Source organism: Streptomyces sp. NPDC046859, assembly GCF_040645135.1.
Taxonomy (GTDB): Bacteria; Actinomycetota; Actinomycetes; order Streptomycetales; family Streptomycetaceae; genus Streptomyces.
On record NZ_JBEYXR010000021.1, the window covers coordinates 1 to 111,643 of the forward strand.

The 111,643-nt window shown below is 73.7% G+C and carries 102 protein-coding genes and 5 pseudogenes (1 of these 107 cut by a window edge); 52 read left to right on the forward strand and 55 right to left on the reverse strand.

Annotation, left to right across the window (positions count from 1 at the left end; all coding sequences use genetic code 11):
- A pseudogene (locus tag ABZ899_RS26760) lies at positions 1-185 on the reverse strand (MarR family transcriptional regulator); the annotation flags it as partial.
- Between the two features lie 251 nt (positions 186-436).
- A complete protein-coding gene (locus tag ABZ899_RS26765; RefSeq protein WP_361350713.1) occupies positions 437-1,000 on the reverse strand; it encodes an NAD(P)H-dependent oxidoreductase in 564 nt (187 codons plus the stop codon).
- Positions 1,001-1,099: 99 nt separating this feature from the next.
- On the opposite strand from ABZ899_RS26765, the gene ABZ899_RS26770 reads away from it, so the two are divergent.
- The 3 genes from ABZ899_RS26770 to ABZ899_RS26780 all read left to right on the forward strand — a co-directional run bounded on the left by ABZ899_RS26770 (position 1,100) and on the right by ABZ899_RS26780 (position 4,626).
- Entirely contained in the window at positions 1,100-1,774 is a 675-nt protein-coding gene (locus ABZ899_RS26770; RefSeq protein ID WP_361350715.1) for a TetR/AcrR family transcriptional regulator, read from the forward strand.
- A gap of 214 nt (positions 1,775-1,988) precedes the next feature.
- Positions 1,989-3,161 carry a 4-hydroxybenzoate 3-monooxygenase gene (locus ABZ899_RS26775; protein WP_361350717.1) on the forward strand — a complete coding sequence of 391 codons (1,173 nt, stop codon included), beginning with the start codon at positions 1,989-1,991 and terminating at the stop codon, positions 3,159-3,161.
- Between the two features lie 28 nt (positions 3,162-3,189).
- Positions 3,190-4,626, forward strand: a complete 1,437-nt coding sequence (locus ABZ899_RS26780; RefSeq protein ID WP_361350719.1) for an aldehyde dehydrogenase family protein — start codon at positions 3,190-3,192, stop codon at positions 4,624-4,626.
- Between the two features lie 67 nt (positions 4,627-4,693).
- Here ABZ899_RS26780 and trxA read toward each other — a convergent pair whose 3' ends face one another.
- Positions 4,694-5,098 carry a thioredoxin gene (trxA, locus tag ABZ899_RS26785; RefSeq protein WP_361350721.1) on the reverse strand — a complete coding sequence of 135 codons (405 nt, stop codon included), beginning with the start codon at positions 5,096-5,098 and terminating at the stop codon, positions 4,694-4,696.
- A gap of 119 nt (positions 5,099-5,217) precedes the next feature.
- On the opposite strand from trxA, the gene ABZ899_RS26790 reads away from it, so the two are divergent.
- On the forward strand, positions 5,218-6,651 hold the full coding sequence (locus ABZ899_RS26790; protein ID WP_361350722.1) for an NAD(P)/FAD-dependent oxidoreductase: 1,434 nt from the start codon (positions 5,218-5,220) through the stop codon (positions 6,649-6,651).
- A gap of 5 nt (positions 6,652-6,656) precedes the next feature.
- Here ABZ899_RS26790 and ABZ899_RS26795 read toward each other — a convergent pair whose 3' ends face one another.
- Positions 6,657-7,304 (reverse strand): peptide deformylase, encoded by a 648-nt coding sequence (locus ABZ899_RS26795; RefSeq protein ID WP_361350724.1) that lies wholly within the window; start codon positions 7,302-7,304, stop codon positions 6,657-6,659.
- A gap of 144 nt (positions 7,305-7,448) precedes the next feature.
- Between ABZ899_RS26795 and ABZ899_RS26800 the strand changes: the two genes are divergently transcribed.
- Complete coding sequence (locus tag ABZ899_RS26800; RefSeq protein ID WP_361350725.1) at positions 7,449-8,840, forward strand: PepSY domain-containing protein; 1,392 nt, start codon at positions 7,449-7,451, stop codon at positions 8,838-8,840.
- 55 nt (positions 8,841-8,895) lie between these two features.
- On the opposite strand, the gene ABZ899_RS26805 is transcribed toward ABZ899_RS26800, so the two are convergent.
- The 3 genes from ABZ899_RS26805 to ABZ899_RS26815 are packed head-to-tail and all read right to left on the reverse strand — an operon-like array spanning position 8,896 to position 10,266.
- The gene (locus tag ABZ899_RS26805; RefSeq protein ID WP_361350727.1) at positions 8,896-9,243 is read right to left on the reverse strand and encodes a tetratricopeptide repeat protein; all 348 of its coding nucleotides are present in this window, start codon (positions 9,241-9,243) and stop codon (positions 8,896-8,898) included.
- Positions 9,244-9,292: 49 nt separating this feature from the next.
- Positions 9,293-9,754 (reverse strand): MarR family transcriptional regulator, encoded by a 462-nt coding sequence (locus tag ABZ899_RS26810; RefSeq protein ID WP_361350729.1) that lies wholly within the window; start codon positions 9,752-9,754, stop codon positions 9,293-9,295.
- Positions 9,751-10,266, reverse strand: coding sequence for a MarR family winged helix-turn-helix transcriptional regulator (locus ABZ899_RS26815; RefSeq protein WP_361350731.1), 516 nt, complete (start codon positions 10,264-10,266; stop codon positions 9,751-9,753). The genes ABZ899_RS26810 and ABZ899_RS26815 overlap by 4 nt, the downstream gene beginning before the upstream one ends.
- Before the next feature lie 148 nt (positions 10,267-10,414).
- Between ABZ899_RS26815 and ABZ899_RS26820 the strand changes: the two genes are divergently transcribed.
- Positions 10,415-11,380 carry a pirin family protein gene (locus ABZ899_RS26820; protein WP_361350732.1) on the forward strand — a complete coding sequence of 322 codons (966 nt, stop codon included), beginning with the start codon at positions 10,415-10,417 and terminating at the stop codon, positions 11,378-11,380.
- 54 nt (positions 11,381-11,434) lie between these two features.
- On the opposite strand, the gene ABZ899_RS26825 is transcribed toward ABZ899_RS26820, so the two are convergent.
- Together ABZ899_RS26825 and ABZ899_RS26830 are read right to left on the reverse strand one after the other, a co-directional pair.
- Complete coding sequence (locus tag ABZ899_RS26825; protein WP_361350734.1) at positions 11,435-12,136, reverse strand: response regulator transcription factor; 702 nt, start codon at positions 12,134-12,136, stop codon at positions 11,435-11,437.
- 120 nt (positions 12,137-12,256) lie between these two features.
- Positions 12,257-12,721: a cyclic nucleotide-binding domain-containing protein gene (locus ABZ899_RS26830; protein WP_361350736.1), complete on the reverse strand. Its 465-nt coding sequence runs from the start codon at positions 12,719-12,721 to the stop codon at positions 12,257-12,259.
- A gap of 481 nt (positions 12,722-13,202) precedes the next feature.
- Between ABZ899_RS26830 and ABZ899_RS26835 the strand changes: the two genes are divergently transcribed.
- Entirely contained in the window at positions 13,203-14,090 is an 888-nt protein-coding gene (locus tag ABZ899_RS26835) for a universal stress protein (RefSeq protein WP_361350738.1), read from the forward strand.
- Between the two features lie 87 nt (positions 14,091-14,177).
- Entirely contained in the window at positions 14,178-16,559 is a 2,382-nt protein-coding gene (locus tag ABZ899_RS26840; RefSeq protein ID WP_361350740.1) for a phosphoketolase family protein, read from the forward strand.
- Positions 16,560-16,581: 22 nt separating this feature from the next.
- Here the strand turns inward: ABZ899_RS26840 and ABZ899_RS26845 are convergent, their stop codons facing one another.
- Entirely contained in the window at positions 16,582-16,977 is a 396-nt protein-coding gene (locus ABZ899_RS26845; RefSeq protein WP_361350741.1) for an STAS domain-containing protein, read from the reverse strand.
- A gap of 227 nt (positions 16,978-17,204) precedes the next feature.
- Between ABZ899_RS26845 and ABZ899_RS26850 the strand changes: the two genes are divergently transcribed.
- Complete coding sequence (locus ABZ899_RS26850; RefSeq protein WP_361350743.1) at positions 17,205-18,278, forward strand: alcohol dehydrogenase catalytic domain-containing protein; 1,074 nt, start codon at positions 17,205-17,207, stop codon at positions 18,276-18,278.
- A 32-nt stretch (positions 18,279-18,310) separates the two neighbouring features.
- Here the strand turns inward: ABZ899_RS26850 and ABZ899_RS26855 are convergent, their stop codons facing one another.
- Positions 18,311-18,778: a pyridoxamine 5'-phosphate oxidase family protein gene (locus ABZ899_RS26855; protein ID WP_361350745.1), complete on the reverse strand. Its 468-nt coding sequence runs from the start codon at positions 18,776-18,778 to the stop codon at positions 18,311-18,313.
- A 284-nt stretch (positions 18,779-19,062) separates the two neighbouring features.
- On the opposite strand from ABZ899_RS26855, the gene ABZ899_RS26860 reads away from it, so the two are divergent.
- The 3 genes and pseudogenes from ABZ899_RS26860 to ABZ899_RS26870 form a co-directional block, all read left to right on the forward strand.
- Positions 19,063-20,790 (forward strand): GAF domain-containing sensor histidine kinase, encoded by a 1,728-nt coding sequence (locus tag ABZ899_RS26860; RefSeq protein WP_361350747.1) that lies wholly within the window; start codon positions 19,063-19,065, stop codon positions 20,788-20,790.
- A gap of 175 nt (positions 20,791-20,965) precedes the next feature.
- Positions 20,966-21,817 (forward strand): universal stress protein, encoded by an 852-nt coding sequence (locus ABZ899_RS26865; protein ID WP_361350749.1) that lies wholly within the window; start codon positions 20,966-20,968, stop codon positions 21,815-21,817.
- A gap of 95 nt (positions 21,818-21,912) precedes the next feature.
- Positions 21,913-22,017: pseudogene (locus ABZ899_RS26870) on the forward strand (universal stress protein); the annotation flags it as partial.
- 231 nt (positions 22,018-22,248) lie between these two features.
- On the opposite strand, the gene ABZ899_RS26875 reads toward ABZ899_RS26870, so the two are convergent.
- Positions 22,249-22,557 (reverse strand): hypothetical protein, encoded by a 309-nt coding sequence (locus ABZ899_RS26875; protein WP_360558439.1) that lies wholly within the window; start codon positions 22,555-22,557, stop codon positions 22,249-22,251.
- A gap of 359 nt (positions 22,558-22,916) precedes the next feature.
- Here ABZ899_RS26875 and ABZ899_RS26880 point away from each other — a divergent pair, with 359 nt between their 5' ends.
- The 3 genes from ABZ899_RS26880 (at position 22,917) to ABZ899_RS26890 (ending at position 28,231) form a co-directional block, all read left to right on the forward strand.
- Positions 22,917-24,095 carry a glutamate--cysteine ligase gene (locus ABZ899_RS26880; RefSeq protein WP_361350888.1) on the forward strand — a complete coding sequence of 393 codons (1,179 nt, stop codon included), beginning with the start codon at positions 22,917-22,919 and terminating at the stop codon, positions 24,093-24,095.
- A gap of 180 nt (positions 24,096-24,275) precedes the next feature.
- A complete protein-coding gene (locus tag ABZ899_RS26885) occupies positions 24,276-26,060 on the forward strand; it encodes an N-acetylglutaminylglutamine amidotransferase (protein WP_361350751.1) in 1,785 nt (594 codons plus the stop codon).
- Entirely contained in the window at positions 26,033-28,231 is a 2,199-nt protein-coding gene (locus ABZ899_RS26890; RefSeq protein WP_361350753.1) for a prolyl oligopeptidase family serine peptidase, read from the forward strand. Before ABZ899_RS26885 ends, ABZ899_RS26890 begins: the two co-directional genes overlap by 28 nt.
- 26 nt (positions 28,232-28,257) lie before the next feature.
- On the opposite strand, the gene ABZ899_RS26895 is transcribed toward ABZ899_RS26890, so the two are convergent.
- The 5 genes from ABZ899_RS26895 to ABZ899_RS26915 all read right to left on the reverse strand — a co-directional run bounded on the left by ABZ899_RS26895 (position 28,258) and on the right by ABZ899_RS26915 (position 33,003).
- On the reverse strand, positions 28,258-28,614 hold the full coding sequence (locus ABZ899_RS26895) for a hypothetical protein (RefSeq protein ID WP_361350755.1): 357 nt from the start codon (positions 28,612-28,614) through the stop codon (positions 28,258-28,260).
- Between the two features lie 245 nt (positions 28,615-28,859).
- Complete coding sequence (locus ABZ899_RS26900) at positions 28,860-29,162, reverse strand: hypothetical protein (RefSeq protein WP_361350889.1); 303 nt, start codon at positions 29,160-29,162, stop codon at positions 28,860-28,862.
- Positions 29,163-29,230: 68 nt separating this feature from the next.
- On the reverse strand, positions 29,231-30,943 hold the full coding sequence (ctaD, locus tag ABZ899_RS26905) for a cytochrome c oxidase subunit I (protein ID WP_361350757.1): 1,713 nt from the start codon (positions 30,941-30,943) through the stop codon (positions 29,231-29,233).
- Between the two features lie 357 nt (positions 30,944-31,300).
- Positions 31,301-31,927 (reverse strand): hypothetical protein, encoded by a 627-nt coding sequence (locus ABZ899_RS26910; protein ID WP_361350759.1) that lies wholly within the window; start codon positions 31,925-31,927, stop codon positions 31,301-31,303.
- On the reverse strand, positions 31,924-33,003 hold the full coding sequence (locus tag ABZ899_RS26915; protein ID WP_361350761.1) for a glutamate--cysteine ligase: 1,080 nt from the start codon (positions 33,001-33,003) through the stop codon (positions 31,924-31,926). Before ABZ899_RS26915 ends, ABZ899_RS26910 begins: the two co-directional genes overlap by 4 nt.
- A 223-nt stretch (positions 33,004-33,226) precedes the next feature.
- On the opposite strand from ABZ899_RS26915, the gene ABZ899_RS26920 reads away from it, so the two are divergent.
- A complete protein-coding gene (locus ABZ899_RS26920) occupies positions 33,227-34,210 on the forward strand; it encodes an SDR family oxidoreductase (RefSeq protein ID WP_361350762.1) in 984 nt (327 codons plus the stop codon).
- A gap of 97 nt (positions 34,211-34,307) precedes the next feature.
- Positions 34,308-35,159, forward strand: a complete 852-nt coding sequence (locus ABZ899_RS26925; RefSeq protein ID WP_361350764.1) for an MBL fold metallo-hydrolase — start codon at positions 34,308-34,310, stop codon at positions 35,157-35,159.
- A 185-nt stretch (positions 35,160-35,344) separates the two neighbouring features.
- On the opposite strand, the gene ABZ899_RS26930 is transcribed toward ABZ899_RS26925, so the two are convergent.
- Positions 35,345-36,610 carry a cytochrome P450 gene (locus ABZ899_RS26930; RefSeq protein ID WP_361350766.1) on the reverse strand — a complete coding sequence of 422 codons (1,266 nt, stop codon included), beginning with the start codon at positions 36,608-36,610 and terminating at the stop codon, positions 35,345-35,347.
- Positions 36,611-36,760: 150 nt separating this feature from the next.
- Between ABZ899_RS26930 and ABZ899_RS26935 the strand changes: the two genes are divergently transcribed.
- Entirely contained in the window at positions 36,761-37,585 is an 825-nt protein-coding gene (locus tag ABZ899_RS26935; RefSeq protein WP_361350768.1) for an SDR family oxidoreductase, read from the forward strand.
- A gap of 17 nt (positions 37,586-37,602) precedes the next feature.
- On the opposite strand, the gene ABZ899_RS26940 is transcribed toward ABZ899_RS26935, so the two are convergent.
- Complete coding sequence (locus tag ABZ899_RS26940) at positions 37,603-37,926, reverse strand: ANTAR domain-containing protein (protein ID WP_361350770.1); 324 nt, start codon at positions 37,924-37,926, stop codon at positions 37,603-37,605.
- A 189-nt stretch (positions 37,927-38,115) separates the two neighbouring features.
- Between ABZ899_RS26940 and ABZ899_RS26945 the strand changes: the two genes are divergently transcribed.
- The 3 genes from ABZ899_RS26945 to ABZ899_RS26955 all read left to right on the forward strand — a co-directional run bounded on the left by ABZ899_RS26945 (position 38,116) and on the right by ABZ899_RS26955 (position 41,086).
- Positions 38,116-39,072, forward strand: coding sequence for a helix-turn-helix transcriptional regulator (locus ABZ899_RS26945; protein ID WP_361350772.1), 957 nt, complete (start codon positions 38,116-38,118; stop codon positions 39,070-39,072).
- Positions 39,073-39,320: 248 nt separating this feature from the next.
- The gene (locus ABZ899_RS26950; protein ID WP_361350774.1) at positions 39,321-40,061 is read left to right on the forward strand and encodes an SOS response-associated peptidase; all 741 of its coding nucleotides are present in this window, start codon (positions 39,321-39,323) and stop codon (positions 40,059-40,061) included.
- A gap of 47 nt (positions 40,062-40,108) precedes the next feature.
- Positions 40,109-41,086 (forward strand): pyridoxal-phosphate dependent enzyme, encoded by a 978-nt coding sequence (locus ABZ899_RS26955; protein ID WP_361350776.1) that lies wholly within the window; start codon positions 40,109-40,111, stop codon positions 41,084-41,086.
- A 143-nt stretch (positions 41,087-41,229) separates the two neighbouring features.
- On the opposite strand, the gene ABZ899_RS26960 is transcribed toward ABZ899_RS26955, so the two are convergent.
- Positions 41,230-42,207 carry an NAD(P)-dependent alcohol dehydrogenase gene (locus ABZ899_RS26960; RefSeq protein WP_361350778.1) on the reverse strand — a complete coding sequence of 326 codons (978 nt, stop codon included), beginning with the start codon at positions 42,205-42,207 and terminating at the stop codon, positions 41,230-41,232.
- Between the two features lie 219 nt (positions 42,208-42,426).
- Here ABZ899_RS26960 and ABZ899_RS26965 point away from each other — a divergent pair, with 219 nt between their 5' ends.
- Positions 42,427-43,128, forward strand: a complete 702-nt coding sequence (locus ABZ899_RS26965; protein ID WP_361350779.1) for an SDR family oxidoreductase — start codon at positions 42,427-42,429, stop codon at positions 43,126-43,128.
- On the opposite strand, the gene ABZ899_RS26970 is transcribed toward ABZ899_RS26965, so the two are convergent.
- Positions 43,129-44,487, reverse strand: a complete 1,359-nt coding sequence (locus ABZ899_RS26970) for a VWA domain-containing protein (protein ID WP_361350781.1) — start codon at positions 44,485-44,487, stop codon at positions 43,129-43,131.
- Positions 44,484-45,341 (reverse strand): MoxR family ATPase, encoded by an 858-nt coding sequence (locus ABZ899_RS26975; RefSeq protein ID WP_361350783.1) that lies wholly within the window; start codon positions 45,339-45,341, stop codon positions 44,484-44,486. The genes ABZ899_RS26970 and ABZ899_RS26975 overlap by 4 nt, the downstream gene beginning before the upstream one ends.
- Positions 45,342-45,466: 125 nt before the next feature.
- Here ABZ899_RS26975 and ABZ899_RS26980 point away from each other — a divergent pair, with 125 nt between their 5' ends.
- The gene (locus ABZ899_RS26980) at positions 45,467-46,036 is read left to right on the forward strand and encodes a TetR/AcrR family transcriptional regulator (protein WP_361350785.1); all 570 of its coding nucleotides are present in this window, start codon (positions 45,467-45,469) and stop codon (positions 46,034-46,036) included.
- Positions 46,037-46,051: 15 nt separating this feature from the next.
- Here ABZ899_RS26980 and ABZ899_RS26985 read toward each other — a convergent pair whose 3' ends face one another.
- From ABZ899_RS26985 to ABZ899_RS26995, 3 genes are read right to left on the reverse strand one after another with little or no spacing between them, the layout of a single operon-like run.
- Positions 46,052-46,693: an LUD domain-containing protein gene (locus tag ABZ899_RS26985; RefSeq protein WP_361350787.1), complete on the reverse strand. Its 642-nt coding sequence runs from the start codon at positions 46,691-46,693 to the stop codon at positions 46,052-46,054.
- Positions 46,690-48,168, reverse strand: coding sequence for a LutB/LldF family L-lactate oxidation iron-sulfur protein (locus tag ABZ899_RS26990; RefSeq protein WP_361350789.1), 1,479 nt, complete (start codon positions 48,166-48,168; stop codon positions 46,690-46,692). Before ABZ899_RS26990 ends, ABZ899_RS26985 begins: the two co-directional genes overlap by 4 nt.
- A complete protein-coding gene (locus ABZ899_RS26995) occupies positions 48,165-48,920 on the reverse strand; it encodes a (Fe-S)-binding protein (RefSeq protein WP_361350791.1) in 756 nt (251 codons plus the stop codon). Before ABZ899_RS26995 ends, ABZ899_RS26990 begins: the two co-directional genes overlap by 4 nt.
- A gap of 191 nt (positions 48,921-49,111) precedes the next feature.
- Here ABZ899_RS26995 and ABZ899_RS27000 point away from each other — a divergent pair.
- From ABZ899_RS27000 to ABZ899_RS27015, 4 genes and pseudogenes are all read left to right on the forward strand, one after another.
- Positions 49,112-49,401: pseudogene (locus tag ABZ899_RS27000) on the forward strand (substrate-binding domain-containing protein); the annotation flags it as partial.
- A 104-nt stretch (positions 49,402-49,505) separates the two neighbouring features.
- The gene (locus ABZ899_RS27005; RefSeq protein WP_361350793.1) at positions 49,506-50,807 is read left to right on the forward strand and encodes an alpha/beta fold hydrolase; all 1,302 of its coding nucleotides are present in this window, start codon (positions 49,506-49,508) and stop codon (positions 50,805-50,807) included.
- 28 nt (positions 50,808-50,835) lie between these two features.
- Positions 50,836-51,582: a PIG-L deacetylase family protein gene (locus ABZ899_RS27010; protein ID WP_361350794.1), complete on the forward strand. Its 747-nt coding sequence runs from the start codon at positions 50,836-50,838 to the stop codon at positions 51,580-51,582.
- Between the two features lie 192 nt (positions 51,583-51,774).
- Positions 51,775-52,605 carry a pentapeptide repeat-containing protein gene (locus ABZ899_RS27015; RefSeq protein WP_361350796.1) on the forward strand — a complete coding sequence of 277 codons (831 nt, stop codon included), beginning with the start codon at positions 51,775-51,777 and terminating at the stop codon, positions 52,603-52,605.
- Here ABZ899_RS27015 and ABZ899_RS27020 read toward each other — a convergent pair.
- Positions 52,567-54,084: a cytochrome P450 gene (locus ABZ899_RS27020; protein ID WP_361350798.1), complete on the reverse strand. Its 1,518-nt coding sequence runs from the start codon at positions 54,082-54,084 to the stop codon at positions 52,567-52,569. The genes ABZ899_RS27015 and ABZ899_RS27020 overlap by 39 nt on opposite strands.
- Before the next feature lie 108 nt (positions 54,085-54,192).
- On the opposite strand from ABZ899_RS27020, the gene ABZ899_RS27025 reads away from it, so the two are divergent.
- Both ABZ899_RS27025 and ABZ899_RS27030 read left to right on the forward strand, forming a co-directional pair.
- A complete protein-coding gene (locus ABZ899_RS27025) occupies positions 54,193-54,798 on the forward strand; it encodes a TetR family transcriptional regulator (protein WP_361350800.1) in 606 nt (201 codons plus the stop codon).
- A 98-nt stretch (positions 54,799-54,896) separates the two neighbouring features.
- Complete coding sequence (locus ABZ899_RS27030) at positions 54,897-55,619, forward strand: DUF2470 domain-containing protein (protein ID WP_361350802.1); 723 nt, start codon at positions 54,897-54,899, stop codon at positions 55,617-55,619.
- Here the strand turns inward: ABZ899_RS27030 and ABZ899_RS27035 are convergent.
- The 3 genes from ABZ899_RS27035 to ABZ899_RS27045 all read right to left on the reverse strand — a co-directional run bounded on the left by ABZ899_RS27035 (position 55,587) and on the right by ABZ899_RS27045 (position 58,829).
- Positions 55,587-56,798 (reverse strand): lactonase family protein, encoded by a 1,212-nt coding sequence (locus ABZ899_RS27035; protein WP_361350804.1) that lies wholly within the window; start codon positions 56,796-56,798, stop codon positions 55,587-55,589. The genes ABZ899_RS27030 and ABZ899_RS27035 overlap by 33 nt on opposite strands.
- A gap of 110 nt (positions 56,799-56,908) precedes the next feature.
- Positions 56,909-58,159, reverse strand: coding sequence for an aromatic acid exporter family protein (locus ABZ899_RS27040; RefSeq protein ID WP_361350806.1), 1,251 nt, complete (start codon positions 58,157-58,159; stop codon positions 56,909-56,911).
- Positions 58,160-58,334: 175 nt separating this feature from the next.
- The gene (locus ABZ899_RS27045) at positions 58,335-58,829 is read right to left on the reverse strand and encodes an FBP domain-containing protein (RefSeq protein ID WP_361350807.1); all 495 of its coding nucleotides are present in this window, start codon (positions 58,827-58,829) and stop codon (positions 58,335-58,337) included.
- Between the two features lie 206 nt (positions 58,830-59,035).
- On the opposite strand from ABZ899_RS27045, the gene ABZ899_RS27050 reads away from it, so the two are divergent.
- Positions 59,036-60,310, forward strand: a complete 1,275-nt coding sequence (locus ABZ899_RS27050) for an ROK family transcriptional regulator (RefSeq protein WP_361350809.1) — start codon at positions 59,036-59,038, stop codon at positions 60,308-60,310.
- Positions 60,311-60,366: 56 nt separating this feature from the next.
- Positions 60,367-60,612 (forward strand): hypothetical protein, encoded by a 246-nt coding sequence (locus tag ABZ899_RS27055; protein WP_361350811.1) that lies wholly within the window; start codon positions 60,367-60,369, stop codon positions 60,610-60,612.
- Between the two features lie 20 nt (positions 60,613-60,632).
- Here the strand turns inward: ABZ899_RS27055 and ABZ899_RS27060 are convergent, their stop codons facing one another.
- The 3 genes from ABZ899_RS27060 to ABZ899_RS27070 all read right to left on the reverse strand — a co-directional run bounded on the left by ABZ899_RS27060 (position 60,633) and on the right by ABZ899_RS27070 (position 64,007).
- Entirely contained in the window at positions 60,633-61,661 is a 1,029-nt protein-coding gene (locus ABZ899_RS27060; RefSeq protein WP_361350813.1) for an SDR family oxidoreductase, read from the reverse strand.
- Positions 61,662-61,726: 65 nt separating this feature from the next.
- Entirely contained in the window at positions 61,727-62,689 is a 963-nt protein-coding gene (locus ABZ899_RS27065; protein WP_361350815.1) for an SDR family NAD(P)-dependent oxidoreductase, read from the reverse strand.
- Positions 62,690-62,981: 292 nt separating this feature from the next.
- Complete coding sequence (locus ABZ899_RS27070) at positions 62,982-64,007, reverse strand: PHP domain-containing protein (RefSeq protein WP_361350817.1); 1,026 nt, start codon at positions 64,005-64,007, stop codon at positions 62,982-62,984.
- A 133-nt stretch (positions 64,008-64,140) separates the two neighbouring features.
- Here ABZ899_RS27070 and ABZ899_RS27075 point away from each other — a divergent pair, with 133 nt between their 5' ends.
- On the forward strand, positions 64,141-64,377 hold the full coding sequence (locus ABZ899_RS27075) for a hypothetical protein (protein ID WP_361350819.1): 237 nt from the start codon (positions 64,141-64,143) through the stop codon (positions 64,375-64,377).
- Between the two features lie 9 nt (positions 64,378-64,386).
- Here the strand turns inward: ABZ899_RS27075 and ABZ899_RS27080 are convergent, their stop codons facing one another.
- The 3 genes from ABZ899_RS27080 to ABZ899_RS27090 all read right to left on the reverse strand — a co-directional run bounded on the left by ABZ899_RS27080 (position 64,387) and on the right by ABZ899_RS27090 (position 67,129).
- Positions 64,387-65,619, reverse strand: coding sequence for a family 16 glycosylhydrolase (locus ABZ899_RS27080; protein ID WP_361350820.1), 1,233 nt, complete (start codon positions 65,617-65,619; stop codon positions 64,387-64,389).
- A gap of 179 nt (positions 65,620-65,798) precedes the next feature.
- Positions 65,799-66,335 carry a VanZ family protein gene (locus tag ABZ899_RS27085; protein ID WP_361350822.1) on the reverse strand — a complete coding sequence of 179 codons (537 nt, stop codon included), beginning with the start codon at positions 66,333-66,335 and terminating at the stop codon, positions 65,799-65,801.
- Positions 66,336-66,466: 131 nt separating this feature from the next.
- Positions 66,467-67,129, reverse strand: coding sequence for a DUF4230 domain-containing protein (locus ABZ899_RS27090; protein WP_361350824.1), 663 nt, complete (start codon positions 67,127-67,129; stop codon positions 66,467-66,469).
- A gap of 175 nt (positions 67,130-67,304) precedes the next feature.
- On the opposite strand from ABZ899_RS27090, the gene ABZ899_RS27095 reads away from it, so the two are divergent.
- The gene (locus ABZ899_RS27095) at positions 67,305-68,255 is read left to right on the forward strand and encodes a ribose-phosphate pyrophosphokinase (RefSeq protein WP_361350826.1); all 951 of its coding nucleotides are present in this window, start codon (positions 67,305-67,307) and stop codon (positions 68,253-68,255) included.
- Between the two features lie 7 nt (positions 68,256-68,262).
- Here the strand turns inward: ABZ899_RS27095 and ABZ899_RS27100 are convergent, their stop codons facing one another.
- Positions 68,263-68,643, reverse strand: a complete 381-nt coding sequence (locus ABZ899_RS27100) for an anti-sigma factor antagonist (protein ID WP_361350828.1) — start codon at positions 68,641-68,643, stop codon at positions 68,263-68,265.
- Positions 68,644-68,975: 332 nt separating this feature from the next.
- Positions 68,976-69,926, reverse strand: a complete 951-nt coding sequence (locus ABZ899_RS27105) for an NADP-dependent oxidoreductase (protein ID WP_361350829.1) — start codon at positions 69,924-69,926, stop codon at positions 68,976-68,978.
- A gap of 71 nt (positions 69,927-69,997) precedes the next feature.
- On the opposite strand from ABZ899_RS27105, the gene ABZ899_RS27110 reads away from it, so the two are divergent.
- Positions 69,998-70,969 (forward strand): helix-turn-helix domain-containing protein, encoded by a 972-nt coding sequence (locus tag ABZ899_RS27110; protein WP_361350831.1) that lies wholly within the window; start codon positions 69,998-70,000, stop codon positions 70,967-70,969.
- Between the two features lie 91 nt (positions 70,970-71,060).
- Entirely contained in the window at positions 71,061-71,453 is a 393-nt protein-coding gene (locus ABZ899_RS27115; RefSeq protein WP_361350833.1) for a VOC family protein, read from the forward strand.
- A gap of 37 nt (positions 71,454-71,490) precedes the next feature.
- Here the strand turns inward: ABZ899_RS27115 and ABZ899_RS27120 are convergent, their stop codons facing one another.
- Together ABZ899_RS27120 and ABZ899_RS27125 are read right to left on the reverse strand one after the other, a co-directional pair.
- Entirely contained in the window at positions 71,491-71,796 is a 306-nt protein-coding gene (locus tag ABZ899_RS27120) for a DUF4235 domain-containing protein (RefSeq protein ID WP_361350834.1), read from the reverse strand.
- Between the two features lie 22 nt (positions 71,797-71,818).
- Entirely contained in the window at positions 71,819-72,832 is a 1,014-nt protein-coding gene (locus ABZ899_RS27125) for a glutathione S-transferase C-terminal domain-containing protein (protein WP_361350836.1), read from the reverse strand.
- A 182-nt stretch (positions 72,833-73,014) separates the two neighbouring features.
- On the opposite strand from ABZ899_RS27125, the gene ABZ899_RS27130 reads away from it, so the two are divergent.
- The gene (locus tag ABZ899_RS27130; protein WP_361350838.1) at positions 73,015-73,986 is read left to right on the forward strand and encodes a cation diffusion facilitator family transporter; all 972 of its coding nucleotides are present in this window, start codon (positions 73,015-73,017) and stop codon (positions 73,984-73,986) included.
- Positions 73,987-74,093: 107 nt separating this feature from the next.
- Here ABZ899_RS27130 and ABZ899_RS27135 read toward each other — a convergent pair whose 3' ends face one another.
- Complete coding sequence (locus ABZ899_RS27135) at positions 74,094-74,543, reverse strand: nitroreductase family deazaflavin-dependent oxidoreductase (protein ID WP_361350840.1); 450 nt, start codon at positions 74,541-74,543, stop codon at positions 74,094-74,096.
- A gap of 91 nt (positions 74,544-74,634) precedes the next feature.
- Complete coding sequence (locus ABZ899_RS27140; RefSeq protein ID WP_361350842.1) at positions 74,635-75,258, reverse strand: LysE family transporter; 624 nt, start codon at positions 75,256-75,258, stop codon at positions 74,635-74,637.
- A 319-nt stretch (positions 75,259-75,577) separates the two neighbouring features.
- On the opposite strand from ABZ899_RS27140, the gene ABZ899_RS27145 reads away from it, so the two are divergent.
- From ABZ899_RS27145 to ABZ899_RS27165, 5 genes are all read left to right on the forward strand, one after another.
- The gene (locus ABZ899_RS27145) at positions 75,578-76,786 is read left to right on the forward strand and encodes a cytochrome P450 (protein WP_361350844.1); all 1,209 of its coding nucleotides are present in this window, start codon (positions 75,578-75,580) and stop codon (positions 76,784-76,786) included.
- An 81-nt stretch (positions 76,787-76,867) separates the two neighbouring features.
- A complete protein-coding gene (locus ABZ899_RS27150; RefSeq protein ID WP_062665681.1) occupies positions 76,868-77,062 on the forward strand; it encodes a ferredoxin in 195 nt (64 codons plus the stop codon).
- A 33-nt stretch (positions 77,063-77,095) separates the two neighbouring features.
- A complete protein-coding gene (locus ABZ899_RS27155) occupies positions 77,096-77,638 on the forward strand; it encodes a flavoprotein (protein ID WP_361350845.1) in 543 nt (180 codons plus the stop codon).
- A 41-nt stretch (positions 77,639-77,679) separates the two neighbouring features.
- Entirely contained in the window at positions 77,680-78,648 is a 969-nt protein-coding gene (locus ABZ899_RS27160; protein ID WP_361350847.1) for an aldo/keto reductase, read from the forward strand.
- A gap of 449 nt (positions 78,649-79,097) precedes the next feature.
- Entirely contained in the window at positions 79,098-80,990 is a 1,893-nt protein-coding gene (locus ABZ899_RS27165; protein WP_361350849.1) for a ricin-type beta-trefoil lectin domain protein, read from the forward strand.
- Between the two features lie 9 nt (positions 80,991-80,999).
- Here the strand turns inward: ABZ899_RS27165 and ABZ899_RS27170 are convergent, their stop codons facing one another.
- Both ABZ899_RS27170 and ABZ899_RS27175 read right to left on the reverse strand, forming a co-directional pair.
- Positions 81,000-81,629 carry a DUF4232 domain-containing protein gene (locus ABZ899_RS27170; protein ID WP_361350851.1) on the reverse strand — a complete coding sequence of 210 codons (630 nt, stop codon included), beginning with the start codon at positions 81,627-81,629 and terminating at the stop codon, positions 81,000-81,002.
- A gap of 129 nt (positions 81,630-81,758) precedes the next feature.
- Complete coding sequence (locus tag ABZ899_RS27175; RefSeq protein WP_361350852.1) at positions 81,759-84,143, reverse strand: SpoIIE family protein phosphatase; 2,385 nt, start codon at positions 84,141-84,143, stop codon at positions 81,759-81,761.
- Between the two features lie 240 nt (positions 84,144-84,383).
- Between ABZ899_RS27175 and ABZ899_RS27180 the strand changes: the two genes are divergently transcribed.
- The 3 genes from ABZ899_RS27180 to ABZ899_RS27190 all read left to right on the forward strand — a co-directional run bounded on the left by ABZ899_RS27180 (position 84,384) and on the right by ABZ899_RS27190 (position 86,911).
- The gene (locus ABZ899_RS27180; protein WP_344411015.1) at positions 84,384-84,629 is read left to right on the forward strand and encodes a hypothetical protein; all 246 of its coding nucleotides are present in this window, start codon (positions 84,384-84,386) and stop codon (positions 84,627-84,629) included.
- 3 nt (positions 84,630-84,632) lie between these two features.
- Entirely contained in the window at positions 84,633-85,010 is a 378-nt protein-coding gene (locus ABZ899_RS27185) for a toxin Doc (protein ID WP_361350854.1), read from the forward strand.
- A gap of 290 nt (positions 85,011-85,300) precedes the next feature.
- Entirely contained in the window at positions 85,301-86,911 is a 1,611-nt protein-coding gene (locus ABZ899_RS27190) for an RICIN domain-containing protein (RefSeq protein ID WP_361350856.1), read from the forward strand.
- 88 nt (positions 86,912-86,999) lie between these two features.
- Here the strand turns inward: ABZ899_RS27190 and ABZ899_RS27195 are convergent, their stop codons facing one another.
- Both ABZ899_RS27195 and ABZ899_RS27200 read right to left on the reverse strand, forming a co-directional pair.
- Positions 87,000-87,986, reverse strand: coding sequence for an NAD(P)-dependent oxidoreductase (locus ABZ899_RS27195; protein WP_361350858.1), 987 nt, complete (start codon positions 87,984-87,986; stop codon positions 87,000-87,002).
- A complete protein-coding gene (locus tag ABZ899_RS27200; RefSeq protein ID WP_361350860.1) occupies positions 87,983-89,152 on the reverse strand; it encodes a lactate 2-monooxygenase in 1,170 nt (389 codons plus the stop codon). Before ABZ899_RS27200 ends, ABZ899_RS27195 begins: the two co-directional genes overlap by 4 nt.
- 407 nt (positions 89,153-89,559) lie before the next feature.
- Here ABZ899_RS27200 and ABZ899_RS27205 point away from each other — a divergent pair, with 407 nt between their 5' ends.
- Positions 89,560-89,994 carry a protease inhibitor gene (locus ABZ899_RS27205; RefSeq protein ID WP_361350862.1) on the forward strand — a complete coding sequence of 145 codons (435 nt, stop codon included), beginning with the start codon at positions 89,560-89,562 and terminating at the stop codon, positions 89,992-89,994.
- Positions 89,995-90,205: 211 nt separating this feature from the next.
- Here ABZ899_RS27205 and ABZ899_RS27210 read toward each other — a convergent pair whose 3' ends face one another.
- The 5 genes from ABZ899_RS27210 to ABZ899_RS27230 form a co-directional block, all read right to left on the reverse strand.
- Positions 90,206-91,222 carry a Ppx/GppA family phosphatase gene (locus tag ABZ899_RS27210; RefSeq protein WP_361350864.1) on the reverse strand — a complete coding sequence of 339 codons (1,017 nt, stop codon included), beginning with the start codon at positions 91,220-91,222 and terminating at the stop codon, positions 90,206-90,208.
- 72 nt (positions 91,223-91,294) lie between these two features.
- Positions 91,295-94,147 (reverse strand): NHLP bacteriocin export ABC transporter permease/ATPase subunit, encoded by a 2,853-nt coding sequence (locus tag ABZ899_RS27215; RefSeq protein ID WP_361350865.1) that lies wholly within the window; start codon positions 94,145-94,147, stop codon positions 91,295-91,297.
- Position 94,148: 1 nt separating this feature from the next.
- Positions 94,149-96,371, reverse strand: coding sequence for an NHLP family bacteriocin export ABC transporter peptidase/permease/ATPase subunit (locus ABZ899_RS27220; protein ID WP_361350867.1), 2,223 nt, complete (start codon positions 96,369-96,371; stop codon positions 94,149-94,151).
- Positions 96,368-97,174 carry an HlyD family efflux transporter periplasmic adaptor subunit gene (locus ABZ899_RS27225; RefSeq protein WP_361350869.1) on the reverse strand — a complete coding sequence of 269 codons (807 nt, stop codon included), beginning with the start codon at positions 97,172-97,174 and terminating at the stop codon, positions 96,368-96,370. The genes ABZ899_RS27220 and ABZ899_RS27225 overlap by 4 nt, the downstream gene beginning before the upstream one ends.
- Positions 97,175-97,360: 186 nt before the next feature.
- Positions 97,361-97,576 carry a type A2 lantipeptide gene (locus ABZ899_RS27230; protein WP_361350871.1) on the reverse strand — a complete coding sequence of 72 codons (216 nt, stop codon included), beginning with the start codon at positions 97,574-97,576 and terminating at the stop codon, positions 97,361-97,363.
- Between the two features lie 682 nt (positions 97,577-98,258).
- Here ABZ899_RS27230 and ABZ899_RS27235 point away from each other — a divergent pair.
- The 4 genes and pseudogenes from ABZ899_RS27235 to rfbB all read left to right on the forward strand — a co-directional run bounded on the left by ABZ899_RS27235 (position 98,259) and on the right by rfbB (position 104,171).
- Positions 98,259-99,566: a S1 family peptidase gene (locus ABZ899_RS27235; RefSeq protein WP_361350872.1), complete on the forward strand. Its 1,308-nt coding sequence runs from the start codon at positions 98,259-98,261 to the stop codon at positions 99,564-99,566.
- 161 nt (positions 99,567-99,727) lie between these two features.
- The gene (locus ABZ899_RS27240; protein WP_361350874.1) at positions 99,728-102,184 is read left to right on the forward strand and encodes a SpoIIE family protein phosphatase; all 2,457 of its coding nucleotides are present in this window, start codon (positions 99,728-99,730) and stop codon (positions 102,182-102,184) included.
- Positions 102,185-102,267: 83 nt separating this feature from the next.
- Positions 102,268-103,194: pseudogene (locus ABZ899_RS27245) on the forward strand (sugar phosphate nucleotidyltransferase).
- Positions 103,191-104,171 carry a dTDP-glucose 4,6-dehydratase gene (gene rfbB / locus ABZ899_RS27250; RefSeq protein WP_361350876.1) on the forward strand — a complete coding sequence of 327 codons (981 nt, stop codon included), beginning with the start codon at positions 103,191-103,193 and terminating at the stop codon, positions 104,169-104,171. Before ABZ899_RS27245 ends, rfbB begins: the two are co-directional and overlap by 4 nt.
- 65 nt (positions 104,172-104,236) lie before the next feature.
- On the opposite strand, the pseudogene ABZ899_RS27255 reads toward rfbB, so the two are convergent.
- Positions 104,237-104,698, reverse strand: a pseudogene (locus tag ABZ899_RS27255) (glycosyltransferase family 2 protein); the annotation flags it as partial.
- Between the two features lie 160 nt (positions 104,699-104,858).
- Here ABZ899_RS27255 and ABZ899_RS27260 point away from each other — a divergent pair.
- Positions 104,859-105,359 carry a metallophosphoesterase gene (locus ABZ899_RS27260; protein WP_361350878.1) on the forward strand — a complete coding sequence of 167 codons (501 nt, stop codon included), beginning with the start codon at positions 104,859-104,861 and terminating at the stop codon, positions 105,357-105,359.
- Positions 105,360-105,368: 9 nt separating this feature from the next.
- On the opposite strand, the gene ABZ899_RS27265 is transcribed toward ABZ899_RS27260, so the two are convergent.
- Positions 105,369-106,487, reverse strand: a complete 1,119-nt coding sequence (locus ABZ899_RS27265) for an XdhC/CoxI family protein (protein WP_361350880.1) — start codon at positions 106,485-106,487, stop codon at positions 105,369-105,371.
- A gap of 227 nt (positions 106,488-106,714) precedes the next feature.
- Between ABZ899_RS27265 and ABZ899_RS27270 the strand changes: the two genes are divergently transcribed.
- Complete coding sequence (locus ABZ899_RS27270) at positions 106,715-108,706, forward strand: translation factor GTPase family protein (protein WP_361350881.1); 1,992 nt, start codon at positions 106,715-106,717, stop codon at positions 108,704-108,706.
- A 177-nt stretch (positions 108,707-108,883) separates the two neighbouring features.
- Here the strand turns inward: ABZ899_RS27270 and ABZ899_RS27275 are convergent, their stop codons facing one another.
- Positions 108,884-110,137: a YncE family protein gene (locus ABZ899_RS27275; protein WP_361350882.1), complete on the reverse strand. Its 1,254-nt coding sequence runs from the start codon at positions 110,135-110,137 to the stop codon at positions 108,884-108,886.
- 181 nt (positions 110,138-110,318) lie between these two features.
- Here ABZ899_RS27275 and ABZ899_RS27280 point away from each other — a divergent pair, with 181 nt between their 5' ends.
- Positions 110,319-110,981, forward strand: coding sequence for a TetR/AcrR family transcriptional regulator (locus ABZ899_RS27280; protein ID WP_361350883.1), 663 nt, complete (start codon positions 110,319-110,321; stop codon positions 110,979-110,981).
- A gap of 18 nt (positions 110,982-110,999) precedes the next feature.
- On the opposite strand, the gene ABZ899_RS27285 is transcribed toward ABZ899_RS27280, so the two are convergent.
- Positions 111,000-111,542 carry a hypothetical protein gene (locus tag ABZ899_RS27285; RefSeq protein ID WP_361350884.1) on the reverse strand — a complete coding sequence of 181 codons (543 nt, stop codon included), beginning with the start codon at positions 111,540-111,542 and terminating at the stop codon, positions 111,000-111,002.
- A gap of 39 nt (positions 111,543-111,581) precedes the next feature.
- Positions 111,582-111,643: the final stretch of a hypothetical protein gene (locus ABZ899_RS27290; protein ID WP_361350891.1), read on the reverse strand. Its footprint extends 205 nt past the window's final position; the window shows 62 of its 267 coding nt (coding positions 206-267); the start codon falls outside the window, past its right edge; its stop codon occupies positions 111,582-111,584.

Genomic DNA, 111,643 nt, shown 5'->3' on the forward strand with positions numbered 1-111,643 from the left:
TGCAGGTGGCCGCCTTCGCCGCTGTGCTGGCGGCTGAGGACGTCGAGCAGGGAGTACTCGCGGACGCTGAGGTCGTGGTGGCTCTGCAGGGCGCGCTCGATATGGGCCTCGATCCTGCCGTGCAGCAGGGAGAGGGCGCACCAGCCCTGCGTGAGGGCGGTGAGTGCGGGATCCGTCGCTGTCATGGCCCCGAAGTCCTCCGTACGCAGTGGGTGTCCCCAGGATAGGACATCAGTGCAATTTCCCGCCGATGCGGCTATAGCGCGCACGCAAGCATCAGGGCTGCCGCACGTCCTCGACCTGGAGCACACTCGAGCGCCCAGGTGGCGGTTCCCGCCGTGGCGCGGCTCGCGGATCTGGGCCGACCCCGGCCGGTGGGACGCCGGAAGGGGCCGGAGCGCTCGGCTCCGGCCCCTCGGCCGACGGGTGTGTCGGGTCAGGCGGCGATCTTCTCGCCCGCGTGGCCGTGGACGCGGGCGATGACCTCGGCCAGCTGCGCGGCGACCTCGGCGTCGTCGGCCGGGTGCGTCTCGGCGAAGCGGGTCACGGAGCCCGGGATGGACAGCTTGACGTCCTCCAGCACCTTGCCGCCGGCGATGCCCACGGCCTTGCGGGCCTCGTCCTGCGCCCACACGCCGCCGTACTGGCCGAACGCGGTGCCGACCACGGCCACCGGCTTGCCGCCGAAGGCGCCGGCGCCGTACGGGCGGGACAGCCAGTCGATGGCGTTCTTCAGGACGGCCGGGATGGTGCCGTTGTACTCGGGGGAGAAGAGCAGGAAGCCGTCGGCGGCCTGGGCGGCCTCGCGCAGCTTGGCGGCCGTGGCGGGGACGCCGCCCTCGACGTCGATGTCCTCGTTGTAGAAGGGGATGTCGGCCAGGCCCTCGAACAGCACGACCTCGGCGCCCTCGGGAGCGAGCTTGACGGCCGCCTCGGCCAGCTGACGGTTGTGCGAACCGGCGCGAAGGCTGCCGACGAGCGCGAGGATGCGAACAGACATGCGAACTCCAAGGATGCTGAAACACTGCCGAAACGATCCGGACCGGGGTCCGTTTAACTTCTAGCATCCTAAGCGGACTACGGTCCAGTTTCATTCCCGATGCTTTACGCTGGCTTCATGTCCGCCGCTCTGCCGCCCTTTCCGCAGCCGGAGGAGTCCCTCGGCGCACCCCCGGTGTTCGACGTGAGCACCGGTACCGACGAGCCCTGCCTGCGGGCCGACGCGGCCCGCAACCGCGCCCGGCTGCTGGAGGCCGCCTCCCGGCTGATCGCCGAGCACGGCGCGGCCGGCGTCACCATGGAGGCCGTCGCCGCGGCGGCCGGTGTGGGCAAGGGCACGGTCTTCCGCCGGTTCGGCGACCGCACCGGCCTGCTCCTGGCACTCCTCGACCACTCCGCGCGCAAGCTCCAGGCCGACTTCATGGGCGGCCCGCCCCCGCTGGGCCCCGGAGCACCCCCGGTCGACCGGCTGCGCGCCTTCGGCCTCGCGGTGCTCTACCGCTCGGCGGAGCAACTGGACCTGCATCTGGCGGCCCAGGCCGAGCCCGCCCGGCGCTTCGCCCACCCCGCCCAGCAGGCCCTGCAGACCCACGTCACGATGCTGCTGCGGCAGATCAGGCCCGGCGCCGACTGCGACCTGCTCGCGCACACGCTCCTGGCCTTCCTCGATCCCGCCCTGCTCAGCCATCTCACCCGGCAGCGCGGGATGCCCCTGGAGCGGCTGGAGAAGGGCTGGGTCGACCTGGTGGCCCGGGTGACCGGCGCCCAGACCTGACGCACCAGAGTGGATGCGCGCAGGACCGTCAAGATCGGTGCCGACGGGCTGATGCCCTGACGGCTGCCGCGGCCTAGGCTGAGCACGGTCCACATCGAACTGCCGTCCGGCCGTGAACGCGCGGACCCGGCCGCCCCCGCGGTGACCGTGGCGCACCGCGGCTCCGGCTCGACCGCGCGCGGCGGAGCGCGGCGTCGACGCCAGGGAGGCGTGCATGCGCACCACGGTCGGCATCATCGGCGGCGGCCCCGCCGGGCTGCTCCTCGCCCGGCTGCTGCACCGGGCCGGGATCGACTGCGTGGTGCTGGAGAGCCGGTCGCGGGAGTACGTCGAACAGCGCCAGCGCGCCGGGATGCTGGAGCAGGGCACCGTCGACGCGCTGCGCGAGGCCGGCGCCGCCGCACGCCTGGACGCCGAGGGGCTGGTGCACCACGGCATCGAACTGCGCTTCGACGGCGAGCACCACCGCATCGACTTCCCGTCCCTCACCGGCGGCCGCACGGTGACGATCTACGCGCAGACCGAGATCGTGAAGGACCTCGTCGCGCTCCAACTCGCGGAGGGACCCCCGCTGTTGTTCGAGGCGGAGGCGCTGGCCGTGGAGAAGCCGGAGAGCGCGGCACCGGTCGTACGGTTCCGGCACGAGGGCCGGGAGCGCACCCTGACCTGCGACTGGGTGGCCGGCTGCGACGGCTTCCACGGCATCTCCCGGGGCGTGCTGCCGGCCGGCCGGTCGTACACGCGCGCCTACCCGTACGCCTGGCTGGGCGTGCTGGCCGAAGTGGCGCCGTCCTGCGATGAGTTGATCTACGCACGCAGTGAACGCGGCTTCGCCCTGCACAGCATGCGCTCGCCCTCGGTGTCGCGCCTCTACCTCCAGGTGCCCGAGGGCACGGACGTCCGCGACTGGCCCGACGACCGCATCTGGGACGAACTCGCCGCCCGCTTCGCCGTGGACGACGACTGGACGCTGGGCCGGGGCCCCATCACCGCCAAGTCGGTCACACCGATGCGCGCGTTCGTGCACGAGCCGATGCGGCACGGCCGGCTCCTGCTGGCCGGGGACGCCGTCCACATCGTCCCGCCCACCGGCGCCAAGGGGCTCAACCTCGCCGTCTCGGACGTCCGGATCATGGCCCGCGGACTCGTCGAGTGGGACCGCACGGGCGACTCCCATGTGCTCGACCACTACAGCGAGTTGTGTCTCCAGCGCGTGTGGCAGGCCACCCGCTTCTCGGACGACATGACCAGGATGCTGCACACACGACCCGACGGAGACGCCTTCGACCACCGGATGCAGCTCACCCGGCTGCGCCGGATCACCGCATCCCGTGACGCCGCCGCCGAACTGGCCGCGAACTACGCGGGACTTCCGCTCCCCCTGTGAACCCCCGGTGACCGAACGGAGAGTCGTCATGCCGTTGCTCGACCCCCAGTCCTGGCAGCCCCGCCCCCTGTCGGGAGGTGAACACACGGTGACCGAACCGGCCACCGGCGAGGCGCTGGGCACCGTCACCCTGGCCGGCGCGGACGACGTCGCCACCGCCGTGCGGGCCGCCGACGGCGCCCGGGCCGCGTGGGCGCGGCAGCCGCACTTCGCCCGGGCCGCGGTCCTGCGCAGGGCGGGCGACCTGTTCGCGGCCCACGCCGACGAACTGCGCACCTGGCTCGTCCGCGAGTCCGGTTCCATCCCGGGCAAGGCCGACTTCGAACTGCACGTCGCCGCCCGGGAGTGCTACGAGGCCGCCGCTCTCGCCTCCCGCCCGGCCGGACAGGTCCTGCCCACCGAGGCGCCCCGCCTGTCGTACACGCGCCGGGTCCCCGTGGGGGTCGTCGGGGTGATCGCGCCGTTCAACGCGCCGCTGATCCTGTCCATCCGCTCCGTCGCCCCCGCCCTCGCCCTCGGCAACGCCGTGGTCCTCAAGCCCGATCCGCGCACCGCCGTCTGCGGCGGTGCGGCCCTGGCCGCCGTCTTCGCCGAGGCCGGGCTGCCCGAGGACCTGCTGCACGTCCTGCCGGGCGGTGCCGAGGCCGGGCAGGCGCTGGTCGCCGACCCGCACGTCCCGGTCGTCTCCTTCACCGGGTCCACGGCCGCGGGCCGGGCCGTCGGCGAGGCCGCCGGACGCCATCTCAAGCGCGCGCACCTGGAACTCGGCGGCAACTCCGCCCTGATCGTGCTGGAGGACGCCGACCTCGACGCGGTGATCTCCACGGCCGCCTGGGGATCGTTCTTCCACCAGGGCCAGATCTGCATGACGACCGGCCGGCACCTGGTGCACCGGTCGCTGTACGAGGAGTACGTGGAGCGCCTCGCCGCCAAGGCCGACTCCCTGGCCGTAGGCGACCCGCACCGCGACCAGGTCCACCTCGGCCCGCTCATCGACGGCGGCCAACTGGACAAGGTCCGCTCCCTGGTGGAGGCCAGCGCCTCCGGCGGCGCCAAACTGGCGGCCGGCGGCACCCACGAGCGGCTGTTCTACCGCCCGACCGTCCTGGCGGGCGTCGACGACGACACCCCCGCCTACACCGAGGAGGTCTTCGGGCCGGTCGCTCCCGTGCGCTCCTTCGCCGACGCGGAGGAGGCCGCCGCCCTCGCCGCCGCCAGCCCGTACGGCCTGTCGCTGGGCATCGTCACCCGGGACGCCGCCCGGGGCCTCGATCTCGCCGAGCGGATCCCGACCGGCATCGTGCACATCAACGACCAGACCGTGAACGACGAGGCCGTCGCCCCGTTCGGCGGTGTGGCCGCGTCCGGGACCGGCGCCCGCTTCGGCGGCGACGCCAACCTGGAGGCGTTCACCGACGTGCGCTGGACGACGGTGCGCGGCGACGTGGCGGGCTACCCCTTCTGAGGCGGCCCGTCCGGCACAGGCCCACGGGTTCCGCTCCCGGACCCCGTGCGGCGGCGGGCCCCGGCCCTCACTGCCCGTTCTGCTCCGCCTGCGCCTGCTCCTGCGCCTGTTCCTGCTGGGCGGCGACGGCCTTGCGGACCTCGTCCATGTCGAGCTTGCGGGCCTGCCCGATGACGTCGGCCAGCGCGGCCTCCGGCAGGGCGCCCGGCTGGGCGAACACGGCGACCTGGTCCCGCACGATCATCAGCGTGGGGATCGACTGGATGCCGAACGCCTGCGCGAGTTCCGGCTGCGCCTCGGTGTCGACCTTGGCGAACACCAGGTCCGGGTTATCCTCGGCCGCCTTCTCGTACACGGGGGCGAACTGACGGCACGGCCCGCACCAGGACGCCCAGAAGTCGATCAGGACGAAGTCGTTGTCCGTGACCGTCTGGTCGAAGTTCTCCTTGGTGAGCTCCATGGTGCTGCTCATGGCGTGTCCCTCTTCCTGGGTGTCCGGGTGAAGCGTGGGCGACAACACGTCGGTGGGGCCGCCTATTCCGCGCACGTACCCGTGTGGCCAGCGGGCACACCACCCGTAAGACTGACCCCATGACGGAAATGGATTCCATCGCGTACGACGTCGTGGTGCTCGGAGCCGGGCCGGTGGGGGAGAACGTCGCCGAGCGCACCCGCGCGGCCGGTCTGACCACGGCGGTCGTGGAGAGCGAACTGGTGGGCGGTGAGTGCTCCTACTGGGCCTGCATGCCCAGCAAGGCGCTGCTGCGGCCGGTCATCGCCCGGTCCGACGCCCTGCACCTGCCCGGCCTCGCCGAGACCGTCCAGGGCCCGCTCGACACCGCACGGGTGCTCGCCCACCGCAACGAGGTCACCAAGGACTGGCACGACGACGGGCAGGTCACCTGGCTCGAAGGCATCGGCGCCGACCTCTACCGCGGCCACGGCCGCCTCGCCGGTGACCGGACGGTGGAGGTGACCGGCCCCGACGGCACCCGGCGCGTGCTGACCGCACGGCACGCCGTGGCCGTCTGCACCGGCAGCCGGGCCGTCCTGCCCGACCTGCCGGGGCTCGACCAGGTCAAGCCGTGGACCAGCCGCGAGGCCACCAGCGCCCAGGCCGCGCCCGGGCGGCTCGCCGTGGTCGGCGGGGGAGTGGTCGCCGCCGAGATGGCCACCGCCTGGCAGGCCCTCGGCTCCCGGGTCACCCTGCTGGTGCGCGGCAAGGGCCTGCTGAACCGCATGGAGCCCTTCGTCGGCGAGGCGGTCGCCCAGTCGCTCACCGAGGCCGGCGCCGACGTCCGCACCGGCACCTCCGTCACCTCGGTGACCCGGGAAGGCGGCACGGTCGTCGTCGTCACCGACCAGGGCGAGCGCATCGAGGCGGACGAGATCCTCTTCGCGACCGGGCGCGCCCCGCGCAGCGACGACATCGGCCTGGAGACGATCGGGCTGGAGCCGGGCTCCTGGCTGGAGACCGACGACAGCCTGCGGGTCACCGGGAGCGAGTGGCTGTACGCCGTCGGCGACGTCAACCACCGCGTCCTGCTCACCCACCAGGGCAAGTACCAGGCACGGATCGCCGGCGCGGCCATCGCCGCCCGCGCCTCCGGGACGGCGGAGCCGGACACCCGGGCCTGGGGCGCGCACGCCGCCACCGCCGACCACGCGGCCGTCCCACAGGTCGTCTTCACCGCACCCGAGGCCGCCGCGGTGGGTCTGTCCCTGGCCGAGGCCGAGCAGGCCGGCCACCGGGTCCGGGCCGTCGACTACGACATCTCCTGGGTCGCGGGCGCCTATCTGTACGGCGAGGACTACCGCGGGCAGGCCCGCATGGTCGTCGACCTGGAACGCGAGATCCTGCTCGGCGTGACCTTCGTCGGACCCGGCGTCGGCGAGCTGATCCACTCGGCGACCGTCGCGGTCGTCGGCCAGGTGCCGATCAGCAGGCTGTGGCACGCGGTCCCGTCGTACCCGACGATCAGCGAGGTGTGGCTGCGGCTGCTGGAGGCGTACCGCGACAGCTGACGCGCTCAGCCGGGCAGGTCGAACCCGAGGGCCCGCGCCGCCCGGACCGGGGCGGGCTCGGCCCAGAACGCGGCCATCGCCTGGTTCGAGGCGAGCGAGCGCGGCTCGGCCCGGTCCAGGTAGAGCACCCCGTCGAGGTGGTCCGTCTCGTGCTGCACGATCCGGGCGGGCCACCCCGTGAACACCTCGTCGACGGCGTGCCCGTGCTCGTCCTCGCCCCGCAGGCGCACCTCGGCGTGCCGGGCCACCACCGCCTGGTACCCCGGTACGCTCAGACAGCCCTCGTAGAACGCGGCACGCGCCGGTCCGGTCCCCTCGTACGACGGGTTGACCAGCACCCGGAACGGCTGCGGCACCCGTCCGCGCACCACGCGCACCTCGTCCGGGACCGGCGCCGGGTCCTCGATCACCGCGATCCGCAGGCCGACCCCCACCTGCGGCGCGGCGAGGCCGACGCCGGGAGCCGCGTGCATCGTGATCCGCAGGGCCTCGACGAAGCGGGCCAGCAGCGCCGCGTCCAGCTGTCCTTCGTACCGCGCGGCGGGACGCCGCAGCACCGGGTCGCCGGCCGCCACGATGGGCAGCGGACCCTCGGTGGAGAGAAGCTGTTCGATCTGCTCGGCGAGGGGTGCGCGCTCGTTCGGGAGTGCCATCGCCCCAGCATGCCACGCGGCCCGACCACCCCCTGAACTTCCCTGTGGCGCAGGTCACTTGGGGTGCCGGGAACTCCGGGGCCCGCCGGTCCGACTACCGGACCGCCCGAGCACAGCCCGTCCCCACTCCCCGGAGAACCGCCGATGTCCACCGCCCCCTCGACCGCCCCGGCTCCGGCGCCGGACGCCCCGGCCCCGCCCCGCCGCGGCTGGGCGACCCTGCGCCCGCTGGTCCTGCGCCTGCACTTCTACGCCGGGGTGCTCGTCGCCCCGTTCCTCCTCGTGGCCGCGGCCACCGGATTCCTGTACGCGGGTGCCTTCCAGGCCGAGAAGCTGCTCTACGCCCACGAGATGTACGTCCCCGCCGGCGACACCAAGCTGCCGGTGTCGCAACAGGTCGCCGCCGCCCGGAAGGCCCACCCCGACGGCACGGTCTCGGCCGTACGGCCCTCCCCGGCCGACGACGAGTCCACCCGCGTGATGCTCTCGGGGACCGACGGCGTCGGCGCCGACCACACCCTGGCCGTGTTCGTCGACCCGTACACCGCCGAAGTGCGCGGCGCCCTGGAGCAGTACGGCTCCACCGGCGCCCTCCCGCTGCGCACCTGGATCGACGAGTTCCACCGCGACCTGCACCTCGGCGAGCCCGGCCGGCTGTACAGCGAACTGGCCGCGAGCTGGCTGTGGGTGATCGCGGCCGGCGGACTGGTGCTGTGGTTCTCCCGCCGGCGCGCCCAGCGCCGGGTGCGGGGTACCGGCGGGCGCCGGCGCACCCTCGGCCTGCACGGCACCGTGGGCGTCTGGGCGGCCCTCGGCTTCCTCTTCCTGTCGGCGACCGGCCTGACCTGGTCGACGTACGCCGGAGCGCATATCGACGACCTGCGCACCTCCCTGCGCCAGGCCACTCCGTCGATCTCGGCGGGCGGCGGCGACCACGGCGGCCACGGCGGTGCAGCGGCGACCGGCGGCGCCGGCGGACAGGGCGCCGGCCTCGACAAGGTCCTCGCGGCCGCCCGCTCCGAGGGCCTGTCGGACCCCGTGGAGATCGTGCCGCCCGCCGACGCCTCGTCCGCCTACGTGGTCCGGCAGGTGCAGCGCGCCTGGCCGACGAAACAGGACGCCGTGGCGGTCGACCCGGTGTCCGGCGAGGTCACCGACGTCCTGCGGTTCGAGGACTTCCCGGTGCTCGCCAAGCTGACCCGCTGGGGCATCGATCTGCACACCGGGGTCCTGTTCGGGCTGGTCAACCAGATCGCCCTGATGGCGCTGGCACTCGCGCTGATCCTGCTGATCGTGTGGGGCTACCGCATGTGGTGGCAGCGCGGGCGGGGCGCGTCGTTCGGACGGCCGGTCCCGCGCGGCGCCTGGCGGCAGGTGCCCCCGCGCGTCCTGGTCCCGCTGGCCGCGCTCGTCGCCGCGCTCGGCTACGTCGTGCCGCTGCTCGGCATCCCACTGGCGGGGTTCGTCGTCGTGGACGCCGTACGGGGCGAGATCGCGCACCGGCGGGACGGGCGGACGCCCGCGCGAGTGGAGTAGACGAGGGCCCGGCCTCCGTCGGTACGGAGTCCGGGCCCTGCCGGTCCAGCTCGTCTCAGATCTGCTCGAAGTCACCGGCCAGTGCCGCGGCCAGACGCATGTGCGGCTCGGCCTCCTCGTTCCGCCCCTGGCGCTGGAGCGTACGGCCCAGCATCAGCCGGGCGTACTGCTCGACCGGGTCGCGCTCGACGATGACACGCAACTCGTCCTCGGCGCGGCGCAGTTGGGCCGAGTGGTAGTAGGAGCGGGCCAGCAGCAGCCGCGGGCCGGTCTGCTCCGGCACCTCCTCGACCAGGCTGCCGAGGACCCGCGCCGCGGCGGCGTAGTCCTTGGCGTCGAAGAACATCCGCGCCCGCTCCCAGCGCTCGGCCGGTGTCCCGTGGTCGTAGTACGTCGTCTCCACCCTGACCTCCTTCGTGCGGGGCAACCGGCCCGGGTGGTTGAATATTCCACTAACCGGCGCCCGCTTCCCGGGTCAGGGCCGTGAGCTCGCGGTTCGCCCGCTCGGTGATGAGCGTCAGCACCCGCCCCGCGACGGCCAGGTCCTCCTCCGGCAGGCCCGCGTAGATCCGGGCGGAGACGGGGGCCGTCTCGGCGGACGTGGTGGTGTGCAAGGCGCGTCCCGCGTCCGTGATGCGCACGGCGGACGGCCCCTCGGGGGCCAGCAGGCCGGCGCCCACCAGTTCGTCGATCACCGAACGGGCCTCCTGCGGCGCGCACTTGAGCGAACCGGTCACCTGGCCGATCAGGTGCTCGCGCTCGACAGGTCCCTCGGCGACGGCGGCCACGCGCAGGGTGACGGACTGCTGGAAGGTGGCGCCGTGACGGGCCAGCACGTGCTCCAGGAGCGCACGGCTCGCGTAGTGAGCCAGGGCCAGGACACGCGGATCGAGACGGGGAGACGTGGTGGTCATGACTGCTCCTTGGCGTGCTCGTTGTCGTGTTCGCCGTGGTGTTCGCCGTCCGGGGCGGACGGATCGAGAGGCGCGTCGAGCAGGGCCGCCAGATTCCGTGTGAACTCCCGAGCGGTGGCGCTGTCGGGACCGCCGAGCGGGGTGAGCCACCGCTCGTGGAGGCCTCGCACCACGTCGATCGCCTTCCGGGTCCGCTCCCGGCCCTGCGCGGTCAGCGCCAGCTGGACGGCGCGCGGGTCCCGGGGGTCGCGGGTGCGTTCGAGGAGACCGGCGCTCTCCAGGGAGCGTGCCAGCTTGGAGACGTACAGCGGCTCCAGGCCGGTGTGGTCGGCCAGGCGCCGCTGACTGGGGCGCTCGCCCTCGCGCTGCATGCCGTACAGCGAGGCCACCACGGCGTACTGGGCGTGGGTGAGCCCCAGCGGGGCCACGGCCCGGTCGACCGCGACCCGCCACTTCGTCGACAGCCGCCACACCAGGTAGCCCGGGGTGGCGTTCATGGAACCCATGCTCATGAGAGATACAGTACATGGCTACTATATCCATGGCTACTGTTTTGGTCGGGGCGTGAACCCACCCGGAACCCACCGCCGGGCGCCCGCCCGCAAGACAGCCCGTACGACGGACTGACGGGGTGCCCCGAAGGGGGTTAGTTTGGGCGCCATGAGCAATCTTGATCGCGAGGCGGTGCCCTCCGTCTGCGGCGGCCGCGGGTTCGTCGTCGCGGAGCCCGTCCGCGAACTCCTCAGCCCCCGGCGGGTACGGCTCGGCGAGTCCACCGAGGTGCGCCGTCTGCTGCCCAACCTGGGGCGGCGCATGGTCGGCGCCTGGTGCTTCGTCGACCACTACGGCCCGGACGACATCGCAGACGAGCCCGGTATGCAGGTGCCCCCGCACCCGCACATGGGCCTGCAGACGGTCAGCTGGCTGCACGAGGGCGAGGTGCTGCACCGCGACTCCACGGGCAGTCTCCAGACGATCCGCCCGCGCGAGCTGGGCCTGATGACCTCGGGCCGGGCGATCAGCCACTCGGAGGAGAGCCCGCGCTCCCACGCCCGCTTCCTGCACGGCGCCCAGCTCTGGGTCGCCCTCCCGGACGGCCACCGCCACACCGAGCCGCACTTCGAGCACCACGCCGACCTGCCGGTCGTCACGGCACCCGGCCTGCGGGCCACGCTGATCCTGGGCGACCTCGACGGCGCGAGCTCGCCCGGCACGGCGTACACCCCGATCGTCGGCGCGGACCTGGCGCTGAGCCGGGGAGCCGACGTCAGCCTGCCGCTGGAGCCGGACTTCGAGTACGCCGTGCTCGCCATGTCCGGCGAGACCCATGTGGACGGCGTGCCGGTCCTGCCGGGCTCGATGCTCTACCTCGGCTGCGGCCGCACCGAACTCCCGCTGCGCGCCGAGTCGGACGCGGCCGTGATGCTCCTTGGCGGCGAGCCGTTCGAGGAGGAGCTGATCATGTTCTGGAACTGGATCGGCCGCACCCAGGAGGAGATCGAACAGGCCCGCCGCGACTGGATGGAAGGCACCCGCTTCGGCGAGGTGAAGGGCTACGACGGCGCCCCGCTCCCGGCCCCGGACCTTCCGGCGACCCGGCTGAAGCCGCGGGGGCGTGTGCGCTGACCGTCCGGCCACGACCTGTGAGGCGCCGGGACCGGCCCGGGCGGTCGGGGCGGCTCAGCGTGCCGAGCGGTCGCCCGGCTCCGGTTGGTCCAGGTGGGAGGCCAGGACCGCCGCCTGGACACGGCGTTGCACGCCGAGCTTGGCCAGGAGGCGGGAGATGTGGTTCTTGACCGTCTTCTCCGACAGATAGAGCTTCCTGCCGATCTCGCGGTTGGTCAGGCCGTCGCCGATCAGGGCCAGGATGTCCCGCTCCCGGGGCGACAGGCCCGCCAGTTCCGGCGGGACGGACGGTGTCTCGACGGGGTCCGCGCGCAGCGAGCGCATCAGGCGGGCCGTCGTCGCCGGGTCCAGCATGGACTGGCCGGAGGCGACCGTGCGGACCGCGGAGACCAGGTCGGAGCCCCTGATCTGCTTGAGGACATAGCCCGAGGCACCGGCCATGATGGCGTCCAGCAGGGCTTCCTCGTCGTCGAACGACGTCAGCATCAGGCAGGCCAGCTCCGGCATCTGGCTGCGCAGCTCCCGGCAGACCGTGATGCCGTCGCCGTCCGGGAGGCGGACGTCCAGCACCGCCACGTGCGGGCGCAGCGCCGGGCCCCGGACGAGCGCGTGCTCGACGGTGTCCGCGTCGCCCACCACCGAGATGTCCGGCTCGGCGTCGAGCAGATCCGTCAGCCCCCGGCGCACGACCTCGTGATCGTCGAGGAGGAACACGCGGATCGGGCGCTGCTCCGTGAACGTTCCTGACTCGGTCATGACGCTTCCCTGTCCCGACGGCACAACGGAAGCGGCCCGGCCGACCGCTCCTCCTCCCGATCATCGCGCTCCGGTGCCGGACGCACTAGGGCCGACCGGCCCCATCGGCCGCCCCGCCGGTCAGACGGCGCTGCCCGCCCCGTAGGGGGCGTACAGGTCCAGCAGCCGCGCTCGCGCGCAGCGCAGACGGTGGGCGAGCACGTCACCGACCCACTGGGACACCGCGTGGCCGAGCGCCGGATCGTCCCGGCACAGCGACCGTACGGCCGCGGCGTCGAGCTCGTACGCCCGCACCGGCGTCGTCGCCTCGGCGCCCAGGTGCCACACGTGCGGGGAGAACAGCCAGGACCAGCCGAGGAGTTCGTTGTGCCGCAGGTTCTCGATGACGGCCGGGCGGCGGCCCGGCACCCGCATGTCCAGCTGGACGGTGCCGGTACGGATGATCCAGAACCGGTCGGCCCGTGCGCCCTCCTCGAAGATCCGCGCACCCTGCGGGAAGGAGACCTCGCGGGCGAGGAGCACGAGCCGTTGCCGCTGCTCCGCGTCGAGGGCGCGCGTCATGCTGGGAGCAGATGGGGTGATCATGGCGTGCCTCCCGAAGACGACCGGGGACTTTCCCCACCGTCAGCGTCCGCCCGCCGCGCCGGCGGCGCCAGGGCCGTTGGACCCCGTCTCGGCGGGCCGTCCGGCTCCCGTCGCGCACGCGGGCGGCGATAGACCCGGACCGGGCGCGGCGAAAGGGCCGTTGGGCCCCCAAGGGCGGACCTTCGGCATCGGGCGGCCGTGCACCGGACACCGCCAGGGTGAGGTGCGGCGGACGGCACCGGGGCCCGCGCCCGCTCACCACAGGTCCCGCCCGTCCACCGCGGCCCCTGGCCGTGCCGACCGGGGGGAGAGGAGGTGCGGTGGGCCCCGGCGTGGCCCACCGCACCTCCCGGCAGGGGGCGGGACCACGACGGGAAGGGCCGGTCCGTCTCCCGGACGTGCGGCAGGAGCGGCGGCAGCCCGGGCATCCGCCTGACCCGTGACCGGCCCACGACCGACCAGTGATCGAGGAGACACCACCATGAAGGCTGCGCCGCCCGAGCCGGACGTGCCCGTCGTCGTCGGTGTCGACGGCTCCGAGGCCGCCCTGCGCGCCGTCGACTGGGCGGCCGACGAGGCCGCGCTGCGCGGGGCGCCGCTGCGGCTGGTGTACGCCTCACGATGGGACCGGTACGAGGGTGCCGCCCTCGCCCGTGACCTGGAGGGACCGCCCGAGCGGGTCCACGCCGTCGAGATCGTCGACAGCGCCGCCCGCCGGGCGCGTCGCCGCCGCACCGGGCCGCGGCTCGCCGTGCTCACGGTGCCCGAGGAACCCGAGTACGCGCTGGTGCGGGAGAGCCGCGCCGCCGCGCTGCTCGTGACCGGCACCCGGGGCCGCGGCGGTCTCGCCGAGGCCCTGCTCGGATCGGTGAGTCTGACCGTCGCCGGTCACACGCACTGCCCGATGACCGTCGTGCGCCCCGGACACGACCACCGGACACGGCCGCACGGCCGGGTCGTCGTCGGCGTCGGCGACGGGCCGGCCACGGCGGCCGCCGTACGGTTCGCCGCCGAGGAGGCCCGCCGACGCGGCGCGGTCCTGGAGGCCGTACGGGCCTGGCGGCAGCCCGCGCGCGAGACCCCCGACACGCCCCTGGCGGCGGGGGAGCACCTCCGGGGCGCGCATGAACCGCGGGCGGCCGAGGTACTGGACAAGGCGCTGGGCGAGGTCCCGGCCGGCGTCGTCACGCACCGCCGCACGGCCGAGGGGCACATCCGCACCGTCCTCGCGGACGCTTCGTACGCCGCCGACCTCCTGGTCGTCGGTGCCGAGCGGCGCCACCGGCCGGCCGGGCACCTCGGCCGGGTGGCCCACGGCGTGCTGCACCGATCGGCCTGCCCGGTCGCCATCGTCCCCGGGCCGGAGTGAAATGCGAGGACGGGCGCACCCGCCACACAGCACCCCGACCGCCGGACCACCGCACGCGAGCCCGACCGACGACCACGGAGACCTCTCATGTCCCAGGTGGACCTCCACCCCCGCACGGCACCTTCCGACGACGAACTGCGCACGCTGGACGCCCACTGGCGGGCCGCCAACTACCTGGCCGCCGGGCAGATCTACCTGATGGCGAACCCGCTGCTGACCGAGCCGCTGCGCCCCGAGCACATCAAGCCGCGCCTCCTCGGCCACTGGGGCACCTCGCCCGGCCTGAACCTCGTCTACACCCACCTCAACCGTGTGATCTCCGCCCGCGGCCTGGACACGCTGTGCGTGTGGGGCCCGGGGCACGGCGGGCCGTCGGTCCTCGCCGGCTCCTGGCTGGACGGCAGCTACGGCGAGCACTACCCGGACGTCTCGCGCGACGCGACCGGCATGGAGCGCCTGTTCCGGCAGTTCTCGTTCCCCGGCGGTGTGCCGAGCCATGTGGCGCCCGAGGTCCCGGGATCCATCCACGAGGGCGGCGAGCTCGGCTACTCGCTGGCGCACGCCTACGGGGCCGCCTTCGACCACCCCGATCTGCTGGTCGCCTGCGTCATCGGCGACGGCGAGGCGGAGACCGGGCCGCTCGCCGCCTCCTGGCACTCCAACAAGTTCCTCGACCCCGTCCACGACGGCGCCGTGCTGCCGATCCTGCACCTCAACGGCTACAAGATCGCCAACCCGACCGTGCTGGCCCGGCTGCCCGAGGCCGAACTCGACGCACTGCTGCGGGGCTACGGCCACGAACCGATCCACGTCGCCGGTGACGACCCGGCCGCCGTCCACCGGGCCATGGCGCGGGCCCTCGACACGGCGCTCGACCGGATCGCCCTCATGCAGCGCTCCGCCCGCGAGGACGGCGTCACCGAACGCGTCCACTGGCCGGTCATCGTGCTGCGCACCCCGAAGGGCTGGACCGGCCCCCGCGAGGTCGACGGGCTCCCGGTCGAGGGCACCTGGCGCTCGCACCAGGTCCCGCTCTCCGGCGTACGGGACAACCCCGAGCACCTGCGGCAGCTGGAGGCGTGGCTGCGCTCCTACCGGCCCGAGGAACTCTTCGACGCCGACGGGCGGCCCGTCGCCGACGTCCTCGCCTGCGTGCCGGAGGGCTCCCGGCGGCTGGGCGCCACCCCGTACGCCAACGGCGGCGTCCTCCTGCACGACCTTCCCGTCCCGTCCCTGGACCGCTTCGCCGTGCCCGTCGACAAGCCCGGCGTGTCCCTGCACGAGCCGACCCGCGTCCTAGGCGACCTGCTGGAACAGGTCATGAAGGACACCTGGGCGCGCCGCGACTTCCGGGTCGTCGGCCCGGACGAGACCGCCTCCAACCGCCTCCAGGCCGTCTTCGACGCCAGCGGCAAGGCGTGGCAGGCCGCCGTCCTGCCCGTCGACGAGCATCTGGACCGGCACGGCCGGGTCATGGAGGTGCTGTCCGAACACCTCTGCCAGGGCTGGCTGGAGGGGTACCTCCTGACCGGCCGACACGGGCTGTTCTCCTGCTACGAGGCGTTCGTGCACATCGTCGACTCGATGGTCAACCAGCACATCAAGTGGCTGCGGACGTCCCGGGGGCTGCCGTGGCGGGCCCCGGTGGCCTCGCTCAACTACCTGCTGACCTCGCACGTGTGGCGCCAGGACCACAACGGCTTCTCCCACCAGGACCCCGGTTTCGTCGACCACGTCCTCAACAAGAGCCCCGAGGTGGTCCGGGTCTATCTGCCGCCGGACGCCAACACCCTGCTGTCGGTGGCGGACCATGCCCTGCGCAGCCGCGACTACGTCAACGTGATCGTCGCCGGGAAGCAGCCCTGCTTCGACTGGCTGTCCATGGACGCCGCCCGCGACCACTGCGCGCGCGGCGCGGGCATCTGGGAGTGGGCCGGTACCGAGAACGGCGGCGAACCGGACGTCGTCCTGGCCTGTGCCGGGGACGTGCCCACCCAGGAGGTGCTGGCCGCGGCGCAGCTGCTGCGCCGCCACCTGCCCGAGCTCGCCGTCCGCGTGGTCAACGTCGTCGACATGACCCGGCTGCTGCCGCACGAGGAGCACCCGCACGGCATGACGGACTTCGAGTACGACGGGCTGTTCACCCGCGACAAGCCGGTGATCTTCGCGTACCACGGCTATCCGTGGCTGATCCACCGCCTCGCCTACCGCCGCGCCGGGCACTCCCAGCTGCATGTGCGCGGCTACAAGGAGTCCGGCACCACGACCACGCCGTTCGACATGGTGGTGCGCAACGACCTGGACCGCTACCGGCTCGTCATGGACGTCGTCGACCGGGTCCCCGGCCTCGCGGTGCGGGCCGCCGCCGTACGGCAGGCCATGGTGGACGCCCGCACCCGGCACCACGCCTGGATCCGCGAGCACGGCACCGACCTGCCCGAGGTGGCCGACTGGTCCTGGAACGCCTGACCCGGCGCGGGGGTGCGGGAACTCAGCGCAGGGCGACCCACGCCCCCGTGGCCGCGTCCAGCGGCCGGGACGTCACGTCCGGCAGCCGGGACGCGACCTCGAACACGCCGCCCAGGTCCAGCATGCGCAGCATGCGCCGGAACCGGGCGCTGTCGCTGACCAGCCGGAGCCGGCCCGCGCGGGCCCGGACCCGGTTGTGCGCCCGGCACAGCACACCGAGGCCGGCGCAGTCGATGAAGGTCACACCCCGCAGATCGAGCACGAGATCCGGGGACGGGCCTGACGTCAGGGCGTCCAGGCGCGTCGTGAGCGAGGTCGCGGTACCGAGGTCGATCTCGCCGCGCAGTGCCACGACGGTCGGCCCGTCGACGGAACCCCGTGCCGTGGCGACGGCGAGTTCCGTGTGGTTCTCGGTCATAGCGCGATCAAACCTCCGCGGGGCGTGCGGGCGACAGGGCCGAAGGTCCCTGCCGGGTGGGTCCGCGGTCCCGACATCGGGGCGGGTGGAGGCCGGCCGGGCAGGGTCCTGCGACGGGCCCGCCCGGCCCGTGCGGGCCCCGCCCATCCGGGTCAAGCTGGAGATGCGGGACGTCCGGCCGCACCGGGCCCGTGTCCCGCCACCGGACGAGCGGGGTGAGGAGTGCCATGAAGGGTTACGTGTTCCACGGCACCGGCCAGGCCGCCTGGGAGGAGGTCCCGGACCCGGCCCTGAAGGAACCCACCGACGCGGTCGTCCGCGTCGGCGCCGTCGCCATCTGCGGCACGGACCTGCACATCCTCAAGGGCGACGTACCGGAGGTCCGCCCCGGCACCGTCCTCGGGCACGAGGCGGTCGGCGAGATCGTCGAGGTCGGCGGCGACGTACGGACCGTGCGCCCCGGGGACCGCGTGCTGATCTCCTGCATCACCGCGTGCGGGCGCTGCTCCTCCTGCCGCCGGTCGGCGTACGGGCAGTGCCGGGGCGGCGGGGGCTGGATCCTCGGCCATCTGATCGACGGCACCCAGGCCGAGTACGTCCGCGTCCCGTTCGCCGACCTGTCCGTGCACCCGCTGCCCGGCACCCTGTCCGACGAGGCGGCCGTGCCGCTGGCCGACATCTTCCCCACGTCGTACGAGGTGGGCGTGCTCAACGGGCGGGTGCGGCCCGGCGACACGGTCGTCGTGGTCGGCGCCGGACCCGTCGGGCTCGCGGCCGTCGCCACGGCCCGGCTGTTCTCGCCCGAACGGATCGTGGCCGTCGACCTGGCCCCCACCCGGCTGGAGGCCGCCCGGCGGCTCGGCGCCGACGCGGTCGCCGACGCCCGCGAGATGCCCGAACAACTGGTCGCCGACCTGACCGACGGACTCGGCGCGGACGTCGTCGTCGAGGCCGTCGGCACACCGGAGACCTTCGAGGTGTGCACCCGCATGGTCCGCCCCGGCGGGCACGTCGCCAACATCGGCGTGCACGGCGCCCCCGCGACCCTGCACCTGGAAGACCTCTGGACCAAGAACATCACCCTCACCACCGGCCTCGTCGACACCTACTCCACGCCGACCCTGCTGAAGATGACGGCCGCCGGCCGGCTGCCCGCCGCGGAGCTGGTCACCCACACCTTCGTCCTCGACCAGATGCAGGAGGCGTACGACGTCTTCGCCGGCGCAGCCGACACCGGGGCCCTGAAGGTGGTCCTCGGCGGCGAGCACCACGACGAGATCCTGCCGGTGGAGGCGGCCTGAGGGCGACGGGTCGCCCACGACCGGGAAGGGCCTCAGGTCCCGGCGGGGCAGTCGTCCGCGGCGGCCAGCAGGACGCCGGTGACCAGGTCCGGGCGGATCCGGACCGCCTGGTCCATCGCCTGGTCCACCCACGGCCGCACCAGAGCCCGGCAGCGCGCCAGATCCTCGGGATCGGTCACCAGGCGGGCGTATCCGGTCACCACCACGCTCCAGCCGAGACGGGTGCGCGGGTCGATGGCGTCCGCCTCGTAGGCGACGACCACCCCGGGGTCCCGGGCCCGCTCCGTGCGGGACGTCAGGGCGGCGCTCTCATGGGTGCGGATGACGATGTCCCCGCCGTCCAGGACGTGGTTGACCGGGCGGACGGTGGGCAGCGCGTGCCGGGTGAAGACGATCCGGCCCAGGGACACGCTGGCCAGCAGCCGCAGCGCCTCGGCGCTGTCGAGCTCGATGCGGCGGCGCGGCCCCACGAGGGCCGGCCGGGTGTCGTCGTGAACCATCGCGGACTTCCGTCGGAGTGGGCGGTGCGCCGTGCGGCGCCTGCACGCACGGAGCGACACCGCGGGGGATCGGTGCCGCTCCTTCCTCAACCATCCCTCGTGTCGCCGCCCGGCGCCAGGGCCGATGGGCCCCGCACGGGGCCCGTACGGCCCGGGGGCGGCGCACAGGCGCACCGGGTGGCCCCGCACGGCTGATTCTCTGCAGGCGCGTGCCGGCGGCCGGTAGCGTGGTTCCCGTCCGGAGCGGCCGACTCCGACCGCCGACGGAACCGGAGGAGACGCAGGTGGGAAGCGCCGAGACGCCGCGGCAGGCCCGCATCGGGCTGCCGCAGCTGAGGCTGGACGAGTTGCTGGAGGAGCTTCAGGCGCGGCTGGACGCCGCCCGCGGCACCCGCGACCGGGTGCACAGCCTGCTGGAGGCGGTGCTCTCCGTCGGCCGGGAACTGAATCTGGAACACGCCCTGCACAGCATCGTCGAGGCCGCCGCGGTCCTCGTCGACGCCGAGTACGCCGCCCTCGGCGTGATCGGCCCGGACGGCAAGCGGCTGTCCGCCTTCCACACCGTGGGCGTCAGCGAGGAGCGGATCGCCCGGATCGGGCACTATCCCGAGGGCCACGGCATCCTCGGCGAGCTGATCCGCCACCCCGAACCGCTGCGCCTGACCAAGATCTCCGAGCATCCGGCGTCGTACGGCTTCCCGCCGAACCACCCGCCGATGAACACCTTCCTCGGCGTCCCCATCCGGGTCCGCGACCAGGTGTTCGGCAATCTGTACCTCACCGAGAAGCGGGGCGGGGCGCAGTTCGACGGCGAGGACGAGTCGGTGCTGTCGACGCTGGCCGTCGCGGCCGGTGTCGCCATCGACAACGCCCGGCTGTACGAGGAGTCCCGGCTGCGGGAGCGCTGGCTGCGGGCCACCGCCGAGATCACCCACAGCCTGCTGTCCGGCGGTGGACGCGCCGAGGTGCTGCGGCTCATCGCCGAGCGGGCCGGCGAGATCACCGGCTCGGCGCTGGCCGCGGTCGGCATGCCCATGGAGGACACCGGCACGCTCTCCGTGGAGATCGCCGTGGGAGTGGACGCCGAGGCCCACCAGGGGCTCGTGCTGCCGGTCGGCACGACGCTGATGGGGCTGGCCTTCACCGGGGCCGTGCCGGTCACCAGCGCGGACGTCGGCGCCGACCCGCGGGTCTCTCCGGAGCCGCCCCGCTTCGCCGGACTCGGCCCGGCCGTCGCCGTGCCGATCGGCACCGCCGAGGGTGAGGTCCGCGGCGTCCTGCTGCTCGCGCGCAAGGCCGGGCAGACGGTGTTCTCGCCGTCGGAGACCGAGACCCTGCAGGCGTTCGCCGCCCAGGCCGCCGTAGCGATGGAGCTGGCGCAGCGGCGGCAGGACGCCGAGGAGGTCGCCGTCCTCAAGGACCGCGACCGGATCGCCCGTGACCTGCACGACCTGGCGATCCAGCGGCTGTTCGCGACGGGGATGACCCTGCAGAGCGCCGGCCGCTTCATCGAGCACCCCGAGGCCGCGGAACGGGTCGTCCGGGCCGTGGACGACCTCGACGAGACCATCAAGATCATCAGGTCCACGATCTTCGGGCTGCGCACCCGCGAGGGCGGCGCCGGGTCGGGGCTGCGCGCGCGGGTCGTGCGGGTCGTGGGCGAGGCCGCGCCGGTGCTGGGCTTCGCGCCCGGCGTCCGGATGGAGGGCCTGGTGGACACCGACGTGCCCCGGGAGACCGCCGACCACGTGGTGGCCGTGCTCTCCGAGGCCCTGACCAACGTCGCCCGGCACGCGCGTGCCGAACGGGCCGACGTCGCCCTCGTCGCCGAGTCCGGCCGGGTCCGCCTCAGCGTCACGGACAACGGCGTCGGCATCCCGTCCGGCGGCCGCCGCAGCGGCCTGCGCAACATGGCGGAACGGGCCCGGCAGTCCGGCGGCGACCTGGAACTCGGCAGTCCCGAGGGCGGCGGCACCCGGCTGGTGTGGTGGGTGCCCCTGCCGGCCGCGTAGCCCGCCGCCGTCGTCCGTACGTCCCGTATGGGCCGCCCGGCCCACCCCGTGAGGGCCGGTCACCGGTGCCGACTGCCCGTCCGCCTCTCGTGCCCCCGCCCCCGCCGGAGTGACGGTGGGATCGGAAAGCCCATGGCTGTCCTGCCGGGCAGCCGGACGGAAGGCGGTGAGGGCGATGACGCTCCCCCTGATCGTGGGCGTCGACGGATCGGATCCCAGCCTGGTCGCCGTCGACTGGGCCGTGGACGAGGCCGTCCGCCACGGATTGACACTGCGGCTGGTGCACGCCTCCCTGTGGGAGCGCTACGCGGGCACCATGCCGCCGCTGGGCGGGGGACGCTTCTCCGAGCGCGCCCTGGCCGAGCACCTCGTGGCCTCCGCGGCCGAGCGGGCCGCGCGGCGGGCCCCCGGACTCAGGGTCACGACAGACATCCTGCCCGCCGAGGCCGTCGACGCCCTCCTGCACGAAGGCGCCAACGCCCACGCCCTGGTGGTGGGCGACCGCGGCCGCGGCGAGCTGAAGGGCCTGCTGCTCGGCTCCGTCAGCCTCGGTGTCGCGGCCCGCGCCCACTGCCCGGTGATCGTGGTGCGGGGCGGCGAGCCGGGCGTCGTCGGCCTGCACGAACGCGTACTGCTCGGCGTGGGCGACACCGCGACCAGCGGCCGGGCGGTGGACTTCGCCGTCCGCGAGGCGGAAGTACGCGGCTGCGCCCTGGACGCCGTACGCGCCTGGCGGCACCCCGCGCCGGTCGGCGCCGGGGACGGCGATCACGAACGGCGGGCCGCGACCCTGCTCGACGAGGCGCTGCGCGCCCCGCTGGCCGCGCACCCGGACGTCCGGGTGCGCCGGGCCACCGTCGAGGGCCCGGCCCGCGCCGTCCTGATGGACCGCTCGGCGGCGGCCGACCTGCTGGTCCTGGGCGCCCGCCACCGGCACGGCCACTTCGGCCTGCAACTGGGCCGGGTCGGTCACACACTGCTGCACCACGCCGAATGCCCGGTGGCGATCGTGCCGCAGCTGGCGTGACCCCGGCCGGGGGCTGACGAGGCCGCTGCGCGTCCCGCACGCCGGCCGGGCGCGGTCCTGGTGGTCGCTCGGTGGCGGGCCGGCCCGCTCGTCCAGGGGCGCGCAGGCGCGGCCACGTCGGCCTGCGACTGAGCCGCATCCAGCACACACTGCTGCACCACGCCGCATGCCCGGTGGCGGTCGTGCCGCAGCTGGCGTGACCCCGGCCGGGGGCTGACGAGGCCGCTGCGCGTCCCGCACGCCGGCCTGGCGCCGTCCTGGTGGCCGCTCGTCCCGAAGCGCGCAGGCGCGGCCACGTCGGCCTGCGACTGCGCCGCATCCGGCACGCGCTGACGCGTCACGCCGAACGCCTGGTGGCGATCGTGGCTGAGCGCGGGGCCCAGCGAGGGACCACACCCCGCCGCATCACTTCTCGTGCCCGGCGGCGCCCGTCACGGACGCGGGTTCACCCGCTGCCACCGGGGCCGGGCGTCCGGGCCGCGGCGGCCTGCCCCCGCGGCGCAGCGTGGGCACACCCGCTGGACGCGGTCCGCCGCACCGCCCGACTCCGGGAAGATGTCCGGCCACGGCACATGCGCGAAACGCGACAGGCGGGAGCGGCTGAGCGACAGCCCGCAGACGGTCTGGTTCAGGCCGGGCTCCCAGGCGTGGACCTCCCCGGCGGGCAGACGGCGCCTGCCTTCCTCCTCGTCGGTCCACTGCCCGGAGGCGGCCACGGCGTAGTTCTTCGCGCGTCCCATCGTGCGCAACCGGGTGCCCCGCCGGGCGCGCCTCACGCACGCGGGCGACCCCCGCACGCCGGCGGCCCGGCGCGCGGGCCGGGCGGCCGCCGGGCAAGGTGGAGCCATGGTCGCTCGCGGCTGCCGGGCCCCCTGCGGGGGCCGGTCCGCCGACCGGGACACCGCCTGTGGTGCGGGGGTGCCGGCGGGCCCCCCGACGCCCTCACCTGCGGCGAAGGCGGTACCCCCGTGCGGTGAGGGGATTGTGCGCCTCAGGGCTGGGAACCCAGAAGCACACCACAACCACCCGAGACCGCCCGGAGGGGGAGCCCCCTCACCCGCCGGGCCGGAGCTCGGATCCCGAGGAGAGACCCGTGACCATGCGCATCGGTGTGGAGGAAGAGTTCCACGTCCTGGAGGTGGAGAGCGGGCTGCTCGTACCGCGTGCGGACGCGGTGCTGCGGCGCCTCCCCGGACAGACCTTCACGACCGAACTGCAACCGTGCACCGTCGAGTCCAACAGCGCCGTCCACGCGTCCCTGGACGATCTGCACGCCGACCTGACCGGCATGCGCCGACAGCTCGATGCCGCCGCCTCCTCGCTGGGGCTCGCCGTCGTGGCCTCGGGCACCGCCCCGCTCGCCCCCGGCGCGTCCGCGCACCCCACCGCCGAGGACCGCTACCGGCACATGGCCGAGGAGTACCGCAGGGTCGCCGACGAGCAACTGATCTGCGGCGCCCAGGTCCATGTCGACATCCCCGACCGCGACACCGCCGTCCAGGTCATGTGCGAGGTGTCGCCCTGGCTGCCCGCGCTGCTGGCCCTGTCCGCGAGCTCGCCGTTCTGGCAGGGGACCGACACCGGGTACGCGAGCTGGCGCACCCTGGTGTGGCAGCGCTGGCCCACCGCCGGCCCGCCCGGCTGCTTCGCGACCGCCGCCGAGTACGACGCCGCGGTGAACGACTTCGTGCGGGCCGGGATCATCAGCGACACCGGCATGGTCTACTACGACGTCCGGCCCTCCGACCACCTGCGCACCCTGGAGCTGCGCATCTGCGACGCCTGCCCGCGCGCGGAGACCGTGGTCCTGATCGCCGGCCTCTTCCGCGCCCTGGTCACCGAGGCCCGCGCCCGGCTCCGCCGGCGCGGCACCCCCGGCTGCGGGGGCCGGCACGAGTGGCTGCGGGGCGCGTCCTGGCGGGCCGCCCGCTCGGGTCTGGAGGGCACGCTCGTGGACCCCGAGACGCACCGGGAGGCCTCCGCGCGCCAGGTCGTACGCAAGCTGCTGATGCGGCTGCGCCCCGCGCTGGAGGCGCACGGCGACTGGACGACGGTCCGGGACCTGGCGGAGGAGATCCTCGCCGAGGGCTCCGCGGCCCGGCGGATGCGCCGCACGGCCCGCCAGGAGGACCTGCTGGGGTGCGTCGACATGCTGATCGCCGAGACCCGCGGCGAGCGCCGCGGCCGCGGCCCCGCGCGCACCGCGCCGCCCCGGACCGTCATGGCGCCGACGCCTCCGTCGGCCGGTCCGGATGCCCCGGACGTGGTCGGCCGCTGACATGCCGGGGACCGGCCCGCGCTTCGGCGTGCCCCGGTCCCGTACGGCGCCTGTCCTGTCCCCGAACAGAGAGGATCCCCCCATGCGTTCCGTCATCGCCGAGGCCGCTGCCGCCGGCTGCGCGTCGGCCCCTCCGCCCACCCGAACCGGGGCGGGCGCCCGGAAGGGAGGCGTCACCGCATGTGCGGGCTGAGCGGGGAGATCCGCTTCGACGGGCAGCCGGCCGACGTGACCGCTGTCGAACGCATGAATGAACAGCTCGTGGGGCGCGGGCCCGACGGGCAGGGCAGCTGGCACCGGGGCCCCGTCGCCCTCGGCCACCGGCGTCTGAAGATCATCGACCTGACGGACCGCGGGGCCCAGCCGATGACCGACGCCCGCGGTGGGCTCACCGGTGTCTTCAACGGCTGCGTCTACAACTACCCGGAGCTGCGCGAGGAGTTGCGCGCCCTCGGGCACCACTTCGAGTCGACGTCCGACACCGAGGTCGTCCTCAAGGCGTACCGGCAGTGGGGCACCGACTGCGTCGACCACTTCAAGGGCATGTTCGCCTTCGCGATCTTCGAGCACCGCACCGGCCGGCTCGTCCTCGCCCGCGACCGGCTCGGCATCAAGCCCCTGTACCTGGCCCGCACCCCGGGCCGGCTGCGGTTCGCCTCCACCCTGCCCGCGCTCCTCGCCGCAGGCGACGTGGACACGTCCCTGGACCCGGCCGCCCTGCACCAGTACCTCAGCTGGCACGCCACGGTCGCGGCGCCGCGCACCGTCCTCAACGGCGTCCGCAAGCTCCCGCCGGCCACCGTGCGGGTCGTCGAGCCGGACGGCACCCACCGGGACCACTGCTACTGGCAGCCGTCGTACACCCGCCGCGACGCGTACGCCGGCATGAGCGCGGACGAGTGGCGCGACGCGGTGCTGGAGGCGCTGCGCACCGCCGTCCGGCGCCGCATGGTCGCCGACGTGCCGGTCGGCGTCCTGCTGTCCGGCGGCCTCGACTCCAGCCTGATCGTGGCGCTGCTGGCCGACGAGGGGCAGCGCGACCTGAAGACGTTCAGCGTCGGCTTCGAGTCGGAGGGCGGCGAGGACGGCGACGAGTTCGCCTACTCGGACCTGGTGGCCGGGGAGTTCGGCACCGACCACCGGCGGCTCATGGTCCCCTCCCACCGGGTCTCGGCCGCCCTGGAGAGCGCCGTCGCCGCGATGAGCGAACCGATGATCAGCCACGACGTCGTCGCCTTCCACCTCCTCGCCGAACAGGTGTCGAAGGAGGTCAAGGTCGTACAGAGCGGGCAGGGCGCCGACGAGGTCTTCGCCGGCTACCACTGGTACCCGCGGCTCGCGGACACCACCCGCGAGGACGAGCCGCGGCGCTATGCCGAGGTGTACTTCGACCGTTCCCACGACGACATCGCCCGTATCCTGCGGCCCGACCTGCTCGCCGACCACGACGTCTCCGGCCGGTTCGTCGACGCGCACATGGCCGCCCCCGGCGCCGAGACCGCCCTGGACGCGGCGCTGCGCCTGGACACGCATGTCATGCTGGTGGACGACCCCGTCAAACGGGTCGACAACATGACGATGGCCTGGGGTCTGGAGGCCCGTGTGCCGTTCCTCGACCACGAACTGGTCGAGCTGGCCGCGGCCTGCCCGCCGGAGCTCAAACTGGCCGACGGCGGCAAGGGCGTGCTCAAGGCGGCGGGCCGCAAGCTCCTGCCGGTGGACGTCGTCGACCGGCCCAAGGGCTACTTCCCGGTGCCGGCCATCCGGCACATGGCGGGCCCCGTCCTGGAGCGGGTGCGCGAGGCCCTGGAGGCACCCGAGGCCAAGCGGCGCGGGCTTTTCCGTGCGTCCTACGTCGGTGAACTGCTCGCGGCGCCCGACGAGCACCGGACCCGGCGGGGCAACAACGCCCTGTGGCAGATCGCATTGCTGGAGATATGGCTGCAGACGCACGGAATCAGGTGACCGGCCCCGGAGGCGGTCCGGCGCCGCGCCTCCTCGCGTTCCGACCGGCCTCCGGCCCGCCCTCCGCAGGGCAGGCGGAGAGCCGGGCGGGGGAGTGGGGCGGTGCCCACCCGGCGGCCGCCCCGGCGCCCATGCAACTGCCCGGGGCGGGCGGCCCGCGCGACGCCGTGACGCGGCTGCGCGCCCACGGCTGCTGGTACCCCTCGGCCGACCCCAGCGGCACCGAGGTCGCCTTCATCTGCGACCGAGGCGGCGTCCCCCAGCTCTGGGCGGGGCCCGTCGACGGCGAGGACGTACGGCTCCTGGACGCCTCGCCGGACCCCGTCAAGGAGGTGTCCTGGTCACCGGACGGCCGCTGGATCGCGTACACCACCGCGCCCGGCGGCGGCGAGCACACCCGGGTCCTGTGCGTACGCCCCGACGGCTCCGGACGGCGGCTCCTCGCGGGCGCCGACCCGGCGGGCTCCGCCTACCTGGGCCGCTGGGCGCACGACGGGTCGGCGGTCTCCGTCACCGTGGCGGCCGGCATGGCGCCCGCCTCCGCCTCCCTCGACCACGAGGGCGGCGCGCCCGGGACGGCGGCCGAGTGGACGGAACGGGACGGGCACGCCACCCTCCTCGGCCCCCTCGCCCACGACCCCGTGACGGGACCGCGGCCGGGCGGCGGCCCCGCCACCCTCACCGCACCGGCGGGCCGGGCCGTCCGCACCGAGGGCGGCCTGTCCGTCTACCTCATCGACCCCGACGGCCTGGCGTCCCCCGTGCTGGTCTCGACCGAGACGCACGCGGCGTCCCTGCGGGTCTGCGACCTCAGCCGCGACGGCCGTCTCGTGCTGCTGCGCCGGGGTCCGCGCGGGCGCCGGGAGGCGGTGGTGAGGCGCACCGCCGACGGGGAGGCCACCTTCGTGATGCCGGTCGCCGACGGCGACCCGTGGATCGGCCGGTTCTCCCCCGACGGGCGCACCCTGTGGCTGCGCAGCAACGCCGACCGCGAGTTCGCGGCCCTCGTCGCCGTCGAACTGGACGAGGACGGAGGGCCCCGGGGCACCTCCGTCCTGGCCGAGCGCGAGGGCAGCGACCTGGAACTGCTGACCCTGGCGCACGACGGCACCACGGCGGTCCTGGCGTGGAACGTGCGGGGCGCGAGCGAGCTGGAGGTCGTCGAGACCTCGCCGCCCGGCCAGGAGCCCGGGACCCCGGGCCCGCTCCGCCCGGTTCCGCTGCCCCACGAGGTGGTCACCCGGGTCGCCACGGCGGGCCCGGGCCGGCTGCTGCTGGCCCTGTCCGGGTCGCAGCGCCGCCCCGGCGTCTGGTGGGCCCACGAGGGCGTGGCCTTGCTGCGCACCCCCTGGTCGTCGCGCGACGAGGACGCCGTCCCGCCCGGCCGCCCTCCCGTACGCCCCGTACCCCTGCGGCTCACCGCCCGGGACGGGCTCCCCTTGAGCGGCTGGTACTACCGGGCGCCGGGGCGCGGCCCGGACGTGCCGGCGCCCTGCGTGATCCATCTGCACGGCGGCCCCGAGGAACAGGAACGGCCGGTCTTCAACCCGCTCTACCACGAACTTCTCGGGCGCGGCATGGACGTCTTCGCACCCGATGTGCGCGGCTCCCTGGGGCACGGCAGGTCGTTCGTCGACGCCGACCTCGGCGCCGGCCGCTTCGCCGCGCTCGACGACGTGGCGGACTGCGCGGCCCACGCGGTCGTCGCGGGCCCCGCCGACCCGACCCGGCTGGCGGTCATGGGGCGTTCGTACGGCGGCTATCTGACGTTCGCCTCCGTGGTGTGGCACCCGGACCTGTTCCGCACGGCGGTCGCCGTCTGCGGCATGTCGGACTTCCTGACCTTCTTCGCCGGAACCGAGCCGTGGATCGCGGAGTCGGCCGCGCACAAGTACGGGCATCCCGAGCGCGACCGCGCCCTGCTGCGCAGCCTGTCACCGATGAGCCGTATCGACGCGCTGCGCGCCCCGGTCCTCGCCGTCCACGGGGAACACGACACCAACGTGCCGCCGGGGGAGTCCCGGCAGTTCGTCCGGGCCGCGCGCGAACGGGGCGTCGAGGCCGAGCTGCTGATGCTGCGCGACGAGGGGCACGACTTCCTGCGGGCGGAGAACCGCCGGCTGTTCCGCCGGGCCGCGGCCGACTGGCTCCAGAGCCATCTGGGCCTGTGACCCGCCGCGGCCGCCGCCCGGGCCGGTCAGGCGGCCGTGGCGAGCGCGGTGGCGGTCTCGATGGCGATGTGCGCGCGGGCGTGGATGATCATACGGATGCCGTGGGTGTCGGCGTTGGCGTCGAGCAGACGCCGGGCCGGGGCGCTGTGGGTGGCGACGAAGGTCACCACGTCGAGGTGGCTGCACAGCCGGTGCACGCGCAGCACCACGCTGACGGCCGCCTCGGTCGCCGCGGGTTCGTCGAGGACGATGACCACGGAGGACGGCCTGACCCCCTGCACGAGGTCGCTGATCTGGGTGAGCAGGGCGGCCCGCCCGCCGACGCCGGGGTCCTCGAGCACCGTGATGACCAGTACGCCTCGTTCGATGGTGTGAGACAGCATCACGGTCCAGCCCCTTCGGCGGCGAATCAGTCCATAGTCGGACTACCCGATATTCTGAGTACAATGCGGCATGTTCCGCGGGTCGAGCGCCCCGTCCGGGCGGTGTGAGGCGCCCCGCGGCTCCCGCCCTTCAGCCGCGTGCCGGCCGGCGCCCACCACGATCGCGTCCACGGGTTCGCCACCGGCGTCGGACCGATGCCGGGGAGCGACGCGCACGGCCGGCGAGTCGCCGTCCCCCGGCGTCGTCACCGGCCCAGCAGCGACACCAGCGCACCCGCCCCGCCCATGCCGGCCACGAGGGCGCACGCGGCGAGCGCGTGCCGCCGGAGCAGGGCCCGGCGCAGCTCCGCGTACCGGGCCTCGTACTCCTCGCGCAGCTGCCCCGCCCGTTCGACCGTGGCGCGCAGCATCCGCCGTGTGAGGTCGACGCGCTGCTGGACGTAGTGGCGGGAGAGGTCCTCGGCCTGTGCGGTCGTCAGCCATGGCAGCCGCTCGCACAGCTCCGCCGCCTCCCGCCACGCGCGGACGTGGTGGTCGTGCACGAGCAGGTAGCCGGCGGCCTCGTCGGCGACGGTGCCGTCCACCCCGCCTGCGGGCGCGTCGTTGCGGCCGTTGCTCACTGCTGCGAACCCTCGTGGCCCTCGGCGTCGAGCACGTCGCGCTTGCCGGCGTACTCCTTCTCGTCGAGCGCGGCCACGGCCGGGTGGTGCAGGTCGAAGGCGGGGGACTCTGAGCGGATGCGCGGCAGCGTCGTGAAGTTGTGCCGCGGCGGCGGGCAGGACGTGGCCCACTCCAGCGAACGCCCGTACCCCCAGGGGTCGTCGACCTCGACCCGCTCGCCCGAGTGGGCCGTCTTCCACACGTTGTACAGGAACGGCAGGGTGGACAGACCGAGGAGGAACGCGCCGATGGTCGACACGGTGTTCAGGGCGGTGAAGCCGTCGGCGGCGAGGTAGTCGGCGTAGCGGCGGGGCATGCCCTCCGCGCCGAGCCAGTGCTGCACCAGGAACGTGGTGTGGAAGCCGACGAACAGCGTCCAGAAGTGGATCTTCTCCAGTCGTTCGTCGAGCATCGTGCCGGTCATCTTGGGCCACCAGAAGCTGAATCCGGCGAACATCGCGAAGACGACCGTGCCGAAGACGACGTAGTGGAAGTGGGCGACCACGAAGTAGGAGTCGGTGACGTGGAAGTCCAGCGGGGGCGAGGCGAGCAGGACGCCGGTCAGCCCGCCGAAGAGGAACGTCACGAGGAAGCCCACCGCCCACAGCATGGGTGGCTCGAAGGAGAGCGAGCCCTTCCACAACGTGCCGATCCAGTTGAAGAACTTCACCCCGGTGGGCACGGCGATGAGGAAGCTCATGAACGAGAAGAACGGCAGCAGGACGGCACCCGTGGCGAACATGTGGTGGGCCCACACGGTCAAGGACAGACCGGTGATGGCGATGGTCGCGCCCACCAGACCCATGTAGCCGAAGACCGGCTTGCGGGAGAACACCGGGAAGATCTCCGTGACCACGCCGAAGAACGGCAGCGCGATGATGTAGACCTCGGGATGCCCGAAGAACCAGAAGAGGTGCTGCCACAGGATGGCGCCGCCGTTCTCCGGGTCGAAGACCTGCGCACCGAACTTCCGGTCCGCCTCCAGCACCAGCAGCGCGGCGGCGAGGACGGGGAAGGCGAGCAGCACCAGGACCGAGGTGAGCAGCACGTTCCAGGTGAAGATCGGCATCCGGAACATGGTCATGCCCGGCGCGCGCATGCAGATGATGGTGGTGATGAAGTTGACCGCGCCGAGGATCGTGCCGAAGCCGGACAGGGCCAGGCCCATGATCCACAGGTCACCGCCCACGTGCGTGGTGCGCTCGCCTCCGCTGAGCGGGGTGTAGGCCGTCCAGCCGAAGTCGGCCGCGCCGTCGGGTGTGAGGAAGCCCGCCAGCACGATCAGCCCGCCGAGCGCGAACAGCCAGTACGAGAACATGTTCAGCCGCGGGAACGCCACGTCCGGGGAGCCGATCTGCAACGGCATGATGGCGTTGGCGAATCCGGCGAACGTCGGCGTCGCGAACAGCAGCAGCATGATCGTGCCGTGCATGGTGAACGACTGGTTGTACTGCTCGTTGGACATGATCTGCAGTCCGGGCCGGGCCAGCTCCGCCCGGATCAGCATGGCCAGCAGCCCAGCGAAGAGGAAGAACGCGAACGACGTGATCAGGTAGAGATGACCGATCTTCTTGTGGTCCGTCGTGGTGATCCAGGCGATGATCACCTCCCCTCTGCTGCGGCGTTCCGCCGCGGGCACGGGGGACACGGGTTCGGTCTGGATCGCCATCAGATCTCGCAATCGGCACAGGCGTTGACGGCCGGGGGGCCTCGGGGCTCGCGCTGGGACAGGTCACCAGCTTTGCGGAACCTAGTCCCGTCCGCCCGTTCGCACGGCCCGGCGAGGGCCGTTTCTGCGTCGAACGGCCCCATCAACCATCCGTCCGGGGGGCCACCGGCGTGTCGCGGGGACGGTCACCAGGGGAGGGGCCGTAACTCGCGTGGCACGCCCGCCGTGCCGGGTGTGCCCTGACGGCCCTTCGGCGACAGGCTCTCCTCCGAGCCCGGGGGCACCCGGTGCGCCGGCCCGTCCTCCTGGGCCGTACCGCCCGGTCCGCCCCGGCGAGGAGACGCGGACCGCGACCCCTCACCCGGCGCCCAGCTCCACCGTGGTCGTGACGCGGGTGACGGCGGGCCGGCGCGGCACCGAACCGAACCCGAAGCGCACCGGCGGCTCCACGGGCGCCGACGCGCCCAGGTCGCGGCCCTCGAAGGTCGCCGACAGCGACGTCACCGGACGCAGGTCCCGTGCGCCGTACCACTCGCGGCGCCCGCCCCCGGCGCTGCCCCGGGTCCGCACACCGGGCATGAGCAGCCGGGCCGGACGGTCCGTCAGGGCGCTCCAGGCGGGACGCCGGGCCAGCGGCGCCGGGACCGCGCGCAGGAGCAGCCCCAGCACGGTCCGGCGGCCGGTGGCGAAGCGGAGCCGCAACGGCCCCGCGGTGACCGTCCACACCCGGCCCGCGACCGTCACGTCGACCGGGACGACCCGCACGGTGTCGAACGTGTAGGTCGACGCGATGAAGTCGGCCGTCTCCGGAGTGGGCGCCAGCAGCAGCCGCTCCCCGTCGGCCCGTTCGAGCATGACGTCGGAGAACGGCCCGAACGGCGAAGCCGGCCAGTGCCCGACCACGACCCGCACTCCAGAGGCGGTGCCCAGACCGGCGATCCAGCCGTCGAAGCGCAGCCGGCCCCGCCGCGCGGCCCCGCTCATCCGACGATCAGCTGCGTCACCGCCCGCAGGCCCCCCTCGGCCAGCGCGGCGCGCTGCCGGTCGGCACCGGTCCCGTCCTGCAGGAGCCGGTGGACCAGGCCCGACACCAGCCGGGTGTCCCCGGCCTCCTCCAGGGCCGGCGAGACATGCCGCAGGAGCTGGTACAGCACGTCACCGGCGCGCCGGGACTCGCCGTGGGGATCGACGAGCGTGCCGCTCAGACCGTGCCGCGAGGCATGCCACAGCGCGGCCCGCAGCAGCTCCGGCGCGACGTCGGGTGCGGGCGCCCCGGCCTCGACCGACTCCAGCTCGGTCCGGACGAGGGCCCGGACCAGACCGGCGAACATCACGGCGTCGTCCGGGCGCAGCTGCACGTCCAGGCAGCGCACCTCGATCGTCGGATAGCGGGCCGACAGGCGCACCACCCAGTAGAGCTGGCCGATGTCCGCGATCAGACCGCTCTTCAGCAGCCGCTGCACCCGCCGGTCGTAGTCGGCGACGTCCGTGAAGTACGGCGGCATCCCGCTGACCGGCCAGCGGCTGAAGACCACCGTGCGCCAGCTCGCGAAACCCGTGTCGTGGCCGTCCCACAGCGGGGAGTTCGCCGCCATGGCCGTCAGCGTGGGCAGCCACACCAGCAGCCGGTTCATCACCTGCACGCCCTCCTCGCGGCCGGGGACGGCCACATGGACGTGCATGCCGTTGACCAGTTGCTCCGCCACCAGCTGCGGGGCCTGTGAACGCATCGCCCGATAGCGGGCCTTGTCGGTGACGGCCACCGGCCGGCCGTGCCGCAGCGGCGACGTCCCGCACGGCGCGAGCCGGCAGCCGTGCCGCTCGGCCGCCGCCCCGACGGCGAGCCGCAGCCGCAGCAGATGCCCACCCGCCTCCTCCAGCGTCTCGCACACCGGGGTGGCCACCTCGACCTGCGCCTGCAACAGCTCGCTCTGCACCTCCTGGTCGCCCACGGAGGGCGCGAGGCCCGCCGCCGCGCGGACCTTGTCCGACGCGGGCACGGGCAGCCCCGTGACCGGATCGAGCAGCAGGTACTCCTCTTCCACACCGATCGTCGTCATCGATCGCTCTCTGTTCCGCCCCGTCGCCGGAGTCGCCGTCTCCACGGTGGCGGGCCCGCCGTCGGGCGCACGCCCACCACATGCCGAGTGCCGCGGTTCCCGCACCGGAAACCGGCCGCCGCGCGCGCGGCACCGGATCCGGTCACGCGCCGGGCGACGGGGGTACCCGTGGGGCCGCGCGCCGGACACGAGGGTCCGGCGCGGTCGACCGAGGAGGGACGGCATGAAACTGCGCGACCACGTGGTGGTGGTGACCGGGGCGTCGGGCGGCATCGGACGGGCCACCGCCGACGCCTTCGCGCGCAAGGGGTGCGCGGTGGTGCTGGCCGCACGCCGCGAGGAGGCGCTCGAGGAGACCGCCCGGCTGTGCCGCCGGCACCGCGGGGCCCGCGCGCTGGTCGTGCCGACGGACACGACGGACGCCGGCGCGGTCCAGCGGCTGGCGCGCGCGGCCGTGGCGGAGTTCGGCCGGATCGACGTCTGGGTCAACAACGCCGCCGTCAACGCGTTCGGCCGCTTCGAGGACGTACCGCTGGAGGACTTCCGCCGGGTGCTGGACGTCAACGTGATGGGCTACGTGCACGGCGCCCGGGCGGCGCTGCCCGTGATGCGGGAGCAGGGCGCGGGCACGCTGGTCAACATCTCGTCGATCGTCGGGGCCGTCCCGCAGCCCTACAGCCATCCGTACAGCATGTCGAAGCACGCCGTGCAGGGACTGGGGGCGAGTCTGCGGCAGCAACTGCGGGTCGAGGGTGTGAAGGACGTCCACGTCTGCACGGTGATGCCCGCGACCATCGACACCCCGCACTTCGCGCACGCGGCGAACCACACCGGCCGCAGGATCGTCGCGATGCCGCCCGTCCACACGCCGGAGCGGGTCGCCCGGGCCGTCGTCGGCCTCGTCCGCAGCCCCCGCCGCCAGGTCGTCGTGGGTGCCGCGGGCCGGGCCCTCGTACGGCAGTCGCGGCTGGCGCCGGGCCTCGCCGAGCGGGTCATGGCCCGCCAGACGGAGAAGGGGCACCTCGACCACGACGAGGAGGCCCCGGTGACGCACGGCGCGCTGCACGTCCCCGCTCCCGGTGACGGGGCCGCGCACGGCGGGTGGCACGGACGCCGGCGGACCGCCCTGCGCAGGGCGGGCGTCGTCGCGGCCGTGGCCGGTGCGGCCCTGACCGCCGGGCGGCTGACCGGGGCCACCCGCGGGTAGTGATCAGGGCCGGCCGGGGGTACTGCGGTGGGTCCGGAGGACTCGGGAACGCCTGCCGAGGCGGGGCGGCCTCCGGGCCCCGCCGGACGGGACGGTCATGACGCCGGTCAGCGACCACACCACCGACGACGCGGTCGACCTGCACTTCGTCGGCAACGCGACCCTGGTGATCCGCTACGGCGGGCTCACCCTGCTCACCGATCCGAACTTCCTGCACCGCGGCCAGTACGCCCACCTCGGGTACGGCCTGAGGAGCCGGCGGCTCACCGAGCCCGCGCTCGACGTCGGCGAACTGCCCCGGCTGGACGGAATCGTGCTCTCCCATCTGCACGGCGACCACTGGGACCGGCGCGCGAGCCGCTACCTGGACCACACCGTGCCGGTGGTCACCACACCGCACGCCGCCCGCCGCCTGCGGGTCCTGCACCGCTTCCCCCGCACGGCGGGGGTGCGGACCTGGCGCGGGCTCACCCTGGGCAACGGCCGCGAGCGGGTCCGGATCACGGCGCTGCCGGGCCGGCACGCGGGCAACGCCGCTCTGCGGGCACTGCTGCCCCCGGTGATGGGCAGCATGCTGGAGTTCGGCTCGGCCGGCGGCCCCGTCCGCCTGCGGCTGTACCTCTCAGGCGACACCCTCGTGTACGAGGGCCTGGACGAGATCACCCGGCATTTCCCGGCCGCCGACCTCGCCGTCCTGCACCTGGGCGGCACCACGCTGCCGGGCGGCTTCGTGGTGACCATGGACGGTGCCCAGGGCGCCGAACTGGCCCGCCGCCTCGATCCGCGCCGCGTCCTGCCGGTGCACTACGGCGACTACACGGTGATGCGCTCCCCGCTGAGCGCGTTCCTGGACGAGCTGGCGTCCCTGGGCCTCTCCGACCGCCTGGTGCCCTGCCGGCACGGGCAGCGGGTCAGGGTGACGGCCGGGACGGCACCGGCACCGGTGTGAGCGCCGGGCCGGAACTCGCTGCGGCGCTGGAAGCGTTCGCGGCGAGGGCTCGCCGAGACCCCGGCCGCGCTGCTGCACGTCCCTGTATAGGGCCGTACAAGGTGTACGCCGGCCGTCGGCCGACCACCCCCACGTGGTCGTCGAGGTGGACGCCCAGCAGGTTCAGGAGGTGACCTCCCGGCGCCTCACGCCGGCACCGCGCTGGACGCCGGCACCGGCGCGCGGACCGCTTCCAGGACCAGGCCGCTGCGGACCCGGGACGGCAGCCGGTTGAGCGGGATCCGCAGGTCCTGTGCGGGCACCCGGTACTCCAGCCGGGCCAGCCGCGGTCCGAGGACCGACAGCAGCGCCACCGTGACGTCCTCACCGGGGCACCGGTGGCCCGCAGCCCGGTCGCTGCCGCCCTGCGGCACCAGCTCGTCGCGTCGGGGCGCCCGGCCCACGAACCGCTCCGGGTCGAAGGTGTACGGGTCGCTCCACAGGTCCGGGTCGTGGTTCTGGCCGAACAGGTCGAGCAGGATCAGGGTCCCGGCCGGGATCGGCTCGCCCTCCCACTCCAGGTCGGTGGTGGCCCGGCCGCCCACGAACGGGGCGAACGGGTAGAAGCGCCGCAGCTCGTGGGCGAACGCCACGGCGTACGCCGGATCGTGCTGCGCCAGCCGCTCCCGGATCTCCGGCCGGTGGTGCAGCGCGTGCCCGGCGTACGTCACGAACCAGGTGACCGCGGCGGTCGGCCGGATGACGTTGAGCAGCTCGACCGCGGCCGTGTGCGGGTCGAGCGGGCGGCCGTCCGCGTCCCGGTGCCGGACGACCACGTCCAGTGCCGACCCCGCCGGCGCGGTCGCGGTACCCGCGCGCACGTCCTCCACGAGGCGGCACAGCCAGTCCTCGCTGCGGGACCGCGCCCGCCGGGCCCGCCAGTGCCGAGGCCCGGGCGTGGCGAACCCGTCGACCATGGCGACCAGGTCACGGGCCACGCCGTCCACGTCGTCCACCGGGATGCCGGCCCACCGGCAGACGCCTCGGGTGAGCACCCGGCTCGCCTCGTCGAACAGGACCACGGACGGCCGGGCGCACCAGGTCGGCACCGCCTCGTCCCAGGCCGTGCCGACGCTCTCCACCACACCGGCGACGGCCTCGCGTCCGGTGAGCAGGTCCAGGAACATGCCCTTGCGGGCCCGGTGCTCCGCGCCGTCCAGGGTGTGCACGGCGCCGTGGCCGAACAGGGTGCTCAGCACTGGGCCGGGCAGCGCCGGACGGCGGGCCACGTGCCGTTCGTCGTAGAAGAACCGCACCGCCTCCGGCCCCCGCAGGGCGACCGTGTGCCGGCCCATCACCCGCGCGCGTACCAAGGAGCGCGCGGTGCGGCGCCGGCGGTCCGGGAGCCAGGTGTATCCCTTGGCCAGCAGGGCCAGTGAGCTGTCCGCGATCGGGGCGCTACTCAGATGCATGCGGGCCGGGTGCCCGCCGGCCCCCACCGAAAACGCGGCCCGGTGACCACTCGGGCGCCCGGTATGGCGCGGGCGGGGCGGGGTACGCGAAGTGCCCTTCGGACGCCGGCCGCGCACCGGCCGGCGCAGGACGCGACACGTGGAGTTCCGATGGGATCGCAGCACGACGACAGCCCGGACGACGCCGTCACCCCGGTGGCGGTGGTCACCGGCTCCGACTCCGGGATCGGGCGTGCCACCGCCGTACGCCTCGCCCAGGCCGGCATGGACATCGGCATCACCTGGCACAGCGACCGTGAAGGGGCGCTGCGCACGGCCGACGAGGTCCGGGCCGTCGGGCGCCGGGCCGCGGTCGAGCAGCTGGACCTCACCCGGCTGCCCGGCGCCGCCGACGCCGTCGACCGGCTGGCCGACGCGCTCGGCCGGATCGACGTACTGGTCAACAACGCCGGGACGGGCACCATGACCCCGTTCCTGGAGCTGGACCTCGACACGGTCCGCGACGTCCTCGACGTCGACCTGGTGGGGCCCTTCCTGTGCGGTCAGCGGGCCGCCCAGCGCATGATCCGGCAGGGGAGCGGCGGCCGGATCGTCAACGTCACGAGCGTCCACGAGCACCAGCCGCGGGTGGGCGCGGCTCCGTACTGCGCGGCCAAGGCGGGGCTCGGACTGCTCACCCAGGTGATGGCGCTGGAGCTGGCCGAGCACGGGATCACGGTGAACGCGGTCGCGCCCGGCGAGATCGCCACCCCGATGACCGGCCAGACCGACACCGACGTCTCCGCTGAGCGCCGACCGGGCATCCCGCTCGGCCGGCCCGGCGACGCCCGGGAGGTCGCGGCCGTGATCGCGTTCCTCGCCGGCCCGGACGCGTCCTATGTCACGGGTGCCTCGTGGGCGGTCGACGGCGGCATGCTGCGCATGGGCCCTCAGGCCGGCTCGCACCTGCCGGACGACTCCTGGCGCCGCCCGTGAACCCGGCGGCGGGCCGGTCAGGAGCTGGTCGGCTCTTCGGCCCCACGGCGTGAGTTCACCCGTGCCACCGCGGTCGTCAGAGCATCGCGCAGGTCCTTGGGAAGCTGCCCGTCGTGCGGCCAGCGCACCACGTGCTCGGCCACCTCCCGCAGCTTGGTGTTGGTGTGCTGGGAGATCTCCTTGAGGACGTCCCAGGCCGTGTCGGGGCGCACCCCGCCGTAGGCCACCACCACGCCGATCGCCTGGTCCACGATCGCGTGCGAGAAGACGGCATGCTGGAGCTGCGCCACCTCAGCTCGCAGCGCCGCGATCGTCTCGTCGCTCTCCACCTGCTCCGACATGGCGAAATGGCTCTCCGGAAGGTCAGTCGTGCCGTTACTGACACGCTGCCCCCGATCGGCGCCGAAGAGGGTGCGGTGAACGAATCGTCGCAGTGACGGCTGTACGAAAAACGAAACACGAATGCTTCGAAGTCGGAGCAACTCGTCGCCCGGACCGGTGACGGCGTCGATTCGGGGCAGGAGGTTCTCATGGGTTCGCTGACCTTCGACAGTGATGACCTCGAGGCGACCGAGGAGTTCCTCTGCCGTGCCTACGCCCGGATGAGCATCGGCAGCAGCACCCCCGAGTCCAGCAGGGCGCGCATCCACCGCGACGCCGGCCCGTCGGTGAGCGTGGACGAGCTCGACCTCGACTTCGAGATGACGTACTCGGTGGCCCCGCTCGGCCGGATCTGCCTGTGCGTCGTCCGCGAGGGCGCCGTCCGCGACCACGTCTTCCAGGGCGTCCGGGACGACTTCGGCCCCGGTGACGTGGTGATGTTCGCGCCGCCGGACCTGCCGTACGTGGGCCGGATCGACAACGCCCGCTACAACATCACCATGCTCGACCCCGGCCTGCTCGACCAGGTCGCCGCCGGCTCCGGGAAGACGCTGCTGGAGCCCGTCCGGCTCACCGGGCACCGGCCGCACACCCCGGCCGCCGCCGAGCGGCTGAAGCGCACGATCGTCTATCTGCGCGACCATGTGCTGGGCGCCCCGGACGCCGCCGCCGAGCCCCTGGTCGTGTCGGCCGGCACCCAGCTGCTCGCCGCCAACGTCCTGGCGGCCTTCCCGAGCAACGCGCGCACCGACCCCACCGCCCAGGACCGCGTCGACGCCCACTCGGCGACGCTCCGGCGCGCCATCGCCTTCGTGGACGACCACGCGCACGAGCCGATCTCCGTCGCCGACATCGCGGCCGCCGCCCACGTCACCATCCGGACGCTGCAGTACGCGTTCCGCCGGCACCTGGACACCACGCCGCTCGGCTATGTGCGGCAGGTCCGGCTCAGCCACGCCCACCGCGAGCTGCTGGCGGCCGGACCGGGTGACGACACGTCGGTGGGTGCCGTCGCCGCCCGCTGGGGCTTCCCGCACCCGGGACGTTTCGCCTCCCTCTACCGGGACATGTACGGCACCAGCCCGTCGCGCACGCTGCGCGCCTGAGCCCCGGTCAAGGAGGGTCGGGGCAGGCGCCGGCCCTCCACGACCTCGGACAGGTCCGGCTCCCGCATGGCACCGGGAACCCCTCCCGCGTACCGCCCCGGCACCGGGGTCCCCGCACCCGGCGGCCCGGCCGGCCTGCGTCGGCGCGGGGCAGCAGGCTCCGGCGGTCCGGCGGGAGACCCGCGCCGCGGCCCATGAGCCTTTCCGCTCATCAGGTCCGGGTGCCGGGCCCGTGGCACAGTGGCCCCATGTGCGGTCGTTACGCCTCCACCCGCAGCCCCCAGGACCTGGCACAGCTGTTCCAGGTGGCCGAGTGGCACCCGGAGGAGGCCCTTGAACCCAGCTGGAACGTGGCCCCGACCGACGACGTGTGGGCGGTCCTGGAACGCCGGCCGCGCGGGGCCGGCGAGGACGCCCCGGCGGCGCGCGTGCTGCGGCCGCTGCGCTGGGGCCTGGTGCCGTCCTGGGCGAAGGACGTGAAGGCGGGCGCCCGGCTCATCAACGCACGCGTGGAGACCGTCCACGAGAAGCCCGCCTTCCGGCGCGCGTTCGTCAAACGCCGCTGCCTGATCCCCGCGGACGGCTTCTACGAGTGGGACCAGATCCGGGACGACGCGTCGGGGAAGGTCCGCAAACAGCCCTACTACATCCACCCGGAGGACGGGAGCGTCCTGGCCCTCGCGGGACTGTACGAGTTCTGGCGCGACCCGGCCGTCAAGGACGACGACGACCCGGCCGCCTGGCTGCTGAGCTGCACCATCATCACCACCGACGCCACCGACGCCGCCGGGCGCGTCCACCCCCGTATGCCGCTGGCCCTCCCGCCCGACCACTACGACGCCTGGCTCGACCCGCGGCACGAGTCCACGGACGACCTGCGTGCCCTGCTGGTCCAGCCGGCGGAGGGCCGGCTCGCCGCCCGCCCCGTCTCCACGGCGGTCAACAACGTCCGGAACGACGGCCCTCAACTGGTGGAGGAGCGGACGTAGGGTCGGGGGCGGCGGGCACGACCGACCTCACCCCCTGGAGGACACGCGTGACGACCACCACCCCGACGGTCACCCTGGACGACGTCCGTGACGCGGCCGCGCGCCTCGCGGGCGTCGCCCACCGAACCCCGGTGCTGCGCTCACGCGTCCTCGACGAACGCGTCGGCGCCGAGGTTCTCCTGAAATGCGAGAACCTCCAGCGGGTCGGGGCCTTCAAGTTCCGCGGCGCCTACAACGCGGCGTCCCGGCTGAGTCCCGGGCAGCTCGCCCGGGGCGTCGCCGCCTACTCGTCCGGGAACCACGCCCAGGCCGTCGCGCTCGCCGCCCGCGAGCTCGGGACCACCGCGGTGATCGTCATGCCCGAGGACGCCCCGCCCTCGAAGCGGGCCGCGACCGAGGACTACGGCGCCGAGGTCGTCACCTACGACCGCTACACCGGCGACCGGGTGGCGATCACCGAGGCGCTGGCCGCCGAGCGGGGCCTGACCGTGATCCCGCCGTACGAGCACCCGCACATCATGGCCGGGCAGGGCACCGCCGCTCTGGAACTCCTCGAGGAGGTGGGGGAGCTGGGCATGCTGGTGGTGCCGGTCGGCGGCGGCGGGCTGATGGCCGGCAGCGCCACGGCGGCCAAGGCCCAGTACCCGGGCATCCGCATGACCGGGGTCGAGCCGGAGGCCGGGGACGACACCCGGCGGTCGCTCGCCGAGGGGCGGCGCGTCAGCGTCCCGGTGCCCCGCACCATCGCCGACGGGCAGGCCGTGCACACGCCGGGGGAGCTGACCTTCTCGGTGAACCGGCGGCTCGTCGACGACATCGTGCTGGTCGGCGACGACGAGATCCGCGACGCGATGCGGTTCGCCTTCGAGCGCCTGAAGATCGTGGTCGAGCCGAGCGGCGCCACCCCGCTCGCCGCCCTCCTCACCGGCCGGACCGGACCGCTCCCGCGCCGGGTCGGCGTGATCGTCTCGGGCGGCAACGTGGACGCCGGACGGTTCGCCGAGCTGTGCGGGCCGGGGCGCTGAGTCCCGGCCGGCGGGCCCCGGTGGCCGGGCGGGCGATGGGGGTGGGGAGGGCCGGCCGCCGACGGCGGTGTTCAGGGCCGCCGCGGAGACCGGCCCGGCCGCGTGCGCGGTAGCGGGCGGGTGGGCGGGCGCGGTCCGGTCCGTCAGACGGTGATGACGACCTTGGCGCGCGCGTGCTCGACCTCCAGATACCGGATCGCCTCGGCCGCCTCGCCCAGTTCGTAGGTCCGCTCGACGACCGGGGCGATCCTGCCCGACTCGGCCAGTTCCCGCAGGGCCGCGAGGTTGGCGCGGCTCTGCCGGGCGGCGACGTCGAGCAGCCGCTGCCCGCGTGCGAAGGGCGCCACCATCTGCCGTTGGAGGAACAGCGCCATCGGCCCGACGACGCTGCCGCCCTCGTAGACGCCTCCGCCGGACAGGACGAGGGTGCCGGTGGGCGCGAGGGCGCGCCGGAGGTCCCCGAGCGAGCGGTTGCCCACGAGGTCCAGCACCACGTCCCAGCGCTCGGCGCGCCGGGCGAAGTCCTCCTGGGCGCGGTCGATGACGTGGTCGGCGCCCAGTGAGCGGACCAGATCGGTGTTACGCGCGCCGCAAACGGCGGTCACCTCGGCGCCGTACGCCTTGCCGAGCTGGACGGCGAAGGTGCCGACGCCGCCCGAGGCGCCGTTCACCAGCAGGGTCTGGCCCGCCTGGACGCGGGCGGTGTCCCGCAGCGCCATCAGCGCGGTGTTCCCCGCCAGTGGCATGGCCGCCGCCTGCTCGAAGGTGAGCCCGGCCGGTTTCGGACCGATCTCGTCGCCCCGGGCGCACACGAACTCGGCGAAGGTGCCGTCGGCCTCGCCGTACACCTCGTCGCCGGGCTCGAGCCCCGAGACCCCGGCGCCCACCGTCTCCACCACGCCGGCGAGGTCCCGGCCCCGGATGCGGGTCCTGGGCCGGCGCCAGCCCATCGTGCCGCGCCCGATCAGCGGGTCACCGCGCATGAAGTGCCAGTCGTAGGCGTTGACGGACGCGGCTCGCACCCGCACCAGCACCTCGCCGGCGCCCGGCACCGGCCGCTCGACGTCCGTGAATTCCAGGGTGTCCGCCGGGCCGTACCGGTCCTGGACCACTGCCTTCATGGGATTCCCCCTCCACTCACGCCGAGCGTAGGAAGGCACGCCGGACCCGACCATCCGGGCCCACCCTGATTTCTCCCCGGGTCCGGGAGGCCCGTGGCAGGGGCACGGACCTCCCGCGCTTGCCTTCGAAAACCGATCGGTTTACGCTGCCAGAAGGGGAAACCGATCGGTTTCCTCGCGGGTCGGCACGACACGCACCCCTGCTCCGAGGAGAGAGCCATGACCGCCATCGAAGGATCCGTCGCCCTGGTCACCGGAGGCAGCCGCGGCATCGGCCGGGCCCTGGTCGCCGCCCTGTACGAACGCGGCGCGAAGAAGGTGTACGCCACCGCCCGCGACCCGCGCACCGTCACGCACCCCGACGCCGTGCCGCTGGCCCTGGAGGTGACCGACCCCGCGTCCGTCGCCGCGGCCGCCGAGCAGGCGCAGGACGTCACCCTGCTCATCAACAACGCGGGCGCGTCCGTGAACGCCAAGTTCCTGGACGCTCCCGTCGAGGACGTCCGGCGCGAGTTCGAGACCAACTTCTACGGGCCGCTCCAGGTCACCCGCGCCTTCGTCCCCGTCATCGAGCGCAACGGCGGCGGCCACATCCTCAACGTCCACTCCGTGCTGTCGTGGATCGGGCTCGCCAACTCCTACAGCGCCTCCAAGGCCGCCCTGTGGTCACTGACCAACTCGCTCCGGCTCGACCTGCGCGGGCGCGGCATCGAGGTCACCGGCCTGCACGTCGGCTATGTCGACACCGATCTGACCGCCCACATCGACGCGCCCAAGGTCACCGCCGACAGCGTCGCCGCGCAGGCGCTCGACGGGATCGAGACGAACGCCTTCGAGGTGCTGGCCGACGACATCTCCCGCCAGGTCAAGGCCGGGCTCGCCGCCGACCCGAGCGCGCTCTACGCGCGATTCGCCGCCTGATCACACCGGCAGCAGGCGCCCCACCAGGGCGCTGAGCTGCCGGGCGGTCCGGCACTCGTGCATCTCCACCAGTTCGGCGTAGGCCGGGGCGGCGGAGTCGCCGGTGCCCCAGCGGGACCGCTGCTCCGGGTTGAGCCAGTACACGCGGCGCGCCCGGCGTGCGATCCGGCGCACGGCCGCCAGGTTCGGGTCGCTCATGTTCGTCCGGGCGTCACCGAGGACGAACACGGTGGTGCGCGGGCCCAACGCCTCCGCGTACCGCTCGTCGAACTCGCCCAGCGCCATGCCGTAGTCGCTGCTGCCGTGGTAGCCGGTGACGCCCGCCTCGCTCTGGATGCGCGCCCCCAGCCCCTCCGGGTCGGCGGTCCCGTGGTCCAGGAGCCCGGTCACCTCGTCGACCCGGTTGACGAAGGCGAACACCCGCACCTTGGAGAACTGGTCGTGCAACGCCTGCACGAGCAGCATCGTGAAGTCCGAGAAGCCCGACACCGAGCCCGACACGTCGCACAGCAGCACCAGTTCGGGCCGTGCGGGCCGGCGCCGGCGCAGCACCGGCCGCATCGGCACCCCGCCCGTGGACAGCGAACCCCGCAGGGTCCTGCGCAGATCGATGCTGCCCCGGGAGGCCCGCCGGCGCCGGGCGGCCAGCCGCGTCGCGAGCTTGCGGGCCAGCGGCTGCACCGTCCGCCGCAGTTCGGCCAGCTGGGTGCGGCCGGCGAACAGGAAGTCGACCCGGTCCGCGGTCGGCCGCACCGCCCGCCGCGCGATCTCGTCCCGGCCGCGCCGCTCGGCCACCCGGCGCCGCGCCTCGGCGGCCACCATCGCCCGGAAGGCGTCGATACGGCGCCGCACCTCGTCCTCTAGGAGCCGGTCGGTGAACCCCGGAGCGCCGCCCCGCGCCCGCACGTCGTCGCGGACACGCGCCATCAGCGTCTGCGGACGCACCCGCTCCAGCGTCTGGTACGACGACCAGCCGTCCGACTCCGGCGCCGAACCGTAGCCGCCGAACCCGTCGACCGCCTCGGCGGCGAGCCGCAGCATCAGCGCACGGTCGTCGGCGGCGAGCGCGGCCGCCAGCCGCTCCCGCAGGTCCTCGCGGCCCACCGCCGGCTGCTCCGGGCCCCCGACCCCGCGCGGGAAGTACAGGTCGAAGACGGGGTCGAACACCTGCCGCTGCCCGGTGCCGTGCAGCAGGGTCGCGGCCAGGCCCTCCCGCAGTAGCTCGCGGTCCGCGAGGCCGAGCGCCTCCATGGCCCGGGCGGCGTCCACGCTCTCGCCCGTGCCGATCTGCACGCCGTGCGCCCGCAACGCCCCCACCAGGGACGTCAACCGCTCGGCCACCCCCGCGGGCGTGGTCACAGGGCGTCCAGGTCGAGCTTGGCGGTCGCCTTGAGCACGTCGTCCTGGTGCTTGAGCAGCACCCCGAGGGTGGCCTGCACGACCGCCTCGTCCAGCGTGCCCGCGCCGAGGGCGAGCAGCGTGCGCGCCCAGTCGATGGTCTCGGCGACGGACGGCACCTTGCGCAGGTCCATGGCCCGCAGCGCGCCGACGACCCGGACGACCGAGCGGGCCAGCGCCTCGTCGAGCCCCGGCACCTTCAGCCGGACGATCCGGCGCTCCAGCTCCTCGTCCGGGAAGCCGATGTGCAGGAACAGGCAGCGGCGGCGCAGGGCCTCGGACAGCTCCCGGCTGGCGTTGGAGGTGAGGACCACGAAGGGCCGGCGGGTCGCGGTGATGGTGCCGAGCTCCGGGACGGTCACCTGGAAGTCGCTGAGCACCTCCAGCAGCAGGCCCTCCACCTCGACGTCGGCCTTGTCGGTCTCGTCGATCAGCAGCACCTTCGGGTCGTCGCCCCGGATGGCCGTCAGCAGCGGGCGGGTGAGCAGGAACTCCTCGCTGAAGATGTCCGTGCGGGTCTCGTCCCACGTCTCGTCGCGGCCCGCGCTGATGCGCAGCAGCTGCTTGGCGTGGTTCCACTCGTACAGCGCCCGGGACTCGTCGACCCCCTCGTAGCACTGGAGCCGGACCAGCCGGGCCTGCGCCACCTCGGCGACGGCCTTGGCGAGCTCCGTCTTGCCCACCCCGGCCGGGCCCTCGACCAGCAGGGGCTTGCCGAGCCGGTCGGCGAGGAAGACGGTCGTGGCCACGGCGGGCGAGGCGAGGTAGCCGGTCGCGGCCAGACGCGCGGAGACGTCGTCGACGGAAGTGAACAACGGGGGCCTCCGGGGGGAGCTGTCCAAGCGCTTGTTCAGTGGATGATGCCACGCGCGTTCCCGGCACCGGAAGACGGTACACCGATCGGTTTCCTCCCGGTCGTCGGCGCGGTACCCTCACGGGTATGGCCACATCAGACAAGGCGTCCACCCGGGACCGGCTCCTCGACGCGGCGTCCGAGCTCTTCTACCGCGACGGCGTCTCCATCGGCGTCGAGGCGCTCTGCCGCGCCGCCGGGGTCTCGAAGCGGTCCATGTACCAGCTCTTCGCCTCCAAGGACGAGGTCCTGGCGGCCGGCCTGGAGCGCCGGCTCCCCGCATACGAGGCCCAGCTGATCCTCCCCGAGCAGGAGCCCGGCACCCCGCGCGAGCGCATCCTGCACGTGTTCGAGCGCCTGGAGAAGAGCGCGGCCCAGCCCACCTACCAGGGCTGCCCCTACCTCGCCGCGCTGGTCGAGCTGAAGGACCCCGAGCACCCGGCCAGCGTGGTCGCCCGGGGCGCCAAGGACTGGATGAGGGACCACTTCCGCGCCCTGGCCGACCAGGGCGGCGCTCGCGACCCTGAGCTGCTGTCCCGGCAGCTCATGCTGGTCTTCGACGGAGCCAACGCCCGGGCGGGGGCCCGTGTCGAGACCCTGGACGGGCTGACCACGGACACCGTGACGCTGCTCCTCGACGCCTCCGGCCTGGCCTGACGGAGCGGCGGGCCGTCAGCCCAGCAGCACCACCTCCAGGGTGCGCGGACCGTGCACCCCCTCCACCCGGTCGAGTTCGATGTCGCTGGTCGCCGAAGGACCGGAGATCCATGTCAGGGGACGCGCCGGGTCGAGCCGCGCGAGCGCCTGCGGGACGGACGACACGACCTGCTCCGGGACGCGGACGACACAGATGTGATGGTCGGGGACGAGGGTGATGCGGCGACGGCCCTGGTCGGGAGAGCCGTCCAGGACGATCGTGCCCGTCTCGGCGACGGCGACCGCGCACCCGGTGACCACGCTCCCCACCCGGTCCAGCTCGTGCGGCGTGCTCCCGGCCAGGTCCTCGACACGGCGGGGACCGGCCGCCGGCAGCCACTCCGACGGCAGCCCGGGCGGTACGAGCACCTGCGCGGACCCCTGTTCGTCCAGCAACCGGCGGAGGAGCTCCGGCAGTTCCCTCTCGTCCGCCCGGTGCACGATCGCCCGGTAGTCCGCCAGGTTCTCGGCCAGCAGGCCCACCGTCTCCTCGACGCCACGCCGTCCGTGCTCGTGCAGATAGTCGCGCGGCACCGCCTCCTCGTACGGCGGCTCCTCGCGCGGCACGTCCGCCAGCGCCCGCCGCACCCGGCCCAGAATCCGCTCCCTGGCGCTCACTTCGCCCCGTCCTTTCCGCCGTTCGTCCGCCGCCACCAGTCCCGGAACGGCTCCGCGGGCACCTCCGGCAGATCGCGCGTCCCGCTCCACGCCCGGCCGGGGCCGGGAAGCGTCCGCGGATGCAGCCGCCGGGTGCGCGAGGCGAGCCGCTGGCCGGTGCGCAGGGCGCCCGGGTGGCTGAACGCCCAGCGTGCCGCCCGCATCGCCGCACGCTCCGCCGCGTGTCCCTTCGCGGGCTTGAGGACCACCTTGTCGCCCCGCGAGGTCACCTGGCCGCCCTCGACGACCCGCTCCCGCAGATGCACCAGCACCTCGGGGATGTCGATGGCGACCGGGCACACCTCGTAGCAGGCGCCGCACAGCGTCGAGGCGTACGGCAGCGACGCGTCGATCGCGGCGGCCGTGCCGCGCAGCTGCGGGCTGAGGATGGCGCCGATCGGGCCCGGGTAGACCGAGCCGTAGGCGTGCCCGCCGGCCCGCTCGTACACCGGGCACACGTTCAGGCAGGCCGAGCAGCGGATGCAGCGCAGCGCCTGCCGCCCCACCTCGTCGGCGAGCGTGTCGGTGCGCCCGTTGTCGAGCAGCACCAGATGGAAGGAGCGCGGCCCGTCCTCGTCGGTCGTCCCGGTCCACATCGAGGTGTACGGGTTCATGCGCTCGGCGGTGGAGGAGCGGGGGAGCGTCTGCAGGAACACCTCGAGGTCACGCCAGGTGGGCACGATCTTCTCGATGCCGACGACCGAGATCAGCGTCTCGGGCAGCGTCAGGCACATCCGCCCGTTGCCCTCGGACTCCACGACGACCAGGGTGCCGGTCTCGGCCACCATGAAGTTCGCGCCGGAGATCCCCACCTTCGCCCGCAGGAACTTCTCCCGCAGATGCAGCCGGGCCGCCTCGGCCAGCTCGGCGGGCGTGTCCGTCAGCCCCTCCGGGGCGGGGCGGCCCCACGCGCCCATCTCGCTGCGGAAGATGTCCCGGATCTCGGCCCGGTTGCGGTGGATCGCCGGGACGAGGATGTGCGAGGGCCGGTCCTTGCCCAACTGCACGATCAGCTCGGCGAGATCAGTCTCGTAGGCGCGGATGCCCTCCGCCTCCAGCGCCTCGTTCAGCCCGATCTCCTGGGTGGCCATCGACTTGACCTTGACGACCTCCGACTCGCCGGTCGCCTTCACCAGGCCCGCCACGATCCGGTTGGCCTCCTCCGCGTCCGCCGCCCAGTGCACGGTGCCGCCGGCCGCTGTCACCGACGCCTCCAACTGCTCCAGATAGCGGGCGAGATGACGCAGCGTGTGGTCCTTGATCCGCTTGCCCGCCTCCCGCAGCCGGGCCCAGTCCGGCACCTCCGCGACCGCCTTGGCGCGCTTGGCGCGGATGGTGTGCGTGGCGTGCCGCAGATTGCCCCGCAGCGTCGCGTCGTGCACCGCCTCGCGGGCGGCTCGGGGGAACGCCGGCATCCCGACGAACGTGCCACTCATACGGCCGGGTCCTCCTTCGTGCTCGCCAGGATCTCCGCGATGTGCACCGGCCGCATCCCCGTGCGCAGCCGCGCCATCGTGCCGCCGATGTGCATCAGACAGGAGTTGTCGGCCGCGCACAGCACCTCGGCGCCCGTCGACTCGGCGTTGCGCACCTTGTCCGCGCCCATCGCCGCCGAGACGTCGGAGTTCTTCAGCGCGAACGTGCCGCCGAAGCCGCAGCACTCGTCCGCGCCCGGCAGTTCGGCCAGCTCCAGGCCCTCGACGGCCCGCAGCAGCCGCAGCGGCCGCTCGCCGAGCCCCAGCGACCGCAGCCCGTGGCAGGTCGGGTGGTACGTCACCCGGTGCCGGTAGTACGCGCCGACGTCCGTCACCTCCAGCACGTCCACCAGGAACTCCGTCAGCTCGTACGTCTTGGGCACCACCGGGGCCAGCGTGGCCGCGAGCGAGTCGCCGCGCCCCTCGGCCCGGGCCCGCTCGCCCATCCGCGGGTACAGCTCCCGCACCATCGCCCCGCACGACCCCGACGGGGTGACGATCGCGTCGTACTCCCCGAAGACATCGGAGAACTGCCGGGCCAGCGGCTCGGCCTGATGCCGGTAACCGGTGTTGTAGTGCGCCTGCCCGCAACAGGTCTGCGCCATCGGGAAGTCCACCTCGACACCCAGCCTGGTCAGCAGTTTCACCACGGCCCGCCCCGTGTCCGGATAGAGCGTGTCGTTGACACAGGTCAGGAACAGGGCGACACGCATCGCGGCTCCTCGGAGTCGGTCATCGGACGAGTGCAGGGTAGTGCGGTGGCACGCTCGCGGGGAGACCCGCTCACGCCCTGGCGAGCCCGGCCTCCGCCCCGGCCCAGCGCGCCGCGCCCCCGCCGGGCTCGACCGCCGACGTGATCCGTGCCGGCGGCCGACCGCACCTGTGCGTGGACCCGCACGGCGACCGCGAGCGCCGCACCGGCGCCCTGAAGGCCCTGGAGGAGGCCGGCCTCGGACCCGAGCATCTGCGGGAGCTGCCCACCGAACGGCTCGGCGCCGCCGCCGGCCGCGAGGCCGGGGCGCACCTGCTCGGCCTCGCGGACCGGCCGACCGCCGTCTTCTGCGCGAACGACCTGCTCGCCTCGGCGTGCTCCGGGCCACGCACGCGGCCGGCGTCGGCATCCCCGGCGACCTGGCCGTCGTCGGCTACGACGACATCGAGTTCGCCGCCGCGGCGGCCGTGCTCGCCGTCCGCTGATCCGCCGTTCAGTACGATTTCATGATCTGGGGGCTCCCCGGCGGAGGAACATGTGCTGAACTGGGACGCGGCCCGAAAAAATCTCCGTCCCGGGAGCACCGTTGTCCGTCAGCTACCGCCAGCCCGGCGTCGTTCTCACCGACCGCCGCTTCACCGTGCCGCTCGACCACGCCCACCCCACGGGGGAGACGATCGAGCTCTTCGCCCGGGAGGTCGTCGCCGGGGACAAGGCGCACCAGGACCTCCCGTGGCTGGTCTACCTCCAGGGCGGCCCCGGCTTCGGCGCGAACCGTTTCGTCGGCAAGGCCGCCTGGCTCGGCCGCGCGCTCAGGGAGTTCCGGGTCCTGCTGCTCGACCAGCGCGGCACCGGGCACTCCACGCCCGCCAACCGCCAGACGCTCCCGCTGCGCGGCGGCCCCGCCGAACAGGCCGACCACCTCACGCACTTCCGCGCCGACTCGATCGTCCGCGACTGCGAGCTGATCCGCCGGGAGGTGACCGGCGGCGCCCCCTGGACCGTCCTCGGCCAGAGCTTCGGCGGCTTCTGCACGGTCACCTACCTCTCCACCGCTCCCGAGACCCTGACCGCCGCCGTCGTCACCGGCGGACTGCCCTCCCTGGACGCGCACGCCGACGACGTCTACCGGGCCGCCTACCCGCGCATCGAGCGCAAGGTCGCCGCGCACTACGCCCGCTACCCGCAGGACGTCGAGCGGGCCCGCCGGATCGCCGACCACCTCCTCGCCCATGACGTCGTCCTGCCGAACGGCTACCGCCTCACCGCCGAGGCCTTCCAGTCGCTCGGCATCCTCCTCGGCGGCAGTGAGGGCAGCCACCGGCTGCACTACCTGCTGGAGGACGCCTTCGTCCGCACCCCGAGCGGGACCGTCCTGTCGGACACCTTCCAGGAGGAGGTCCAGGGCCTGCTGTCGTACGCCGGGCATCCGCTGTACGCGCTCGTCCACGAGGCGGTCTACGCCCAGGACACCCGGCCCACCGCCTGGGCCGCCGAGCGGGTGCGCGCCGAGTTCCCGCAGTTCGACGCGGCGAAGACGCTCGCCGGGGACGGGCCGCTGCTCTTCACCGGTGAATCGATTCACCCCTGGATGTTCGACTGCGACCCGGCGCTGCGCCCGCTGCGCGAGACCGCCGAGATCCTCGCCGCCCGCACCGACTGGACGCCCCTGTACGACCCGGCGCGTCTCACCCTCAACGAGGTGCCGGTGGCGGCGGCCGTCTACCACGACGACATGTACGTCGACACCGCGCACTCCCTGGCCACCGCCCGCGCCATCCGCGGACTGCGCACCTGGGTCACCGACGAGTTCGAGCACGACGGCGTCCGCGCCGGCGGCCCCCGGGTGCTGGACCGGCTGCTCGCCCTCACCCGTGACGAGGCGTGACGCGCAACTCGCGTACCAGGGTGCGGGCATGACCGAGCCGACGCCCCCTCAGCTGCAGCCGATGCCGGAGGACTGGCGGCGGGCCCTCGCCGTCGTCGCCCACCCGGACGACCTGGAATACGGCTGCTCCGCCGCCGTCGCCGCCTGGACCGACGCGGGCCGCGAGGTCGCCTACGTCCTCGCGACCCGCGGCGAGGCCGGCATCGACACCCTGGAGCCGGAGCAGTGCGGCCCGCTGCGCGAGCGCGAGCAGCGGGCCAGTGCCGCGGTCGTCGGTGTCACGGCGGTCGAGTTCCTGGACCACGCGGACGGCGTGATCGAGTACGGCACCGCGCTGCGCCGCGACATCGCCGCCGCGATCCGCCGCCACCGCCCCGAGCTGGTGATCACCCTCAACCACCGGGACACCTGGGGCGGCGTCGCCTGGAACACCCCGGACCATGTGGCGGTCGGCCGGGCCACCCTGGACGCGGCGGGCGACGCCGGCAACCGCTGGATCTTCCCCGAGCTCACCGAGCAGGGGCTCGCCCCGTGGGACGGCGTCCGCTGGGTCGCGGTCGCCGGCTCCAGCTCGCCCACCCACGCGGTGGACGCCACAGCCGGCCTCGACCGCGCGGTGCGCTCCCTGCTGGAACACCGCACGTACATCGAGGTGCTGACGGACGAGGACCCGGAGACGTACGCCCGCCGCTTCCTCACCGCGAACGCCACCGCGACGGGCGAGCGGTTCGGCGGCCGCCCGGCGGTCGCGTTCGAACTCTTCTCCCGCGGCTGAGGCCGTTCCGCCCTGCGGCGCGGGCCCGTCACGGCAGGGGCCGTCCGGCGACGAGCGCGCGACGGGCGTCGACGCCGGGCACCGGTCCACGGACGCAACGTCAGGCGGACGGCGCCGAGTTCGAGCGGCATCGGCGAGCGCGGCACCACATCGACGCACCTGCGTCTTCGCCGCGGCGCCTAGGATGATGGTATGCAAGATCATCCCCGTGCCCTCGCCGAGCTGCGCGGCGACTGCGGAAACTGTTTCGGGCTGTGCTGTGTGGCGCTGCCCTTCTCCGTCTCCGCGGACTTCGCGGTGGACAAGGCCGCCGGGACGCCCTGCCGCAACCTCCTCGACGACCACCGCTGCGGCATCCACGACCGGCTGCGGGACAAGGGCTTCTCCGGGTGCACGGTCTACGACTGCTTCGGCGCCGGGCAGAAGGTCTCGCAGGTCACGTTCGCCGGGGAGGACTGGCGCACGGGCCCCGCCGACCGCGCCCGGCGGATGTCCGACGTGTTCCCCGTCGTCCGCGGGCTGCATGAACTGCTCCGGTACCTGACCGAGGCCCTGTCCCTGCCCGCCGCCCGCCCGCTGCGCGCCGACCTGCGCGCCCTCCTGGACACCACCGAGGCACTCACCCTCGGTACCCCGGAGGAACTGGCCGCACTCGACGTCGCCGCCCACCGGCAGCGGGTGAACGCGCTGCTGCTCAGGACGAGCGAGCTGGCCCGCGCGGGGGTCCGCGGGCGCGGGAAGAACCGCCGGGGCGCCGACCTGGTGGGTGCCCGCCTCCGGGGCGCCGATCTGCGCGGGGCCGACCTGCGCGGCGCCTACCTCATCGCGGCCGATCTGACCGGTGCCGATCTGCGCGGAGCGGACCTCATCGGCGCGGACCTGCGCGACACCGACCTCACGGACGCCGATCTGACGGACGCCTTCTTCCTGACCCAGCCGCAGGTCGAGGCGGCGCGCGGGAGCGCGGGGACCCGGCTGCCCGGCTCAGTCTCCCGTCCGGCCCACTGGACAGCGCGGGGCTGATCCCTCGTCCTCGACGGCCGCGGAGTCCTGGACGGCCGCGGGGGCGGGCGTCCGCCGTTCCAGGCGCAGCCGCAGTCCCTCAGGCATCAGGGTCAGCCGCTCGGTGACCCGCAGCCGGTAGCCGGGATCGCCGTGGAAGTCGTACCGGCGCAGCAGCAGGCCCAGCACGAGGGTCGCCTCGTGCAGCGCGAACTGCCGCCCGATGCACGCCCGCGCGCCCGTCCCGAACGGCTTGAAGGTGTGCGGCGCCCGGGTCCGCACCGCCTGCGGGGCGAACCGGTCGGGGTCGAAGCGCTCCGCGTCCGCGCCCCACACCTCCGGGTCGCGGTGCACCGTCGGCGTGAGCACCAGCGCCCAGGCGCCCCGTCGCATCGGATGCGTGCCGCCCAGCACGGTGTCCTCGCGGGCCTCCCGGGCGAACGCGGGCGCCGTCGGCCACAGCCGCAGTGCCTCGTCGAGCACCCGGCGCACCTGACGCAGCCGGGCGACCTGTTCGTACCCGGGCGTCCGCGCGGCGCCCCAGACGCGGTCCACCTCGGCGCGGGCGCGGGCCGCGACGTCGGGGTGCCGGGCGAGGTAGTGCAGCGCGAAGGACAGGGCGCCCGACGTGGTCTCGTGACCGGCCACGAGGAAGGTGATCACCTGGCGGCGGACGTTGAGCGCGGAGAGCCGCTCGCCCGTCTCCGGGTGCGCGGTCGCGAGCATGCGGTCCAGCAGGTCCCCGTCCCCGGGCCCGTTCTCCCGCCGCGCGCGGACCAGCTCGTCGACGGTGTGGTTCAGGAACGCGATGTCGGCGTCGTTGCGCCGCGCGGCCCGCCGCAGCAGCCACGGCACCGGTACGGCGTTCAGGCGCTGGGCGTGGGTGAGGGTGCCCACCATCGCCGTCACGAAGGGATGCGGCCGGGACCGCTCGAAGGAGCCGAAGTCATGGCCGAACCCGGTGCGGGCGATGGTCTCCAGGGTCAGTCGGGTCATGTCGCCGGGCACGTCGACCGTCCGCCCGGCCTCCTGCGCCCGGTCCCAGTGGTCCATGAGCCGGCCGGCCACGTCGAGCATCATCGGGTGGTACCCCGCCATGGCCTCCCGGCTGAACCCCGGGGCCAGGACATCGTGTGCGAGCTGCCAGTTGGGCTCGTGGTTGTACGCCGTGAACAGGCCGTCGCCGGCGACCGGCCGCAGATTGGCGATGCCCAGGCCGACGTGCTTGGCGAAACGGGACTCGTCCGCCATGTCGGCGGCGAGCGCGGCGCCCGCCACGAACACGAACTCCTTGGTGAGCACCCGGCGCCGGAAGATCGGCCCGAGCCGCCGCGCGAGGCGCAGCGAGTCCTGCAGCGGGGTGTGCCGGCCGGCGCCGACCACATCGCCGAGCAGCGGGACGCGGTACGGGGGGTGGGGTATGCGCGACAGCTCCGGCCAGCCCTGCTCGGCGCCCCGGAACCCCTTCGGCAGGCCGGTGCCGGTCGTCGTCTCCGTCATGACGCGATCTCCCTCGGTGGGGCGGCCGTTCGGGCTCGTTGTACATGAGTTCAATAGCGCGCCTCAGTCTGGGCCCGCCCTCGAAGCCCCGTCAAGTAAGGTGCGCGCATGGCCGGGAACCAGGAGCGCACACGCCGCCGGCTCGGCACCGAGGAGCGGCGGGCCCAACTGCTCGCCGTCGGCGCCCGCCTGTTCTCGGAGCACCCGTACGACGAGGTGTGGATCGAGCAGGTGGCGGAGATCGCCGGCGTCTCGCGCGGGCTGCTCTACCACTACTTCCCGACCAAACGGGACTTCTTCGCGGCCGTCGTCGAACGGGAGAGCGAGCGCATGCTGCGGATGACCGCGGCCGCACCCGGCGTCCCGGTGCGCGACCAGCTCGCGGCGAGCCTCGACACGTTCCTCGGGTACGTCGAGGCCCACGCCCACGGCTACCGCGCCTTCCACCGCGCCGACGCGGCGGGCGACCAGGCCGTGCGCTCGGTCTACCGGCGCGCCCTGGCGGCGCAGGAGAAGCAGATCCTGGAAGCGCTGGCCGCCGACCCCGAGTTCGGTCCGGCCGCGCGGGAACGCCCGGAGGTCCGCCTCGCCGTGCGGGGCTGGCTGGCGTTCACCACGGCCGTCTGCCTGGAGTGGCTGCGGCGCGAGGACCTGACCCGGGAGCAGGTGCGGGACCTGTGCGTCCGTGCGCTGCTCGGGCTTCTCACCTCCTGACCCCGGGAGAGGCGGGGGAGTCCGGGCGGGCGGGGCTGGTTGGCGTGCGCTCCGATCTCCGATAGCTTAGGCAAGGCTTACCTAAGAGGAGGTTGGGGATGGGTGACAGCCAGACCTGGACGGCCGCTCCTTCCGCGGCGCAGCGGGCCCGCTCGGTGCTCGCTGCCGCGTGGTCCTGCGCGGTGACGGCCGAGGGCTGCCGGGAGGAGCTCGTCGGCGCCCACCGGATGACCGGCGACGGCCGGCTGCTGCTGGCCGTGCCGGAGGACAGCGCGCTGCACACGGCCGCGATCTGCGCGCCCCGCGGTGAGCCCTCCGCCGTCCTGGAGTTCGCCGACGTCGCCCCCGTGCCCGTCCGGGCCCGCATCCGCGCCCGGCTCTGGCTGTCCGGCTGGTTCACCCCCGAGCGGGACGAACTCGCCTTCCGGCCCGCACGGGTGGTGCTGCGCCGGCCCTCGGGACCCGAGGTCGTCGACCTCGCCGAGTTCGCCGAGGCCCGGCCCGACCCGCTGGCCGGGGCGGAGGCCCGACTGCTCACCCACCTCGCCGACTGCCACCCGGACGTCGTGGAGCGCCTCACCCGGCTCGTCGACCCCGGCGGCCTGCACGGCGCCGTCCGGGTGCAACCCCTCGCCGTCGACCGGCACGGCCTCACCCTGCGGATCGAACGCGCCCGTACCCACGGCGACGTACGGCTCACCTTCCACCGGCCCGCCGACGACCTCGGCCAGCTCACCGAACGCGTCCACGCCCTGCTCGCCCAGGCCGCCGCCGGCTGCCCGCGGACCCTACAGCGGCAGCGCGCAGACGGCGACGGGTGACCCGAACGGCTCGCCGGCCAGGCGCAGTCCGCCGTCGGCCGAGCCGACCCGGAAGACGGCGAGGGTGCCCGACTTCTGGTTCGCGGCGAACAGCAGGGCGCCGTCCGGGGACAGCGCGATCTGGCGCGGGAAGTCCCCGCCGGCCGGCACCGTGCCGAGCAGGCGCAGCCGGGCGCCGTCCTCCTGCACCGCGTAGCGCGCGAGGCTGTCGTGCCCCCGGTTGGCCAGCCACGCGTGACGGCCGTCCGGCGCGACGACGACCTGCGCCGGATAGTTGGTGCCCGAACCCGACCCCGTGTCCTGCCCCCGACCGATCGCCAGCCGTCCCGTCGCCGGGTCGTACGTGCACACCGCCACGGTGTCGTCGACCTCGTTCGCCAGATACGCGTACCGCCCACCCGGATGGAACGTCAGCTGGCGCGGCCCCGCACCGGGCGCGGCCCGCGCCCGGGAGACCTCGGTGAGCTTCCCGGCGTCCGTGTCGAGACGGTAGGTGTACACCGTGTCCGTGCCCAGGTCGACGGCGAGCACATGGCGGCCGTCCGGGCTGGTGAGGATCTGGTGGGCGTGTGGGCCGTCCTGGTCCGGGCCGGGCGGCGGAGAAGAGTGCGTGACGAGGTCGGTGCGCTCCCCGAGCGCCCCCGACGCCTCGATCGGGTGCACGGCCACGCTGCCCGTGCCGTAGTTGGCGCTGAGCAGCCACCGCCCGCTCGGGTGCACCGACAGATGGCAGGGCGCCGCACCGCCGGTGCTCCGGCTCCCCAGCACCTTCCGGTCGGCCAGGCGCACGGCGGTCACGGCACCGTCGTCGCGTTCGGAGACCGCGTACAGCGTGCGTCCGTCCGGATGGACGGCCAGGTACGAGGGATCGGGGACGCCCTTGATCGTCCCGGCGCCCGTGATCCGGCCCGTGACCGGGTCGTACGCGGCGACGCCGATGCCCTCGCCCCCGCCGTCGACGGAGGTGTAGGTGCCGATGTACAGGCGGCGCGGCCCCGAGGGCGCGCGGCTCCCGGCCTGCGGACTCGGACGGGTCCCGGGGGTGGACGCCCGCGCGGCCGACGGGTCCGAGGGGGCGGGCGTGCCGTCACAGCCCGTGACCGCCGGCAGCGCCGCGCCGGCGGCCGTCCCCGCGAGGGCGCCGACGAACCGGCGCCTGCTCAGCCCACCCGTGCCCATGTCCCACCTCAGGTCGTCGGTCCTCGTGGTCGCCCGGCCACCTTGGCGCGCCGTGCCCGCCCGGCGCAAGGACGGCACCGGCGGTCACGTGCGGCGCGGGCTCCGCACGGCTACCGGGAGCGCCCGCTCACCCCGGTCCGGCTCCACAGCCTCTCCTGGATCCCCATGCGCTCCCGCAACCGGTTCAGCCGCGGCATCCTGGCGCGCTGCTCCTGCGACACGCGGTCCAGCTCCTCCAGCAGGCGGCGGGAGCGGTGCTCGGTGTTCATCTCGTCGATGATCCGGTTCACCTCGGTCAGGACGGCGCCGTACAGCTGCCAGTGCTGGGGCCGGCGCGTCGCCTCCTCGCGCAGCAGCGGAGCGAGCCGGTCGCGGGTGCCGGCCGCCGCCCGCAGTTCCGCGGACAGCCGGGACTCGGCCGCGTCGGCGTTGCTGCTGACATGGGTGGTGACCAGGACCGAGAAGCTGACCACCGCGTCGGCGATCTCGGAGAGCAGTTCGTCGAGGACCGCGCCCGTCTCCTTCTCGAACAGAGAGTCGGGCTCGCGGTCCTTGGCGAGGTCGGTCAGGGTGCGCGCGAGCACCCGCAGCACCACCGTGCAGATCTCCAGGGTGTCGAGCCCCGTCCGCAGCACCACGCGGTGCAGCAGGCCCTCACGGACCCGCGGGTTCAGGCGCAGGCTGTCCTCGGCCTGCCGGAGCGCCGCGTCCACCTCGATGATGTCGTGGTCGAGCCGGCGCGCCTCGTGCAGCCGGGCCGCCGCCTGCTCGTACGGCTGCCGCCCCGCCGCCTCCTCGCCGATGCGCAGCATCAACTGCCGCAGCCGCCGCGACAGGTTCCCCAGGGACTCACCGGCCTCGTCCACCCAGACGGGCGGTGCCAGCAGCAGGTTGAAGCCGAGGCCGACGACGGCGCCGATCAGTGTCTCCAGCACCCGCGCCCAGGCCACGTCGCCGACGGAGGTGACACCGAGGACCAGCATCGCGCTGATCGCGACCTCGGGGACGTACTCGTCGACCCGCACCAGATGGCCGACCCCCAGCGCCGCCACGATGACCAGGCCGAGGCTCCACCAGGTCAGGCCGACCAGGAGGCTGAAGGCGATGGCCACCAGCACGCCGGCCACCACCGAGTTCACCCGCCGGATGCCGTTGGTGAGCGTGGCGTAGAAGGTGACCTGGACGACCAGCAGCGCCGTCAGGGGAGCGGTCAGCGGTGCCGCCTCGGGGCTCAGGCGCAGCGCGATGACGTACGCGATCGTCGCCGCGGCCGCCGACCGCAACGTCTGCACCATCACGGGGTCCCGGAGCAGCTTGGCCAGCCGCTCGCGGGACCACTGCTCCTCACGTGCCTCACGCATCCTTGGGCTGTTCCCCTTCCACCGCCCCCGCACACCGCTTGCGGAACATGATGATCCGCACAAAACCCCAGGGTGGTGGCAGGGGCCGGGCGACAGCAGGAGGCGGGGCCGGTGACCGCCGACACCCGGCCCGGGGGTCGGCCGAACGGGCTCACGGGGGGAGCGGAACGGGGGCTCAGGCGTACAGCTTGTCGAGGAAGGCGCGCAGATTCGCGGTGGTGCGGGCGATCTGCTCCTCCAGGGTCAGGCTCTCCTCGAACCGCCCGCCGGACGCGGGGACCTTCTTGCCGCGCACGTAGAGCGAACAGGCCAGGTCGGTGCACATGTACAGGCCGACCGAGTTGCCCTCGCGCCCGGCGGGCCCCGCCTTGCGGGCCGTCATCAGGGAGACGCCCCCGCCGGGATGGGTCGTCAGGCACAGGGAGCACAGGCTGCGGTGCGTGAAGCCGCGCTGCTGCGCGGGGAAGCGCAGCGTGATGCCCACGGGCCGCCCCTCGCGCTCGGCGACCAGGTAGCTGCGGTCGGGCGCCCCCGGTTCGCGCCAGCCGAGGAAGTCGAGGTCGTCCCAGGGGCGTTCGTCCAGGTCACGCGGGACGGACAGGCGCTTCGCCTCGCCTTTGGAACAGTTGACGAACGCATCGCGGATCTCGGCCTCGGTGAGTGACCTCATGGGAGCCTCCAGGGGTGCCGGCACGGAACGACTGAAACCTAGGGCCTCTAGGTTCTGGGCTAGGTTAGGCAGGGTGGCGGACGGGGGCCAGCGGTTTTTCCCCACCGCCGGGCCACGGGCCGGGGCCCGGCCGAGCACCTGACGTCGTGGTTCACAATGGAGGCGGATCCATCGGGGCGGGAAACGGCAGGTCGGAAGGGAGCCGCATGGCGGGGCGGAACGGGCGCACGGTACGGGACCTCAGACGGGGCAACCGTACGGCCGTACTCCAGCGCCTCTACTTCGACGGCCCGCTCAGCCGTTTCGAACTCGGCCCGGCGACCGGACTCAGCTCCGGTTCCGTGAGCAACGTCGTCGCCGAGCTGATCGGCGACGGCCTGGTCGAGGAGGCCGGCAGCGTCGACTCCGACGGCGGCCGTCCCCGCATCCTGCTGCGGGTCGCCCCCGGCAGCGGCCACATGATCGGCGTCGACGTCGGCGAGACCCGGGTGCGGGTCGGCCTGTTCGACCTCACGCTCACCGAACTCGCCCGCGCCGAGCGGCCGTTGGAGCAGCAGCGCTATGAGGTCGACGGCATCGTCCGCCATGTGCGGGACGGCATCGCCGAGGTCCTCGCGGGCGCCGGCATCGGACCCGGGCGGCTGCTCGGGGTCGGCATAGGGGTCCCCGGCATCGTCGAACGCACCCCGGACCTCGGTGCCGTGGTGCACGGCCAGACCATCGGCTGGGACGCCGTCCCGCTGGAGCGGCTGCTGCGCGACGGCTCGGAGCTGCCCGGCAGCGTCCCCTACTTCATCGACAACGGCGCCCGGACGCTCGGCCAGGCCGAGATGTGGTTCGGCGCCGGCCGGGGCGCCGGGAACGCGCTGGTCGTCCTCTTCGGCTCCGGCGTCGGCGCCTGTCTGGTCACCCCGGAGGTGGAGCACGGGCGGGCCGTCGAGTGGGGCCATCTGACGGTACGGGTCCGCGGCCGGCGCTGCCGCTGCGGCGCCCTGGGCTGCCTGGAGGCGTACGCGGGCGCCGAGTCGCTGCTCGCCCGCTGGTTCGAGGCGGGCGGCAGCGCCCCGCGGGGCGCCGACGAGGAGACCGCGCTGTCCGTGATGCTCTCCGGCGCCTACCCGGCCGACGGCGGTCCGGCCGACCCGGTGGCGCTCGCCGTGCTGGACGAGACCGCCGAGTACGTCGGCGCGGGCCTGTCCGACCTGATCAACCTCTTCCAGCCGGAGCGCATCCTGATCGGCGGCTGGGCCGGTCTCCAGCTCGGCACCCGCTTCCTGCCCGCCGTCCGCCGTCACGCCGCCGCCTACTCGCTGCGGCATCCGGCCGAGAAGGTCGGCATCGAGCTGGGCAGGCTCGGCCCGGACGCGGTGACCGTCGGCGCCGCGATCCTGCCGCTCGCCGACTTCTTCGCGCACGGCGGGCGCCGCGCCGGCCCCGCGCCCGAGTCCGGCGGCACCCCGGCCCGGTCCGTGCCCCGCTGACGTTTGCCGAGGCCGGCTGTCGGTACTCGCAGCGTCCGACACGCGGGAGGAACACCATGGACGACCACCGCCGAGAGGCACCCGGCGAGAGCCCGGACCCGATCCCCAGGGACCTGCCGGACCAGCAGGCGCGCCCCGGGGAGGACCCGTGGGAGGTCCCCGTCGGGCCCACCCGCGACGCCTCCGAGTCCGAGACCGACGACGTCCCGGAGACGGACGAGGCGGGCACCGGCCGGCAGGGCGAGCCCCAGACCGGCGCGGTCCACCCCGAGCACCCGGCCCCGGAGGAGTCGGCGGGCTGAACCGTCCGGCGTCACCCCCCTCAGCCGACCTTGCGGCCCCGCAGGTTGGCCGTGCCCGTGCCCGCCCCCTCCCGCAGGCCCCCCAGGAACTCCTCGAGCACCTCGGGCGCCGTGCGGGTCGGCTCCCAGCCCAGTTCCGAGCGGGCGCGGGAGCAGTCCATCAGCGGCACCCTGAGGACCGCGTCGAACAGGTGCGGGGACGCCGGCAGCAGCCGCAGCCCCCACGCCGCGGCGATCGCCGAGCGGACCGCCGTACGGGGGAGGCGGACCGGGCGCGCGCCGAGCATCTCGCCCAGCAGCGCCGCGTCGACCGGCGGGTCCGCCGCCAGGTTGAAGGCGCCGCGCACGTCCGACTTCACCGCGAGCCGGTAGGCGTGGGCCGCGTCGTCGGTGTGCAGGGCCTGCACCCGCAGCCCCGGCACGTCGGGCAGGAACGGGAGCAGGTCGGGCCGCAGCAGCGGCCCCGGCAGGAAACGGCCGCCGAAGATCCGCCGCTGCTCGCTCGCGGACGCGCGCTTGAACAGGAACGCCGGCCGCATCCGCACCACCCGGATCTCGGGGTGCTCCCGCTCGAAGATGTCCAGGTTCCGTTCCAGGTACGCCTTCTCCCGGCAGTACGCGGCGTCCGGCCAGCCGTGGGTCGGCCACGACTCGTCGACGGGGTGGTCCTTGGGCCCCGGCGAGTACGCCCCCACCGACGAGGCGTGGATCAGCGCGGGCACCTTGGCCTCGGCCACCGCCTCGTAGACGCGCAGGCTGCCGAGCACGTTGGTGCGCCAGGTCGTCGCCGGGTCGTGCGTCGGCTGGAAGGCCCACGCCAGATGGACGACGGCGTCGGCACCGGCGAAGACGCGCGCGAGATCCGTGTGCCGCGACGCCAGGTCGGCCGCTGTCCACTCGGTCTTCGCGGGCCCCACGTCGGGTTTGCGGCGGGCCAGGCCCACGACGGTCCCGACCTCCGGGTCCGCCGCGAGGAGCCGCACCACGCTGGTGCCGACGTTGCCGGTGGCTCCGGTGACCACGATCCTGCGTTCCGGTCCACTGCTCACCTGTGGCTCCTCCCGGACGATGGGGACGGGGCGCCCGAGTACCCCGAGCGCCCCCGCGCACGCCGTCACCCGGCGAAGGCGTCCACGCCGGTCAGCTCCGCCGACAGGGCCCACAGCCGGGCCGCCTGCTCGGGGTCGGTCGCCCAGTCCTTCACCCCGACGCGCTCACCGTCGGCCGGGGCCGGCTCGGCGACGTCGCAGTCCTCCAGGTAGAGGCCGCCCAGGTCCGCCAGCTGGGGCGACGTGGCCGCCCACACCTGGGTCGCGGCGCCCTGCTCGGGCGTCTTGAAGCCCGGCTGGGGGATCTCGTTGCCCTCCTCGTCGATCCAGCCGTTGGCGATCATCTCCTCGCGGGGCAGATGCCGCTGGAGGGGCGTGAGGATGCCCCCGGGGTGCAGCGCGAAGGCCCGTACCCCGCGGTCGGCCGCGAGCCGGTCGAGCTGGACGGCGAACAGGACGTTCGCGGTCTTGGCCTGGCCGTACGCCTGCCACTTGTCGTAATCCTGGCGCCAGTGGACGTCGTCCCAGCGGATGCCGGAGAAGTGATGGGCGCGCGAGGACACCGAGACCACCCGGGCGCCACCGGGCTCGATCGCCGGCCACAGCCGGTTGACCAGGGCGAAGTGCCCGAGGTGGTTGGTGGCGAACTGCGCCTCCCAGCCGGGTCCGACCCGGGTCTCCGGGCAGGCCATGATGCCGGCGCTGTCGATCATGATGTCGATCGTCCGGCCGCCGGCCAGGAACCGTTCGGCGAAGCCGCGGACGCTGTCCTGGTCCGCCAGGTCGAGCTCGTCCACCTCGACGCCGCTCAGCCCGGCCAGCGCCTCCTCGGCGGTGGACCGGCGGCGGGCGGGGACCACGACGTGGGCGCCGGCCCGGGTGAGGGCCCGGGTGGTCTCCAGGCCGATCCCGGAGTAGCCGCCCGTGACGATCGCGAGCTTGCCGGCCAGGTCGATGCCCGCCAGGACCTCGTCGGCGGTGCTGGTCGCTCCGAAACCGGAGCCGATCTTGTGCTGTGCAGTGCTCATGCCCGGAACGCTACGAATTGGAGTGCTCTCGAAGTCAAGCGGACCGGGGGAAGCGGTACGCCCGGACAGGAAAAAGCCCCGGCCGGACGGGGGAATCCGGTCGGGGCGTCGAGGGTGGGTGCGCATGGCGGTCGCCTCTCGGCGAAAGGCTCCACAGGGCTTCAGCCGAACGATCTTCCCTGTGGGCTGATGGTGAGGCCCGGGGACACTGTCCCATCCGCACCCACGGCTGGTTCAACGGTGAACCACGTAGGGATGTTCCTGGAGCCGCCGCCCGAGGCGGTGAGGTGCGTCACGCCCGGGAGTGCTGCTTCTCGCGCGTCCACGCCAGCAGCTCGTCGGCCGTCCACGTGGTGACGACCCGCTCGGCGGGCACCCCGCACTCCTCGGCCCGCGCACAGCCGTACCGCTGCCAGTCCAGCTGCCCCGGGGCGTGCGCGTCGGTGTCGATCGAGAACAGCGTGCCCGCGGCCACCGCCCGGCGCAGCAGCCGGCGGGGCGGGTCCAGTCGCTCGGGCCGGCTGTTGATCTCCACCGCCGTCCCGGACTCGGCGCAGGCGGCGAACACCGCGTCCGCGTCGAACTCCGACTCGGGGCGTCCCCGCCCGGTGATCAGACGGCCGGTGCAGTGCCCAAGGACGTCCGCGTGCGGGTTGCGCACCGCCGCGATCATGCGGCGGGTCATGGAGCGGGCGTCCATGCGCAGCTTCGAGTGCACCGACACCACGACCACGTCGAGACGCTCCAGCAGTTCCGGTTCCTGGTCCAGCGAGCCGTCGTCGAGGATGTCGCACTCGATGCCGGTGAGCAGCCGGAACGGCGCCCAGCGGGCGTTCAGCTCCGCCACCACGTCCAGCTGCTCGCGCAGCCGTCCCGCCGACAGCCCCCGGGCGACGGTCAGCCGGGGCGAGTGGTCGGTCAGCACCGCCCACTCGTGGCCCAGCTCCGCCGCCGTCCGCCCCATCTCCTCGATGGGGCTGCCCCCGTCGGACCAGTCGGAGTGCAGATGGCAGTCGCCGCGCAGCGCCTCCCACAGCTCCCGGCCCCCCTCGGGCGGCCCCGCGGCGGGCCGGCCCTCCAGGTCGGTGAGATAGCCGGGCACCTGGCCGGCCAGGGCCTCGCGCACCACTGCGGCCGTCTTCGGGCCGACGCCCTTCAGGGACTCCAGCGTCCCGGCCTCCGCCCGTGCCCGGACCTCGTCCGGCGGCAGGTCCGCCAGCACCCGGGCGGCCGTACGGAACGCGCGGACACGGTACGTCGGCTCCAGGGACCGCTCCAGCAGGAACGCGATCCGGTTCAGGGCCTCGACGGGATCCATCGCCACCTCCTCCTCCAGGGTTCCCCGGCACCGCCGCCACCGCACGGCGACGGCCGGTACCGCGGACGCCCGGGTTCCGCCTCCCGGGCGTCCGGAGGATTCGCCGGCGCGTCCGGCGTCCTACGCTCTATGCATGACCGAAAGCGCGAGCCCGTACATCGCACAACCGCGGATCATGGTGCTCGGGGTCCAGCCGGGCACGCCCCCGTTCCGCATCATGGAGATCGACGGTGAGATCGTCTGCGAGGCCAGGACCATCACCGACGTCCTCACCACCGCCGCCCTCTACGGCATCACCGTCCACGACCTCGACGATCCGGACGTGGTCCGCTGGGTGGGTGGCGACAAGTTCACCTGGCACCGCCGCTGAGGGACCGGCTCAGCCGACCGTCCACTTCTGGTTGGCCCCGCCGGAGCAGGTCCACAGCTGCAGCCGGGTGCCGTTGGCCGAGCTGTTCCCGGTGGCGTCCACACACTTGTCGGCCTGCGGATTGACGATGTCGCGTGCCGCGGAGACGGTCCACTTCTGGTTGGCGCCTCCCGTGCAGTCCCACAGCTGCAGCGGTGTCCCGTTCGCGGTTCCGTTGCCGGTGGCGTCCAGGCACTTGCCGAGCGCGCGCAGCGACCCGTCCGAGCCGGCCGTCCACCGCTGGGCGGCGGTGCCGTTGCAGTCGTAGAGCTGGACGGCCGTGCCGTTGGCTGTGTTCGCCCCCGCCACGTCCATGCACTTGCCGTCGAGCCCGCGCACGGTGTTGCCGCCGGTCGGGGTGTCGCCCGTGGTCACCGAGACGTGGTCCACGACCAGTTGCTGCGGGAAGACGGTGGAGCCGTCCGGGTCGCCGGGCCAGTAGCCGCCGACCGCGAGGTTGAGGATGAGGAAGTACGGCCGGTTGAACACCCACTGCCTGCCGCCGAGGTCGGCCGGGGTGCGCCGCTGGTACACGTTGCCGTCCACGGACCAGGTGATGGAGTCCGGCGCCCAGTCGACGGCGAAGGTGTGGAAGGCGTCCGCGAACGCCTGCCCGTTCGGCAGGGTGTAGCCGGCGCCGATGCCGCCGGACCCGGAGTACCCGGGGCCGTGGATCGTGCCGTGCACGGTGGACGGCTCGAAGCCGACGTTCTCCATGATGTCGATCTCGCCCGAGTCGGGCCAGTTGACCGGAGTGCCGAGCATCCAGAACGCGGGCCACATGCCCTGCCCCCGCGGCACCTTCATCCGCGCCTCCACGTGCCCGTACTGGGCGGTGAACTTGCCGGACGTGTTCAGCCGGGCCGAGGTGTACTGGCAGGTGCCGTACCAGCACTGGTAGTTGGCGGGGTTCTCGCGCCGTGCCGTGATGACCAGGTGGCCCTGGCCGTCCAGGGCCGCGTTCTTGTTGCCGGACGTGTAGTACTGCCGTTCGTGGTTGTTGACGTTGTCGCCGGTCTCGATCTGCCACTTCGACCCGTCGACGGCGGCGCCGGCGGGGCCGTCGAAGGTGTCGGAGAAGACGACCGCGGCGGCCGCGGCACGCGGGGGTTCCGCCTGGGCGGGTGCGATCGCGGCGGCCGCGACGAGGACCGCCGAGAGAGCGGCGAGCAGGGCAGAGCGGATCAGCCGTGGGGAGGCCATCGTGCTCCCTTCCGTGCGACGCCCCGCTGAGCGGGTGCGTCGACCGTGGTGGGGGGGTGAAGGTGTCGCCACTTGATTTAAGGAGTGAGTTAAGGGGCCGTCAATACTTTGGTACGGACCAGTGGGCAGGGGTCCGCCCCGCGCCCGGCGGGACCGGACGCGGGGCGGTACGGGATGTGTCAGGCCCGGACCCGCCTGGCGTGCACCGCGCGGCTCAGCCGGCGGCCCAGCAGGAGGTAACCGATGAGCGCGCCCGACGTGTTGAGGATGACGTCGTCCACGTCGAAGGCGCGGCCCGTCACCAGGGCGCCCTGCGCGAACTCCACCAGCAGCATGACCGTCGCCGTCAGCAGAAGGACCCGCAGCACTCCACGGGTGCGCGGGGCGACGATGGGGACCAGGACGCCGAACGGCACACCCAGCAGCAGGTTGCCGCCGATCTGCCGTACGGCGTCGCGCAACTCGGGCTGGTCCAGATAGGCGCGCAGCGAGCGGCCGGGGTGCAGGTTGGTGTGCGTCAGGCTCTCCGACGCGGGGGAGGGCTGCAGGGTGAGCTTGGCCAGGACCACGGCGAAGGCGACCATGAACGCGAAGGCGCACACCATCGCCACAAAGCGGCCGAGCAGACGCAGCGGGCCCGGGCGGGCCCGGTCCGCCTCGGCGGGCTCGGATCCGGAGCCGGCGGTGCCCGCCGTCTTGGGTGCGCCGAGACGCAACGCGACACGCGAATGCGGGGTCCCACCGGCCATCATGTCCTCCACTCGTCGAGCTCCGGGCGTGGTCACGCTCTTACCCCCGGACCGCTGCGTGATGCGATCGCTTTCGGCCGCCGCCGGGGCCGGATGCCTCACCTCTCGTACGTCACCTTCACCTCCTCGAAGCCCAGGGAGCGCAGCAGCCCTTCGAGCATGTCGGTGGTGTTCTTCTCGGCCCGCGCGGTCAGCCCGCTCTTCTTCGCCGCGTCCCCGATGTGCCGCACCGCCAGCTTCTGCACGGCCTGTTCGCCGTTCGGGTTGTCGGAGAACAGGTCGCCGAGACGGTCGAGCAGCCCGCGCTGCTTGGAGACCGCGTAGGAGCGGTCGGGGTCCAGCGCCGGGGTGCCGAGCACCGCGTGCGGCAGGCGCAGTGTGGCGGACGTACGGTCCTTGTCGACCGTGACGTCGTCCTCGCCGATCTTGCCGAGGTCCACGTAGGCGTCCACGGTGCCCGCGCCGACGTACAGGGTGCGGGTGCCGCGGATGGCGTCGGGCAGCAACTTGGCGTCCTTCTCCAGGTCCACGACGATCTGGAAGTTGCCGGAGGCGGCGTCGTAGCGGCTCATGTCCTGGATGGACCGCAGCAGCGCGGGTCCTGACCGGTCCTGCGTCTCGGTGCCGAACAGGTCCTTGAGCCCCGGGAGCACGCTCAGCCGGATCCCGGCGAAGAACACGACCAGCACCAGGACGACGGCGGTGACCGCCTTGGCCCAGCGGGGCATGCGCCGGTCGATGCGCTTGATGGGAGTCGTCATGCGGACGTCCCTCCTTCCTGCTGACCGGATACCCCCGAATCCGCGGCTGAGCGGGCCTGTCGTCCGCTTCCAGGCGTGCGCCGGGGCGTGGCCGGCGGCTGGACGCGGAACCAACGTTTCTGCACTCTCAGTAGCATGTGGCCGCCACCCGTAATGATCAGGCGAGGAGCGGATCGTGCGAGAGATCGCCGTGTTCAGCGGCAGTGCCCATCCCGAACTGGCGGCGGAGGTCTGCGCCCAGCTCGGGGTGCCCCTCAGCCCCACCCGGGTCAGCCGCTTCGCCAACGACTGCCTGGAGGTGCAGCTCCAGGCCAACTGCCGGGAACGGGACGTCTTCCTGATCCAGCCATTGGTGCGGCCCGTCCAGGAGCACCTGGTCGAGCTGCTGCTGATGTGCGACGCCGCGCGCGGTGCGTCCGCGCGCCGGATCACCGTGGTCATGCCGCACTATTCCTACGCCCGGTCCGACAAGAAGGACGCGCCCCGCATCTCCCTCGGTGGGCGGCTCGTCGCGGACCTGATGGTGGCGGCCGGCGCGAGCCGCGTCCTCGCCATGACCCTGCACGCCCCACAGGTGCACGGCTTCTTCTCGGTGCCGGTCGACCACCTGCACGCGCTGCGCGAACTCGCCGCGCACTTCCGGCAGTACGACCTGAGCCGGACCACCGTCGTCTCGCCGGACCTCGGCAACGCCAAGGAGGCGGCGGCGTTCGCCCGCATGATCGGTGCGCAGGTGGCCGCCGGTGCCAAGCAGCGGTTCGCGGACGACCGGGTCAGCATCTCCTCCGTGATCGGCGAGGTGGGCGGACGGGACGTCATCGTCCTGGACGACGAGATCGCCAAGGGCAGCACCGTCCTGGAACTGCTCGACCGGCTGCGCGAGCTGAAACCGCGCTCGATCCGTGTGGCGTGTACGCACGGCCTGTTCGCGGCCGGCGCCCTCAAGCGGATCGGCGAGCAGCCGGACGTCCTGGAGATCGTCTGCACCAACACGGTGCCCGTGCCCGAGGAGGAGCGCACGGAGAAGCTGCGGATCCTGTCGATCGCGCCGGCGCTCGCGGAGGCCGTGCGCCGCATCCACAACGGCGAGTCCGTGAGCGCCCTGTTCGACGCGCCGGAGGAATGACGGGGCGTCAGGAGGTCCCGGAGGCCGTCCCGGCAGTGTCGAGGGCGGCGTCCGGTGTCGGATGCGGAGGCAGCAGCCGGGACAGGCCGGTGATCCGCAGGATGCGCAGGATCAGCGGCCGGGTGCACACCAGGTGCAGCCGGCCGCCGTGGTCGAGCACCCGGCGGCGGGCCCGGTACAGCAGCCTCAGTCCCGAGCAGTCGAAGAAGTCCACGCTCCGCAGGTCGATCACGATGCGCGCCCCGGGGTCCGCCGTCACCCGGTCCAGGTAGGGGCCGATCTCCGCGGCCGCGGCGATGTCGATCTCGCCGAGCAGTTCCAGCACCAGGTGGTCCCGGTGGCGGTGGGTGCGCAGATACCGGGTGAAGGGCGCAGGTTCCTGCCGCACGACCAGATCGCCTCCAACCTGTCCCCTGCCGCGGGTGCCCAAGTCCGGCTCCCACACGGCAAGTTACCCTCGATCGAGCGAATCTGAGCATGTTCGATTGACATATGTCTTCGATTTTTCAACGCAGGTTGCGCCCGATGACGCCGAGGCGATCGCTCGGCCGTCGCGACGCGGGGGCGTGGCCGGCCCGCCGGTGCCGGCGCAGTCCCACGTGCGTCGTGCGGGCCGGCCTCGGGGGGCGCGCACCGGGCAAGCTCGTCCTCATCCCCTGAACGCACGGCCGGCGCCCGTTCGTTCACGGGCGCCGGCCGGTCTGGTCAGATCAGGTCAGGTCAGTCGACGACAAGGACCAGCTTGCCCGTCGTGTGGCCCTGCTCCCCGAGGGCGTGCGCCTCGGCGGCGTCGGACAGCGGGAAGGTCCGCTCGATCGCGGCGCGCAGCCTGCCCTGCTCGACCAGGTCCGCGAGGGAGCGCATATCCGCGCGGTCCGCGTCGACGAGCATCCGGACGGCCCGCACGCCGAGCCGCGCGGCCTCGTCGGGGAACTCGTCCGACCCGACGGGGATGGTGGAGACCACGACGCCGCCGGGACGCAGCACGCGCAGCGAGCGCACGGCGTTCTCGCCGCCGAGCGTGTCGAGGACGACGTCCAGGTCCTTCAAGACCTCGGTGAAGTCGGTCTCCCGGTAGTCGATCGCCTCGTCGGCGCCGATCTCCCGCAGGAAGTCGTGTTTGCCGGCGCTCGCCGTGCCGATCACGTACGCGCCCCGCGCCTTGGCGATCTGCACGGCCACGTGCCCGACCCCGCCGGCCGCCGCGTGGATCAGCACCCGCTGCCCGGGCCGCAGGTCCGCGAGTTCGACCAGCGCCTGCCAGGCGGTGAGGGAGACCAGCGGCAGCGCGCCGGCCTGCGTGTGGTCGATCGAGGCCGGCTTGTGTGTCAGCGCGCGGACCGGCGCGATCACGTACTCGGCGTGGGATCCGTGCCCGTACGGGTACGGCAGCATGCCGAAGACCTCGTCGCCCGGCTGGAAGGCGGCGACACCGATTCCGGTCGCCTCCACCACGCCGGAGACGTCCCAGCCCAGGACGAAGGGCGGGTCGCCGAGGAAGCCGCCGGTCGCCCGGTGCTTCCAGTCGGTCGGGTTGACGCCGGCCGCGCGCACCCGGACCAGGACCTGGTTGGGGCCCGGATCCGGCCGCGGCAGCCGTACTTCCTGGAGAACCTCGGGACCGCCGAGGACGTTCTGGCTGATGGCTCGCATCATGTGCTCAGTGCTCATGGTTCTTCAGCCTGCCCGGAGCGCGACCGTCGGAAAATGGCACGATTGCCAACCTTCGATAAGATCGTGCCATGAGTGAGCGAGGGACCCCCGGGCGGGCCCAGCGGATCGTGGTACTGGCCCTGGACGGCGTCTACCCCTTCGAGTTGGGCATCCCCAGCCGGATCTTCGGGGCGGCCGACGGCCACTACGAGGTGCTGACCTGCAGCGTCGACGGCCGTCCGGTGCGCAGCAACGCCGACTTCACGATCGGGGTGCGCCACGGCCCGGAGATCCTCGCCACGGCCGACACGGTGATCGTCGCCGCCGTGGCCACCGCGTACATCCCCACGGAGCTGTCCCCCGAACTCGCGGGAGCGCTGGCGCTCATTCACCCGGACGCGCGCATCGTGTCGATCTGCACGGCCGCCTTCGTCCTCGCCGCCGCCGGGCTCCTCGACGGCCGCAGGGCCACCACCCACTGGCAGGTCACCGACGCGTTCCGCCGGAGGTACCCGAGGGTCGACGTCGACCCGGACGTGCTCTTCGTCGACGACGGCCGCGTCCTCACCTCCGCCGGCGCCGCGTCCGGCGTGGACGTCTGCCTGCACATCGTGCGCACCGACCACGGCAGCGAGCTCGCCAACGCGGTCGCCCGGCGCTGCGTCGTACCGCCGTTCCGCGACGGCGGGCAGGCGCAGTACATCGAGCAGCCGGTCCCCGAGAGCGGGGCCGCGAGCACCGCCGCCACCCGCGCCTGGGCCCTGGAGCACCTCGGTGAACCCCTCACCCTGTCGGACCTCGCCCGGCACGCCCGGATGAGCATGCGCACCTTCGCCCGCCGCTTCGGCGACGAGGTCGGCCTCAGCCCCGGCCGCTGGCTGGTCCAGCAGCGGGTGGCGCGCGCCCGGCACCTCCTGGAGTCCACCGACCTGCCGGTCGACCAGATCGCCGCACAGGTCGGCTTCGCCACCGGTGCCTCGCTGCGCCAGCACCTGCACGCCGCGATCGGGGTGTCCCCGCAGGCCTACCGCCGCACCTTCCAGGCCGCCACCGCCCGTTGACGTGCCGGACACGGACTGAAACCACCCCGGTGGGTTAGACGGGAGACACAGGGCAGCGGGGCAGTCCGCGCCCCGGATCCTCGGAGGAGCCATGCCGCTCGTGAAAGCCGGATTCGTCGTGCTCGACTGTGCCGAGCCCGAGAAACTCGCGGAGTTCTACAAAGAGTTGCTGGAAGGCGAGCAGACCCGCGCCACCGCCAACCAGGTCGAGGTGCGGGGTGCCGACGGCACCCGGCTGGCGTTCCGCCGCGACATGAACGCCACCCCGCCGAGCTGGCCGCGCCCCGAGAACTCCCTCCAGGCGCACCTGGACTTCGTGGTGGACGACCTGGACGAGGCGGAGCGCCGGATCGTCGGCCTGGGAGGCCGCCCCGTGGAGGCGAAGGACGCACCGGGACCGTACGAGGAGCGCGGCTTCTCCGATCCGGCCGGCCACTCCTTCACCATGCGCCGCACGCCCGGCACGGCACCCAAGCAGGGCTGAGGCCCCGGGCGGAACACCCGGGGCCCCATGCCGGCCGTCAGTCCCGTCCGCCCTTGTCGGCGGAGGGCCAGACGCCGGTGGACCGCTCGACCGCCTTGGCCCCGGCCCGGTCCGCCAGGCTGCGGGCCACCGCGAACAGGGCGCCCTGGACGGCCGCGGCGAGCAGGACCTCGCCCCAGCCGCGGTCCCGGTCCAGGGCGTCGGGGGCGTCCTCCTCGTGCCGGATCGCCATCCACGTCTTGCGGAAGGCGAGCCCCGCCAGCGCGCCGCTTCCCCAGCCCAGGGCGAACCCCAGCGGCTTGTAGGCGAGCGGGAGCTTCGCCTTCTTCTGCTTCTTGCCCATGTGCCTTTTCCTCCTCAGTAGTTCAGGGACGGGAGTGCGCCGGTACCCGCTCGGCCTCGGGCACCGGCCCGGGCGGTGTGCCGTCGCCGAACGGCCTGCCGCCCAGCTCCGCACGGTGATGCGGCGTCAGCCAGCCCGACAGGTCCGGCCCCACGGGGACGATGCCGGTCGGGTTGATACCGGTGTGCACCTGGTAGTAGTGCCGTTTGATGTGGTCGAAGTCGACGGTGTCGCCGAATCCCGGCGTCTGGTAGAGATCACGGACGTACGCCCACAGCACCTGGTTCTCCGTCAGCTTCCAGCGGTTGCACTTGAAGTGACCGTGATAGACGGCGTCGAAACGGACCAGTGTGGTGAACAGCCGGATGTCCGCCTCCGTGATCGTGTCCCCGACCAGGTAGCGCCGCCCGGCCAGCCGCTCCGCCAGCAGGTCCAGCCGCCGGAAGAGCCGCGCGTACGCGCTCTCGTACTCCTCCTGCCCGGTGGCGAAACCCGCCCGGTAGACGCCGTTGTTGACGTCCTCGTACACGTCCGCCATCACCTGGTCGATCTCGTCCCGCAGCGCCTCGGGGTACAGGTCGGGCGCGCCCTCCCGGTGCAGGGCCGTCCACTCGGTGGCCAGGTCCAGCGTGATCCGCTGGTAGTCGTTGGTGACGAGCTTTCCGCTGGGCACGTCCACGATCGCCGGGACGCTGACGCCGCCCGGGTAGTCCGTCTCCCGCCGGTCGTACGCCTCGCTGAGGAACCGGATGCCGAGCACCGGGTCGCGGCCGCCGGGGTCCAGGGTGAACCGCCAGCTCCGGTCGTCCTGTACGGGGTCGGTGATCGCCATGGGCAGGGCCTCCTCGAGGCCGAGCAGCCGCCGGGAGATCACCGCCCGGCTGGCCCACGGACAGGCGCGGCTGACGACCAGCCGGTACCGGCCCGCCTCGACCGGCCAGCCGTCCCGGCCGTCCGCCGTGATCCGGTCCGTGAAGTGCGCCCTGGATCGCTGGAACGCCTTCCGGCCGTAGGCGGTGTTGCCCCCGCCGCTCATGATCGCTCCCTTCCGCCCGCTGCCGGTCCGTCCGGCCGGTGCCGGGTTCCTCCGTTCGCGCCCCCCATGCGGCGGGCCTGGCGTACGCCGTCGTCGGGACCGTACGCCCGTGCCCCACCGAGTCCCCCGTTTTCCGCCGACGGCACGGTGTGAGCGGGGGAGGCCGGGGCAGTCGGCGTTAGGTGAGCAGCACATCGGACACCTCGAAGTCGGACCGCGGGACCCGGATCACGGTCCTGGTGGCCCTGGTCGCCAACCTCGTCATCGCCGTCGCGAAGGCCGTCGGCGGACTCCTCGCCCATTCGCCCGCCCTGCTGTCGGAGGCGGCGCACTCCGTGGCGGACAGCCTCAACGAGGTGTTCCTGCTGGCCGCGCTGCGCCGCAGCCGCCGCCCCGCGGACGCCCGGCATCCGTTCGGCTACGGCAAGGAGCGGTTCTTCTGGTCGCTGCTGGCCGCCGTCGGAATCTTCGTCATGGGAGGCTGCTTCTCGTTCTTCCAGGGCGTGGAGGCCCTGCGCGGCGGCTCCGAGGAGTCGTTCGGCGGCTATGTCGCGGGCATGATCGTCCTCGGTGTGGCCTTCCTCGCCGAAGGGGCGTCGCTGGTGCGGGCGCTGCACCAGGTGCGCCGGCAGGGCGGGCTCGCGGACGGGATGCGCGACCCGGCGCTGCGCACGGTCGTCGCCGAGGACGGCACGGCGGTGCTCGGCGTGACCCTCGCCCTCGCCGGTATGGCCCTGCACATGGTCACCGGGCAGGTGGTGTGGGAGGCGTCGGCCTCGCTGGCGATCGGCGCGCTGCTCGTCTACGTCGCCTACCGGCTGGGCCGCGAGGCCCGGGACCAGCTGATCGGCGAGGCCGCCGACCCGGAGGCGGCCGCCCGGATCTGCGCGCTGCTGGAGGCGCAGCCCGAGATCGACAGCGTGGAGGCGCTGTTCACGATGAAGACGGGTCTGCAGAGCGCGCTGGTGGCGGCGCGGATCGACCTGATGCCGGGACTGGACAGCGAACAGGTCGAGGAGGTCGCCGTCCGGATCAAGCGGTCCATCGGCCACACCGTCGCCGAGGCGGACCAGATCTTCCTCGACATCACCGAGCGGTCCGCGCGCGAGGCAGAGGGAAGCCCCGCCGCGACGGGGGAGCGCGGCGGGGCCTGACCCTCGGGTGCCCCTCCTTCGCGGGGCCATGCCCCCCGTCGAGGGAAAACTCCGCGGCCCCCCGGACGAGGCCGGCCGGCGCCCCACGGGCACCGGCCGCACCCCGCTCACTCCTGGCCGAACGGCTCCAGGACGAACACCGGGATCTCCCGGTCCGTCTGCTTCTGGTAGTCGGCGTACGGCGGGTAGGCGGCGACGGCCCGCTCCCACCACTCCGCCTTCTCGGCGCCGGTGACCTCACGGGCCCTCATGTCCTGCTTGAGCGGACCGTCCTGCAGCTCGACATGCGGATCGGCCTTCACGTTGTGGTACCAGACCGGGTGCGTCGGCGCCCCGCCCTGGGAGGCGACCACGGCGTAACGGCCCCCGTGCTCGACGCGCATCAGGGGCGTCTTGCGGATCTTGCCGCTCTTGGCGCCTCGGGTCGTCAGCAGGATGACGGGCAGCCCGGTGTCCTGGAGCGTGGTGCCCTCGGTGCCGCCGGACCGCTCGTACAACTCCACCTGGTCGCGCACCCACTTGCTCGGGCTGGGCTCGTATTCGCCCTCGAGAGGCATGACATCCGTCCCATCGTCGTGTACGGGAAACTGACACTCCATCCAACAGTGGCACAGCCGCCGATCATCCGTCCCCGGACCCGCCGCACGCCTACAGGAGCATCCGCACCGCCAGCGCCAGGATCACCGCGCTCGACACCAGGGCGGTCACCAGCCGTCCCCGGTGCCCGGTCAACGCCCGCCCGAGCAGGGCGCCGCCCCCGGCCAGCAGCACCTGCCAGCTCGCCGAGGCGGCGAACGCGGCCAGGACGAACACCCCCCGCGCGGTCGCCGACCCGGCGTCCGCCGTGCGGGTGCCGAGCACCAGGGCCGTGAAGTAGACGACCGTCGTGGGGTTCAGCAGGGTGATGCCCAGCAGCGACAGATAGGCGCGGCCGGGACCAGGGGGCGGGGGAGCGGACCGGGTGGCCGGGCGATGGGCCCGGTGGTGGCGTACGGCGAGGGCGGCGCCCCGCACGGCGAGCACCGCCAGCACCAGGGCCGAGGCCCAGCGCAGCGGCACCAGCACCGGGCGCAGGGCGGCCGCGAGCGCGGAGCCGCCGAGGGTGGCCAGCAGGGCGTAGAGCCCGTCGGCCGTCGCCACGCCGAGCGCGGCGCAGACGCCGGTGCGCAGGGAGGTACGGGCCGAAAGGGAGACGAGGTAGGTCGCGACCGCGCCGACGGGTACGGCGATGCCGTAGCCGGCCAGCAGGCCCGCGACGAGCGCTGCGGTCACGACGCGGGAGGTGTCGGTCCCCACGGTCGGCGGTGCTGCCGCTGGGACCGCACCGGACGGACGGCGGCGGTCGGCGGCAGGAAGGCGATGTTCTTCGGCATGGCCGGATTCTGCGGGCCCGCCCGGCCGACGACAAACGAATTTCCCCCGGTCCGCGGCGCACGGCGATTTCCCGTCCCTTTTGGGCGGAGCCTTGTGCAATCAACCCCGGCCAGTTTTCCCGCGCCGTTGTTCTGGCCGAACTTGACGTCGTCATGTAGGTGCCTCGGGCATCTAATAAAGATCGGCACGACGCATCCTTTCTCTGCGAGGTCTCTTCATGACGGACATGACGGAACCCCCCACCGTCGCCTTCCCCCAGAACCGGACCTGCCCCTACCACCCGCCCGCCGCCTACGACCCCCTGCGCGACACCCGCCCGCTGACCCACGCGCGTCTCTACGACGGCCGCCTCGTCTGGACGGTCACCGGTCACGGTCTCGCCCGCACCCTGCTCGCCGACCCCCGCCTGTCCACCGACCCCACCCGGCCGGAGTTCCCCGCCACCACGGAACGCATCGCGCAGGTACGACGCCGGCGGTCCGCCCTGCTGGGCGTCGACGACCCCGAACACCGCGTGCAACGGCGCATGATGATCCCCAGCTTCACCCTTCAGCGCGCCACCGCGCTGCGCCCGCTGATCCAGCGGATCGTGGACGAACGCCTCGACGCGATGACCGCCGGCGGCCCGCCCGCCGATCTCGTCCCCGCGTTCGCGCTGCCGGTGCCCTCCATGGTGATCTGCGCCCTGCTCGGCGTGCCCTACGAGGACCACGACTTCTTCGAGGGGCAGTCGCGCCGGCTGCTGCGCGGCCCGACAGCCGCCGACTCGATGGACGCCCGCGCCCGCATGGAGGCGTACTTCGACGAGCTGATCGACCGCAAGCAGCGGCAGGCCGCGCCCGGTGACGGCGTCCTGGACGAACTCGTCCACCAGCGGCTGGCCGAGGGCGAGCTGGACCGCGAGGGGCTCATCGCGCTCGCGATCATCCTGCTGGTCGCCGGGCACGAGACGACCGCCAACATGATCTCCCTGGGCACATTCACGCTGCTCAGGCACCCGGAACGGCTGGCCGAACTGCGCGCCGACCCGGGCCTCGTGCCCGCGGCCGTCGAGGAACTGCTGCGCATGCTGTCCATCGCCGACGGCCTGCTGCGCGTCGCCGTCGAGGACATCGAGGTGGCGGGGGAGACGATCAGAGCGGGCGACGGCGTCGTCTTCTCCACCTCGGTCATCAACCGGGACGGGACCGTCTACGCCGACCCCGACAGCCTGGACCTGCACCGCCCGGCCCGGCACCACGTCGCCTTCGGCTTCGGCATCCACCAGTGCCTCGGGCAGAACCTGGCCCGCGCCGAGTTGGAGATCGCGCTGCGCACCCTGTTCGACCGCCTCCCCGGACTGCGTCTCGCGGTCCCTGCGGAGGAAATCCCGTTCAAACCCGGCGACACGATCCAGGGGATGCTGGAACTCCCCGTGACCTGGTAAGAGGCTCCGGTCATGCACAACGAAACGCGTGACACACACGAGACCACGGCGGCCGCGCCCGGCGAGGCGTCCGGGACCCGCATCGACATCGACCACGACCTCTGCATCGGCGCCGGGCAGTGCGCCCTGGCGGCCCCGTCCGTCTTCACCCAGGACGACGACGGGTTCAGCGCCCTGATCCCCGGCCGTGAGGACGGCGGCGGCGATCCGATGGTCCGGGAGGCCGCCCGCGCCTGCCCGGTCAGCGCCATCACCGTCTCGGAGGCGGCCGGCTGACGGCCCGTCGGGCCGTTGAGTAGGGTTTCCCGGATGACCGAACAGGCCGGGAAACCCTTCCTCTACGTCGTCGTCTGCGCCGCGGGCATCGCGGCGGACGTGGACAAGCTGGTCGGCGCCGCGCTGGAGCGGGACTGGGAGGTCGGGGTCGTCGCGACCCCGGCCGCCCTGAACGGCTTCTTCGACACCACCGCCGTGGAGACCCTGACGGGCCGGCCGATCCGCTCCGCCTGGCGGACGCCCGCCGAGCCACGCCCCTTCCCGCCGCCGGACGCGGTCGCCGTCGCGCCGGCCACCTTCAACACGATCAACAAGTGGGCGGCCGGCATCGCCGACACCCTGGCCTTGGGCACCCTGTGCGAGGCGGCCGGCCTGGGCGTGCCCATCGCGGTCCTGCCCTGTGTCGCCGACGCGCTCGCCGCCCACCCGGCGTACCGGGACAGCCTGGAGCGGCTGACCGGCATGGGGGTGCGGATCGGGGAGCCGTACACGGGCGAGCCCGCGCCGGACGGCGGGCGGCCGGAGTTCGGATGGGAGCGGGCGCTGGACCTGCTGACGGGGCCGGGGGCGCCGTAGGCTCGCCGGGTCACCCCATCCCGAAGGCAGGAGCAGCAACGATGCAGTACGTGAAGCTCGGTTCGACGGGCCTGGACGTGTCGCGGATCTGTCTGGGCTGCATGACCTACGGGCTCCCGGACCGCGGCGCGCACGAGTGGACCCTCGACGAGGAGGCGTCGCGGCCGCTGATCCGGCAGGCGCTCGACGCGGGCGTCACCTTCTTCGACACCGCCAACGTCTACTCCGACGGCACCAGCGAGGAGATCGTCGGCAAGGCGCTGCGCGACTTCGCGCGCCGGGACGAGATCGTCCTCGCGACGAAGGTCCACGGCCGGATGCGCCCCGGCCCGAACGGCGCCGGGCTCTCCCGCAAGGCGATCATGACCGAGATCGACCACAGCCTCGCCCGCCTCGGCACGGACTACGTCGACCTCTACCAGATCCACCGCTTCGACCCGCACACGCCGGTCGAGGAGACGATGGAGGCGCTGCACGACCTGGTGAAGGCGGGCAAGGTGCGCTACATCGGGGCCAGTTCGATGTACGCCTGGCAGTTCTCGAAGATGCAGTACACCGCCGAGCGCCACGGCTGGACGACGTTCGTGTCCATGCAGAACCACTACAACCTCCTGTACCGCGAGGAGGAGCGCGAGATGCTGCCGCTCTGCGCGGACCAGGGGGTCGGTGTCCTGCCGTGGAGCCCGCTGGCCCGCGGCCGGCTCACCCGCGACTGGGGCACGGCCACCGACCGCAGCACCCATGACGAGTTCGGCAGCCGGCTGTACACGGACAGCGACCGGGTCGTCGTGGAGGCCGTCACCCGGGTGGCGAACGAGCGCGGTGTCCCGCGCGCCCAGGTCGCCCTCGCCTGGCTGCTGCACCAGGACACGGTGACGGCGCCCATCGTCGGCGCCGCCCGGCCGGGGCACCTCGAGGACGCGGTCGCCGCGGTCGAACTGAAGCTGACCGACAAGGAGTTGGAGGCGCTCCAGGAGCCCTACACGCCCCACCCGGTCATCGGCCACTGAGTGCGTCGCGGACGGACGCCCCAGCCGGGCGCCGCAATGGTCGGCACCCCGGTCGTGAAGGCCCGCTGAAGGCGCCTTCGTCCGCATGACCAGCGGAAAATGCCGTGGCGCGGCGGTTCAATGGTGTGCGATGAAGTCGGCGCGGTGTCGACTGAATCCGTTTTCCCATTGCTTCGCCGATAGTCCGCAATGCGGTCGGACCGACTATTGACATTTCGTCGAACACCGGCCGTCGCGCACGCGGTGCACAATAAGTGGAGCGGCTTGTTCTCAGTCCCTGAGCTGTGCAAAGGTGTGGCTCGCTCCTTTACGCCCTCGCGCTTCACCAGAGCCGCACCCGGAGCATACCCATTGGTATGGACCCATCAAGCCGCAGTGCCCTCCGGAGGAATGCCCCCGTGCGTGACGCAGGCCTGTCGACTTCACCAGGCGCCGCCCGCCTCTTTGATGTGACCGACGCTCAACTGAGCGCCGAACTCAAGAAGTGGACGGGAGCGGCACCGGCGCTCCACCCCGTGGGCGAACTCCTCGACCGGCACTGGGAGGCGGGCTTCGCCTACGCGCGGCTGTGCACCGCCGACACCCGCGCCGCGGGCATGCTCACCACGGCGGCGTTCACCCGCCTGTTCGGCGAGACGCTGCGGCAGACCGGCCCGACCGCGGCCTGGCGCCCCCGACTCCTCGTCACCGTGGGCCGGATCGCCGCGGAATGGGACGCCGACCACCGGCGGGAACTCCTCCACCCCGGGCTGCGCTCCGGACCCGACGGCGCGGGAGCCGCCGCCCTACTGCTGCCGCCCGGCAACCGCCGGCTGCTCTCCGAGGCCTTCGAGCGGCTGCCCCAGTCGGCCCGCTGCCTGCTGTGGCACACCGAGGTCGAGGCCGAACCGGCGTCCGTACCGGCCGCGCTCCTGGGCATGGACGCGGAGACCGGGCGCCTGGAGCTGGAGCGGGCCCGTGACCGGCTGCGCGAGGAACTGCTCCAGGTCCACCGCGAACTCGCCCCCGAGCACGAGTGCCGCCAGTACCTGCGGATGCTGGACGTGACCTACCGGCGCGGCGGCGTCGACGTCGACCCCGACCTGGGCGCCCACCTGAACCGCTGCGCGCACTGCGGGGACACCGCCGCCCAGCTCGACCTCTTCAACGGCGGACTGGGCATCGCCCTCGCCGAGTCCGTGCTCGGCTGGGGCGCGCGGGCCTATCTGGTCGCCCGTGTGAGCCCCGGCGCGCAGCCGCCCACGTCCACACCGGCCCCGCGGGGCCCGATCGCCGGTGAGCCCTTCTTCGCCGACCCCCACACCGCCGCCTCCGCCGCGCGCCCCCACCCCTCGGCGTTCACCTCCGTCGCTGCCGCCGAGGCCACCGGGCAGCCCAGCGGCGCGCCCGGCCCGCGCGGCGCCCGCCGGGCCGCCCGCCGCTCCGGTGGGCGCCGCGCGGCCACCGCGCCCGCCCGCCCCGGCGCCCGCGCCTGCTCCAGCCGCGTCGCCGTGAAGGTGGCCCGCCGCGCCGCCCGGCGCCGCAACCTGTCGGCGGCCGTCGCCACCGTCAGCGCCCTGGTCGTCCTGCCCCTGGTGATCTGGTCCGCCGCCGGCGACGACGGCGGCTCCGACGACACCGCCGTGCCCGCCGCCCTCGACCGGAGGCCGTCCGGCACGGCGAGACCCGAGGCGGACGCCCCCCGCCGCAACCCGTCCTGGGCGGGCGCCGCCGAGGCGGCCAAGGGCGACCTGCGGGGCCGGCTGCACAACATCGGCTCCGGGCTGTGCGTCGGCATCGTGGGCGGCCGGGCCGTCGAGGGAGCGGAGACCGCACTCACCACCTGTGCCCCCGGTTCCGCCCAGCAGTGGACCTACGAGACCGACGGGCTGATCCGCAGTGCCGCCGACCCCGGCCTGTGCCTCGACTCCCACCTCGGCTACTCGGTCCGGCTCGCCCCGTGCGAGGCCGCCGGCACGGGGAGCGACGACGTCCGCTACGACTTCACGCTCCCGGGCGCCCTGGTGCCCCGCTTCGACCAGGAACTCGCGCTGAGCCCCGCCGCCACCGACGGCTCCGGCGCCCTGGTGCTCAAGAGCCGCGACGACGACAACGACGTGCAGCACTGGGCCGTCGACACCGCACGCACCACCTCCGCGCTGGAGACGGTCGCCTGGGTCCCTCCGTCCGGCGCCGCCGCCACCTCCGCGCCGCCTGCCGCGCACACGCCCGCCGCCGGGTCCCCCCGCACGTCGCCGCCCCCGGCCGGGCCGTCGGCCGACCGGGCGCCCGGTGCGGCGGCGCGCGCCGGCGGGGCGAGGGGCGGCGGCCACGGGAACGGGGGCGGTGGCGGCCACCGCTGAGCGGTCGGCTCAGCCGCCCGTGCCCGGCTGGAGGACCGTCAGGAACACGGTGGACTCGTTGCCGCCCACCGGCACCTCGCCCGACGTCCACGCGATCCGCAGCGGGTCCCGTTCGTCCGGCGGCGTCACCAGCAGCTCCTTCGGCTCGGCCGTGCGGGCCCCGCTGATCTCCGGACTGGCGAAGGTCAGCCCGGCCCAGGCGCTGGTGCCCGGCGCCAGCGTGACCGTCGCCGGTGTGTCCGGGGAGCGCCGGGGGTCCGGGCCGAGCTGTCGGCCGGAGGCGTCCACGAAGGCGGCGCCGGGGTAGCCGCGCACGGTACAGGTGCGATCGGCCCGGTTGGTCAGCACGATGGGGAAGTTGCGCTGCCCCGCTCCGGGGCTCGGGCGGCCCAGGCGCGCCCGGAGTTCGGAGGTGTGGCAGCGGGGCGCGGCGGCGCCCGACCGGGTCATCGGGCTCTCCGTGTCCGGGGTGCCGGGCGCGGTGGTGGCCGCCGTCGTCGCCGGGCCGGTGCCGTCGTCCGTGCCCGGCGCGGTCGTCGCCCCGCCGCTGACGGCCGGCGTGCGCGTCGGCCCGGTGTCCGAGGCGCCGGTGCCGTCCCCGCAGGCGGCGAGCACGCACAGCAGCGCGGCGGCGGTCACCGGGAGAGCGGCGCGGCGCCCGGGGCGGCCTCGGGTCGAGAAGGGGGAAGTCGGTGCGCGTCCCATTGCTCCCATGTCTGTGAGGCATCCCCGGTTTCCCGGGGCGTAGTCATGTTTCCGCGCGTCTTCTCACTCCTCGCCGAGCAACCCGATCTCGGCCCAGATGGTCTTGCCGTCGGCGGTGTGCCGGCTGCCCCAGCGTTGGGTGAGCTGAGCGACCAGCAGCAGCCCGCGGCCGCCCTCGTCGTACGTCTTCGCACGGCGCAGGTGCGGGGCGGTCTGGCTGGTGTCGGACACCTCGCAGATCAGCGTCGTGGCGTCATGGATGAGCCGGAGCCGTATCGGGGGCGTGCCGTAACGGATGGCGTTGGTGACCAGTTCGCTCACCACCAGTTCGGCGGTGAACGCGGCCTCGGACAGGTCCCACAGCTCGATCTGCTCCACGACCTGCTTGCGGATCGGCGCCACGAGCGCGGGGTCCGCCGGGATGTCCCAGGTCGCCACCCAGGAGGCCGGCAGCCCCCGGGTGCGCGCCAGGAGCAGGGCCACGTCGTCGGCGGCTCCGCCCGCCGGGAGCAGGGAGTGCAGGACGCGGTCGCAGGTCTCGTCGAGGGAGCCGGACGACGCCGCGAGCGACTGGCACAGGAGAGCGTGGCTGGCGTCGATGTCCCGCTCGCGCGACTCGATGAGCCCGTCGGTGTACAGCGCGAGGACGGTGCCCTCGCGCAGCTCGATCTCGGCCGACTCGAACGGCAGCCCGCCCAGGCCCAGCGGGGGTCCCGCGGGCAGGACGATCTCCACGGGCCCCCCGCCGGGCGCGACCGTCACGGGCGGGGGATGCCCGGCGCGGGCCAGCGTGCAGCGCCGTGAGACCGGGTCGTACACGGCGTACAGGCAGGTGGCGCCCACCTCGCCGGAGACACCGTCGGTGCCGGCCTCCTCCGACAGGCGCACGACGAGGTCGTCGAGGTGGGTCAGGAGCTCGTCGGGCGCGAGGTCGATGTCGGCGAGCGTGCGCACGGCCGTGCGCAGGCGGCCCATCGTCGCCGACGCCTGGATGCCGTGGCCCACGACGTCGCCGACGACCATCGCGACCCGCATCCCGGACAGCGGGATCACGTCGAACCAGTCGCCGCCCACACCCGAGCGCGCCGCCGGGAGGTAGCGGGAGGCCGCCTCGAGCGCGGCGGTGCGCGGCAGGGTGCGCGGCAGCAGACTGCGCTGGAGGGCCAGCGCGGTCTCGCGTTCGCGGGAGTAGCGGCGGGCGTTGTCGATGCAGACGGCGGCACGCGCGGTCACCTCCTCCGCCAGCAGCACGTCGTCCGGGGTGAACGCGTGGGGGTTGGCGAACCGCGAGAGCACCGCGACGCCGAGCGTCGCGCCGCGTGCCCGGATCGGCACGGACATCGCGGTGTGGATGCCGTACCCCTTGATCCGGGCGGCGCGCCGCGGGTCCCACGACAGCCACTGGTCCAGGTCGCCGGTCGCGGACGAGGCGACGATGGTGTGGCCCGCGAGCAGCGCGTCGGCCTGCGGGGAGGTGGCCGGGTACAGGTCCAGCTGCCCCGGCTTGACCACGACCACGGCGTCGCCGTCCGTGTCGATGATCCGGTACGCGGTCCGCCGCAGCCCGATCGGCGTGACCGGCCGGCCCACGGGCGGCTCGCCGTGCTCGGCCGGGTCCAGCAGGTCGACACTGACGAAGTCGGCGAGCGCCGGCACACAGATGTCCGCCAGCTCCTGGGCCGTGGTCGCCACGTCGAGGGTGGTGCCGATGCGCACGCTGGCCTCGTTCACCAGCTGGAGCCGCTCCTGCGCCCGGTACTGCTCGGTGAAGTCGTGCGCGGCGACCGACACGCCCCGCACCCGGCCCCTGGCGTCCCTGATCGGCGCCATGCGGGCCAGCCAGCTGAGCGTGTGGTCCCCGCCGACCGCCACTTCCGTCCGTACGGCCGTGCTGCGGCCCGTGGTGAGCACCTGGCGCAGCCGGCCCTCCAAGTCCTGGCCGTGCGCCGTGCCGGTCATCTCGCAGGTGCGCAGACCGCGCACGTTCTCCGCGGGCAGGTCGAGCACCCGCGCCATCACGGCGTTGATGCTGCGCACCCGCAGCCGCTCGTCGTAGATCGCCATGGCGCAGGGGGAGTCGAGAAGGGGGACGTCGTCCAGCGGATCGTCGGGCGCGTGCGTGCCCTCCGGGTCCAGCGGGGTGACGACCAGCCACCGGTCGGGTCCCTGCCGCGGAGGCTTCTCCCGGTGGGCGAGCAGCCATACGGGGAGGGTGCCGCCGTCGTGGCGGCGCAGCGTGACGACGCCGTCCCAGCGGTCGCCGTCCGGCGCGGCGACTCCGTCCGCGCCCGGGTCGGCCAGCAGGTCCGCCGCCGGGCGCCCCACGACCTCGGCCGCCGGGTGGCCCAGGAGGCGTTCCGCCCCGGCGTTCCACTCGACGAGCAGGCCGTCGGCGTCGATGACGGCCCGGGCCGTCGAGGCCTCGTCGACCGGGTGATCCGGGCTCATGGTCGCAGCTCCCACGTGCACCCTCACGGTGAACAGGCGTGTCACTCGCGCCCCAGCCTAGGCCCTTCCGGTGATGTCCCGCCTGCGCGGAGCCGCGCATCGGCCCGGACGCCCGGCCCGCGCGCCCCTCGGCCGCCGGCGGCCGGACCCGCTCGGCCGCGTGACCCGGCCGGTACCGGCCTGCACCAGGTGTGACCTGGGGGGATTTACGCCCGAGTACCCGAGCGGTACCGTAAGGGCATGCCAGCTCTCAACGTGGAGTTCAGCGATCGTGAGCTCGAGGACCTGCGGCAGATCGCCAAGGAACGCGGCACCTCGATGAAGGCGCTCGTACGGGAGGCCGCGGCGGCAGACATAGCCCGGCACCGCGCGCTGCAGGAGGGCGCCGAGGCGTTCCGCAGGTTCTTCTCCTCGCACGCCGAGGAGTTCGCCGCCGCCTTTCCCGACGACGAGCCGCCGGCCGGTGGCGAGGGACGGGCCGCCTGACCGATGGCATCCGTCATTCACATCGATGTGCCCTGGCTGCTCCAGCGACATGAAGAGGTCCTGCCGGACCAGCCCACCGTCAACGACTTCTCGGCGCTGGTCGCCGCTGTCGCCCGGCACCGGGTCGACCCGCCCCGGCTCGGCGTCGACTCCGACCCCGCCTGGCGCGCCGCCGCCCTGCTGCACACCCTCGCCCTGCTCAAGCCGCTGCCCTCGGCCAACGCCCGTTTCGCCTGCGCCTCCGCGGTGGCCTACATGTTCGTCAGCGGCGTCGGCATCGACCCGCCCTACGGCGCGCTGGTCGACCTCGCCCGCGACCTGATCTCCGGCAAGACCGATGTGTACGGGGCGGCCGACCGGTTGCGGTCCTGGCAGATCTGACCCTCTGACGACACACGTTTTCGCACGGTGTGCCGGTGCCGATTCTGACTTTATTTCAATTGGTGCTGATGTTGCCCAAGTGCCTTGTTGGGCCTGAGTGCGCTGTGCAAGGGTGAATGGCGTGGGAGTGGAATAGGCCGGGGCTCAAGCGTTCCGCGGGGGAATCGGTGCGGACGGGCGTCGCGGAATTTCCGCCCCCTCGGTCCCGCCGGAGAGGTCCACGGCATGTCGCTCGCTCCTTTTCGGCGATCGGAACTTCTGTGTCCTGCGTGCGGGAAGGAATCCGTTCAGTGCCCACCCCCCACCCCCCTCGCCCTCCCTATCCGCCCCCGGGCGCTCTCCCCGAGGAGTCCGACGAAGGACTCGCCGCCCGGCTGCGGGGCCGCACCGACAGCGAGGCGGCGCCCTCCGTCGCCCTGCTCATGGCGCGGCACTGGGAGCCGGTCCACGCCTACGCGGTGATCTGTCTGGCCGCCCCCGCGGGCGCCGCCTCCCACATGGTCACCGCCGCCGCCTTCCATCAGGTGCTCGACCGCCTGGCGCTGGGCGAGCCCGCGGCCGCGCTGCGTCTCCGGCTGCTCGTCGCGGTCCGGGACACGGTCCGGCAGTGGTCCGGGGACGAACGGATAGCGGGGACGGTGCCGGAACTGCGCAAACCCTCCGGTGGGCGCGGTATGCGCACCGCCAACTCCCTGACGCCGGAAAATCGGCGGCTCGCCGATCGGTCATTCCAGGCGCTTCCCGGAGTCGCCCGATGTCTGCTCTGGCACACCGAGGTCGAGGCGGAGCCGCTGAATGTCCCCGCCGGACTGCTCGGCCTCGATCCCGTCACCGCGAGGGCCGCGCTCGAACAGGCGCGAGACAAATTCCGTGAAGGTTGTGTACATGCCCATCGGGAACTCGCGCCCATGAAGGATTGCCGCTTCTACAACCGCCTGCTCGACGTCCCCATTCGCCGGGGCGGCGCCCTGCTGCCGGATGTGGAGGCACATCTGGCGCAGTGCCGTTACTGCCGTGACGCAGCCGAACAACTGAGCCATTTCGAAGGCGGGCTGGGTGTTCTCATCGCCGAGTCCGTCCTCGGCTGGGGTTCACGCCGCTATCTCGAGACCCGTCCCGGCCGGACCCCGTCCCGCACCCGCGGCGGCGCCCGGCACGGCGCGGCCCGTCGCAGGCTGCTCCCGCGCGTGCCCGCACAGGTCCGCCGGGTGGCCGGTCCGTCCCGGCCCGCATGGACGCTGCTGACAGGGGTGGGCGTCGCCTCCGCCGGGCTGATCGCCCTGGTGCTCGTCGCCGGACTGCTGACGGACGACGACGGGGTCGACCCGGCCGCCTCCGCGACCGCCGGCAGTCCCGGCCCCCGGCTCCCGCCCGCCGTGTCCTCCGCACCGCCCGGCACCACCCAGCTCCCGGCCGTGCCCTCGCGCACCCGGTTGCGGAACGCCGCCGCCGGCCTCTGCCTCGGCGTCCAGGGCGAGCCCGGTCCGGGCGCCGGGACCGAACTCGCCGCCTGCTCCGACGACATCGGCCAGAAGTGGTCGTACGACAGGGACGGACGGCTGCGCAGCGCCGCCGATCCCGATCTGTGCCTGGACTCCCGCGCGGACGCCGGTGTGGTGATCCTCGGCAGGTGCGCCCCCTCGGGCTCCGGGCGCGCCGAGGACGTGCGCTACGACCTCACGGTCCGGGGCGAGGTGCTGCCCCGCTGGGACGAACGGCTCGCGCTGGCCGCGGCCGCCCCCGACCCGGCAGCCGACATCGTCGTCAAGGTGCGCGACCGCTCGGACGCGCAGCGCTGGCTGACGGACCCGCCGACGTCCGCGACCCCCGGCACGCTGTCCAGCGCGGTGGTCGGGCCCCCGGCGACGCGGGCCGGCCGGCCGGGGGAGCGGAGCGCGTAGCCGCCCGGGCGGGACGCGACGTGCCGGTCCCTCCCGTGAGGGGGAGGACCGGCACGACGGCTGCGAGGCCCGCCCCGTTCCGACCCGTTCAGGCGGTCCCGCCGACCACGTCCCGCGGGGTGCCGCCCGCGAGGAAGTCGGCCACGTTGCGTACGGCCGCGAGGGCGATGCGGACCATGGTCTCGCGGGTGACCCCGCCGACGTGCGGGGAGAGCACCACGTTCGGCGCGCGGAGCAACCGCAGGGCCGGGGTGGGCGGTTCGGGGTCGAAGACGTCGATGCCCGCCCCGGCCAGGGCGCCCTTCTCCAAGGCGTCCGCGAGGGCGTCCTGGTCGATCAGGCCGCCCCGCGCCGTGTTGACCACGAACGCCGACGGTTTCAGCAGCGCGAGGCGCCGGGCGTCCAGCAGCCGCCGGGTCTCCTCGGTGAGCGGGGCGTGCAGAGAGATGTAGTCGGAGACCCGGCACAGCTCGTCGAGCGGCACATGGCGGGCGCCGCCCGCCTCGGCCTCCGCCTCGGGAGCCGCCCGCCGGCGTCCGGCGTAGACGACCGGCATGTCGAACGCGGCGGCGCGCCGGGCGACCTGACGTCCGATCTGGCCGAGTCCCACGATGCCGAGGGTCTTGCCCGACAGTTCGGTGAGCGAGCCCTGCAGGCGGGGGAGGGCCCACTCGCCCTCGACGAGCGCGAGGTGCCCGGGGATCACCTGCTTGGCCAGGGCCAGCATCAGGGCGAAGGCCTGCTCGGCGACGTTCTGCGCCTCGGCGCCGCTGGAGCCGATCGTGCACACCCGGACCCCGCGCTCCCGGGCCGCCGGCACGTCGACGTAGTCGAAGCCGTGGCTCGCGCACTGCACCAGTTGAAGCTCCGATGCCGCGGCGAGGTGTGCGGCGGTGACCGGGGCCAGCGCGGTGATGACGACATGGGCGCGGCGCAGCGCGGCCGGGTCCTCGTCGGCCGCCTCGACGACGGTGACGTGCGCGTCGCCGGGCAGGAGCGTGGCCAGACCGGCGCCGACGCCCCGGCCGCCGACGTGCGGCGGGACGACGGCGAGCACCTGGCGGGCGGCGCTCACGCGGTCGCCTCCACGAGGTCGCCGGGGCCGACGGTGCCGGGGCCCGCGTGCCCGGACAGGGCGAGGGTGAGGTCGAGTTCGGCGAGCAGGCAGCGGATGACGTGCTCGACGCCCGCCTGTCCGTCGAGCCCGAGCCCGTAGGCGTACGGCCGTCCGACGAGGACCGCCCGCGCCCCGAGGGCGAGGGCCTTGAAGATGTCGTCGCCGGTGCGGACGCCGCTGTCGAACAGCACCGTCAGACGGTCACCGACCGCCTCGACGACGCCGGGCAGGGCGTCCGCCGCGCCGAGGGAACCGGCCACCTGGCGTCCGCCGTGGTTGGAGACGATCACCCCGTCCATGCCGGCGTCGGCGGCGGCCCGGGCGTCGTCCGGGTGCAGGACGCCCTTGAGGACGATCGGGCCGTCCCAGTTCTCCCGCAGGAACGCGAGGTCCGGCCAGGTCTTGGCCGGGTCGGAGAACATGCCGACGAAGTGCATGACGGCGGCGTTCGGATCCTCGTGGACGGGCTTGGCCAGACCGGCCTGGAAGGCGGGGTCGGAGAAGTAGTTGGCGGTGCCGACGCCGTGCAGGAACGGCAGGTACGCCTGGTCGAGGTCGCGGGGCCGCCAGGCGAGCATCGGGGTGTCCAGGGTGACGACGAGCGCGGTGTACCCGGCCGCCTTCGCGCGGGTCAGGAAGCTGCGCGCCACTTCCGGGTCCTTCGGCCAGTACAGCTGGAACCAGCGCTCGGCGTCGCCCATCGCCTCCGCCACCTGCTCCAGCGGGGTGCTGGACGCGGACGACAGGATGAACGGCACTCCTTGCGCGGCGGCGGCGCGGGCGGCCGCGCTCTCGGCGTCCGGATGCATGATCGACAGCACGCCGATCGGCGCCAGCGCCACCGGGGCGGGCAGGGCGCGGCCCAGCACCTCCACGGACAGGTCCCGCTCGTGCACGTCCCGCAGCATGCGCGGGACGATCCGGCGGCGCTCCAGGGCCGCCCGGTTGGCGCGGGCGGTGCTGCCGGTGCCGGCGCTGCCCGCCACATAGCCCACGGGGCCGGGACCGAGGCGCCGCTCGGTCAGCTCCTCCAGCCGGGTCAGGTCCGTGGGGAGCCGGGGCACGGTGCCCGACATGCCGTTCAGATAGATCTCGTACTGGAAGTCGGCCCAGTGCCTGCCCATGCCTACGACCCGCCTCTCGTCCCTGAGACCGCGCTGTACGCAGACCATACCGACCGGTAGGCCGGGTGGGGACCGGGGGGCGCACACCGGTGTGCGGGGGCCGGTCGCGCGGACGGACCCCGTCGGGGCCTCCACCGGAGGCCCCCAACCGGAATGTTTCAGGCCTATTAATGAGCCCATGGAAATCAGCCATCGGGCGACTTCGAGCGATCAGGAATGGCCACGTTCCGGCATTGGAGCGTTCGAAATCTGTTACTTCCCGCCACTGATTCAATACGCAAGGTTACTGAAACCCGTGGTGTCGATGTGAGTTTCGGCGGCGGACTCGGCAGACTCCCGCTCGTCGCTCCGGCACCGATCGCGCCGGAACCGGCACACCCCCCGAACCAAGCGGAAGGATGCACACAATGCGGAACACCGCGCGCTGGGCAGCGACCCTCGCTCTGACGGCCACCGCCGTCTGCGGACCCCTCACGGGATCCGCCCTGGCCGCCCCCGACGCCGCCCCCGCCTCGCTCTACGCCCCGTCGGCGCTGGTGCTGACCCTCGCTCACGGCGACACCGCCGCCCTCGCCTCCCCGGCACGTGCGGTCACCCTGAGCTGCGCCCCGACGCCCTCCGGCACCCATCCCGCCCCCGCGGCGGCCTGTGCCGAACTACGGGGCCTGAACGGCGACTTCGACGCCCTGAGGGCGACCGAAGGGGTGCTGTGCACCAAGCAGTACGATCCCGTCGTCGTCACCGTGGACGGGGTGTGGCAGGGCCGACGCGTCTCCTACGAGCGCACGTTCGCCAACGATTGCGTGAAGGGCTCCTACGGGACCAGCCTCTTCGCGTTCTGAGACCGGGGCGGCACCACCGACCCCGTGCAGTGCGGTCCGGGCTCGCGGATGGGGAGTGCGAGCACGGCCGAGGGGTTCGGTGCCACCTCGCATGGGTGCCGGCCGGGCGGAGTGGGGCCGCCCGACCGGCACCCAGATCGTGTGCCCTCCTCCGGCGCGGCCGGTGCCGGCCTGCCGTCCCGGGACGCGGACTGCCTCTCCTGTCGTCCGGTCAGCTGGACACCGGTGCGGCGGCGATGCGCAGCGGCGCGAGCCGGTCCGCCTCGGACTTCTCGCCGTGGTCGGTGACCTCCGTCCACCAGCCGGGGCCGTCCTCGATGAGGCGCAGCATGATCCCCTCACGGATCGCCCACGGGCAGATGGTCACCGACTCCAGCCCGGTCAGCTTCATCGCGGTGTGCGCGATCACCGCGCCGGCCAGGCTCTGCTCGGACCGAGGCGCGGAGATCCCCGGCAGCTGGACCCGCTCGGCGGCGGTCAGCGCCGACATCCGGCGCACCGCCTCCCGCAGGTCCTCGCGCGCCAGCCGCCGCTCGACGAACGGGCCGTGCCGGCCCGGCGGCGCCCCGCACAACCGGCCCAGCTGCTGGAACGTACGCGAGGCGGCGGCGGCCGTCCGCGGCCCCTCCCAGCGGATCCGGGCCGCGACGTCGCGCAGCTGATGGCGCACGGAGCGGCGCAGGTCCCGCAGCCGGCGCGGATCGGGAAGACCCTCGCCGGCGGCGAGGAACTCGTGGGTCAGCCGGCCCGCGCCCAGCGGCAGCGAGGCCACGAAGTCCGGCAGCCGGCCACGGCCGAACGCCACCTCCAGCGACCCGCCGCCGATGTCCAGCAGGGCGAGCGGACCCGAGCGCCAGCCCATCCAGCGCCGCGCCGCGAGGAACGTCAGCTCGGCCTCCAGCTCACCGGGCAGCGTGCACAGCCCCACCCCGGTCCGCACCCGCACGGTGCGCAGCACCTCCGCCCGGTTGGGCGCGGAGCGCACCACCGCCGTCGCGAAGGCCAGGGGCGCCGCCGCCCCCCACTTCGTCGCGGTGCGGCCCGCGGCGGCGACGGCGTGGACCAGCCGCTCCACCGCCTCCCCGGGGATCGGATCGCCCGGCTTGACCTGATCGGACAGCCGCAGCCGCCACTTCTCGGTGTGCACGGGCAACGGCGCGCCGTCCTGGGCGTCGGACACCACCAGGCGGACCGTCTTCGATCCCACATCCACGACGCTGATACGCATGGCTCGGCAAGTACCCCCATACGCCGATCGTCAAAGGCCCGGGCGGCGATTCCCCGCCACCCGGGCCGCCGCTCAGGCCAGCTGGCGCCGCACCAGTTCGTGCAGCCGCCCGCCCGTGTCCGCGAGCAGCTCGGCCGGCGGGCCCTGCTGGGCGACCTTGCCGTCCTCCATCACGATGACCCGGTCGGCGTCCAGCACCGTGGACAGGCGGTGCGCGATGACCACGCGGGTGGCGTTCAGGGCCCGCGTGGACTCGATGACCGTGCGCTGCGTCTCGTTGTCGAGGGCGCTGGTCGCCTCGTCGAAGAACAGGATGCGCGGCCGCCGGATCAGCGCCTGGGCGATCATCAGCCGTTGGCGCTGGCCGCCGGAGACGGCACCGCTGCCCGAGACGATGGTGTGCAGTCCCATCGGCATCCGCCTGATGTCCTCCGCGAGCCCCGCCATCTCGGCAGCCGCCATCGCCTCCTCCGGCGCGTACGGCTCGGTGCCGCAGATGACGTCGAGGACGGAGCCGGTGAACGGCTGGGCGTGCTGGAGCACCACCCCGCACTGGCGGCGCACCGCCGACTGGTCGAGGGCCGCCAGGTCCTGGCCGTCGTACAGGACGCTGCCCGACACCGGCTTGTCGAAGCCGATCAGCAGCCTCAGCAGCGTCGACTTGCCGCAGCCGCTGGGGCCGACCACCGCGACGAACTCGCCCGGCCGGATCTCGAACGACACGTCGTCCAGGACCAGCGGGCCGTCGTCGGAGTACCGGAAGGACAGCCGGCGTGCCTCGATCGCCCCGGTGAGCACCCCCGGCCGGGTGCTGCCCGCCCGTACCTCCGGCGTGGCCCGCAGCACCGGCTCGATCTCCTGGAACAGCGGCAGCGCCGACACCGCCGAGACGAACGCGCCGGTCAGCTGGGTCACCGAGGTCAGCAGCATCGTCACCGAGGTGCTGAAGGTGAGGAACGCCGCCGCCGACATCGACCCGCGTGCCGGGCCGGCCAGCAGCATGAACATCAGCAGGGTGCACAGCGGCAGGTACACCGCGCCCAGCACCGCCGTCAGGTTCTTGATCCGGCCCACCCGCTGCTGGAGCTCCCTGCTGCGGGCGAACTCCTCCGCCCAGGCCGCGTACGCGTAGTTCTCCGCGGCCGCGACCCGCAGCTTCGGCAGTCCGCGCAGCGTCTGGAACGCCTGGTTGTTCAGCTTGTTGCCCAGCACCACGATCCGGCGCTGCCAGCGCACCTGCCACAGCCCGAGACCGAGGAACACGGCGGCGATCACCACGAGCATGCCGATCGCGGCCAGGGCCATCGGCACGCTGTACCAGAACAGCAGCGCCAGGTTCATCGCGCCCACCGTCACCGACTGGGCCACGACCGGGCCGACTCCGGCCAGCAGCCGGCGGATCGCGCTGATCCCCATGGCCTGGCCGGCCAGCTCGCCGGTGGAGCGCTCGGTGAAGAACCGGGTGGGCAGCCGCAGCAGCCGGTCCCACAGGGCGGGCTGCAGCGTCGCCTCGATCCGGCCCTCCAGCCGAAGGATCGTCAGATTCTGCAGCAGCATGAACGCCGCCGCCACCACCCCGCTGATCATCACGGCCAGGCACACCTGCACGATCAGCCCGGTCTGGGCCTTGGGCACGAACTCGCCGAGCACCTTGCCGGTCGCCACCGGCACCAGCGCGCCGATCGCGACCGTCACCAGCCCGCTGAGCAGCAGCCGGACCAGGTCGCCGCCGGTGCCCCGCATACTGAACCGCAACAGGCGCAGCGGGCTCAGCGGACGGTCGGGCAGCGGCCGGTAGAACATCACCGCGCGCGGCTCGAACTCCTCCGCGTTGGCCTTCTCGACCGGCGTCTCCCGCCCGGTCGCCGGATGCACCGCGACATACCCGCCGCGCCGCCACAGCAGCGCGACCGGCGCACCGGACAGCGCCCGGTGCCCGACGAGCGGGCCGATGTCGTCCCGCCACCACCGTCCCTCCAGACGGACGGACCGGGTCCGTACCCGGGAGGCGAGGGCCACGCGTTCCACCGGGTCGAGCCGGTCGCTCTCGGTGCCGCTGTGCGCTGCGTCGGCCAGGGTGAACCCGGCGGCCTCGGCGACGATCCTGCACGCCGCGTACCCGGCGTCCGCGTCGGCGGCCGTCGTGCGCTTTCCGCCGCGCTTGCCGATGGACGCCAGCAGGGTCCGGTCGGCGTGCTCGCGCACCGCCTCACCGGCCTTGATGCCGGCGGCCGTACGGGTCTCGTGGGTGCGCTCCAGCTGCTCGATCCACCGGTCCAGCGTGGTCAGCAGGCGGTACTGCTGGTCCACCATGGACTGCCAGACCGCCGGGTCGATCAGCAGGTCGGCGGCGGCCTCCGCGCCGTACAGCGAGCCGTACTGCACGCTGCCCGGCGGCACCTGCATCCAGAACACGTCGTCGTCGTCCCCCATGCGCGCATACGCCCGCACGGGGGCACCCCCATCCTCGGCCGCCCGCTCGGTGGCCATCGGTGCCTGGAACAGGATGGACAGGCTGCGGCCGACGCCGAGCGCGAGGGCGTACTCCAGGGGGCTCGTCTGCGGCGGGACGTACTGCGGGTTGCCGTAGTCGTCGTACGACCAGGTCTGGGTGGGCGCCGGCTGGTACAGCTCGCGCAGCCCGATGCGGTGCACCACGCAGTCCCGCAGCGGCCTGGCCACCAGCGTGTGCTGCGGTCCCGCGACCGGGCCGAGCAGCAGCGACCCCGCCTCCAGGCGGCCCAGGTGGTGCCAGTGGCCCTGCTCCGCGGCGTCCACCGCGAACAGGTCCACCGCGCCGGACGCCACCAGCCACAGCACCTGTGGCCCCTCCAGGTCCAGGCGGTTGAAACCGGAGCAGTCCAGGGCCGAGCCCAGCTGCCCGAGCGCGTCGAGGACGAGGTCCCCCTCGTTCACGGTCGTCATCTCACCGCTCCCTGACCAGGGCCGCGTAGGCGCCGCCGAGCGCCACCAGCTCCTCGTGCCGTCCGCGTTCGACGATCGTGCCGTGCTGGAGCACGACGATCTCGTCGCTGTCGCGCACCGTGCTGAGCCGGTGCGCGATCACCACACAGGCGCAGCCGCGCCGGCGCAGGTTGTCCATCACGACCAACTCGGTCTCGGCGTCCAGCGCGCTGGTCACCTCGTCCAGGACGAGGATGCTGGGGCGGCGCACCAGCGCCCGCGCGATCTCCAGCCGTTGACGCTGCCCGCCGGAGAAGTTCCGGCCGTCCTGCTCGACCCGGCTGCGGATGCCGCCCGGGCGCCGCGTCACCACGTCGTACAGGGCCGCGTCGCGCAGCGCCTCCTCCACCGCCTCGTCCGGGACGGACGGGTCCCACAGCGCCACGTTGTCGCGGACGGTCCCCTCGAACAGGAACACGTCCTGGTCGACGAAGGAGACGGACGCGGCGAGCGCGCCGCGCGGGATGTCCTCGATCCGCCGGCCGTCGATGCGGATGACGCCCTCCCACGGGACGTACAGACCCGAGATGAGGCGGGACACGGTCGACTTGCCGCTGCCCGAGCCGCCGACCAGCGCCACCTGCCGGCCGGGCCCCACGGTCAGGTCGAAGCCGGTCAGCAGCGGCTTGTCCAGCGGGCTGTAGCCGAAGGTGATGTTCTGCAGCTCGACGTGCCCGTGCAGCCGGCGCGTGGACTCGCCCGCGCCGGGGCGGCCGTAGAGCGGGTCCGCCTCGAAGTTCTCCACGTCCTTCAGCCGGGCCACGTCCGCCGCGAAGTCCTGGATCCGGCCCGCGACGCCGTTGAGCCGGGTGATCGGCGCGGTGAACCGGGTCACCAGGGCCTGGAAGGCGACCAGCAGACCGACGGAGATGCCTCCCTCGACCGCGCGCATGCCGCCGATCCACAGGATCAGGGCGCTGTTGAGCGTGGCGAGGGTGGGGGCGACCACGCCGAGCCAGGCGCTGGGCACCCCGAGGCGCTGCTGCTCCTCCAGCGTGGTGGCGTGCTGCCCGGCCCACTTGCGGAAGTAGCCGTCCTCGCCGCCGGTCGCCTTCATCGTCTCGATCAGCTGCAGACCCGTGTAGGCGGTGTTGGTCAGCCGGGCGCTGTCCGCGCGCAGCTTCGCCGTACGGGTCGCCCGCAGCCGGATCACGACCCGCATGGCGACGATGTTCAGCAGGGCGACGCCGATGCCGACGAACGTCAGCTGCGGGTCGTACGTGTAGAGCAGGACCGCGTAGAGGACGACGACGACCGCGTCCACACCGGCCGCGGCGAGGTCACGGGCCAGCGTCTCGGCGACCGCGTCGTTCGACTGGAGCCGCTGCACCAGGTCGGCGGGGCTGCGCTGGGAGAAGAACGTCACCGGCAGCCGCAGCAGATGGCGCAGGAAGCGGGCGCTGGACAGGGTCGAGGAGATGATCCGGCCGCGCAGGAGGTTCGCCTGCTGCAGCCAGGTCAGCACCACGGTCAGCGCGACACAGGTCCCCATCGACGCGAACAGCGTGCCCAACAGGGACGTCTGGCCGCCGATCAGGAACATGTCGATATAGGTGCGGCTGAGCGCGGGCACCGCCGCGCCGACCGCCACCAGCAGCAGGCTCGCGAGGACGGCCGCGGGCATGGTGCCGGCGGTGCCGCGCAGCCGGGCCGGCATCGCGCCGAGCACCCCCGGACGGCGTCCGCCCCTGCTGAACCCCTCGCCGGGCTCCATGACCAGGACGACCCCGGTGAAGCTGCCGTCGAAGTCCTCCATGGGCACGAAGCGGCGGCCCTTGGCCGGGTCGTTGACGTACACGCCCCGGCGTCCGAAGCGGCGGCCCATGCCGTCGAAGACGACGTAGTGGTTGAACTCCCAGAACAGGATGGCCGGTGCCCTCACCTCGGCGAGGGCGGCCGTGTCCATCTGCATGCCCTTGGCGGTCAGGCCGTAACTGCGGGCCGCCTTCAGCAGGTTGCTGGCGCGTGAGCCGTCCCGGGAGACGCCGCACGCGATGCGCAGCTCTTCCAGCGGGACGTGCCGGCCGTAGTGGCCGAGCACCATCGCCAGGGAGGCGGCGCCGCACTCGACGGCCTCCATCTGGAGCACGGTGGGGGTGCGGACGGTCTTGGCCCGGCCCTTGGGCACGGGACGCTTCGGGGGAGCGGCGCGGCGTCTGCTCCGCGTCTGCTGTGCGGTGCTCATGGCAGCAGCCAGTCGACAGGACGCTGGTCGGCGAGCCGGACGGACGCCTCGGCCAGGGTCATGGAGGTGAGGGGGAACGGCGGCCCGTCCGCGGACGACCACGCGTAGCCGCTTTCGGTGCCCTTCTCGCGGTCCAGCCGGACGAGGACGGCGACCGGCCTGCCGTCCTTGGTGAACTGCTCGCCGAGCTGGGTGTCGCCGAGGAACGCGGCGATCTGCTGCGGCGACTGCACCGCGCGGTCCACGGACTTCACGTGGCCGCGCAGCACGCCGTACTCCTGGGTCGGCACCGACTGCACGGTGAGGTCCACCGCGGCGTGCTCGGGGATGGCGGCGGCGTTCTCGGCGGGGACGTACACCGTGGCGTACAGGGGGTCCCGGCTGCGGGCGACCTTCTCGACGGCGGCGACGTCCGCGCCGGTCCGGACGATCTGCCCGATGGTCGCGGCGAGCGCGGTGACCCGGCCCGGGGCGACCGTGCGCACGACGGTCTCGCCGCGCGCGGTGCGGACCTTCAGGACGGGTGCGTCGGCCGGGAGCCGCTCGCCCTGCTCGGCGACGACGGCGGTCACCTGTCCGGCGACCGGGCTCTGGAGGATGTAACTGCCCTGGCCGTGGGTGAGGATCGCGGGCGCGGTGACGGTGGAGGCGACCGAGCCGGTCACCGCCCACACGGACGCGGCGGCCATCACGACCAGCGTCACACCGAGCACGAGCCAGCCCTGCGGGCGGGCGAAACGCACCGGCAGGTCGAGCTCCTCCGGTGACTGGAGCTTGGCGAGGGCCTGTTGGCGGAACTGCACGGAATTTCCCTCACCTGCGGATGAGTGGAGACCGGCACACGAATGCCGGTCGTGCTGCGGGGCGGGGCCGAAATCCCTTCACGGTGTTTCGTTCCTGCCTGTGTTCGGGGGATTTCCTGTTTTCCGGCACCCAAGAGTCCCGGAGCCGGGTGCCGGCTCCGGGACTCGGTGGTACGAAAGGCGCGATCAGAGACCGGCGACCAGGTTCGTGACCGGGGCGGTGTTCAGGCCGGTGACACCCTCCACGGTGCCGACGACCGTGTTGAGCAGGCCGGAGACCGGGGCGATGCCGTTGACGGCGTCGAGGGCACCGTTCACGGCGTTGACCTGCAGGCCGCCGGAGACGTTGTCGAGCTCGGCGTCGGAGATCTCGACGGTCGCAACCTGGGGGGTGGAGTTCATGGTGGAACTTCCCTTCCTAATGGGTATTTCGCAAGAGGGAGCGGCATCCTCTGGGGACAGATGACGGCCGCGACCGCAGGCGCCGGACGCCCGTTTCCGGGAAAGCCGTCGGCGGCCCCCGCGGTGCGATGGATCAAAGCACGGTGCGGGCGCGGGCTTCCAATCAAACGAATGTCTCCGCAGGGCACTTGAGGGCCCCGAGTGGGAATCGGTGCAGAAGCGGGCACGACTTGTCGGCGACTTCTTCACATGCGTCACAGCATCGGCCCGCACGAGCTGTTGCGCCGGCCGGGGACGCGGCGGCGGGCGGCTCGGCGAATGCGACACTCCGGCCTCAAGGGGGTGAGCGGCCGTGGCGGCCTGTGCAGAACCCCGGTGGTCGGTGACTTGGTTGAGTATTGAATGTGCAGATTCGCTGAAGCCGGGATTCCGCTCCTGATTCACCACTGACCGCGATCGACCGACTGCGGAAGGTGTCTGACCGGGTCGTGCCCGTCTCCCGGCGGCCCGGCCGCCTTCCGCGCCCGGCGCGTGACCGCGTCCGCTCCCCCCGAACGACGCTTCTGCGAACGGAGTTGAACACTCCGGCTGCTCCGCGCGTACCAACTGCCAACCAGGCGCCCGAGAAACAGCCGCCGGACGAACGGCGGCAGCAGACCCCGTCCCCCAGGAGGTCGAGAAGTTGAGTCACAAGCGAATGCCGAAGCGCAAGGCCGCGATAGCGGCGGGCGGCGTGGCGGCGCTCGGAGCGGCGGCGATCCTCTTGCCGAACGCCAACGCGTCCCAGGACGCCGCCCCGGACGCCGCGGCCGCCCCCAAGACCCTGAAGGCGGCGGACGCCTCGGATCTCGCCTCGCGGCTCGCGGGCCTGCTCGGCGAGAGCTTCGCCGGCTCGTACTACGACGCCGGCAGCAAGCAGCTCGTCGTGAACGTCGTCGCCGGCGACGACAACGACGTGGTCGTCCAGGCGAAGAAGGCCGGCGCCAAGGTCCGTGAGGTCGCGAACAGCCTGACCGAACTCGAGTCGGGCGCGCAGACCCTGAAGTCCGAGGCGACCATCCCCGGCACGGCGTGGGCCGTCGACCCCAGAACCAACAAGATCGTCGTCACCGCCGACAGCTCGGTCACCGGCAAGAAGTGGGACCGGCTGGAGTCCACCGTCGAGCAACTCGGCCCCGGCATGGCCACCGTCAAGAAGTCGGCCGGCACCTTCAAGACCTTCCTCTCCGGCGGCGACGCCATCTTCGCGGGCGGCGCGCGCTGCTCCGCGGGCTTCAACGTCACCGCGGGCGACGGCACCCCGGCCTTCCTCACCGCCGGTCACTGCGGTGTCGCGGCCGCGCAGTGGTCCGACGCCCAGGGCGGGCAGCCGATCGCCACCGTCGACCAGGCCACGTTCCCCGGTGACGGCGACTTCGCACTGGTGAAGTACGACGACCCGGCCACCCAGGCGCCCAGCGAGGTCAACCTCGGCCAGCAGACCCTCGCGATCAGCCAGGCCGCGGACGCCACGGTCGGCCTCCAGGTGTTCCGCATGGGCAGCACGACCGGCCTGAACGACGGTCAGGTCACCGGTCTCGACGCCACCGTGAACTACCCGGAGGGCACGGTCACCGGGCTCATCCAGACCAACGTGTGCGCCGAGCCCGGCGACAGCGGCGGCTCCCTGTTCACGCAGGACGGACTGGCGATCGGCCTGACCTCCGGCGGCAGCGGCGACTGCACCGTCGGCGGCGAGACGTTCTTCCAGCCGGTGACGACCGCTCTCGCGGCGGTCGGCGCGACCCTCGGCGGCGGTGCGGCGGGCGGCGCGGGCGCCGGTGACGACGCCGGGGCCGGCCAGGACGCGGGCGCCGGCGACCAGGCGGGCGCGGGCCAGGAGGCGGGTGCCGGTGACCAGGCCGGTACCGGTCAGAACGCCGGGAACGGCCGGGGGCACGGACGCGGCCAGGGCCTCGGCGAGATCGTCGGCAACGCCGTCGGGAACTGACGCGACGCCACCCGTCCACGGACACGGGTGATCCACCCGGGCACGACGGCGGTCCGGCCCTCCGGCGGGAGGGTCGGACCGCCGTCGTCCCGCCGTCGCCCCGTCCCCCGGAATTCACGGAACCGTCACAGGGGCTGCGTACGGGGCGCATCAGCGCTGTAATGGCGAACGTGGTCGGAGAGGACGCAACGGGACGCGGGACGAGGAACAGGCGTGCCGAGGACGTCCTGAAGGCGCTCGCCGCGGAGCCGGGCGCCGCCGGGCGGCTGCGCCGGGTCCTCGAACAGCCGCTCGTCTTCTGCGGCGCCTCCCTGGCCGCCCTGTACACCCCGGACGACGACGGTGAACTGCTCTGCGTCCACGAGTCGGCGGGCGTGCCCCGGTCCCTGTACGGCCTGCGGGACGGCTACGCCCTGAACGGGCCCTCCCCGGCCGCCGACGCCCACCGCACCGGCCGCCCGGTCTGGCTCGGCCCCCGGGACCTCGCCGGTTTCGCGGAGGCCCGGCGCACCCCGGAGGGCGACTTCTCCCTGGCCGCGCTGCCCGTGCGCGGCGAGGGCCCCGGAGGGTGCCTGCTGGCCGTCACCGAGCACCCCGGCGGCTTCGACGCCGACGAGCGGGACTGCCTGGAACTGATCGCCGGCGCCGTCATCCTGCCCGTCCCGCCCACCGCCGAGACCGTCGGTGAACTGTCCGCCGACGCGTTCAGCCTCGCGGTGGACAGCGGCCACGTCGAGGTCGGCGCCGACCTCCTGAGGCTGTTCGGACTGACCCCCGCCGCCTTCGACGGCAAGGTGGAGACCCTGCTCGGCCTGACCGTTCCGGAGGACCTGCCCGCGCTGATGTCCGTCGTCGAGGCCGACCACATGTCCCTCGGCGAGCGGGAGCTGGAGTTCCGCGTCGTCCGGCCCGCCGGCCCGCCCCGGTGGCTGCGGCTGCGCGGCCGCCTCCTGCCCGGCGGCGAGGGCCGCCCCGCCCGGCTCGTCGGTACCGTCGCCGACGCCTCCACCCTGCGCCCGGAGGTCACCGACGTCGCCCGCGTCCAGCGCCTGGCCGCCGCCCTCGCCACCGCCGGCACCGTCCGTGACGTCAGCCACGCCGTGGTCACCGCCCTGCGCGAGCCGCTGCGCGCCGATCGCATCGCGCTCGCCGAACTGGAGCACGACCGGCTCGTCGTGACCGTCCTCGATCCGCCCGACCAGGAGTCCTGGCCCGCGCTGTGGCGCCTGGAGTGGCGCACCGAATGGCCCGACGCGCCGGTGCGCGCCATGCCGACCCTCGCCGCGGCCCTGCGCGAGGGACGCGCCCAGATCTGGCCGGCCGGCGCCCCGCTGGAACCCGCCCTCGCCGAGGTCGGCCCGGGCGGCCTGGCCGTCCTGCCGCTGCCCGCGGGCGGCGCCATGGCCGGCGCCTGCCTGATCGGCTGGGACACCCCGCACCAGTTCGGCCCCGACGAACGCGCCCTGCTCACCGCCTCCGCGGGCCTCGCGGGACAGGCGCTCGTGCGTGCCCGCGCCTTCGACGCCGAGCACGAACTCGTCGGCATGCTCCAGCGCCAGCTGCTGCCCCGCCGGCTGCCCCGGCTGCCCGGCGCCGAGGCCGTCGCCCGCTATCTGCCGACCACCGCCGGACTGGAGGTCGGCGGCGACTGGTACGACGTCATCCCGCTGCCCGACCACCGTGTCGCCCTCGTCATCGGCGACGTGCAGGGGCACAGCGCGGCCGCCGCCACCCTCATGGGCCAGATGCGCACCGCGCTGCGCGCCTACGCGGCCGAGGGACACCCGCCCGACGTCGTCGTCCACCACGCCAACCGGCTGCTGATGGACATGGAGACCGACCTCTTCGCCACCTGCTGCTACGTGGAGGCCGACCTGGAGGAGGGCTCCGCCTGGTGCGTACGGGCCGGACACCCGCCGCCCGTGCTGCGTCATCCGGGCGGCGGCACGGAGGTCGCCGAGGCCGAGGGCGGCCCGCCGCTCGGCGTGCTGCGCGAGGCCGTCTTCCCGATGAGCCCGCTACGGCTGCGGCCCGGCACCGTCCTCGCCCTGACCACCGACGGACTCGTGGAGTCCGCCGACACCGACATCGACACCGGTATCGAACGGCTCGCCGCCGCGCTCGCCGCGTCCGACCCGGCCCATCTCGGGCTCGTCGCCGACGGGCTGCTCGTCGGGGCGCACCGCGACGACGACATCGCCCTGCTCCTGCTGCGCTACGACGGCATGGACGTACGGCCGCTGCGCGAGACCTGGGCCGTGTGGCGGGTGCCGGAAGCCGTCGGCCACGCCCGCCGGTTCACCCGGCGCACCCTGCGCGTCTGGCAGGTGCCGCCGCGGGACCGGGACGCGGCCCTGCTCGTCGTGTCCGAACTCGTCACCAACGCCCTCGTGCACACCGACGGGCAGGTCCGCCTCGACCTCACGCTGGTCGGCCGGCGGCTGCGGGTCGCCGTCGCCGACTCCTCGCCCCGCACCCCGGTCCGGCCGACCAGCATCAGCTGGGACGCCACCGGCGGACGCGGCATCCTGTTGGTCGAGGCGACGACGACGGCCTGGGGGACCGTGCCCGTCAGCGGCGGGAAACAGGTGTGGTGCGAGATCGCCCTCTCCGGGTGACACCGGCCCGGGGCCCCCGACAGGACAGAACGAGCCAGTCCCTACCGCCTCAAATCGGCCGATTCGCGGCTATGGTGAAGCAGATGAAGGCTCTCGTGCTGTCCGGTGGCGCCGGTACGCCCCTGAGGCCGATCACGCACACCTCGGCCAGACAACTCGTCCCGGTCGCCAACAAGGCCGTGCTGTTCTACGGGCTGGAATCGATCGCCGCGGCCGGTGTCACCGACGTCGGAGTGATCGTCGGTGACACCGCCCGGGAGATCCAGGACGCCGTCGGCGACGGCTCCGCGTTCGGCCTGAAGGTCACCTACATCCCCCAGGAACGCCCCCTGGGCCTCGCGCACGGCGTGCTCGTCGCCCGTGACTACCTGGGTGACGACGACTTCGTGATGTACCTCGGCGACAACTTCATCGTCGGCGCGCCACCCCAGGAGCGACCTGGCCCTGGTCGGCGTCTACCTGTTCACGCCCGTCATCCACGAGGCCGTCCGCGCCGTCACCCCGTCCTGGCGCGGCGAGTTGGAGATCACCCACGCCCTGCAGCACCTCATCGACGCGCACGCCGACGTGCGCAGCACCGTCATCGAGGGCTACTGGAAGGACACCGGGGACGTCGCCGACATGCTGGAGGTCAACCGGACCGTCCTGGAAGGGCTCACCCGCCGGATCGACGGCGAGTCGACGAGCGGTCGCAGACCGTCGGCCGGGTCGTCGTGGAGGAGGGGGCACGCATCGTCAACTCCCGCATCGTGGGGCCCGCCGTCGTCGGCTCCGGCACCCTCGTGGAGGACTCCTACGTCGGGCCGTTCACCTCCATAGCGGAGAACTGCCATGTCTTCGACAGCGAACTGGAGTTCTCCATCGTGCTGCGGGACTCCTCCATCCACGGCGTGGGCCGGATCGAGTCCTCCCTCATCGGCCGGCACGTCGAGGTCACCCCCGCGCCCAGTGTGCCCAGCGCCCACCGCCTCGTCCTCGGCGACCACAGCAAGGTGCAGATCCACACATGAACCTCCTCGTGACCGGCGCCGCCGGCTTCATCGGCTCCGCCTACGTCCGCGCGCTGCTCGCCCGGGAGGCCGCCGAGGCGCCCCGCGTCACCGTGCTGGACAAGCTCACCTACGCGGGCAGCACGGACAACCTGCCCCTGGACCACCCCCGGCTGACGTTCGTGCGCGGCGACATCCGCGACGCCGCGCTCGTCGACCGGCTGACGGCCCGGGCCGACCAGGTGGTGCACTTCGCCGCCGAGTCCCACGTCGACCGGTCCATCAGCGGCGCCGGCGACTTCGTCCTCACCAATGTCGCCGGCACCCAGGTCCTGCTCGACGCCGCCCTGCGCCACGGCGTCGGCCCCTTCGTGCACGTCTCGACCGACGAGGTCTACGGCTCCCTCGCCACCGGCTCGGCCCGCGAGGACGACCCCCTGCGGCCCAGCTCGCCGTACTCCGCGTCGAAGGCGTCCGCCGACCTGCTCGCCCTGTCCTACCACCGCACCCACGGCCTCGACGTGCGCGTCACCCGCTGCTCCAACAACTACGGCCCGCGCCAGTTCCCCGAGAAGGTGATCCCGCTCTTCGTCACCCGCCTCCTGGACGGGCACACCGTGCCCCTGTACGGCGACGGCCGCAACGTCCGTGACTGGCTGCACGTCGACGACCACTGCGACGGCGTCGAACGCGTCCGCACCCGCGGCCGCCCCGGCGAGGTCTACAACATCGGCGGCGGCACCGAACTGAGCAACAGGGAACTCACCGCCCTGCTGCTGGAGGCCTGCGGCGCCGGCGGGGACCGGGTAGAGCACGTCGAGGACCGTAAGGGCCACGACCTGCGCTACAGCGTCGACTGGACCAAGGCGCGCACCGAACTCGGCTACCGGCCCCGCCGGGACCTCGCCACCGGACTCGCCGACACCGTCGCCTGGTACCGCGAGAACCGGTCCTGGTGGGAGCCGCTGACCCGGCGCATACGGGAGGACCGCGGATGAGATGGCTGGTCACCGGGGCGGGCGGCCTGCTGGGCCGGGACACGGCCGGCCTGCTCCGCGCGCTGCGGGGTGAGACTGTCGATCAGCGGGGCGTTCGCCACGGTGGCGCGGGGGCGGTCGCGGCGGAACAGCTCCACCGGCACCCCCCGGCCCCGGCCGGCCATCTTGCCGACGACCACGTCGGCGTCGTGGGCGACGCCATAGGCGTACATCCGCTCCAGGGCCTGGTCGCCCAGGTGGTCGTCGTTGTCGACGAACATCACGTACGTGCCGCGGGCGGCGTCGATGCCGACGTTGCGCGGCTTCCCCGACCAGCCGGAGTTCTCCTGGTGGAACACCCGCACCCGGGGGTCCGCGGCGGCCAGTGCGCCCAGCCGCTCCCCGGTGCCGTCGGTGGAGCCGTCGTCGACGAAGACCACCTCGTACTCGTCCGGGGGCAGGGACTGGCGCAGCAGCGACGCCACGCACTCCTCGATGTGCGCCCCGGGGTCGTACACCGGGACGACCACGCTGACCTTGACCGGCATCGGACTCCGAGCCCCCTACGGGTCGCGGGCGTTTGCGCCAGATTACGGCCTTCGTGGCCGCATGAAAGCCCTGTGCGCGTCGTCCCGCGCGGGACACGGCGACACCCGAGGGGCGGCCGGGAGCCCCGGGCCCTCAGGGGTGCGCCGGTAGCCTGACGAGGTGCGTCTGCTCCTGATGTCCGACACCCATCTGCCCAAGCGCGCCAAGGTGCTGCCCGACCCGCTGCTCGCCGAACTGCCGCGCGCCGACGTGGTGTTCCACGCCGGGGACTGGGTCGACACACCCACGCTGGACCTGCTGGAGAGCCGCAGCGCACGGCTCGTCGCCGTGTACGGCAACAACGACGGGCCCGAGCTGCGCGCCCGTCTCCCCGAGGTGGCGCGGGCCGAACTCGGCGGACTGCGCTTCGGCGCCGTGCACGAGACCGGCCCCGCGCAGGGACGCGAGGCCCGGTGCGCGGCCCGCTTCCCCGACCTCGACGTCCTCGTCTTCGGGCACAGCCACATCCCTTGGGACACGACGGCCGCCACGGGACTGCGCCTGCTCAACCCCGGTTCCCCCACCGACCGGCGCCGCCAGCCGTACTGCACGTACATGACGGCGACCGTCGACGCGGGCGCGCTCACGGACGTCGCACTGCACCGGCTGCCCCGGCACTGACGTCCCGCGTCACCCGCCGGCGGAGCATTGCCGACGCGGATGGACGGCCCCGTCCGTCGCGGTCAGCGGCACCCCGGTGCCTCCCCAGCGCAGTGCGACGATCTCGGCGGCCACGGACACGGCGACCTCTTCGGGCGTCCGGGCGCCCAGGTCCAGCCCGACCGGGGAGCGCAGCCGCCGCAACTCGCCCTCGCCGAGCCCGGCTTCGGTCAGCCGCCGGATCCGGTCGTCGTGCGTGCGGCGGCTGCCCATCGCCCCGATGTACGCGGCCGGCCGGCGCAGCGCCACCTCCAGCAGGGGCACGTCGAACTTCGGGTCGTGGGTGAGGACGCAGATCACCGTGCGCGCGTCGGAGTCCGTGCGGCCGAGGTAGCGGTGCGGCCAGTCGACGACGACCTCCGCCTCCGGCGGGAAGCGCTCCGGTGTGGCGAACACCGGACGCGCGTCGCACACCGTGACCCGGTAGCCGAGGAAGACACCGATCCGCGCCACCGCGGCCGCGTAGTCGATCGCGCCGAAGACCAGCATGCGCGGCGGCGGCGCGAACGAGTGCAGGAAGACGGAGACCGCGTCCTCGCGTCGCTCGCCGTGCGGGCCGTAGTGCCGCATCCCCGTGGCGCCCAGGGCGAGTTCGCCGCGTGCGTCGGCGGTGACCGCGGCGTCCAGGCCGGGTGTCCCCAGCGTGCCCGCGACCCGGTCCGGCCACACCGCGAGCGCCGCACCGCGCGGGGCGGGTCCGTCGGCCACCGTCGCCACGGTCACCGGGCGGCCCGCCGCCACCGACCCCGCCACCTCGCCGAGCACCGGATCGCTCCGGGCCGTCACCGGCCGCACCAGCAGTGTGATCTCGCCGCCGCAGGTCAGCCCGACCGCGAAGGCGTCCGCGTCGCTGTACCCGAAGGTCTCGAGGCGGGCCTCGCCGCTCGCCACGACCTCCTGGGCGAGCTCGAAGACGGCCCCCTCGACACAGCCGCCGGACACGCTGCCCACGACTTCGTCCCCGGGGCCCACGGCCATCGCCGCGCCCGGGTCGCGCGGGGCGCTGCGGCTGGTGGCGACCACCGTGGCGAGCCCGAACGGCCGCCCCGCCGCGTACCAGCCCGCGACCATCGGGAGGATGTCCCGCATCGCCCGCTCCTCTCACCGCCGCCCTCCACGGCACCTGTGGCACCACCACCATCGCACCGCGCGCCCCGTCGCGCCGGGCGCAAAACCCGTTGCCGCCCCGATCGCCGTTCTGCTGCACTGGCCGGGCACAGCGAACGACCACGGAGAGGAACCAGGAGCCACCATGCGCCGAGCGTCCATGTCCCCCCAGGCAGGAACCACCCCCTTGCAGAAGGACATGACGCTTCGTGCACGTACTGAACCTCGGGATCCTCGCCCATGTCGACGCCGGTAAGACCAGCCTGACCGAGCGCCTGCTGCACTCGGCCGGCGTGACCGACGTACTCGGCAGCGTCGACGCCGGGAACACCCGGACCGACACCCTCGCGCTGGAGCGCCGGCGCGGCATCACCATCAAGTCGGCCGTCGTCTCCTTCGCGCTCGGCGACGCGACCGTGAACCTCATCGACACCCCCGGCCACCCGGACTTCATCGCCGAGGTGGAGCGGGTCCTCGGCGTGCTCGACGGCGCCGTCCTCGTCGTGTCCGCCGTCGAGGGAGTCCAGCCGCAGACCCGGGTGCTGATGCGGACCCTGCGCCGGCTGCGCATCCCCACCCTCGTGTTCGTCAACAAGATCGACCGGCGGGGCGCCTGCCGCGACGGCGTGCTGCGGGCCGTACGCGAGCGGCTGACCCCGGCCGTCGTCCCGATGGGCACGGCCCACGGCCTCGGCACCCGGGACGCCGGCTTCGTCCCCGGTGGCCCTGGAGCGGAGGCGCTGGAGGTCCTCGCCGATCTGGACGACGCGCTGCTCACCGCGTACGTGGAGGGCCGCGTGGCACCGGGTGCCGTCCGCGCGGCCCTGGTGGACGGCACCCGGCGGGCCCTGGCCCACCCCGTGTACTTCGGCTCCGCCCACACCGGCGCCGGCGTGGACGCCCTGATCACCGGCATCAGGGACGTCCTGCCGCCCGCGGACGGCGACCCGGCGGCGCCGCTCTCGGGCACCGTCTTCAAGGTCGAACGGGGACCCGCCGGAGAGAAGATCGCCTACGTGCGGCTGTTCTCCGGGACCCTCCGCGTCCGCGACCGGGTTTCCTTCGGCCCGCCGGCCGGCGAGGACGGCGACCGTGCCGAGGGGCGCGTCACCGCCGTCAGCGTCTTCGACCGGGGCACCGACACCCGGGCCGACGAGGTGCGGGCGGGCCGGATCGCCCGACTGTGGGGGCTGAACGACGTCCGGATCGGCGACGCCCTCGGCGCGCCCCGCACGGCGCACGGGCACCTGTTCGCGCCGCCGACTCTGGAGACGATCGTCGACCCGGCCGACGGCACCGACCGCCGGGCTTTGCACCGCGCGCTCACCCGGCTGGCCGAACAGGACCCGCTCATCGGCCTGCGCCACGACGAGGTACGTCAGGAGACCCATGTGTCCCTGTACGGCGAGGTGCAGAAGGAGGTCATCGAGGCCACGCTCGCCGAGGAGTCCGGCCTGCGGGTCGCCTTCCGCGAGACGACACCGCTGTGCGTCGAGCGGCTCGTGGGCCGGGGCGCCGCGGTGGAGTTCAACAAGAAGGACGGCAACCCCTTCCTCGCCACGGTCGGTCTGCGCGTCGAGCCCGCGCCGCCCGGCTCCGGCGTGCGCTTCCGTCTGGAGGTCGAACTGGGCTCCATGCCGTACGCCTTCTTCAAGGCCGTCGAGGACACCGTGCGAGAGACCCTCGGGCAGGGCCTGTACGGCTGGCAGGTCCCCGACTGCGTCGTCGCCATGACGCACTCCGGCTACTCGCCCCGGCAGAGCCACGCCCACCAGGGCTTCGACAAGAGCATGTCCAGCACCGGCCACGACTTCCGGGGGCTGACCCCGCTCGTGCTGATGGAGGCGCTGCGCCGCGCGGGCACCCGGGTGCACGAGCCGGTGCACCGGTTCCGCCTGGAGACCCCGGCCGACACCCTGGCCGCGCTGCTGCCCGCCCTGGCCGGGCTGCGCGCGGTCCCGCACACCACCGGCACCCGCGGCACGGTGTGCGTGCTGGAGGGCACGGTGCCGGCCGCGCAGACGCACGCGCTGGAGCAGCGGCTGCCCGGTCTGACCCGTGGCGAGGGGGAACTGGAGACCGTCTTCGACCACTACGCGCCCGCACCGCCCGGGACGGAGCCCCACCGCCCGCGCACGGACCGCGACCCGCTGAACCGCAAGGAGTACCTGCTGAACCTGACCCGCCGGACGGGAGCCTGAGCCACGGCGGGGGCGGGCATGGCGGGCGGTACCGGGCCAGGTGGCCCCTGGGGCAGGCCGCCGCGTTCGCCGGAGTGGCCGGGCGCACGCCGCACGTACGCCCGTGCCGCCTCGGTCGCCGCGCGGCACGGGGCGACCGAGGACGGGGTGGGCGCGGTGCTGAAGGCCCTGGGCCGATCAGCGGGCCGTCGGACTCGTCCAGCCGGGCTCCACATGGCCGAGCCGGACCCGCTGCGGGTGGTCGCCGACGGGGACGGACACCTGCTTCTTCCCGGTGGCGAAGTCGATGGCGGTGACCTGGTCGGTGCCGCTCTCGGAGACCACACAGGACTTCCCGTCGCCGCTGACCGTGGCCCAGTACGGCTTCGACGCGGTGACGAGGGGGCCCTCGGTGAGGGTGGCGCGGTCGACGACGGTGGCGTAGTCGTCCATCGTGCCCGCCACGCACAGCTTGGCGCCGTCGGGGCTCATCGAGATGCCGTGGTGGCGTGAGTCGTTGACGAACGTGGTGCGGTCGTCACTGGTCGCCGGGTTCTTCGGCAGGGTCTTCGTGCGGGTGATCCGGTCCGTGGCGAGGTCGTACTCGAAGAAGCCGTTGAAGAACGACACCTGGAAGTACAGCTTCGACTCGTCCGGCGAGAACACGGCGGGCCGTACCGCGTCGGAGAAGTCCCGCAGGCCGAGCGCGTCCAGCCGGGGCCGCATGTCGATGACCTTGACCTGCTTGAACGTGGTGGCGTCGACGACGGTGACGCGCCGGTCGCCCTTCGTCCAGTCCAGCCAGGGGGCGTCGGTCTGGGTGTTCACCTCGCCGATCGCCATGTTGTAGATGTACTTGCCGTCCTTGGTGAAGATGTTCTCGTGCGGCTTGTCGCCGGTGGCGAAGCTGCCCAGTTCCCGGCCCGTGTCGATGTCCAGCACGTGCACGGTGTCGGAGGTGGACGCGGAGACGGCGACCCGCTCGCCGTCGGGGGAGACGGCCATGTGGTCGGCGCGGTAACCGGACACGGGGAAGCGCCAGTTGACGGCTCCGGTGGCGAGGTCGAGGGAGACCACGTCGGCGAAGCTGGGGCGCGAGACGACGACGGACCTCCCGTCCGGCGTGGAGTACATGTCGTCCACGAACTGGTCGTGGCCTTCGCCTACGCTGTTGCGGATCGCCATGAAGTAGATCCACTTGATGGGGTTGGCGTTGATCTCGGCCATCCGCGCGTCCTTGTCGGGGATGACGTCGATCCGGCCGATCCTCGCGAAGTCGCCGGTGGACTTGATGACGTCGGCGGTGCCGTCCCAGTTGTTGCCGACGAACAGCACCTCCCGCAGCGCGGCGGGGGAGGGCTCGGCGGCGGAGGCAGCGGTCGCGGGAGCGGCGACCGTCAGGGCGAGGGCGGCGGTCACGGAGCACAGGTGCCTGGATCTGATGGCAGGCATGACTGCTCTCTTCCTCTGAGGTGGGGCGTCATGAGTGGGGCATGCCAAGAGCGGTCGTGAATCTGAACACCTTTGCTTTCAGAATCAACTTACTGAAAAGTAAGGACGGTGCGCCCTTCTCCACAAGACTGCGTGCACGACAAAATTGGTCCCCGGACGGGCGCGGCGGCGGGAGGTCAGCGTGGCGGGCAGGCTCAAGGCGCCCACCGGCCGCTACGGCGGCAGGTCGGCCGCGGAACGACAGGCCGAGCGCCGGCGCCGCTTCCTCGACGCCGCGCTCCAGCTGTTCGGCGACACCCCCGGCTACCGGGCCACGACCGTCGCCGCGCTCAGCCTGGCGGCGGGCCTGTCGACCCGTCAGTTCTACGAGGAGTTCCGCACCTTGGAGGACGTGCTGGCCGCGCTGCACCTCCAGGTCAACGGCTGGGCGGAGGAGGCGGTCCTCACGGCGGCCGCCGACGCCGGGCCGCTGCCGCTCGCCGAGCGCGCCACCGCGATCTTCCGCGCCTACGCGGCCAACGTGACCGCCGACCCCCGCCGGATCCGCATCACCTTCGTCGAGATCATCGGCGTCAGCCCCCGGCTGGAGGAGCAGCGCCTTGCGCGCCGCGCCCGCTGGGTGGACCTGGTGTGCGCCGAGGTGGCGTCCGCCGTGGCCCGGGGCGAGGCCGCGCCGCGCGACTACCGCCTCGCCGTCACGGCGTTCATCGGCAGTATCAACGGGCTGCTGCACGACTGGAGCGCGGGCTGGGTGGAGGCGACCCTCGACGAGGTCGTCGACGAACTGGTCCGCCTCTTGCTCGGCATCCTCCAGCCGGCCGGCCCCCGCCCCGTCGGGCCGTGAGCGGGGGAGTCCCCGTCCTCAGGAGTGGTCGTACACCGGAAGGCCCGGCGCGAAGTGGGCGACGGCGGCGGCGAACCGGTCGCGGTCGAGCCGCCACCCGTTCACCGCGCGGGAGGACACCGCGACGTCGGGCGGCACCGGCACCAGATGCCGCAGCACGGCACGGGCCGCCGGACCGTCGCCGGGCAGCGGCGGGGCGCCCTCGCGCCGTGTGACGCCCACGTAGGGCAGAGAGGCGCTGCCCGTCCGCTGCCGCCAGAACACGAACCCCGTGATGTCGCTCCAGGGCACATGGGCCGTCGTCGCCGTGTAGCGGGCGGGACTCCCGCCGAGCAGCACCCCGGTGCCGTCCACCCGGAACGCGACCTTGCGGCTCATCGCCACGAAGGCCATGAAGAGCCCACCCCCGCCGAACAGCGGCAGCCCCAGGAGCCGCGCGAACAGCGGCATGTCCGGCAGGAGGAGGGCCGCGGTGAACACCGCGCAGAGCGTCAGGATCCCCACCGTCCGGCGGTCCCAGCCGTAACGCGCCTCGTACACGGGCGCTCTGTCGTCAGCCATGCACCGGATCATGACCAGGGCCGGACCCCGAGGGAAGCCCTACGGGGCGACCGTGCCCTGAGCGAGACACAGGGCCAGACCGACGATCCCCAGGACACAGG

Excerpts from the sequence above, each read along its gene's own strand:
- ABZ899_RS26765 (WP_361350713.1), bottom strand. The coding sequence starts at position 1,000 with ATGTCTGTTCGCATCCTCGCGCTCGTCGGCAGCCTTCGCGCCGGTTCG.
- ABZ899_RS26770 (WP_361350715.1), top strand. The coding sequence starts at position 1,100 with ATGCTTTACGCTGGCTTCATGTCCGCCGCTCTGCCGCCCTTTCCGCAG.
- ABZ899_RS26775 (WP_361350717.1), top strand. The coding sequence starts at position 1,989 with ATGCGCACCACGGTCGGCATCATCGGCGGCGGCCCCGCCGGGCTGCTC.
- ABZ899_RS26780 (WP_361350719.1), top strand. The coding sequence starts at position 3,190 with ATGCCGTTGCTCGACCCCCAGTCCTGGCAGCCCCGCCCCCTGTCGGGA.
- trxA (WP_361350721.1), bottom strand. The coding sequence starts at position 5,098 with ATGAGCAGCACCATGGAGCTCACCAAGGAGAACTTCGACCAGACGGTC.
- ABZ899_RS26790 (WP_361350722.1), top strand. The coding sequence starts at position 5,218 with ATGACGGAAATGGATTCCATCGCGTACGACGTCGTGGTGCTCGGAGCC.
- ABZ899_RS26795 (WP_361350724.1), bottom strand. The coding sequence starts at position 7,304 with ATGGCACTCCCGAACGAGCGCGCACCCCTCGCCGAGCAGATCGAACAG.
- ABZ899_RS26800 (WP_361350725.1), top strand. The coding sequence starts at position 7,449 with ATGTCCACCGCCCCCTCGACCGCCCCGGCTCCGGCGCCGGACGCCCCG.
- ABZ899_RS26810 (WP_361350729.1), bottom strand. The coding sequence starts at position 9,754 with ATGACCACCACGTCTCCCCGTCTCGATCCGCGTGTCCTGGCCCTGGCT.
- ABZ899_RS26815 (WP_361350731.1), bottom strand. The coding sequence starts at position 10,266 with ATGAGCATGGGTTCCATGAACGCCACCCCGGGCTACCTGGTGTGGCGG.
- ABZ899_RS26820 (WP_361350732.1), top strand. The coding sequence starts at position 10,415 with ATGAGCAATCTTGATCGCGAGGCGGTGCCCTCCGTCTGCGGCGGCCGC.
- ABZ899_RS26825 (WP_361350734.1), bottom strand. The coding sequence starts at position 12,136 with ATGACCGAGTCAGGAACGTTCACGGAGCAGCGCCCGATCCGCGTGTTC.
- ABZ899_RS26830 (WP_361350736.1), bottom strand. The coding sequence starts at position 12,721 with ATGATCACCCCATCTGCTCCCAGCATGACGCGCGCCCTCGACGCGGAG.
- ABZ899_RS26835 (WP_361350738.1), top strand. The coding sequence starts at position 13,203 with ATGAAGGCTGCGCCGCCCGAGCCGGACGTGCCCGTCGTCGTCGGTGTC.
- ABZ899_RS26840 (WP_361350740.1), top strand. The coding sequence starts at position 14,178 with ATGTCCCAGGTGGACCTCCACCCCCGCACGGCACCTTCCGACGACGAA.
- ABZ899_RS26845 (WP_361350741.1), bottom strand. The coding sequence starts at position 16,977 with ATGACCGAGAACCACACGGAACTCGCCGTCGCCACGGCACGGGGTTCC.
- ABZ899_RS26850 (WP_361350743.1), top strand. The coding sequence starts at position 17,205 with ATGAAGGGTTACGTGTTCCACGGCACCGGCCAGGCCGCCTGGGAGGAG.
- ABZ899_RS26855 (WP_361350745.1), bottom strand. The coding sequence starts at position 18,778 with ATGGTTCACGACGACACCCGGCCGGCCCTCGTGGGGCCGCGCCGCCGC.
- ABZ899_RS26865 (WP_361350749.1), top strand. The coding sequence starts at position 20,966 with ATGACGCTCCCCCTGATCGTGGGCGTCGACGGATCGGATCCCAGCCTG.
- ABZ899_RS26875 (WP_360558439.1), bottom strand. The coding sequence starts at position 22,557 with ATGGGACGCGCGAAGAACTACGCCGTGGCCGCCTCCGGGCAGTGGACC.
- ABZ899_RS26880 (WP_361350888.1), top strand. The coding sequence starts at position 22,917 with ATGCGCATCGGTGTGGAGGAAGAGTTCCACGTCCTGGAGGTGGAGAGC.
- ABZ899_RS26885 (WP_361350751.1), top strand. The coding sequence starts at position 24,276 with ATGTGCGGGCTGAGCGGGGAGATCCGCTTCGACGGGCAGCCGGCCGAC.
- ABZ899_RS26890 (WP_361350753.1), top strand. The coding sequence starts at position 26,033 with ATGGCTGCAGACGCACGGAATCAGGTGACCGGCCCCGGAGGCGGTCCG.
- ABZ899_RS26895 (WP_361350755.1), bottom strand. The coding sequence starts at position 28,614 with ATGCTGTCTCACACCATCGAACGAGGCGTACTGGTCATCACGGTGCTC.
- ctaD (WP_361350757.1), bottom strand. The coding sequence starts at position 30,943 with ATGGCGATCCAGACCGAACCCGTGTCCCCCGTGCCCGCGGCGGAACGC.
- ABZ899_RS26910 (WP_361350759.1), bottom strand. The coding sequence starts at position 31,927 with ATGAGCGGGGCCGCGCGGCGGGGCCGGCTGCGCTTCGACGGCTGGATC.
- ABZ899_RS26915 (WP_361350761.1), bottom strand. The coding sequence starts at position 33,003 with ATGACGACGATCGGTGTGGAAGAGGAGTACCTGCTGCTCGATCCGGTC.
- ABZ899_RS26920 (WP_361350762.1), top strand. The coding sequence starts at position 33,227 with ATGAAACTGCGCGACCACGTGGTGGTGGTGACCGGGGCGTCGGGCGGC.
- ABZ899_RS26925 (WP_361350764.1), top strand. The coding sequence starts at position 34,308 with ATGACGCCGGTCAGCGACCACACCACCGACGACGCGGTCGACCTGCAC.
- ABZ899_RS26930 (WP_361350766.1), bottom strand. The coding sequence starts at position 36,610 with ATGCATCTGAGTAGCGCCCCGATCGCGGACAGCTCACTGGCCCTGCTG.
- ABZ899_RS26935 (WP_361350768.1), top strand. The coding sequence starts at position 36,761 with ATGGGATCGCAGCACGACGACAGCCCGGACGACGCCGTCACCCCGGTG.
- ABZ899_RS26940 (WP_361350770.1), bottom strand. The coding sequence starts at position 37,926 with ATGTCGGAGCAGGTGGAGAGCGACGAGACGATCGCGGCGCTGCGAGCT.
- ABZ899_RS26945 (WP_361350772.1), top strand. The coding sequence starts at position 38,116 with ATGGGTTCGCTGACCTTCGACAGTGATGACCTCGAGGCGACCGAGGAG.
- ABZ899_RS26950 (WP_361350774.1), top strand. The coding sequence starts at position 39,321 with ATGTGCGGTCGTTACGCCTCCACCCGCAGCCCCCAGGACCTGGCACAG.
- ABZ899_RS26960 (WP_361350778.1), bottom strand. The coding sequence starts at position 42,207 with ATGAAGGCAGTGGTCCAGGACCGGTACGGCCCGGCGGACACCCTGGAA.
- ABZ899_RS26965 (WP_361350779.1), top strand. The coding sequence starts at position 42,427 with ATGACCGCCATCGAAGGATCCGTCGCCCTGGTCACCGGAGGCAGCCGC.
- ABZ899_RS26980 (WP_361350785.1), top strand. The coding sequence starts at position 45,467 with ATGGCCACATCAGACAAGGCGTCCACCCGGGACCGGCTCCTCGACGCG.
- ABZ899_RS26990 (WP_361350789.1), bottom strand. The coding sequence starts at position 48,168 with ATGAGTGGCACGTTCGTCGGGATGCCGGCGTTCCCCCGAGCCGCCCGC.
- ABZ899_RS26995 (WP_361350791.1), bottom strand. The coding sequence starts at position 48,920 with ATGCGTGTCGCCCTGTTCCTGACCTGTGTCAACGACACGCTCTATCCG.
- ABZ899_RS27010 (WP_361350794.1), top strand. The coding sequence starts at position 50,836 with ATGACCGAGCCGACGCCCCCTCAGCTGCAGCCGATGCCGGAGGACTGG.
- ABZ899_RS27015 (WP_361350796.1), top strand. The coding sequence starts at position 51,775 with ATGCAAGATCATCCCCGTGCCCTCGCCGAGCTGCGCGGCGACTGCGGA.
- ABZ899_RS27020 (WP_361350798.1), bottom strand. The coding sequence starts at position 54,084 with ATGACGGAGACGACGACCGGCACCGGCCTGCCGAAGGGGTTCCGGGGC.
- ABZ899_RS27025 (WP_361350800.1), top strand. The coding sequence starts at position 54,193 with ATGGCCGGGAACCAGGAGCGCACACGCCGCCGGCTCGGCACCGAGGAG.
- ABZ899_RS27030 (WP_361350802.1), top strand. The coding sequence starts at position 54,897 with ATGGGTGACAGCCAGACCTGGACGGCCGCTCCTTCCGCGGCGCAGCGG.
- ABZ899_RS27035 (WP_361350804.1), bottom strand. The coding sequence starts at position 56,798 with ATGGGCACGGGTGGGCTGAGCAGGCGCCGGTTCGTCGGCGCCCTCGCG.
- ABZ899_RS27040 (WP_361350806.1), bottom strand. The coding sequence starts at position 58,159 with ATGCGTGAGGCACGTGAGGAGCAGTGGTCCCGCGAGCGGCTGGCCAAG.
- ABZ899_RS27045 (WP_361350807.1), bottom strand. The coding sequence starts at position 58,829 with ATGAGGTCACTCACCGAGGCCGAGATCCGCGATGCGTTCGTCAACTGT.
- ABZ899_RS27050 (WP_361350809.1), top strand. The coding sequence starts at position 59,036 with ATGGCGGGGCGGAACGGGCGCACGGTACGGGACCTCAGACGGGGCAAC.
- ABZ899_RS27055 (WP_361350811.1), top strand. The coding sequence starts at position 60,367 with ATGGACGACCACCGCCGAGAGGCACCCGGCGAGAGCCCGGACCCGATC.
- ABZ899_RS27065 (WP_361350815.1), bottom strand. The coding sequence starts at position 62,689 with ATGAGCACTGCACAGCACAAGATCGGCTCCGGTTTCGGAGCGACCAGC.
- ABZ899_RS27070 (WP_361350817.1), bottom strand. The coding sequence starts at position 64,007 with ATGGATCCCGTCGAGGCCCTGAACCGGATCGCGTTCCTGCTGGAGCGG.
- ABZ899_RS27075 (WP_361350819.1), top strand. The coding sequence starts at position 64,141 with ATGACCGAAAGCGCGAGCCCGTACATCGCACAACCGCGGATCATGGTG.
- ABZ899_RS27080 (WP_361350820.1), bottom strand. The coding sequence starts at position 65,619 with ATGGCCTCCCCACGGCTGATCCGCTCTGCCCTGCTCGCCGCTCTCTCG.
- ABZ899_RS27090 (WP_361350824.1), bottom strand. The coding sequence starts at position 67,129 with ATGACGACTCCCATCAAGCGCATCGACCGGCGCATGCCCCGCTGGGCC.
- ABZ899_RS27105 (WP_361350829.1), bottom strand. The coding sequence starts at position 69,926 with ATGAGCACTGAGCACATGATGCGAGCCATCAGCCAGAACGTCCTCGGC.
- ABZ899_RS27110 (WP_361350831.1), top strand. The coding sequence starts at position 69,998 with ATGAGTGAGCGAGGGACCCCCGGGCGGGCCCAGCGGATCGTGGTACTG.
- ABZ899_RS27115 (WP_361350833.1), top strand. The coding sequence starts at position 71,061 with ATGCCGCTCGTGAAAGCCGGATTCGTCGTGCTCGACTGTGCCGAGCCC.
- ABZ899_RS27120 (WP_361350834.1), bottom strand. The coding sequence starts at position 71,796 with ATGGGCAAGAAGCAGAAGAAGGCGAAGCTCCCGCTCGCCTACAAGCCG.
- ABZ899_RS27125 (WP_361350836.1), bottom strand. The coding sequence starts at position 72,832 with ATGAGCGGCGGGGGCAACACCGCCTACGGCCGGAAGGCGTTCCAGCGA.
- ABZ899_RS27135 (WP_361350840.1), bottom strand. The coding sequence starts at position 74,543 with ATGCCTCTCGAGGGCGAATACGAGCCCAGCCCGAGCAAGTGGGTGCGC.
- ABZ899_RS27145 (WP_361350844.1), top strand. The coding sequence starts at position 75,578 with ATGACGGACATGACGGAACCCCCCACCGTCGCCTTCCCCCAGAACCGG.
- ABZ899_RS27155 (WP_361350845.1), top strand. The coding sequence starts at position 77,096 with ATGACCGAACAGGCCGGGAAACCCTTCCTCTACGTCGTCGTCTGCGCC.
- ABZ899_RS27160 (WP_361350847.1), top strand. The coding sequence starts at position 77,680 with ATGCAGTACGTGAAGCTCGGTTCGACGGGCCTGGACGTGTCGCGGATC.
- ABZ899_RS27175 (WP_361350852.1), bottom strand. The coding sequence starts at position 84,143 with ATGAGCCCGGATCACCCGGTCGACGAGGCCTCGACGGCCCGGGCCGTC.
- ABZ899_RS27180 (WP_344411015.1), top strand. The coding sequence starts at position 84,384 with ATGCCAGCTCTCAACGTGGAGTTCAGCGATCGTGAGCTCGAGGACCTG.
- ABZ899_RS27185 (WP_361350854.1), top strand. The coding sequence starts at position 84,633 with ATGGCATCCGTCATTCACATCGATGTGCCCTGGCTGCTCCAGCGACAT.
- ABZ899_RS27200 (WP_361350860.1), bottom strand. The coding sequence starts at position 89,152 with ATGGGCAGGCACTGGGCCGACTTCCAGTACGAGATCTATCTGAACGGC.
- ABZ899_RS27205 (WP_361350862.1), top strand. The coding sequence starts at position 89,560 with ATGCGGAACACCGCGCGCTGGGCAGCGACCCTCGCTCTGACGGCCACC.
- ABZ899_RS27210 (WP_361350864.1), bottom strand. The coding sequence starts at position 91,222 with ATGCGTATCAGCGTCGTGGATGTGGGATCGAAGACGGTCCGCCTGGTG.
- ABZ899_RS27215 (WP_361350865.1), bottom strand. The coding sequence starts at position 94,147 with ATGACGACCGTGAACGAGGGGGACCTCGTCCTCGACGCGCTCGGGCAG.
- ABZ899_RS27220 (WP_361350867.1), bottom strand. The coding sequence starts at position 96,371 with ATGAGCACCGCACAGCAGACGCGGAGCAGACGCCGCGCCGCTCCCCCG.
- ABZ899_RS27230 (WP_361350871.1), bottom strand. The coding sequence starts at position 97,576 with ATGAACTCCACCCCCCAGGTTGCGACCGTCGAGATCTCCGACGCCGAG.
- ABZ899_RS27240 (WP_361350874.1), top strand. The coding sequence starts at position 99,728 with ATGGCGAACGTGGTCGGAGAGGACGCAACGGGACGCGGGACGAGGAAC.
- rfbB (WP_361350876.1), top strand. The coding sequence starts at position 103,191 with ATGAACCTCCTCGTGACCGGCGCCGCCGGCTTCATCGGCTCCGCCTAC.
- ABZ899_RS27265 (WP_361350880.1), bottom strand. The coding sequence starts at position 106,487 with ATGCGGGACATCCTCCCGATGGTCGCGGGCTGGTACGCGGCGGGGCGG.
- ABZ899_RS27275 (WP_361350882.1), bottom strand. The coding sequence starts at position 110,137 with ATGCCTGCCATCAGATCCAGGCACCTGTGCTCCGTGACCGCCGCCCTC.
- ABZ899_RS27285 (WP_361350884.1), bottom strand. The coding sequence starts at position 111,542 with ATGGCTGACGACAGAGCGCCCGTGTACGAGGCGCGTTACGGCTGGGAC.